Here is a 114629-nt window from a genome sequence, read left to right as displayed (position 1 = left end):
TCTGAGGTTTTGTTCTACAGACGTTTTTCCAATGTTTCCTCGTAGTCAACTTTACTAACTATAACGTATTTGTTTCTAAAATGAAAGAAATACATTCTAAAACTTTTCATAGCCACCTGGACATGAGTTATCTTATTTCAATTTATAGCCGTTGTCGAGTTTTTCAACTTGCTTTTCTTTCAGCAGTTTCCCGAGTGCGCGTTTGAACGCCGCTTTACTCATCCCGAACTCACGATCGATCACGTCCGGCGCCGTCTTGTCGCCATAAGGCATTTGGCCGCCGCGTTCTTCAATATAAGCACGGATACTTTCCGCGTCCGGGTCGATGGCTTCATATGCCCGCGGTTTCATCGAGACGAGTACCGTCCCGTCTTGTTTCACTTGCGTCACACGTACGGTCAATTGCTCACCGAGACGTGGCCAACGTGTCATCTCTGCTTCATGTAAGAAACCGAGTGATTCATTTTCGACCCAGACGTTCACACCGACTTCGCGTCGATTGACGACGACCGCATGGACATCTTGATTGCCCCATTCTTCTTTAGCGGGACGCGCCAACAAGTTCAAGTACGCATAGTGGGCCGGTTCCCCGAGAAGACGGCTCTTTTGATCGTACTTGAGACGAATGCAAAGCTTGTCCCCTTCTTTTGGCCAATACGACCGGTTCTCAGGAAGATCATCTAATGAGACGAGTACATCCTTTTGAATCCCGATATTGACGAACACACCGGTGTTATACCGGACTCCAGTCACTTCATACCACTCATAGTCATCGAACGTGACGCTCGGAATCGTCATCGTCGAAGCGAGACGTCCTTCTGAGTCGTGATAAAGGAAGACCCGCACCGTCTGTCCGACTGTGACTTCTTCAGTTTGTTCTTTTCGATGAAGGAGTACCTCTTCGCGACCGTTTCCGATAAACACACCAAAATCAGCTGAACGTTCCGCGACCAAGTCTACTACTTCTCCTGCACGTAATGCCATACAATCCACATCCTTTTTCATCTATTACTGTCAGTATACCTACCTACACACGTTCCTAATCATATCACGTTCGATTTCCTTACTCCGTTCAATTGTGTCTAAAATGTGAACAAGATTGCCCCTCCGTTTTGCTAAATGGGTCCGTATACTAGCTTCTATATTTCAAATTTTGTGACAATTTTGTGAACGCGCATTTTCCATCTAGTATCCACATTTTGAAAACGTTATTATTAAGGAAGTGTTGTTTAACGAATTAGGTTTCAGCCATGGCCGAACGGGGGATATAAAATGTTTGATGTACAATCTCGATCATTCGCGAAGCGCTTCATGAAAGGCTTATTGATTGCTTTCTTCGCGCTACTCGCTTCACTTAGCTTCATTTTTTCAAACGGAGTCGATACGAACGTATCTTCATCCGTCACGATGGTCCAAGAGTAAACGCCCTCTCCTGACAGAAGGCGTTTTTTTGTTTTGTTCCGACAAAAAAAGGGATTTTTTATGCATCTGTCGAACGAACATAACGTTCGGCTTTTATTATTGAATCATCTGGGAAGGGAGAGTCACTCATGCTATTTTATTTTCTCACCACGATTCTTTCGGTCGTCGGTTTGTCCGTCTCGCTCCAAACCGGTTTTTTCAAAGACCCGATCGGTACATTCCTGTTCGCCGTATTGCTCGCCATGGGCTTATCTTCATTTAAACAGTTGGTCGCACAAACGAACGTCTTGCTCATCGAGCGCCGGAATCAAAAAAAGATCAAGCGCATCGTGGCGCGCATGCATTCAACTACGCGTAAACGTTCTACATAACGCTCGTCTTCCCCCTCCACTTTTGTTATTCTATTCTAGACAAGAAGAGCAAAACGGACTCAACCCGTAGGAGGCACAAACACGTATGAACGAAATCCCTTTATCGAACGAATGGCTATTGCGTTATTCACCTGTCATGGAGCTATGGCTGAAAGAAGACGGCATCTTGCTCGTCGACGATGACAATCGCATTCGACTCACGCTTGAAATCGGCAGTGACCAAGTCATGCAGTTCAAGAGCATCGAACAAGATGGGGCTTACTTTGCTGTGGACCCGGTGAATAAACGAATCACGTTCGAACTCGAGGAAGAAGAAGAGGAAAGCGATTCTCGCTTCTGGGAATAAAGATTCATGCCGAAGAGTCGGATTCTCGTCAAGAGAGGAAGACTCTTTCTTCGTGTCCAGACTCATTACTGAACGATCGAGAGGAGAAATATGTATGATCCGCACCGCCATCTGGTTTATCGCCTTTTTCGCCGTCTTACCGCTGACACTTCCGTTCTATCCGAAAGCGAAGCGACTGACGCCCCCGGAACGTTATGGATACGTCCAAACCGTCGCTTATAAATGGGCAAGCTTTCTATTACGAATCGCCGGCGCTCGCGTCCGTGTTCACGGCCAAGAGAACATCCCGAATGAACCGGTCGTCTACGTCGCGAACCACCAAGGGAACTTTGATGTCCCGATTATGATCACAGCGACGAAACATCCAAAAGCGTTTATCTCAAAAATCGAAGTGCAAAAGTTCCCAATCATTCCGCGTTGGATGGAACTGATGGGTTGTATCTTCATTGACCGCAGCGACCGGCGCCAGTCCATTAAAGCAATCCGTTCCGGCGTCGAGACGATCCAATCAGGACAGTCGATTATCGTCTTCCCGGAAGGCACCCGCTCAAAAGGCGGACCAATCAAAGAGTTCAAAGCTGGTAGCCTGACGCTCGCCACATCAAGCGGTGCCAAAATCGTCCCTGTCGCCATTAAAGGAAGCCACCATTTGCTCGAGACGACAAACCGAATCACACCGGGTACGGTCGACGTCACGTTTTTACCGGTCATCGATCCGGCAGACGTCCCGAATAAAGAAATTGCGGCGCTGGCAGAGACGATGATTCGCCGCGTCGTTGAAGGAGAAGAATCATGAGTTTATTAGCCATCGAAGGCATTCATAAAGAATTTGCAGATAAAGTCTTGTTCGACGACGTCACGATGACGATTCACCCAGGCAATCGCATCGGGGTCATCGGGGTCAACGGCTCCGGAAAGTCGACGTTCTTAAAAATCATCGCCGGCGTCGAGACCGCAGACCGGGGTTCGATGCAACACCCGAACGATTACCGGATTCGTTATTTGACCCAAACGGTCGACTTCGCCCCCGGGCAAACGATTTTAGACGCGTTGTTCACGAGTGAGATCCCGTCCGTCCAGGCGTTGAAACAGTATGAGCTCGCGCGCCAAGCACTCGAGGCGAACCCGACGAGCGAACAATGGTTGGAACGCTTCATGAAAGCCCAGCAAGCAGTCGATGCAGCCGACGCATGGGAGACTGAAGCGAAGTTGAAATCGATTTTAAATCGGCTCGGTCTTCCGGACGTGACGGCAGAGATCAGCTCGCTTTCCGGTGGACAACAGAAACGGGTCGCTTTGGCCGCAGCCCTACTCGACGAAGCTGACTTACTATTACTCGATGAGCCGACGAACGAACTCGACGCCGATACGATTGCTTGGCTTGAGACGATTCTCGCTGATTACCGGGGGGCCATCCTGCTCATCACCCATGACCGTTATTTCTTGAACCGAGTCACGAATCATATCCTTGAAATCGCCGATGGCACGAGTTACTTCTATGACGGCAACTATGAGCTCTTCCTTGAGAAGCGTGCCGAACGAAAAGCTCGGTCGCATTCAATGGAGCAAAAGCGGCAAAACATTTTGCGTCGTGAGCTCGCTTGGCTGCGTCGTGGTGCCAAGGCACGGACGACGAAACAGAAGGCACGCATCCAGCGCGTCGAGGACTTGAAGCATCAAGAGACGCTTGCCAAGGATGAGGCGCTCGAAGTATCCGTCGGTTCGCGCCGCCTCGGGAAAAAAGTAATCGAGGTGGAGAACTTGTCCTTCGGTTATGACGATCACTTGCTCATTGAAGATTTCACGTGGTTGTTCGGACGCCGGGAACGGTATGGCATCGTCGGACCGAACGGGAGTGGGAAAACGACACTCATGAACTTGCTTGCCCACCGCCTCGAACCGACGAACGGGACGGTCGTCCACGGGGAAACCGTCCATCTCGGATATTATGGGCAACAAGTCGAATTCGAAGACACAACGCGACGCGTTATCGATGAGATTGAACGCATCGCTCAAGTCATTTATACGCCGGACGGCGAGACGATCACGGCCAGTCAGATGCTCGAACGGTTCCTGTTCACCCCGGACGCTCAATACAAACCGATTGCCAAACTATCCGGTGGAGAGAAACGCCGCCTCGTCTTGCTTCGGATTTTAATGGACGAGCCGAACGTGCTATTTTTAGATGAACCGACGAACGATCTCGACACGGAGACACTGTCCGTCCTCGAGGACTATCTGGAGTCGTTCCCAGGCACGGTCATCGCCGTCAGTCATGACCGTTATTTCTTAGATCGGATCGCCGAACAGCTGATTGCGTTCGAAGACGGGACGATCAACGTTTATCATGCGGAGTACAGTGACTATTTGGCCACACTCCAAGAACAGACGAAGCAACAAGTGAAAAAAGAATCGAAAGAGAAGAAAGAGCGTGTCAAAGTCGATGTCGTCAAATTCACTTTTAAAGAGCAGAAAGAATGGGAGACGATCGAGGATGATATCGCCTCTCTCGAATCTGAGATCGAAGCAGCCGAGGCACGGCTCGCCGCAGCGGGTAGCGACCTCGGCAAAGTGAATGAACTGTACGCCGACATTGCCGCGTTGAAAGAAGCGCTCGATGCGAAGATGGAGCGATGGGAATATTTATCGGAGATTGATGAACAAATTCAAGCACAGAAGAACTAAAAACAAGGATCACGCGTCGGCGTGATCCTTGTTTGTCGTATAGCCATGTATGGACAATTCGAGTGCAGCGCTTGGAAGCACCCTGTTCATCCTTTACTGACGATATTATGTTGAAACGCATAAACGACGGCTTGCGTCCGGTCGTAGACGTCAAGCTTCGTCAAAATGTTGGAGACGTGTGTCTTCACCGTCTTCAACGAGATGTATAGTTCATCGGCGATGACTTGGTTCGATTTCCCTTCCGCCATCAATTGCAAAATCTCACGTTCCCTTGCCGTCAGACTCTCGTGCAACGTCTTTTCCGGATGTCGGAGCCGTTCGAGCATCTTGCCCGTCACTTGGGCGGCCATGACCGGATTGCCGGCTGCCGTTTGACGAATCGCGTCGGCGATCTCGTTGGCGTTCGCCGTTTTCAAGACGTAACTCATAGCCCCGGCCTCGATGACCGGATACACTTTCTCGTCATCCAAGAAACTCGTCACGACCAAAATCTTGGCCTCTTTCCAACTCGCCTTGATCCGCTTCGTCGACTCGACCCCATCGACAGGCTCCATCACTAAATCCATCAAGACGACATCGGGCTTCTCGGCGATGGCAAGCTCGGCCCCTGTCGCGCCGTCCGATGCTTCTCCGACGACTTCGATGTCAGGCTGCGTCGACAGAAACGCCGAGACGCCGGCCCGCACCATCTCATGGTCATCAATCAATACGACTCGAATCATTCTAACCCCTCCACTTGTTGTTTCACACGCACTTCAATCTGAGTACCGACGCCTGGCACACTGACGAGTCGTAACGTCCCGCCGACCTCAGCCGTCCTCTCTCTTATCGATTGTAAGCCATATGAGGCGACTTGTGTATCATCGACATTAAAGCCGATCCCGTCGTCGTTTATTTTTAAGATGACCGTCTGTTGCACGGTCCGCATTTCGATTTCAAGTCGTTTCGCTTTCGCATGGCGAAGCGTGTTGCTGATCGCTTCTTGGACGATGCGGAACAGTTCATTCTCAGTATGTCGCGACAATTCGACTTCTTCGAGGCGCCATACGAGCTCGGTCGATTGTTTGCGTGACAGTTCTTCTAACAGGCGCTCGATTCCCGTCTTGAGCGTCATTCCTTCGAGCTCGACCGGACGGAGTTGCAACAGAAGCGAGCGCATTTCCGCCTGAGCAGTTTGTGCCATCACTTCGACCTGCTCGATTTGTTTGGCCGCCACGTCTGGTTTTGAAGTGATCGTCTGTTTAGCTGCCGTCGTCATCATCGAGATGGCGTACAGTTGCTGACTGACCGAGTCATGGAGTTCACGGGCGACACGGCGCCGTTCTTCGACGACTGCTTCGCTGCGCGCTTCCTCGACACTGACAGGTCGGTCCCCGACCCGTTTGGCCATCTCAATCATTTCCGTGCGTTGCTTAGAAATCCGGGCGATCCGTTCGAGTGTATCTCGATAAGGCGACAATGGACGGAATGTAATCTCTTTTTGATTCTCAAGCTTCCACAAGGCGATCGCCACTTCCCGGAAGTCGCGTCGCAAATAAAAATACGAACCGACCCCGAAGATACTACCGATCAAGACGGCGATGACGAGGATAGACACACCGAAAGGCAACCCTTCTTCACGTGTGAACAAATCTCGGAGTGAAGTCGAGTCACCTATTAAAAATGCGATCGTGACGAACAGTGCCGTCAGTAGGCTGCTAAATAACTGATGCCAGACGACCGTCCTTGGATACGAATCCTTCTTCATACGGTCATCACCTCGACACTTCCGCTCATGAGCACGATATGGATGCGGACTTTCCGCGTTGCTGCTTGATAATCGTCCGAAGCCGTGTAAAAGCGACGGTTGAACACCGGTGAATAGTTCGACTCATCGACTTGAATCTTGCCGAATCCGATTGATGCATCAATCGAGTAATCGTAGCCGGCCGGAATGAGAATTCGGACGTCCCCGGCGAGTCCGTTCAATAGTAAGAACGTTTCTCCCTCCGGAATGATGGCGCGCGACAAGTCGAGTTCGACGTCACGCAATAAGAAGAATTCATTCGTGTCTTGAAGCACGTAGTGACCGCTCTCTTTCGTCCCAAACGAAAAGGCCTGTTCTTGCCGGATATGTGACTTGAACCGACTCGATTCGAGCGGACGATTCTTGTACAGTCGATAGCCGAACATGAGCAATAAACCTGACAATACGAAGCCGAACGCCGCCGACGAGAAGATGAGCCCGACGAGCATGATACCGCCAATCCCGTAAAAGATATAGCTGACCGGCTGATTGCCTTTGCGGCTAAAACGACGCCCGATATACAGCAACAATAGCGGGACGACCATGCTGAAGAGGACGCTGTTACCACCCGTCGCGATATCGATAAATAGTCCAATGGCGAATAGAATGATCATAAAGCCGATGATTTGGCGTGTGTTCCAACGTTCCACATTGCTTCCCCCTCTCTAACAGTATGTAACATGAAGCAAAGAAGCGATGGCCCAACCATTCGCCGGACCATCGCTGAACCGTTGCGTCAGTCTTGTTTGAAACGACGCTCAAGTTCTTTTAGTTTTGCTTCGAAATCATCTTCGTCCGCTGGATCGATCTTCTCTTCAGCGGCCGGTTCTTGTTTCTTCTCTTCTGCTTTTTTCTCTTCTTCCGTGAATGGATGTGTCTTCGACGTCTCTGCCCCGAAGATTTGATCGAGCGCACCTTTCAATAAATCCAGGTTCTCACGCATTGCGAACTCATACCGTTTGTTTTGCATCTCATCGAGTTTCAGTCGCATCTCGAGAGCTCGGCGCTCGAGGGTATCGAGTTCACGTGCTCCTTCATCGAGGAGACCTTCAAAATAACGATACTGCTCACCGTAATGCTTCGACTCGAGAGCTGCCCGTTCGGCGAGCTTGTCTTCGCCTGCTTGTTTGGCGAGTTCCGTCTGCTCGTAACGCTTATCGGCCATCTGCTTGGCGTCATCGCGTTTTGTAGCAAGTTCCTCGAGCAATGACTTTTGACGCTCAACGAGACGTTCGACTGACAGCGCCTCTTTTTCAGCACCGCGGATGTGGCGGTTCAATTCGGCTTCCCCACTTGAGCGTGGAGCCGAACGTGGCCCCTCTTTATCTTGAAACTTCTTCATCTCTTTCGATAGTTCTTTCGTCAACTCGTTAGCTAAATCACGAAACTGGTCAAATGGTGTTTTCATCTTGATGTCCTCCTTTTGAATCTTAGCGACGGTTTACAAACTTCTGCCACACTTGATCGAACGATTGAAAACTGCTGCGGCTCGCACGCGACCCGTCCGCATTGAAAATCTCGACGTCTTGTTTTTGGTTGGCATACATCATATACCCTTTAAACAATACCCATGCCACCACAATCCCGATCAACGCCCAAATATTCGATAAAATTGTGATGATCCCGATCACGGCAAGCGCGCCGTAACCGATTTTTGCGCCGACATGTGTCACGGCCATAAATCTGACTCCAGCCCACAGTGCTAAGAGCGCCCCCAAACCGAACATGATCATGTTCGGTAAAAAGCCGATTAGAACGAGAACTAAAGAGATCGCGGCCACAATGAACAATACTTGCTTCACCTGGCGATTCATCGATTATCCCTCCTCGTTAAGTACACTCTTATCATAATACGTTATTTTCAATAGTGCGACGAGCGGAAGGCTTGTTTTCCCTCGGTCTGTAGACTGAGATGATAGCGTTCTCAAATCGTATGCTATACTAGAGGCATCGAACAACGAAAGGATGATGTTTTATGAGCACCGTACAATTCGCAGTACACACTTTGTCAGCCAACAGGAGGGCGACTGTCCTCCACAACTAAAAGGAGGATTCTATTTGAATCAAACAACGACAACGGGACGTGTCACGGCACAGTTCCAACATATGTATACCATCACGACTGAAAGTGCGAACTATACGTGCAGTGTCACCGGGAAATTCCGACATGAGGCCGAAAGCGAGCGCGACTATCCGGTCATCGGTGACTTCGTCGAGTTCACCGTTCGTGAGCATGGTCAAGGCGTGATTCGGCGTCTCCTTGAGCGGCGCACTGTCCTGTCACGGGCAGCGGCCGGCAACGAGACGCGCGAACAGCTGATCTGCGCGAACGTCGACTTTATCTTGATCACGATGGCGTGCGGACACGATTTCAATCTGCGTCGGCTCGAACGTTACTCGCTCGCCGCTTGGGAAACCGGCGCCACACCGCTCATCATCTTGACGAAATCGGACCAAGTCGACAACCCCGAGGCGCTCGTCGATGAGCTCGCTTTGACGGTTCCGGGGGTCGATGTCTTCCCTGTCAGTTCACTCACAGGCGACGGCGTCGAGGCGTTGCGAGCCGCACTGCCGAGCGGAAGCACCATCGTCCTCGTCGGCTCGTCCGGTGTCGGGAAATCGACGCTGACGAACGCGCTCGCCGGTGAGACCGTCGCCGAGACACAGGCCGTCCGCGAGAGCGATGAGCGCGGCAAGCACACGACGACGCATCGCGAACTGTTCCGGATTGACGATTTGTTCGTCATCGATACGCCCGGTATGCGTGAATTCGGTCTTTGGGACGGGGCCGACCACCTCGACGAGACGTTTCGGGATATCGAGGCGCTCGCCGAGACGTGTCGGTTCCGGGACTGTGCGCACGGCAACGAGCCAGGCTGCGCCGTCCGAGCCGCCATCACATCCGGAACGCTCGATGCGAAACGCTATCAGAGCTTCGTCAAGCTCGAGCGCGAGCTCCGCTACGCGGAAAAACGCCAAGCGGAGGCGGCACGTCTCGCTGAGAAGAAGAAACGAAAAACGAAAGCTTAATCTAAGAGAGGAGTCACAGAAAAACTGTGGCTCCTTTTTCGACCTTCCTGCCCTAGCACCAAGTCTTATCACCAATCCGACATTTGTGAACAATCGTTCAGAAATAGTTCGCATAAATGCAGGCAAAACCCTCGAAAGAAAGCGGTTTCTCCGCTACAATGGATTCGTATTGTCACAGATAAAAATCGCTAGCATACAGGGAGAGACCTATGAAAACATTGAACGAACGCGCACTTGAGATGCACGCCATGCATCACGGAAAATTGGAAACGACACCGAAAGTCGACGTCGACACGAAAGAAGCGCTCAGTCTCGCTTATTCACCAGGTGTCGCCGAACCATGCCGTCGCATCGCTGAAGATAAAGAACTGTCTTACGACTATACACTCCGTGCCAACACGGTCGCCGTCGTCTCGGACGGAAGTGCCGTCCTCGGCCTCGGCAATATCGGTCCAGAGGCCGCGCTCCCGGTCATGGAAGGGAAAGCCGTCTTGTTCAAAAGCTTTGCCGGGGTCGATGCGTTCCCCATCTGTCTCGACACGCATAACGTCGACGAGATCGTCCGGACGGTCGAATTGCTTGCGCCGACATTCGGTGCCGTTAACTTAGAAGACATCAAGGCGCCCGAATGTTTCGAGATCGAGGCGCGCCTGAAACAGACGCTCCCGATTCCCGTCTTCCATGACGACCAACACGGGACGGCCATCGTTGTCCTAGCAGGTCTCGTCAACGCACTACGACTCGTCGACAAGACGATGCCTGAACTTCGGGTCGTCATGAACGGTGCCGGGGCTGCCGGCATCGCCATCGCGAAACTGTTGAAGCGTTTCGGCGTCGAAGACCTCGTCATCTGTGACACGAAAGGTGCGATTTACGAAGGACGCGTCGAAGGGATGAACCCGTTCAAAGAGCAAATCGCCAAAGCAACGAACCGGAAGCAACATGAAGGGACGCTCGCCGATGTGCTTCAAGGTGCCGACGTCTTCATCGGCGTCTCGGCGGCCGGTGCCGTCACCGAAGAGATGGTTCGTTCGATGGCTGTCGATCCGGTCATCTTCGCACTCGCGAACCCGATTCCGGAGATTATGCCGGACCTCGCGACAAAAGCCGGGGCGCGTGTCGTCGCGACCGGTCGTTCCGACTTCGCCAACCAAGTGAACAACGTCCTCGCCTTCCCTGGTATTTTCCGCGGGGCGCTTGACGTTCGCGCCACCGAGATCAACGAAGAGATGAAAGAAGCGGCCGTCCACGCGATTGCCGACTTGTTGACCGAGGAAGATCTCATAAACGGGGTCGTCATCCCGAGCCCGTTCGATGAGCGAATCGCACCCGCCGTCGCAGTCGCGGTCGCCAAAGCCGCCGTCGAGACCGGCGTCGCCAAGCGCCCACTCGATGAGGCAGCCATCCGTCAGCACGTCAGTCAAAAACATTTGTAATCCAAAAAACTGCGCAGACCGTGACGGTCTGCGCAGTTTTTTAAACGGTTCCTTGTAAGATCCCTTCCGCCCATTCTACTTCTTCCGTCGTCGGGGGTTTAATCCCTTTGAGCGGATAGTCGAGACCGAGTGCCTCCCATTTATAGACACCCATCTCATGGTACGGCAAAATTTCGACTTTCTCGACGTGGTCGAGCTTTTGAATGAACGCGGCCGTGCGGCGGAGCGCTCCTTCATCAAGTGTCCATTCTGGGACGAGGACGTGGCGAATCCACATTTTCGTTCCGCGCTCGGATAAATGTTCAGCAAGCGTGAGCGTGTTGACGTTGCTCCGTCCCGTCAGTTTCTTACACATGTCATCGTCGATATGTTTGATATCGAGTAAGACGAGATCCGTATGATCTAAGATGGCATCCAAGTTAGGGGGACGAAGTGCGCCCGACGTGTCGAGTGTCGTGTGGAGCCCGTGTTTCTTCGCTTCACGCAAGAGCGCTTCTAAGAACTCTGGCTGCGCGAGCGGGTCGCCCCCTGAAATCGTGATACCGCCTTTTGATGCTTCCATGAACGGACGATAGCTGAGCGCTTCTTGAATGACGTCCTCGGCCGAACGATGGTTATTCTTTTTGAAATCCCACGTGTCAGCGTTGTGGCAATACAAGCAACGAAGCGCACAACCTTGTAAAAAGACGATAAAACGAATTCCCGGGCCGTCAACGGTTCCAAACGATTCGACCGAGTGTACATATCCCATTGTCATCGAAATGACCTCCTAACGAATGAGCGGCCTTCAGAAGAAGGCCGCCAAGCCTTGATTACTTACAATGAACCGTGGAACGTCCGGTTGATGACGTCGATTTGTTGTTCGCGCGTCAACTTGATGAAGTTGACCGCATAGCCAGAGACGCGGATGGTGAGCTGTGGATATTCTTCCGGATGCTCCATCGCATCGAGCAACGTTTCACGGTTGAAGACGTTGACGTTCAAGTGATGTCCTTTATGCTCGCCGCCCATATAGCCGTCAAGAAGTGCCGCTAAGTTGAGTTCACGAGCTACTTCTTCTTTGCCTAGTGCTTTCGGTACGATCGAGAACGTGTATGAGATCCCGTCTTGCGCATGCTCGAACGGAAGTTTCGCGACTGATGAGAGCGATGCGGCAGCACCTTTCGTATCGCGGCCATGCATCGGGTTCGCACCTGGGGCGAACGGTTCGCCGGCACGGCGTCCGTCCGGTGTGTTCCCAGTTTTCTTGCCGTAGACGACGTTTGATGTGATCGTCAAGACCGATTGCGTATGGAGCGCGTCGCGGTATGTTTTATGCTTACGCACTTTTTCCATGAACGACTCAACGAGTTCGACGGCGATTGAATCGACACGGTCATCGTTGTTTCCGAATTTAGGGAAGTCGCCTTCTGTCTCGAAGTCGACAGCAATGCCTTGCTCGTTGCGGACCGGTTTCACGGTCGCATATTTGATGGCTGACAGACTATCTGCTGTGACCGAGAGACCGGCGATTCCGCATGCCATCGTCCGTAGGATTTCTGGGTCATGAAGTGCCATCTCGATCCGTTCGTACGCATATTTATCGTGCATGAAGTGGATGACGTTGAGCGTGTTGACGTAGAGCTCGGCGAGCCAATCGAGCGTCCGATCGAAGTCGGCATACACTTTGTCGTACGTGAGCACGTCTTCGGTGTTCATCTCCCAAACCGGCGCGATTTGGTCGCCGCTCTTCTCATCGCGGCCTCCGTTCATGCTGTAAAGGAGTGCTTTTGCCATGTTGGCGCGGGCACCGAAGAACTGCATCTGTTTCCCGATCTTCATCGGTGACACACAGCAGGCGATGCCGTAGTCGTCGCCAAACTCTGGAAGCATGAGGTCGTCGTTCTCATATTGGATCGCAGACGTCTCAATCGACATCTTCGCGCAATATTGTTTAAATCCTTCTGGCAATTTCGTCGACCAAAGCACCGTCAAGTTCGGTTCTGGTGCTGGCCCGAGGTTTGAGAGTGAATGCAAGAAGCGGAATGAGCTCTTCGTCACGTTCGAGCGACCATCCTCACTCATCCCACCGATTGACTCGGTCACCCACGTTGGGTCACCCGAGAACAATTCGTTGTAGTCAGGCGTGCGCAAGAATTTGACAATCCGGAGCTTCATGATGAAGTGGTCGACGATTTCTTGAACGTCTGACTCGGTCAAACGACCTGCTTCGATATCACGTTCTGCGTAAACATCGAGGAATGTCGAGACACGTCCAAGTGACATCGCGGCGCCGTTCTGTTCTTTGACGGCTGCGAGATATGCAAGGTATACCCATTGGTACGCCTCTTGTGTATTTTCCGCCGGACGGCCGAGGTCAAACCCGTACGCCGCACCGAGTTGTTTCAACTCTTGGAGGGCCCGGAGCTGCTCAGACATTTCTTCCCGTGTCCGAATATCTGACTCTGATAAGAAACCGCCACGGTTCGCCAAGTCTTTTTTACGTTCTGCAATCACGAAATCTAACCCGTACAAGGCAACACGACGGTAGTCGCCGATGATCCGTCCTCGGCCGTAAGCGTCAGGAAGACCTGTGATGATCCCTGACTTCCGCGCCGCCCGCATCTCAGGTGTATACGCATCGAAGACACCTTGGTTATGCGTTTTGCGAATTTCCGAATAAATCTTTGTGATTTCAGGGTTCGGCTCGAAACCGTATGACTCAAGGGCAGCGTCGACCATCCGGACCCCGCCGTTTGGATGGATCGAACGTTTGAACGGCTCGTCCGTTTGAACACCGACCACTTTCTCGAGCTCTTTGTTTAAGTATCCCGGTCCGTGCGAGACGATTGTCGATGGGTTGTTTTGATCGACCGCCCAAACACCACCGCGTTCCCGCTCTTCTTTCGTCAATTCCATCACTTGTGCCCAAAGACGGTTCGTCGCATCGGTCGGTCCGACGAGGAAATGATCGTCCCCTGTGTATTCGTGTCGGTTCAAACGGATAAACTCACCGACGTTCACTTCGTTCGTCCACTGCCCAGGTACAAATCCTGACCAGGCTGATTTAATTTCGGTTGCCATTGTGGGTCACTCCTCATAGTTGAGATAACTGCGTGCTTTCTATAAGTTGAGTGTACGTGAAAACGTGAACATTTTGTTTTACATTCTTGTGAAAGTTGTAACAATCTCATGAACGTTGGCATAAAGCCGTTTTTGTAAGCGCTTTAAATACTGTTATAATGCAAAAACCCTTCCTTCTGAAACAGATAAGTCTTGTTACGGCAGGATTCAACTCATTTCTGTATCATTTCAGATGGGATGTGACGATTTATACAGTTTTCGTAGTGATGTACCTCACACCTCGGGGATAGAACTTGAATTTTTGCCTTATATCGGACACAATGAAGGCAGAACATTGTAGAAGAGGAAGGGGTTCTTCCCATGACGTACGAATTATTGACAGCCGCTCACGATTTAAAGACCGGTGACCGCATCTCTCTTAAAGTAGAGGAAAACGGTGAACAACGTGACGGATTTATCACTGAGTTTGAAGATGCAGGTTTTTGGATTCGGTTTGACGACGACATCGAAAACGAGGATTTCATCGACTACCGCGATAACTTGCTCGTTGCTCTCATCTCGCGCCCGATTGACGTGGCAGCGACGTATCCAGAGCTCGCTTCATACGAACGGTTGACGAAAGAATTGCAGTACCGTGTGTATCAAGGCTTCACCGTCGAAGGCGTCGAGGCGTCGGCTGACCAAATCGATGTGCACATCAAACTCATCGAGGACGGACAGACGTTCACACAGACACTCCGTTCTTCATTCGACCAAGATACTGAACATGTTCGCTATATCTAAGACAGGGAGCGCTTATGCTTCCTTTGTTTTTGCCCCACGATAAGGAGAATTGATATGAACTTTACAAAACCATTTATTAACGAAGCCTGGGATCGCCTTGGCTTTACTGAACCAATGCCGGTCCAAGCCGAAGCCTTCCCGCTTCTTCTTGACGGAAAAGACGTCACGATTGAAGCGCCGACAGGTACCGGGAAGACGCTTGCTTACTTATTACCCGCCATCGAAAAAATCGACGCGTCGAACGACCGCATCCAAGTCGTCATCGTCGCGCCGACGCGTGAACTCGTCATGCAGATTCAAACGGTCGCGCAACGCTTCACCGAGAAAGGTGACGTCCGCATCGCTTCGTTCATCGGTGGTGTCGAGTTGAAACGTCAAATCGACCGGTTGAAGAAAAAACCACATTTGATCGTCGGGACACCGGGCCGACTCGTCGAACTCATTGAGAAGAAAAAGTTGAAACTTCACGAGACGCATACGATCGTCCTCGACGAAGCCGATCAAATCATCGATAGCGGTTTGACAGAATCTGCCGAACGGATCATCAAACATACGGCGCATGAACATCAAATCGCCCTCGTCTCGGCGACACTCACAGACACGCTTCAAGCGTGGGCTGCCCCGTTCTTAAAGGAGCCGGCACATGTGAAAATCGAGCGGGCCGTGAGCGCACAAGTCACCTACGGCTACATGTTGACGACGCGCCGGTATAAACCAGAGTTGCTCCGCCGCCTGTCGCATGTCGACAACGTCAAAGCGCTCGCCTTCATCAACAACCGTTCGTTCTTGCCACCGTTGAAAGGTGAGCTCGACAAGATGAAAGTGAACTATCGCATGCTCGACAGCTTGAAAGGGAAGCGCGAACGTGTCGAAACACTTCGTGAGTTCCGTAAAGGCGACTATCCGCTCCTCATCACGACAGGTCTCGCAGCCCGTGGCCTTGATATCGAAGAAGTGACACACGTCGTCCATTTCGACTTGCCAGAATCGATTGATGACTTCATTCACCGCTCGGGCCGAACGGCACGCGGCAATGCGGCTGGGACTGTCCTCTCGCTCGTGACGGATGAAGATTTGACGCATTTGAAATCGTTCGCTCGTCAACTCGGCGTCGAATTGAAAGAACTCGAGATTTACCGTGGAGACGTCATCGAGAAACGGATTGAGGATAAACCGCCGGTCGTCAAGCGCCCTGCGAACAAACGAGGACCACGCCGATGAAAAAAGACCGGAAAGTAATTCCATTCCCTTTGCTCGTAGAAGAGTCCGAATTGCTGGCCGAGCTGAAAAAGTTATATGAGCAAGCCGCGCTCGCGCGTAGCACGCAATGGACGAACTATATACAAGAAATCGCCTCAGAAGGCACGTGGCACTTGAAAGACGCGGAGCTATTTCGTGACTTGTTCATCGATTGGGCCGTCTTTTTCGAGACGGACGAGGATGGGATGACACCGCACGGACGCTACTTGGCGGACCATAAGGCCGACATGTCCCCCGCCCTGTATCACGCGCTCCGAGGCTTGGCGGTCCCGCGCTGTTCAGTCTTCGAAGTGACCGAAGACGGTTTACGCGATTGGGAGACGAAAGAGATTTACAAAGTGATGCTTCCGGAAGCTCGTGAACCGGGCGATGTGATGCTCGGCAAACTGCTCGATATCCGCGGCAACTGGCGGTTCGGGTCGGCGTTCCTCGCCCTCCCGGCGAAGATGGCCGGTAACGTGTCGGACCTGTATATCGATTTCACCGACGAGGTCGGTCCAGGTGCGTTCCTCGACCAGTTCCCGGAGTTCTGTGCGGAACTGATCGACATGTTGCTTGATTTAGAAGAAGGGATTATCATCCCGAAACCATCAAAATAAGCGAGAGGCGGCCGCCTCTCGCTTATTTTTTTATTCCACGTAATATTCTGTGTTGTTCACCAATGCTTTCGCCTCGTCGTTCGTCGCTTTCACCGTGGCGCTCGAGATGGCTTTTCCATCTTGATAGACATCGATGACGGCCCCATCTTTCGTAGGGCGGGCATGGTACAGTCGGTCCCCGATGTATGAGGTCGTGCCGACCGAACCATCGATGACTGAACGTGTCGACTTCTTCCCAGTCTTCAAATCGATGACGAATTCGGTCCCGTCTTCTTGTAAGGAAATCAATTGATCCTCGTACACCGTCGCGTTCCACATGTCACCGTCTGCCATCAATTCAACGACTTGTTTCGTTTCCGCATCATACGCATAAATCCCAATCTTTTCTTGCTCACTTAAATAAGTTTCTCCATTTTCCGTGATGGATGTTTGCTCGGTCATGCCAACCGGGATGAACCGATTATCCGCGTCAATCGTCGCCATGTACGGTCGGAAAGCCCACGACGTTCCAGTCACGGTCGAAATGGATTCATCTTGTAACGCCACGCTCTCGATCACGATTTGTTTGGAAGCCTCATCGAACCTAGCAATTTTCGTCTCTGGATTCTCTCCATAACCATCTCGGTAAATGACATGCACGTTTCCTTCATGAACAAAGAGGCCGGCCCAAGGACTGTCCATCAATTCAGAAGCGCCATCAACTTCATTCCCAAAGACTTGTTTGGTGACTTCTTGTCCATTCATTCGGAACACCGCAATCTCTTTGTTCCCGTTCTGGCCGACGCCAATATAGCCGTCAGCTGTTCGAATCGATTGCATAAAACTTAAGCCAGACAATTCTCGATAAAAACCACGAACTGACGGATCTACCTCGCTCCGATAATTTAACGCCTCTTCGATATAGTTCACATTGCTCGTCACACGACTACGATCGGTCGTCAATTGGAATCGTTCCGTCGTACCTTCTTCTTCCGTTCCGTAAAATAGACCAACCGTTTGTGACTTCCACACACTAGGATTCGTTTTGACATCTAACTCCCATTCCGCTTTCGTGTCCCGCATATCGAAAGCGAACGTCCCGAGACCGATGACGACGACCGCACCGAGTGCGACCACATTCCACATTCGTTTCATACGCTCACCTCACACACTTAATTTCTTCATCAGGTAACGATGACTAATCCACACCGCTGCCATCATCCATGCCATTAGACCGAGACCAATCACAAGCGTCATCTCATCCATAAACAAGCGGTTCTCCAGGAAGAAAAGTGCCGTCACAGGAACGACAATCAACGTTCCAAGCATCAACATCGCAATGATCGACGACCACATTGTCCGCTGCCATAGACTTCGTTCAATCAACACGAATGTGAAGACGAATAAAATGATGATCACAATCAGCAATTGATGGATGATAAAGTTGACGATTGAAGCAGGATACATGATTGAGAGCGCCCCATCGTAGCCGATGGTCTGTTCGAATGAGCCACGCATCGGAATTATTTGCGAGTCAAACCAACTCGAAAACGCTATGTACTGGAGTTTGAGCGCAATCCACTGGACGGAGAACAATCCAAGGATCATCAACATCATCGTCACTAGCTTCGCACCGAAGACGAGCATCCGCTGTTGCGGCATGAGCAGCAGGCGCATCATGAACGTGCCGCGACCTTGGAAATCCCGATACCAAATCCAAAAACTGAAAAATATCATCGCCGTCACCGCTACCCCGATCGACAAAATAAACGCCATGCCTCCGAGATAATTGGCGAACGTCAAGATATAATCCGGTGTCCCGGTGCGACGGATTTCTTCATACATATTCGTCTCGCTCCATAAAAAGAATCCGAGCCAACCGAACTGAACGACGACGAGCAGTGTGATCAAGATGAGATACGGTTTCGTCATCCGTTCGACTTCCCATCCGATTAGTTTCAATAAGTTCATGCCCCAAACTCCTCTCTCATGACATCGACGATCGACTTTCCGTGAATGAAGCGGACGTCTTCAACGTCGAACTCACGGACGATTCGACCGTTGTTCAACATGACGGCCTTATCGACCAAATATTCGATGTCTTCAATCTCATGCGTCGTGATCAAGACGCCGCGGTCTTCCATGATGTCACTCGAGAACAACTCGACGATTTGTTCTTTCGAGAATACGTCGATGCCCGAGAACGGTTCGTCGAGCAATAAATAGTCCGGGTCTTGGGCGATGCCGAGCACCAAATTCACTTTCGCGAGCGTCCCTTTTGAGAGTTCATTCAACTTGTCCTCTGGGAACAGCTTGAACTCATCGACAAGACGGGCAAACAATTTCGGGTCGAACTTTGGATAAAAGTCGCGCATGAACGCCTCGCACTGTTCAATCGTGAAATGGAGCGGGAACGTCGAGTGATCCGGCACGAACGCGACACGATTCAAGTCGAGCGGTTTGCCGTCGACGAGCACCGTCCCCCGGTCGAATGGCGTCAGCCCCATGATCCCTTTGAGAATGGTCGACTTCCCGGTCCCATTCAAGCCGATTAGGCACGTGATTTCTCCTTTTTGGGCCGTGAACGACACGTCTTCGATAACTTGTTTTCTCCGGTAACGTTTTTTAACTCCCAATACTTCGATCATCGAGATTCCCCTCCCCGTATTGCCGTTTGATTTTATCGACGAGCTCATCCATCGTGACGTCGAGTTCTTGAATCGATTCGACGAAGACGGCGACCGCCTCATCGACGAGTTCGGTACGGATCCGTTTCAATACATGTTCATCCGTCGTCACGCGACTTGGGCGATTCCGTTCGGTCGTAATCAATTGTTGTTCCTCCATTTCTTTGAACGCCTTTTGGACGGTGTTCGGGTTAATTTTCAATTCGCTCGCTAGCTCACGCCGCGACGGCATCTCTTCGCCCGCTTTCAGTTCGCCAAGTGCCATTTTCTTTTTGAAGTAGTCGACGACTTGGATGTAGACCGGGGCTCTCGTGTTGAATTGTATGATCATGTGGTCACCTCTCTAAGTGTATGATTCGACTAATACACTATCTGACTGTATTATCACCATAGTACACTAACGGAGTCAACAGTTTTTTCCAAAACAAAAACGCATCCTCCTATAAGTGGATGCGTCAACTGGATTGAACGATGTGATTGGCCTTGGCTTTCGGATTAACCGTCTTCAAATAATGCACTTCTCCGGGCCAGTACCGGCGCTCGTACTTGGCAATCCGCTCCGACAAATCGCCGATATACGTATCACGATTCAAGACCCGTTCATACCGGACCTCCCGCGGACAGTCGAGATAGACGACGTAGTCAAAATAAGGGCGCCACTCGTCCCGCAATAAAAAAATCCCTTCGATCAAGACAAGTGCGTTCGGAGCAATCTCGATTTTTCGCATGACGATTTCGTCCCGGTCGCGCGCATAGTACGGTAACGTCAGCGTTGTCTCCCCTTGCCGCAACGGTTCGAACAACGTCTGGACAAGTAAGTCGACGTCCCATTGGAGCGCATAATATTCCATCGCTTCCGATTGTCCCGTCTCGTAACGCCGATGCCGCTCGACGATAAAATCATCGATATGTAGCATCACTTCCTTCGGTGAGGTCCCGCGCAGTTGATCAACAAGCGTCGTCTTCCCAGCTCCGCTCAATCCATCGATGGCGACGATGAACGGCCGGCCTTGCGGATGCTTGGCGTGTTCTCGACGAATGGTTTCCCGTAAAGTGTCCATCCCCTCATCCCCTTCCCACAAAAAAAGTCAGCCCCGCTAAAGGGCTGACTTCAGTTTACCAGAGCACCCAGCCTTTCGCTCCCGGTGGCGCACTCTCAATCAAGTGCCAAATCGGGACCGTATAAGCGAACGCGATCAAGACGAACGTGACGGTGATCCATAGTTTCCAGTTTTCAAAGAAACGAGGCGTCTCCATCGCTGCCTCTTCCGTCTCAGCGAGCGGGAATTCTTCCTCCCCTTTCGGCGCGAGGAACGACAAGTTGAACATTGAGTAAACGAAGATGAGGACCGAGATCAAGAGGATCGTCCCGCCAATCGCCATGGCGATGTGGTATGGAATCCATTCGCGCGTAAGCGCATCCGAGAAGTACGTTGCCGGTCCGGTCCGACGCGGGTTACCTTGGAGTCCTGAGATGTGCATTGCGTAAGACATGATTGACATCCCAAACGCCCACGTTCCCGTTTGAATCAATCCGAGTCGGTTCATCTTTTTCGTGAGTGTACGACCGCGCAATACCGGTACGAGCCAATATGCCGTTCCGAAGAACGTCAAGGCGACGGCCGTCCCGACTGTGATATGGAAGTGACCTGTGACCCAAAGTGTGTTGTGGACCATCGCGTTCAATTGGTGCGATGCGTTGATGATCCCGCCGGCTCCGGCTGGAATGAAGAACAACATGCCCACGAACGGCGCGAGGAAACGGACATCCCCATATGGCATTTTCTTGACCCAACCGAATAGCCCACGGGCACCGAGTGCGCGACCGCGAAGCTCGAACGTCGCAAACAGCGAGAACGCCGTCATAAACGACGGGATGACGACGAGGAACGTCAAGATGACTTGAACGAACTTCCAGAACGGCTCAATCCCCGGCTCTGTCAACTGGTGGTGGAAACCGACCGGGAACGAGAACAAGAGGAACAATAGGAACGCCATCCGGGCGAGCGCATCCGAGAAGATTTTCCCCCCGATGACTTTCGGCACGACCGTATACCAGACGATATAGGCCGGCATGAGCCAGAAATAGACGAGGGGGTGACCGAAGTACCAGAACAACGTCCGTGATAACTCAATCCCGACCGTGTCTTTCCATCCGAGCGAGAGCGGTAGCAGCTGGAACAGAATCGTTCCGGCCACACCGAGCGTCGCGATGACCCACAATAGCATCGTCATGACACTCATATACGCCGGAAGCGGCGGGTGAATACCTGGGTTCTCCCGTTTGTAGTCCGCATACATCCGGAACATGGCGAACGCAGACAACCATGTGCCGACGACAAACAAGACGAGGCCGATATAGAAGATCGGGTCGGCCATGAGCGGCGCGTAAAACGTATACAACACGGTCGCTTTATTGGCGAGCACCATGATCGTGACGAGCACGGCACCGGCGATGATCATCCAAAATCCGAGCCATGCGACCCGGGTCGGGAACGACTCAAAACGTCCGAACGACTTAGCGAGGAGCGCGTAAAGAAGACCGATGATGAACATTGTCGTGAAGACGAGACCGAGCATGATACCGTGTGCGGTCAAGAGTTGATAATAACCAAATACTTCCGGGATGACGCCCGTTCGGATGAGCGTCTGCATGAGTCCTGCCAAACCGCCGATCAGGACGGCGAGGACCGAAATGACGACATGGGCATAGGCGAGGCGCGCTTCTTTAACACCGATACTTGGTACCGGTACGCCGCGTTCCATTTCCCACTGTTTTAATTTTGAGGCTACGTCATTCATTTAGTCCACCACCTTAATTTTTGTCGACATCATGTGATGTCCGGTCCCACAGTATTCGTTACATAGAATCAAGAATTCGCCTGCTTCTTCGAACGTATACGTGAGCGAGTTGATGTGGCCTGGCACGACCATCATATTGACCGGTGTCCCTGTCAATTGGAACCCGTGGACGACGTCCGGTGACGTGACGAGAAACGTGACTTTCGCCCCTTTTGGGATTTCCACATTGCCCGGTGTGAATGTGAACGCTTGGGCGACCATGACGAGCTCATACTCGTTGTCACCGATTTTATGAAGCCCTGGTTTGTCGAACGGTGCAGTTTGATGCACTTTTGCCGGGTCGATCAAATCGGCGTCCGAAGCCGGCTGATTCCCTGCCGCAAACGCAGAGATACCGAGCACTGTCAAAAAGACGCCTAATAGAATAATGCCGAATACTAACCAATACTTCTCAAGTTTATGAATATGCATCGTGCTTCCCTCCTCTTGCTCGTTATCGTGTCACAAATAAGTAAAAGACCGACGACCACATGGCAATGATGACACCAGCGACAATCATGACCGATGTGAACGTGCCTTTTAAGTTCGGTTCTTGTCCATCGTTTTTCTCCACGTGAAGGACCCCTTTCCCTTTGATTTCCACTTTCATTGTATGAAAAGGGGCACTGATTAATATGTGACATTTGTCACTTCAAAAGTGACAATCACATCAAATTTGCGTAGTTTCCACACATAAAGTTCACATTTGGAAAAAAGGCATACAAAAAGGCGATTGCTCCGACATCAGTCGGTCCAATCACCTGTTCATGTTCTCATGTCGTGACGCCGCACGTTTTTCAATGCTTATGAACGGCAAGTCAAAGCCGACAAATACCGGCGGGACAGCCTTCGCAGTAACATAGCTCTTTTAGGAAATCGATGTCATGCAACACCATCGATGTCGGAGTCGTCGTTAACACGCCTTCTTTCCGCCACTGGTTCATCATTCGATTGACCGTTTCGCGAGGTGCACCGATCAATTGTCCGAGTTCGCCGTCAGACGGATGTCTCGGAACTGTGACCCCCTCTGTCTCCTCTACGCCGTGCATTGCCGCCATGCGAAGCAACGTCGAGGCGAGCGCCCCTGGCTTCCCATACAGCAACAAGTCACGTAACTTCATCTCGGACTGTTTGCGCATCATCGAAGTCCAACGCAACACCTCCGTAGCCAGCTGCGCGTCTTGACGCACGAGCTCGTCCATCTCTTGTTTTGAAATCCAGCCGATGACACTGTCCTCGGTCGTCTCGATACTATAGGAGCTCGGGAATACATCGTCGATGTCGAACTCTCCAAAGAAGTCGTCAGCGCCGTATATGAACATGATGAGCGAACTCCCTTTTTTCGTCAGTTTCGTGAATTTGACGGTACCGCTCTTCAAATAAAAGAACTTACTGCATTTTTCTCCTTCCCAACAAACGATACTCGCTTTTGAATATTCTTGAAACGTCATCATCTCGAATAAGAGCTGTTTCGTCTCTTCTGAGAAGACGAAGCTGTTCGGTTGGGTCGTCCCACATTTCATAGTCATGTTGTCTGCTCCCTCCACTGGTCTCATGCCTAATCTGGCCTCGTGCGTGATATATGGTTTTATTATACAGGAGGGCAATGGGCATTTTCATAAAAGTATGTGACATTTCAAACAATCTTCTTATTTTTTCGTTCACAAAAAAAGACTGCAGGCTCTCTGCAGTCTAATCCAATCATCGGTAGACGAGTCGAATCAACTTCTCGGCTCCCTTGAAGTTCGGATAACGAACCGGCAAATCAAATTTCGTCGTATTGCGTAAAATCGATTTGGCATGGCTGAACGTCTCAAAGCTGTAGCGACCATGATACGAGCCCATTCCGCTCTCACCGACGCCACCGAACGGCAGGTTCGGGTTCGTCAAATGCATAAGGACATCATTGACACAACCTCCGCCAAACGTGAGATGCTTCATCACCTTCTGTTCCACCTCTTTCGTCTCAGTGAACAAATAGAGCGCGAGCGGGTGTGGGCGCGCTGCAACGAAATCAATCACTTCATCGAGTTGACGATACGTGAGTACCGGTAGAATCGGCCCAAAAATCTCATCCTTCATAACGTTTGCGTCTTCTTCGATGTCCGTCAATACAGTCGGAGCGATCTTCAATTGATCTCGGTCGGTCTGACCTCCGAAAAATACGTCGCCTTCCGTCAAATATCCGGTCAAACGGTCGAAATGTGTCTCATTGACGATTCGTGTGAACCGCTTCGTCCCGACGCCATTCCCGAACATCGTGAACGCTTCACGTTTAATGGCTTCGAGGAATACCTCTCGTTTCGATTCATGGACGAGGACATAGTCTGGAGCGACGCACGTTTGCCCAGCGTTCATCCATTTGCCCCAAGCGATCCGTTTCGCCGCAATCTCGATATTGGCATCGTCATGGACGATGGCCGGCGATTTCCCGCCGAGCTCAAGCGTGACCGGCGTCAAATGTTTCGCCGCCGCCTCCATGACAATTTTCCCGACCGGTGTCGACCCAGTGAAGAAGATATGGTCCCACTTCTTTGCGAGCAGTTCCGTCGCCACGTCTTTATCTCCTTCGACGCTGACGACGAAGCGGTCAGTGAACGCCCGTTCGAGCACTTTTGTGATTATTTGGGCGACGTTCGGTGTCAATTCCGAAGGCTTCACGACGGCCGTGTTCCCTGCGGCAATCGCTCCGATGAGCGGTGCCATCGCCAATTGAAACGGGTAGTTCCATGGAGCGATAATCAGTACCGTGCCATAAGGTTCATACATGACCTCACTTTTCGTCCCGAGATGAATCGAAGCACCGCGGACTCGCTTCGGGCGCATCCAACGTTTCAACTCACGAGTCGTCCGTGTAATCTCATCGTAGACGAAACCAATCTCCGTCGTGAACGCGTCGAGTTCCGATTTGTTCAAATCCTGCTCCAACGCTTGGAGAATTTCGGCCTCATGATGTTTAATCGATTCTTTTAAAAACGTCAGCATACTGAGACGGAATGCGAGCGATTTGGTCGCTTGTGTCCGATAGAAGCGACGTTGTTTACGGATGAGCTCTTCGATGGTCAACTGTTCGATTGGTGCGAGCATAAATCTGCCTCCCTTAGATGATAGCGCTAGCTTCATCTTATCATTTTCTCTTGGCCATCGACCATTTTGAACCTTCGCTCCGCACACTCTCGGTCTGCCTTATCTCACGGGCACGTTCCGCTTTTTCGCTTGTTGCATCAAGACGAGAACCAACCCGGCGGCGAGCAAGATGCCTCCGGTCACCGTGAATTTTTGCGTCAACGTGATGGAAAGCCAGCCTAAAAAAGCCGAGCCCGTTACCGTCCCGAGCGAGAAGAAGGCATAAAAATATCCGTAGGATTTGCCACGGTTGGCATGGTTGGTGGCTTTGATCAACATCGTGTTGATGGCTGGGAACAAGATCGCGAAACCGACACCGTACAAGGCGAGCACCCCGTATAAGAGACTAGATGTCTCGGCACGGCCGATCAACAGTTGGCTCACACCAAGAATGCCGACACCGAGTGCCGCAAGTTTCGCTGGTTCGATTTGATCGAACAAACGGTTCGTCGGTAACACAAATACGAGCACCGCCATGATTCCGAACGTACTAAGCAGTGTCCCGCTCAAGCGGGAGTCATAGCCGAGCGACTGTACATAAAGTGGTAGCAAGAACGCGATCGCACCTTGCGAGAACATTAAAAGGAAGGCACCGATATACGCCTTCACGACGTCACGTTCAAGCCGTGATTTCCCTTCCTCTTGACGGCTCGATGTTCCGAGCGACAGTTTCGACGGACGTAAAAAGATGAGTGCGAGTAATGCGACCATCGCCCCATAAAACGCGACGTATGTGAAAACGACGGGGACGGTCGTTCGACTCGCCATGATCCCACTGAACGCCGGCCCGATGATGGCCGCCAACCCGACAAAACTGCCGGTCAATGCCACTTTCTTCCCTTGACGGTTCGCTGCGGTCAAATTGGCAGACAACGTGAACGCGGCCGGTACGATCAAGCCGGCGACAAACCCGTGCACGATGCGGACGATGAGAAGCGTCGTCGATGTGTCGACGAGATGGTATGACAATAGACTGAGGCTCGATAGCCCGAGACCGACGAATAAGATGACGATCGGACCGATCCGGTCAGTCCAGATCCCCGATAAAATGTTGCCGAACGTGTTCGACAATGAATAAATGGCAATGACGAGTCCGGCGATGAACGGTGTCGCACCGACCGATGTCGCGAACGTGCTCATGACTGGAAGCTGGGCAAAAAGATCAAAGAAAGCAAAAAAGACGATACTATAAATGACAAAGGCAGATGCTTTGTTCATAGTCACAACTCCTTGGTACAGCCCGATTTTCGAACTGTTCGTTTCAGCTTCAGTCTAGCTTGCCGGTTTCACTTTGTATACACGGGAAGGCGCACGGACACAAAAATGCCCTACAAACCAGTGGCTTGTAGGGCATTTGCATCAGTTCGTGACTTCGACCGCTGTATCGAGTGCGACACGGATCATCTCGTCAAACGTCGTTTGACGTTCTTCGGATGTCGTCTCTTCTCCTGTCAACAAGTGGTCTGAGATCGTAAGGATCGTCAACGCGTTCACTTTATGTTTCGCAGCGAGTGTGTAGAGTCCTGCCGCCTCCATCTCGATGGCGAGGCAACCGAAGTCGGCCCACTTCTTGAAATGGTGGAAATCATCTTGATAGAATTGGTCGGCTGTGAAGATTTGACCGACTTTGACCGGGATGCCGGCCTTTTCAGCGTTCATATAAGCGCGATGTAGGAGGTCGAACGTCGCTGTCGGTGCATAGTCCATCCCGTTGAAGCGCACACGGTTTTGACCCATCTCACTCGATGCGCTCATCGCGATGACGACGTCACGTACTTTAACGTCTTCTTGAATCCCACCGGCCGTACCGACACGGATCAAGTTTTTCGCGCCGTATGACATGATCAATTCGTTCACGTAAATCGACATCGATGGAACGCCCATTCCTGTCCCTTGAACCGAAATGCGTTTCCCTTTATATGTTCCTGTGAAGCCATACATCCCGCGGACCTCGTTATATAACTCGACGTCCTCAAGGAACGTTTCCGCGATATATTTCGCGCGAAGCGGATCTCCCGGTAACAATACCGTTTCTGCGATTTGTCCTGGTTCTGCCCCAATGTGTACACTCATGATTAAATTCCTCCTTCAAGATAGTCGGTGACACTGCTCCCGATATTCATTCGGGGTGATGCCAACCTGTTTTTTAAAGACTTTCCGGAAATATTTATCATCCGAAAAGCCGACCGCTTGGGCGACTTCATAAATACGTTGTCTACTCGTCTCAAGGAGACGTTTCGCCTCGAGCATCCGGATCGACAGCAAATATTCGGATAAGTTGACGCCGTACTGTTGTTTGAAGCGACGCGATATGTATTCGCGGCTCAAGTAAAAGCGCTCGCTCATCCCTTGTAAGCTGAGTTCTTCCGCATAATGGCGCTCGATGAACGCACCAATCTGTAGAATCGGATCCGCTTCATCAGGCGTGACGTCAGCAAGAGCGCGTGCAAGCGTCTCATTCAAGACGTCCGGGTCGATCGGCTTCAACAAGTAATCAAAACTACCGAGCTGAATCGCACGCCGCATGTACGAATATTCGTCATAACCGGTCAATACGATTAGCTTGGTCGCCTCAGCTTCCTTATGAACCCATTCCATCAGCTCGATGCCGTTACAACGAGGCATCTGCAGGTCCGATAAAATCAGTGCCGGCCGTTCCTTGGCGATGATTCGTTTCGCTTCTTCCCCGTCCTGCGCCTCGATCACTTTCGTGACGCCGAGCTGTTCCCACTCCCCGAGCAGTTTCACCGCTTCCCGTACCGGCGACTCATCATCGACGATCAATACTTTCGTCATGACGCATCCGCCTCCTTTACGGCCGGGAAACGCATGACAATACGAAATCCGCCTGTCTCTGGTGTAGCCAACATAAACTGAGCCTCCCGATTATAGTTTAACATGAGTCGATCCCGAATGTTCTTTAAACCGGTGCCTTCTGCCCCATTCAAAGGTTGGGTCGACTTCTCAATCCGTTCTTTTAACAACGCTAGCTCTTCGTCCGAGATATCGCGTCCGCTATTCTCACATCGAATCACGAGATCTGGCCCTGCTTGGTGAATCCGGACCGAGAAGTGGTTCGCTGCTGTCGCACCGTCGCGCTCAAATCCATGCTTAAAGAAGTTCTCGGCGAGCGGCTGCAAAATCATCTTCGGCACGGTCAAATCGAGGAGCGTCTCCGGAACGTCGACCTCGATCTCGAATTGATCCGGGAACCGGACTTGCTGCAGCCGAATGTAAGACGTGAGGTGGTCGACTTCTCGCCTAAGCGTCACCATCGATTCGTCCGGATGCATCGTGTAACGCATCATCGACGAGAGTTGGGTAATCAGACGGTACACCGTCTTACCGTCCCCTTTCAACGCGAGCGTCCCAATCGACTGCAAGGCGTTGAATAAAAAATGTGGGTTCGTCTGGGCTTGGAGCGCTCTCAGTTCATTCGTCCGATTTTCGAGCGCTAGACGATATTCTCGTTGAATCAAATCGTCAATGCGTTCGATCATCCGTTTGAATTGCCGTCCGAGCACACCGAACTCATCATTTCCGAGGGAATCGAACGAGACCGTCATATCCCCTTGTTCGATGCGCCATATATTCGATGTCAGTGTCTTGATCGGGGTCGTCAAGCGCATCGAAGCGTAGGTCGCACCGATCAACGCCAATACGAGCGACACCATCCCAACAACGAAGATGATGAACGATGTCCGCGATGCCGGTTCGGTCAACAGACGATCTGGAATCGATTTCCCGACGTAAAACGTCTGGTTCTCAAACTCGAACGCTTTGACAATGCGGTGATGCTTTCCATCGCTCGACAACGAGTTCGTCGACACGTTTTGCGGGATTTCACCGTCACCGAGTTGCGCAAACACTTGATTACCGCCTCCGATGAACCAGAGGCTCTCAGTCGGGTTGTTCTGTAACGAGGCGAGCTGACCGATGAAGACGTCTTCCGGGATATCAATGGAAAGAATCGCGAGCGGCTGGTCCGTCTCAATCTTATCGAGCCGAAAATGAAGCGTGACGACCTCTTCTTCCGAGACGAGCGGACCGAAATCATGATACGGCACAAGCGGATGCGAGGCCTCGAGCAGGACGCGACTCTCTTCATCCTTCAACAACTGCTGTTGAATCGCACTCGGTTGCTGTTTCGAACGCGGGGACACTTTCATTTTATAAGCGGCGAACGAGTCCATGTCTTCGAGCATGAGCAGTTGAATCTGGGCCACATCCTCGCGGGACAAGTACATTCCGAGGAGCGCCCGTCTCACTTCCAATTCGGTCTGCTGAAGGGATAGCCCCGGCCCATACTCGAGAATATCGAGCACGTCCCGGTTCGCATATAGACTTGTCGGCAGGCGGCTCAAGTCCGAGATATATCGCTCCATTTGCAGCGTCCCACGCTCAAGCGACCATTCGGTGAGCTGGAGCCCCCGCTCTCGCTCCCTATCTTTGACGTACCAAAAAGAAATGACCGTCGCCAAAATGACGGGAACGATAATCGTCAAGGCGATCATTCCCGTCAGCTTCGTCCGAATGCTCATCCGCGCATCGCCTCCTCGCTGTCATTATATCACGGTCCATGCAAGCGTTTGCAACAGCTGTTATTAAAAAGGTTTATGGCCACACGCATGGCCATAAACCTCTCTGTTCACTCGTACGATTGAATCAATTCGATGATTCCTGTTGGTTGACCCGAGTCAGCTGCGAGTTCAGCCGGGGTCATCCCGTCCTCGTTCTCGAGGGACACGTCGGCACCGCTCTCGAGCAACAGCTCGACCGTGTCGATGTCCGCGCCTTCCCCGTATAACAAGTTATGGAGCGGCGTATCGCCATACAGATCTTGCGTGTTGACGTCGGCACCGTCCGCCAGCAATGCCGCGAACTCTTCGTACGATGCGGCGTTGTAGGCAAGTTCTTGAATCGGCTCTTCTGCCATGGCATCAAGCGAGCCGAACCCTTCTGAGAAGCCCGTCAACCCATCGCTCGTGAACAACCAGGCGACGATGGCCACATTGACAATGACGCTCAATACAATCGTCCCGATAATCGACCCTTTGACATACCCTGCCGTCTTGAAGACCGGAACGTTCGTCTCACCGGCGTTCGTCGCGATGGCCGCAATCCGTTTCGGGAGCGGCGGATGCGTCGATAACAGCTCGCTCAACTTGGCGATAAATCCGTTCTCACGGCTCGCTTCGTACAAGTAGTCAAACTCGCTCACTTCTTTTGCCAACTTCCCACCGATCGCAAGAATCGTGAGGGCACGTTTCGATGCGGCTTGGTCTTGAATGTAGTGGGCGGCCATGCGGTCACACGTAAATTCACAGGCGCGCGAATAGGCAGACCCTAAAAACGGGATCCAGCCGCCGAGCATCATGGCCCACTGTTTTTGAACGTGATTACGGCGAATGTGTGCCAGTTCATGCGCAATGACAAACTCGACTTCTTTCGTGTACCCATCACGTGACAACTCGACGATATCCGAATACAAGATGACCATGTTCTTTTGGAAGAAACGTGTCGCGAAAGCGTTCAAGACGCCCCCGGCTTGAAGAATGTAGACGTCCGGGAGTAGGCGAATCCCCATCTCTTGCCCGACACGCTGATATGTATGATGCAAGTCGGCGAATTGACGCTCTGTCACTTTGACGCCGTTCGTGCGAATATATCCGATTTGAAGCCAGTGCGTGAATAGAGACAGTGCTAAAATCGTTCCGATTATCCATAAGAAAATGCCGAGAGAGGCGATTGTGAAGACGATTCCTAACACCACCGTCAACACGCTGGCCGCGACGAGCAGTCCAAAATACAGCTTTTCGTTCTTATGTACCAATTGCGATTGTTTCATGTAAAATTCCCCTTCATTTTCCATATGAAGTCCATTATACCTGATAATTGGATATCGACAACAAAAAAATAGAAACTGACACGGGTGTCAGTTTCTATTCGAGGGTCAAGCGATACAGCTGATCATCCTCATTGCTCGGATTTCCGCGTCCATCCGTATTGTTCGTGATGAAGTAGAGCTCTCCGTCTCCTAACCAGACATCACGGATACGCCCTTTGTCCTCGACGAGCGGGGTGACCTCTTTTGTCTCTCGGTCGATGGCAACAAGGCGATTCCCCCGAAGCGTCGCCATGTATACGTAACGGTCGTCCGCTGCGATCCCCGAAGGTGCCCACGATGTCTCCCCGACTTCGAACCATGGTGTCTCGAGACCATCTTGTTCCTGGTCTGCCTCGATGAGCGGCCAGCCATAGTTGTTTCCCCGCTCGAGAGTGTTCACTTCATCGTGACCGGACGCCCCATGTTCACTCGCATAGAGCGTGTCGCCAACTTTCGTCAACCCTTGGGGATTGCGGTGGCCCGACGAATAAATCCAATCGGTCGGCTCGCCTGTTCCGGATAAGGACACCCGTAACACTTTTCCGGCAATCGACGTCTCATCTTGAGCGAGATCCGGAACGAGGGCGTCTCCCGTGGTGACCCAAAGTGCGTCGCCATCGAGCAATAAGCGGCCGCCGTTGTGGAACTGGGCGCCTGGGATCTCATCGAGCACGACAGCCGTCTCTTCAAAGCGCTCCCCGTCCCACGTCAATTCGACGACCCGGTTTCGTACGTCCCCAGGTGTCCCGTACGTATGATAGGCGTACACTTGTCGGGATGTCGTGAAATCTGTCGTCAAGGCCAGGCCGAGTAAACCGCCCTCACCGATTTCGAGCACATCTTCTTCGAGGACGACCGGTTGTCGGTCGAGATTCCCGTCCGCATCGATGACGGCGATTGTGCCACCTCGTTCCGAGATAAGCCATCCTTCGCCGGTCCTTACCATCGACCACGGTACGTCCAATTGCTCAACGACAGACTCGCTCGCACCGAATGTCAGCGAATCGTCTGCTTCCGATGTTGGTGCATCGCCTGGTGTATCTTCCGCAGGTGTTTCTTCGGTCGACTCTTCGCCCGGAGTCTCCTCTGGCGCCGGTGCGTCAGCAGGTTCCGATGCACAACCTGCTAATATGGCAAGAGATAACACAAGGATCCATCGTTTCAACATGATCGCCTCCTTTTCACCATCATACCGTGTCTTTAGTTGTCGCGTGAAGGTTCGGGTGGGTTAGCTGGTAAGCGAAGCGCGATCAACAATGCGATGAACGCCGCGAGTGCCGCTCCGATGAAGACGGTATTCAATCCTGTGGCGATGAGTTGCTCGCCTTGGAGCCGGACCGTCGTGTTTAACGTCTCGGTGACGCTTCGATTAAAGAACGATTCGAGTGATACGTCGCTCAAGCCCGCCTCGTCACGGAAACCGCTGAGGACGATAAAGTTGAATACTGCACCAAACACGGCAACACCGAGCGTCTGACCGACGGTACTCAAAAATGAGTTCGCGGCCGTCGCGGTCCCGCGTTGCCTGTAAGATACGACGGTCTGCAAGACGACGATGAACATCGGTTGCGACAATCCGAACCCGACTCCGATGATGGCCACAGCGAGATAGACGAACAGATCTGGGCTTGATTGCGTGAGCAGCGTCAAGATGATTGTCCCGATCAACAAGAGACTCATTCCTGTCACGGCCCGACGCCGTGGCGAGGCCGCTCCAAGTGTACGGCCGCCGATAATCGACGTGAATGTCCAAGCGACCGAGAGTGGCATGAGCATGAATCCGGCTTCGGTCGCTGATTTCCCAAGGACGGCCTGTGCCCATATCGGGATATAGGCCGACATTGACACGAGGACCCACGCCGCGAAGAAGACGGCCCCATTGATCGACGCGATGATTGGTTGTTTCAATAATTCGAGTGGCAACAACGGTGTCTTCGCCCGTCGTTCCGATAAGAAGAAACTGGTGAGCAAGATGACGCTGAAGACGGCACTGGCGACGACCGAGGCCGTCCAGACGTTCGTCTCGCTGAACGTGATCAGCCCGTACAAGAACGCCGTCGTACCGAACGCGAACAACAGCGCTCCTTTGACGTCAATCCGTTCCGTCGTCTCGGTCACGGTCTCTTTATAGAACGTGACGATCATGATGAACGATAAAAGTGCGAACGGTACGTTCAATAAGAAGACGTAACGCCAAGACAACGTCTCGACCAAGAACCCGCCGATGACCGGACCGAGCACGCCCGATACGCCCCACACCGCGCTCAAAATCCCTTGAATCTTGCCGCGCTCTTCGTATTTATACAAATCGCCGATAATCGTCATCGAGATTGGTAATACCGCACCGGCGCCGAGCCCTTGAAGCGCCCGGAAGACAATCAGTTGTTCCATCGATGTGGCAAGTCCGCAAAGAAGTGAGGCGAGCGTGAACAGCCCGATTCCAAATAACAGGACACGCTTTCGGCCGAACAAATCGGCCACCTTCCCATAGATTGGTGTCGATACCGCCGTGAACAGCAAGAAGGCGGCAAACACCCAGCTCACGAGGGCAGCCCCATTCAAATCGCTCGCGATGACCGGCGTTGCGACGGAGACGACCGTCCCTTCAATCGCCGCTAAAAAAGTCGCCAATAACAGCGCGACCGTAACATTCTTTCTCATTTGTTTCATCTCCCCAATAAAATAGTGGTGCCGGAAGGTTCCGAGCACCACTTCAACTGTCTATTATTTTGTGCGAGCCGCGCCGGTTTGACAAGCCTCAACTTCCGATTCGAAAAAGAAACGTTTGATTTCAGCATAAGCCGCCGCTTCGTCCGTGACGAGGACGCGACCTGCGAGCCGACCGTCCTTGAGCATCCATACTTCATCAGCGAGCATCGCTGCCACATCAAGCTGGTGTGTCGAGCAGACGATCGTCGCACCACGTTCAGCTTCTTCCCGCAACAAGTCACCGAGCAGACGCATCCAAGTCGGATCGAGTCCGTTCGTCGGTTCATCGAGGAGCAAGATGTCAGGTTTCGTCACGAGCGCCTGCGCCAGTAGGAGACGTTGACGCATCCCTTTCGACAACTTCCCGACGGCTCGGTTTCTCAATCCATCGAGACCGACGCGCTCCAACAGCGCTAAATCTGGTTTCACACCTTGCCATAATGTGTAATAGGCGTACGTCTCACCGACGGTCCAAGACGGATCGAACGCAAAGTCGTCTGGCATGTATCCAAACGTCCGATGGTACGCCTTCCCGTCATCGATCGTTCGACCGTTCAAGGACACGCTCCCGACGCTTGGGGGAATCGTGCCGTTCATAAGATTCAACAGTGTCGACTTCCCAGCCCCGTTGCTGCCGCATAAAGCGACGACCTGGCCTGAGTCAATCGCACCGTCAAGCGGATGGAGCGCCCATGACTCGCCGTATCGTTTTCCCACTTGATTAAGTTGAATCATGTCGACCCTCCCGTCGTAACCACCACGCCGCCGCGCCCAACATACTGAGAATGACCCCGATGATTGTCGCACCGACGACAGCCGTACCGACCGGGCCGTCGAGCCACCCAATAAACGTCTCATAGATGGCCCCGAACAAATCGGGGGCCGCCAATACTGCGCTCACCCAGACGCGCAACAACTCAAATCCGTTCAAAAACAAGGCGCCGACCATCGCTTCCGCCTGAACACCGTATGGTATCCACGCAATGACACTGACGAGCACCGTCGGCCATAACAAAATCAAGACAGTCCAAACGAGGAAAGACATGAGGACAGCTTGAAGCCGATTTCGACCGATGACGCCAACGAATGTCCCGAACGCCGCCCCATACGCGATGAGCCCGAGCGAATATGCCCAAAGGACGACCCACGTCTTGAGAGGCATCGATACGAAGAATGACGAGAGCGCATAGGCGAGCGTGACAATTAAAGCCTGCGTCGCGAGAAAGGCGGTGTAACGCATCCAGACGAGGTGAAACATCGATAGCGGGTACGTCGTCAAGAGACGCAAACGTTTCGACTCCCGCTCCCCTCCCCACTGGAGCGCCGTCGTCAACATGACGAAAAGCGGTAAGACGAGTCCGATGATGGTGAGTAATGTCGCGTTGACGTTCGTGTAGGCGGTCGCCACCGGTAGCGCTTGTCCGAGACCGCCAAGCAGCACGAGCGTCACCATCCAGGTGAACAGGAAGACGTAACTCTCTTTTTGACGTAACGTGCGCGACCACTCGATCCGCCACAGCATCATTTACTGTCCGTGGCCTTCTGAGGAATCATTCTCACTCATCTTGCTATCATCATCTGCGTTCATCTTTTTATGCTGTTTCATTTCCCCGCGCTCCCATGAATGGTCTTTCAAGTCGTCGAGGTCCATGACCATGCCGCCGTTCTCGTCCACGTATGCCTCAGCATCCGCTTCCTTCGCAAACGAGACGATATTGTAAGCCATCGGTGTCTTCGACATCTTATCGTAGACGAATGTTCCTTCTTCAAGGTCGACCCATTCTTTCGTGTTGTAGTCTTTGACGTACATAGCTGCGATATCTTCTTCTGTCTGTTCCGGATACCAGTCCCGCATCAAACAACCGATGTCATCGAATGCATAGCCTTTTCCGTTGTCCATGATCGCCTCGGCAGCGAACTGTTCGTCCATGATTTTCATGTTACATACAACGCATTCGGTCTCGCCCCATTCGATGTCAAACGGTTCCGCCGCCGCGCTTGAACACGCACCCAATGCGAGCGTCAATCCTGATACGGTAAGTAATCCTGCCATCTTCTTATAAGTAATCATCTTGTTTCCTCCCAAATCGCCATAATAAAATCAATAATCCACTTAACACGGTTGCCCCAACCGTTCCCTGCCACTTTAACTCGAACGTCGTCGCCCGTGGCGAAACATCGGTGAGCGTGACCTCGTCAGGGCTCCTGAGGACACGCTCGAGTACGGTCAACCCTGGAGCCCCGTACAGCAATTCAAACGCTTCATACGAATCAGCGAGCAAAAACAAATATGGGTCGGCCCGATACGGGATCTCACTCTGCCCGTCCTGGGTCAAATCGAGTGTCTGCCCGCCCCATTCGTTGCCGACAATCACGTTATCGGCCGCTTCAAATGATACGACAGGATAGCGATTGTTCGTCACATCGTTTCCGGTCAACGTCATCCCGTTGGCCCGTTTCATCCTTAGGCCGATATCATTTCCGTTCACACCGTTATCATGAATCGCTGTCCATTCCGATTTTTCGGCATAAATGCCGACGCGGTTCCCATAAATCGCATTGGCACGGATGCTCGTTTCAATCGCTTCGAACAGCATGAGTCCCATTCCTGTCGCACCGACTTGATCATAGATTTGTCCATTCTCGATACGGACGCGCTCGGTCCCCATCACCATCGCGCCAGTTTCATTGTTGTGCAGATTCGGGGACACAATCGAGACGTCCGTCGGGAACATAAGATGAACGCCGTATCGTGAGTTCGTGACGAGCGGCCGGGTCAACTCGTGTCCGGTCCCGTTTTCAATATAAATGCCGTCACGGACGTGGTCGACGATGGCTCCTTTGATGACTGTCGCCTCGCTATCCTCGATCGATATTCCTTCCTCCTCACCCTTCCCTGTCACGTTCGGTCGAATCAACCTGACCCCGTAACTGTTCTCGACGGCGATCCCGGTCCCGGTCGCCTCAATCGTAACGTCGATGACTTGATGGCCGAGTCCCACGACGAGCACCGCGGGTACGGTCGTCCGTTCGCACTGTTCGATCTCGACGTTCTCGAGCACGGCCCCGGTCCCTTCGAGTTGAAACGCAGGATGTTCACAACTACTGAACCGCTTTCCTTCACCGTTAAACGTTTCGTTCGATTGAATCACAATCGGTTCTTCGAGCGACACCGGTTCCTCGTTCGCTTGAACAGTGATCGGTGAGAAGAACCATAACGCGAGTAACCCGCTTAGTCGTTTCATAACCCCTCCTCTTGATCAATCGCTTACAGAACATATTGTACGAAAACCCAGGGGGGTATGTGTGTCATTTTTATGGGATTCATGTGACAGTTTCTTCATAAAAAAAACACAAGTGGCGAAGGGGTCATTTCGCCGCTTGTGTTGCTATCATTTCGCCTTATCGGCCCATACTTTCGTGAAGTCTTGAAGCATCTCGTCGCCTGTCTTTTGACCGCCAACGTATGCTTGCATCAGTGCGCCATACTCGTTGACCGCACCATCCGGATACTTGAACCAGTTCCACGAGATCGTCTTGCCTTCGTTTGAATAGGCCAAGATATCGTCTGCAAGTGGTCCAAGGTCGTTCGCTTCAATCGATTTGAACGCTGGGATAAATTTGAACTTGTTGACCATGTAATCTTTACCCGTATCAGACGTCGCCATCCATTCGAGGAAATCCTTCGCTTCTTCCTTATACTCGGAGTTTTTGTTGACGACCCAGTTGTTCGGGACACCGACCGGGAGGCGGTCCATCTTCTCTTTGTCATCATTGATCGGAATTGGCACGAAGCCCATCTCGATGTCCGGGTTCACGTCAAGAATCATCTGTTGCGCCCAGTTCCCTTGTTGAAGCATCGCCGTCTCACCTTGAGCGAACTGAGTGACTTGCGTGTTATAGTCCGTCGTAAGTGGATTTTTATTTCCATATTTGATCGTGAGGTCGAACAGTTTCAAGAACTGTTGGAATTGCTCGTTGTCCTCGAATTTTCCTTTATTCTCGTTCAGCGCCTGGATAAACGCATCCGGATCGTCTTGCTGCGCCATCGGAATGTTGAGCAAATGGATACCGAGAATCCAGAATTCGGCATAACCGACCGAGAACGGCGTGATGCCTGCTTTATCCAACTTCTCAGCCGCATCCGTCAACTCAGACAACGTCTTCGGCAGTTCGCTGATGCCCGCCTTATCGAACAGCTCTTTATTATAGATGAAACCATAGCCTTCCAAGTTCATCGGCATCCCGTACAGTTTGTCATCCATCGTCATCGGTTCTTTGGCCACTTCGGTCAAGTCACCGACCCATTTCTCATCCGACAAGTCTTCCAACTTGTCTTTCCACGTTTGTGCTTCGGTGAACCCGCCGTTATTGAAGATGTCCGGTTCATTGCCTGACGCGAACTGGGACTTGAGCGCTGCCCCATAGTCAGCTCCGCCTCCGACCGTTTGGACGGTCACTTTGACGCCCGTCTCTTCTTCGTATTCTTTCGCCATCGCCTCGAGGTCTTTGGCGATTTCCGCCTTGAACTGGAAGACGTTCAACGTGACGTCTTGTTTGTCCCCGCTATCCGCGTTCGCATCGTTCGATCCTTCATCTTCCGTAAGCGACCCGCCGCCACAGGCCGCAAGAGTCAATACCATCCCAGCCGTCATCACGGCGGTCGATAATCTCCATTTACGTTTCATTTCGCTTCCTCCCTAAGTATAGAGTCGACAATCATGATTCCAATCGGTACACCCTAACTTTAGATGAAAACGCTTCCATTATGTAGGTGTCAAAATTGACGTGTAGGGTGGAAAATGTTGCACAGAAAACCAGGACTTTCTTATTGAAAAGAAAGTCCTGGTTTTAGTTTCTTCTATATAATTACAACAGGCTGATTCCAGCTTCTTCACATGCGGTGATCATTTCACTCGGCCAGACCGAAGATTGGACTTCACCGATGTGACGAGCACGAAGCAAGTACATGGCGACACGCGATTGCCCGATGCCGCCCCCGATGGTAAGCGGAAGACGTCCTTCGAGGACCGCTTGGTGGAACGGGTACTTGCGTTTGTCTTCAGCTCCGGCTGTCACCAACTGCTCGGCAAGCGCTGTCTCGTCAACACGAATTCCCATCGATGACAGTTCGAACGCCGATTCGAGTTCCGGGTGCCAGACGAGGATATCGCCGTTGAGTGACCAGTCATCATAGTCGGCCGCACGACCGTCATGCTTATCGCCTGAGGCGAGTGCACCACCGATTTGCGAGAGGAAGACCGCACCGTACGCTTTACAAATCGCGTGCTCACGTTCTTTTGGTGTGAGCGTCGGGTAAAGGTCTTCGAGTTCTTGGCTCGTCAAGAAATGAATCGACTCTGGCAAAATCGCCTCAATCCCGTACATCGATTCGACCGTCTGTTCCGTCTCGCGGAGTGCCGCGTAAATCGATTCGACCGTCGCCTTCAAGTACTCCGTCGTCCGGTGTTCCCGGGCGATGACGCGTTCCCAATCCCATTGGTCGACGTGAAGCGAGTGCGTCGCGTCGAGCTCTTCATCACGACGGATGGCGCGCATCTGGGTGTACAAGCCTTCCCCGACCTCGAATCCGTAACGGCCGAGCGCTTCTCGTTTCCATTTCGCGAGCGACTGCACGATTTCAAGTTCGTGTCCCGGATACTGCGTGTCGAACTGAATGATGCGTTCGACGCCGTTCAAGTGGTCGTTGACCCCGCTCGCCGATGTGACGAACAGCGGGGCCTGCACTTGTGTCAACCCAAGCGCCGTGCTGAACTTGTCTTCGAATGTCGCCTTCACTACTGTAATCGCCTGTTGTTTCGCTTTCATCTTGCTTGTTGCTGTCGTTGTCATGTTTTCTTCCTCCAATTGTGGGATTTTGGGACGGAGCAATAGAAAAAAGCCCTCCAATCCCATGGACTATGGGACGGAAGGCTTCAAGCTCCGCGGTGCCACCCAAATTAGTAGACGAATCTACTCACTTTTTCGAGACGAACATCTCGTAGTTCCGATAACGGGGAACATTCCGGCTACGTCTACTTGCAAAGCGTTCGGGTAGCGACTCCAGGAGGTTCTTCGACAGAGATTTCAGTCCGGGCTCTCACCTTCCCCGGCTCGCTTTGCTTACGTCTTCTGTGTACTCGTCCTTTCAATGTCGTTCACAATTGAATTGACCCAATTATTATAAATATTCCGACGAATGTCAACAGCTTTTTTCAAAAAAATTCTCCCCCGTGTAGCGGACGGGGGAGATCCCTTGGGAAGGGTTATTTGATCGAGCCGCTCGTAATCCCTTTGATAATATGCTTTTGCATACCGAAGAAAAAGACGAGGAGCGGAACGATCCCAAGGACTAAACCAGCGAGTGCCAAATCCCATTGTTTTGTATATTGTCCGAAGAAATAGAACGTCGCGAGCGGAATCGTCCGCAGTTCGATGTCTCGGAGGACAAGTGAAGGTAACAGAAAATCGTTCCAAATCCAAAGGCTGTTCAAGATGACGATCGTCACCGTGATCGGTTTTAAAAGCGGGAACACGATGCGCCAAAAGACGCCCCACGTCGAGCAACCGTCAATGATGGCTGCTTCTTCGATTTCTTCCGGAATCGACTTCATAAACCCGTGATATAAGAACACGGAGATGCCTGACCCAAACCCGAGATACATGACCATCAGTCCCCAATGGCTGTTTAACAACCCGAGTACGCTCGATACTTTCACGAGCGGAATCATGATTGACTGGAACGGGATGACCATCGCCGCGACGAACAAGAAGAAGATGACCGTCGAAATCCAATGTTTCGTCCGGACGAGCTTCCAAGCCGCCATCGATGTGAACAACACGATCAGTAGGTTCGCGCCGGCCGTGATGAGGAGCGAGTTCAAGAAGACGCGTCCATAGTTCATCGCCTCCCATGCCTCTGAATAGTTCGAGGCGAGCCAAACGTTCGGCAAGGCAGACGTATTCGTGTAAATCTCGGCGATCGATTTGAACGAGTTGACGATGACGTAATAGAACGGGACGAGGTACAAGAGCCCGAGTAAAATCGCCACCAACTCGACGAGACCGAGCCCCGCCGTATATCCGCCCGTCCGCAACGGCTTTTGCGGCAACATTTGTCGTGGTGCCTGATCGATATTCGCTTCGATGCGTTCAATTTTTTCCGTCGTCATGCCTCCACCTCCCGCTTTTTCGTCAAGTACACTTGCGTGACGGTAATCGCCGCGACGACGAGGAAGAAGATGACTGCTTTCGCCGAGCCGAGTCCGTAGTTATTATTCACAAACGATTCGGTATAGATGTTCAAAGCGAGCATCTCCGTCGATTTGAACGGCCCGCCGTTCGTCAGTGATAAGTTCGTATCGAATACTTTGAACGACCATGAGATGGTCAAGAACAGACAAATCGTGATCGACGGCATTATCATCGGGAGGGTGATATGACGAAGCATCTTCAACCGGTTTGCCCCATCGATTTTAGCCGCTTCGAGTAAATCTGTCGGCACATTTTGGAGCGCCGCGATGTAAATGACCATGACATAGCCCCCACCTTGCCAAATGGCGACGATGACGATGCCCCAGAACGCCGTCTGAGCGTCACCTAGCCACGGCAGCTCGAACAGACTCCACCCGGTCAGTGCCCCGATTGATTCAAAGCCCTTCACATAGATAAACTGCCAAATGAACCCGAGAATGAGCCCGCCAATCAAGTTTGGCATGAAAAAGACGGTGCGCAGGATATTGCGCGTCTTAATGTTCATCGTCAATAGTAAAGCCAATAGGAAACCGACGATATTCGTCAGCACCACGGCCACGAGCGTATATTTCGTTGTGATCCAGAACGAAGCGCGGAACTGTTCATCTTCAAATAAAATCCGATGGTAGTTGTCCAGTCCGACCATATTCAATTGCCCCGTCACACCGTTCCAATCTGTGAAACTGTAATAAATCCCGTTGAAAAATGGAATAAGCACGATTGCCACAAATGCCAAAAAGGCCGGACCAACGAATGCGATAAAACTCGCCGGCTTCTTCCAATTTCGTCTCCGTTTGATTCGTTTCGGTGTTTCTGTCATGTTCATCGCCTCCACTATCAACTTACCTTCCTGGACCAAAAATGAAAACGGATACATTTGACGGAAAGGGTGGAATATATTGCACTCAATGGGTGAATTCTACGAAGCGATGGGTTATGATAAACTCAATGACAACACGAACGAGTCTTCCCCAACGAAAGATTAAACCTTGATTCCGGGTCGATTCACGAATGAAATGGACTAAATAGATTATAATGTTCGAAAGTGGAGGGATTTTATACATGACGACGATTAAACCGTTATCCGACCTAACAATTGCCCAACAAGCCGAGATGCTACCTGTCAAAGAGATTGCGGAAAAACTCGGTTTACAAGAAGATGACCTCGATCTATACGGGAAATATAAAGCCAAGTTATCATTCGATGTCATCGATCGGATGGCGACTCGAGAAGACGGGAAACTCATCCTCGTTACGGCGATCAATCCGACTCCAGCCGGTGAAGGAAAGTCGACCGTGACCGTCGGACTTGGACAGGCGTTGAATCAACTTGATAAACAAGCAATCGTTTGTCTACGTGAACCATCACTCGGTCCGACGATGGGCTTAAAAGGCGGTGCGGCCGGCGGCGGTTTCAGCCAAGTGTTGCCGATGGAAGACATCAACCTTCACTTCACAGGTGACATGCATGCGATCACCGCAGCTCATAACACGATCAGCGCCATGCTCGATAATCATCTTCATCAAGGGAACGACCTCGGGATCGACGTCCGTAAAATCGTCTGGAAACGTGTCCTCGACTTGAATGACCGTGCACTTCGTCACGTGACGATCGGACTAGGCGGCAGTGCCCACGGGGTACCACGTGAAGACGGATTTGACATCACCGTGGCGTCCGAAATCATGGCCATCCTCTGCCTCGCCGATTCGTTGACCGACCTTGAGGCACGCATCAAGCGCATCGTCGTCGCCTACGATCAAGACAACGAACCGATCACGGCCGAACAAATCGGGGCGGCTGGGGCCGCGACACTGTTGTTGAAAGAAGCGTTCAAGCCGAACTTGGTGCAAACACTCGAACAGACGCCCGCGCTTGTTCATGGTGGTCCGTTCGCCAACATCGCTCACGGCTGCAACTCGTTGATTGCGACAAAAACTGCGCTCAAGCTCGGTGAATACGTCGTCACCGAAGCCGGATTCGGAGCCGACCTCGGTGCCGAGAAGTTCTGTCACATCAAGTCACGCATCGGTAAATTAAATCCGGACGCCGTCGTCCTCGTGGCGACAGTCCGTGCCTTGAAAATGCATGGTGGCGTCGCCAAAGACCAACTCCACGTCGAGAACGTCGGGGCCGTCGGGAACGGATTAAAACTTCTTGTCAAACATGTCGAGACGATGGGGAAACTTGGCTTGCCGACCGTCGTCGCCCTCAACCGATTCAATTCAGACACGACTGAAGAGTTGGCGGCCGTCCTCGACTGGTGTGAAGCGAACCACATTCGAGTCGCGCTCAGTGAAGTGTGGTCAAACGGAGGCCAAGGCGGACGTGCGCTCGCCGAGGCCGTCATCGAGACGATTGAGTCGAATGAGAGTGCGTTCACCCCGCTCTATGCGTTGACCGATTCGATCGAACAAAAAATCTTGACGATTGCCCGTGAAGTGTATGGGGCGGCCGACGTCACCTTCACCGCGACCGCAAAAAAACAAATGGCTCAAATCAAAGCGAACGGCTGGCAACACTTGCCGATTTGTATGGCGAAGACACCGTTCTCGCTGTCAGACGACCCGACGAAACTCGGCTACCAGCATGGGTTCACTGTGACCGTAAGAGAGTTGAAACCGTCGGTCGGCGCTGGCTTCCTCGTCGCCTTGACCGGAAACGTCTTAACGATGCCAGGTCTGCCGAAGCAACCGGCCGCCTTGAATATGGGAATCGACGAGACCGGTAAAGCGATCGGATTATTTTAAACGACACGGAGGGATACAGATGGACGTCACGGAACATACGTATGCGGACGGGTATCGGACGCATGTGCTACACATTCCCGCCTCACAACCAATTGGAAATTGCTTCATCTTTCACGGTATGCTCGAGCATCACCGACGATATGTCGAATTCGCTGTTTTTTTGTCAGAAATTGGTTTTAACGTATTCCTATGCGATCTCCGCGGTGCCGGTTCTTTGGCACGGGATCAGTCCACTTACGCCCACTTGTCTCCACATGAAGGATTTGATCAAATGGTTGATGACGCTATCTCACTCCTCGATCACTATCAAGACGAGTTGCCGACCGTCGTCCTCGGCCATAGTTTCGGCTCACTGCTCGCCCGTCGCCTCGGGCAACGGTTAGGTCATCGCCTGGCTGGCGTCATCGCCGTGTCTCCGCCTCCGCATTCGGGATGGATCGGGCGGGTCGGACTGTATGCAATCGATTTGGCCATCCGGTTCAAAGGGAGCCAATATGAATCTCGCTTTTTCGAACGCTTGCTGTTCGGACGATACAACTTAAAGTTCTTACCCGCCACGACCGAGAGCGATTGGATTTCAAGCGTTCCAGAAGAAGTATCCGCCTATGTAAACGACCCGGATTGCGGCGGGATTCCGACGCTCGGCTACTTGCATGAGGTCGCCCGCGCCTCACTCGATGTGACCTCCACTGCCCGGATTCACGAGCATCCGAAAACGTTACCCATCTTGTTCGTTGTCGGGGCTGACGATCCGGTCGTCCATGACGGTGAAGGACTCACGGGAATCGTTCGTAAACACCAAATTGCCGATATCGAGTTGACCGTTCTCACCTATGACAATGCCAGACATGAGATTTTGCGTGAACGACAACGACAAGACGTGTGGACCGATATCGGCGATTGGATGCATCAAACCGTACAAATCGAAAAAAGAACCTCCATTTCCTAGGAGGTTCTTTTTTCTTTCCATAATAATACATCGCTTTTCTAATTCATTTACCTTTTTTGTAATTTACATTCTTCTTTCCAATTTTTAAGTACGCTATACTTAGACCGCACACTACATGAATACATACATGTTGATCTGTATTCACCGAAAGGGGTAACACATTGAAGCCAACAATCACACGATTGAGCACGGCCGTCCTCATCTCTAGCACAATGTTGAGTACGCTTGTTCCCGCTCATTCATATGCAGCAACATACGAAGGAACCGTGAATACATCTATTTTAAACGTACGTTCCGCCACTTCGACCACTTCGGACATTGTCGGGAAATTGACGCAAGGCGAGACCGTTCAAGTGTACACAACGAACGATAACTGGGCCCAAATCGAATTCGAGGGCGAAAAACGCTACGTGTCGGCGACGTATTTGACATTAAAATCAACCGTTGAAAAGACAGCGACGACAACGGCATCGGCCTACACAGCGGACGCGAACGTCAACTTGCGTTCGTCGACGTCGACTTCTGCCGTCATCCTCACGACGATCCCGAAAGACGCGACCGTGACCTATATCTCTTCGCACGGCGCGACCGGCTCGTGGATGAAAGTGACTTACGGGAAATATACAGGTTACGTTGCAGCCCGCTACTTCACACCGACGACGCCTGTCGAAACGTCTTACTATGCTGTCAAGACAGCCGTGCTGTATGACTCGACAGGTTCAGGGGCGACGAAAATTGGAACGATTCCGGCAGGTGCCAAAGTGACGCACCTCGCCTCACTCGGCGCGACCGGTTCGTGGTTTAAAATCGAGTACGGCTCGACCGTCGGATACGCCCCGGCCCGGAACTTCTCGACTTCGCTCTTGACGCCGGAAGCGACGACCCCTTACTTCGCGGTCAAGAACGTCGCTCTCTATAACAGTTCCGCCTCGGGCGCGACGAAAATCGCGACGATCCCACTCGGTGCCCAAGTCGAACAACTCGCGATGCCAGGGCTGAGCTCATCTTGGTTCAAAATCCGCTACAATGGCGTGACCGGCTATGCGGCAGCACGTAATTTCTCAAAGACAAAACCAGAAACCGTCGTGCGGACGCCTTACTATGCCGCTCGTGACCTCGTCTTGTATAAATCATCAGCTTCAGGGGCGGAACGTCTACGGACAATCCGGGCCGGTAGCAAAGTGACACAAGTGTCAGAGGCCGGACTCGCAAGTTCGTGGTTCAAGATTGAATATGATGGCGTGACCGGCTATGCCGCGGCTCGAAACTTCTCGACGACTCCGCCAGAAGTGATTGTGATCAAACCTTATTACGCGATTCGCAACGTGGCGATGTATAATTCATCGGCTTCGGGTGCGACGAAAATTGACACGATTCCATTCGGCGCGAAAATCGAGCAGATTTCGCAGAGTGGATTGTCGAGCTCATGGTTTAAAGTACGTTACGACGGGAAAACGGGCTATGCAGCTTCACGCCATTTCTCAGTCGACAAACCGGAGGTGATCGTCGTGACCGATTATTATACGACGCAACGAGTCGTCCTCTATGACCGGTCTGTTTCACCGAAAACAAAAATCGCCGTCATTCCGACGGGAACGAAAGTTCAGCAAATTTCTGAGGCTGGCTTGACGAGTTCGATGTACAAAATCAAGTACGGCTCGCTCACGGGCTATGCGACCGCCGCTTATTTCGCCGACAAGCCACCGGCTCCGGAAGAACAGTTAGAAGCTGAACGGGAAGTCGAGGTCGTCGTCGCTAACAATGGCACGTTGAACGTTCGGACGAAGCCGGTGGACGGAAACGTTATCGGCACGCTCGCGAACGGCACGGTCGTCAAAGTGAAACCGATCGTCGGTAGCGACTGGGGCGTCATCTCGTATCTCGTCAACGGTTCGCTCGTGAAAGGGTACATCTCCCTCACGTATACGAAACCGTACACGCCGCCTGTTGCCGGCAGTAAAGAGATGGTGATCACAGAGACGGCTTATCCGTATACGCTCGCGACGATGGTGGCTACCCAGCGAAACGTCATTTCTCAATCAGACGCTTTCCGGGCCGCGAACGCGTATGTGCCGAAGTCGCTGATTTCCAAGAGCACGACAGGTGAACTATTCACGACGAAGTTTCAATATCTAAAATCTACCGCTTCGTCTTCTGCAACGACTCTCGCTACGTTACCGAATCACACTAAACTTGCTTACCTCGGCTCTCAGCAAGTCGGGACCGCAATTTGGTATAAAGTGAAATATGGTTCCTTTACGGGCTATGTCATGGCAACAGCGACCGCACCGGCCGGAAAAGTCATAGCAACCGAACTGTACTCAACTCGATTCCAGTATTTGAAGGCGACCGCATCGTCAGCATCAACGAACGTGACCAGCGTATCGACCAATACGAAACTCGACTACCTTGGTACACATAAAGTCGGCTCGACGACGTGGTACAAAGTGAAGTACGGATTATTCACCGGATACGTGAGTGCCGCTAACGTCGCTGGGAACGTCAATGTATTAAAAGATGCAGCGATGACGTCCCACTCGTTTGGGGTAATCAATCCCGGTGAAGATGTCGCCATTACAGGGGAAACGGATCAATACTATACAATCGCTTATTATCGTCCGAGCGGATACCATATCCGTGTCTTCGACCAATCATGGCGACGGGCGACGGATGAAGAAATCACGCGCCAAGTCTCCCCATCATCGTTTGCTAAAACTTCGCGTGAGTACTTCCAATTCCTAGATTTGTCGAAGGGCGCTGACTTGACTGCCAGCGTCTTGAACAAGTCGCTCATTGGAAAAGGTATTTTAGCAGGCCGTGGCCAGGCGTTCATCGACGCCTCACGCACGCATAACGTCAATGAGATTTATCTATTGTCACATGCATTGATTGAAACAGGTCACGGCACATCTGGCCTCGCTACCGGAACGCTCGTCTCGAGCGTCGACGGCAAGGCCGTCACGCCGAAGACCGTCTACAACATGTATGGCATTGGTGCGATCGATGGGAACGCCCATGTCAAAGGTGCCGAACGCGCTTATAAAGAAGGCTGGTTCACACCGGAAGCTGCCATCATCGGCGGTGCCAAGTTCATCGGCGACTCATATATCAACAATCCGAGCCGGAAACAGAACACACTCTATAAGATGCGGTTCAATCCAAGTAACACCGGCACAGACCAATACGCTTCAGACATCGCATGGGCGACGAAACAAACAACCAGTATGTATAACATGTACCAACAGCTTGACGCCTACACGCTTTACTTCGATGTACCGAAATTCCAGTAAGACACAAAGAGACACGCAACCGTTATAGGTGCGTGTCTCTTGTTATGTCCATTCGATCGAGTCGATAATCGATTCGATTTCCAACTTTTCATTCGTCACTTCATCGGCGACATACGTCAAAAACAAAAGCCGTCTCCCGTCTGTCAGCGACCAGACGTCGAGATGCATGCCGTCCTCGATACCGCTCGCATAGGCCGTCGTCATGCCGCCTGCCTCCGTCGTGACGCTCGGGGCGACTTTGACGTCAATCGGGAACTCGCCTAAAAATGTGTTCAACTCTTGGAGAGCCGCGTCGCTCGGCGCTTGCGCTTCCTCGGCTTCATAGATGGACATCTGAAGCGTCCCTTGGGCGTCGGCTTCTACCGAATAAAAGCTGACATGGTCTTCTTCTTCATTGTATTCAAAGTGTTCTGGGTAGGATAGACGGATCCAACCGTCAATTTCGTATTCCTTCATGCTGTTTGCTCCTTCGTCTTCTTGAATGCTAGACCTGTCACCATCTTCGCTTGGAGCGCATATTTGAGGCGCTCGGTCACGTAAAGACGTTGACTGTTTTGGTCTTGGGCAATCATGTGCCCGAATAAGTTTAATCTTACGGTTTGATGTGATAAAAAATAGAGTCGGTCCGGGTCTAACGGTCGATATTCGCCTGAATCTTCGAGATGCTCAATCTCGAAGCGACGCAATACGTTGAGCGCGCAATATTGATTCGTCTTCCCTGTGCTCGTGTGCAACTCGACTCGAACAAGCTGAATATCGTATGGGCATAAGTTCATAAAAATTGGACCGATTCGTTCATGGATGAGCAACACTCCCATATCCGTCTCAATCAAATCGGGGAGTGCCTGCTTGTCTTGTGAGATGCTCAAGACGACATAAGGACGTTCAGTCGGTGCGAGCAATTCCCCTTTAAAAAAGCGGAATCGTTGGATGCCGGTCAATACACGGGCCCGCCAGGCACTCCCACAAGCTTCCGCTTCAATCCGATATAGCCTTTCTCGACTCACGACTACTCCCCCTTCAATTGTTTGAGCGACGCGACGAATCGTTCCCACTCCTGGTCGTCACAGACGACCTTACTTTCAATTCCCCATTCTTCATCGATAGTCAAACGTACTTCGTTCGTTTCGAGATGACGCGTGAGCTGAAGTGCCCCAATTTGAACGGATAGCGGTTCGACGATGAACTCATTCGTCGCCGGGCCGATCCATTTCAATCGTTCCGTTCGAAGAATCACCTGCCAGTCCGACTCGCGATTAATCGAGAACATCCATTGGCGAAGCTTCGTCTCGTGGTTGAGTTGTTTGGATTGTTTCATCATCCGAAACCCTTCGCTCATCATCTGTAAATAGGATTTACGCTCACTCATGCCCCATCCACTCCTCTCCTCTATTATCTTAGCAAGACGACCTAGCCGCAACAACCAATGTTTTTTCAAAAAAGGGTTTGCAAAGCTAAAATCCTGTGCTATTATATTACCGTAACGTTAAGCGTTTCGCGGGTGTAGTTTAATGGTAAAACCTCAGCCTTCCAAGCTGATGACGAGAGTTCGATTCTCTTCACCCGCTCCATTTTAAAATTTCATATGCGGGTGTAGTTTAATGGTAAAACCTCAGCCTTCCAAGCTGATGACGAGAGTTCGATTCTCTTCACCCGCTCCAATTACCGACATATACGCGAGAATTTGCTCGCACACATAACCGCACGGTACACCGTGCATGAAGCAGGACGTCATTCGACGTTCTGCTTTTTTTGTTTTTCGCGATAATAGCAGTCATACCGGCGACGCTTAAATGATGACGATTCGGGAAAAGGATGGAAGACAAGAAGGAGGGATTCCCGTGATTCAAGTACGTCTTCAACCGTTCACTGTTTACGAAAGTGCACTCATGCGAACGACTTCGACGTTGATTGAGACGAATGAGAGCTTAATCGTCATCGACCCGAACTGGCTGCCTGAAGAGATTGCCACCATCCGCCGAGACGTCGAACTGCGTCGACAAGGCAAAAAGCTGTATGTCATCTATACGCACCAGCATTACGACCATATTATCGGTGCCTATGCGTTTCCCGATGCGACCGTCATCGCATCTCAGGCGTTCGTCGAGACGGATGCGCGCTCGCAGTTAGACGAGATCCAGTCGTTTTATGAGCAGTATTATATCGATCGCCCCATCGTCAAACCCGCCGTCGACATCATGATCTCCGAGGACGGGACGCTCGCACTCGGCTCTACCCCCATCACGTTTTTATTGACGCCAGGACACGAGTCGACTCATATGTCTTTAATCGTCGAACCGCTGCGGCTCCTGATTTGTGGCGACTACGGGTCCAATATCGAGCCTCCGTTCATCGAACACGATGCCGAGGCGTATTTGAATTCCTTGCAAAAACTCCAAGCCGCCATTTATGAGTATGAGATTCGTTGGCTCGTCCCGGGCCACGGCGATTTATGCGACGATCGCAGCAAGATGATGGAGCGGCTGAGCGCGGCCGAAGAGTATATCCTCGCTCTGCCCGAGGAACGGGTTTGGTCTCCCCATTGGCCCGAGCACTCCTTTTTCCAACGCGTCCATGAACGGAACCGTAAGCACGTCGAACAAAAAGCGAAAGATCGCGAGTCACGGCAGCAAGATTATTGACACAAAAAAATCGCAACGTCTCCCCAAGACGTTGCGATCCCCCCTATTATGTAGACCTATTTCTTTGTGATGCGCTCTGAACGGACCGTGAACATACGGTCAATCCCATAAATGGTCACGCCGGTTAAGGCGAGCAATCCAATCATAGCTGATGAAAACATTGACCATACCCCCATTGTTCACAAATTCGTCAAAATCACCCCGTGCCTTCATTATAGAAGAAAACAAACAAAAAAGAAAGCGTTTTCTTCTAACTTTCTTCACAATTTTGTCACCTCTTTGAGTTCCCATTTGCTTGTCCAGCCTTGCGCAAATATGTGTAGCTTTTGTGGAATGTGGGAATACACTCTATAAGAATAAAGAGACAGAAAGCTGTTCGTTGAGGAGGAAGAGGCATGATTAAGTACGGCACATTGGTGCGGGTCGAAGGGAAGTATGCCGTGTTACGTTGGAACAACGGCTCGAGTTTCATCCCAAGACGATTCTTGCCATCAGAAGCACGTGTTGGCGATACAATCATTCGAGATAATCATCACTATTATCTCGAGGAAGACATGACACCGAATTTTGATGCGCTCATCAAACAACATTATAAAAAGTAGACAAAGACAGACCGGTTCACTCCCAGTCTGTCTTTGTCCGTTCATTTACTTTGTTTTGTCTCGCAACCAATCGAAATCGACCGGTCCGACTTGTTTGGCGGTGATCACACCGTCTGATCCGATGACATAGGTCGTCGGCATGGCCACAATGCGATACGTTTTTACAGCCTCGCCGTCTTTGTCTAACAGGACCGGGAAACTGAGCGGCACTTCTTCTAAAAATGCATCGACATCTCGTCGGCCGCGACGTTCATTATTCGTGATGTTCACGCCTAGCACAGGGACGCCCGTCTCATCGCTAAATCTAATCAGTTCAGGTAGTTCTTCACGGCACGGAGGACACCACGTCGCCCAGAAGTTCACTACAACCGGCTGTCCATTGTAATCGGCGAGCGATAGGCGTTCCCCTTCGACCGTCTCCAGTTCAAGGGCCGGCGCGCGTTGACCGACCTCGAGACCGCCAAGTACGCTATCGTCCGTGGCGATGCTGACCGCCGGTTCCTTCGCCTGACTATTAAACTCGTCATATCCTTTATAGCCTAAACCGGCCACGAGGCCAGCCATGATCAATCCAATCGCTAGTTTATGAAATCGCATGATTTACCCCTTGTCCTGTGTACTGTTCACTCCTAAACTTAACTTATCATATCATTCAAAGGAGAGTAACTATCTTGCAACTTTACAACGAGAAAGTTAGCGTCACACTAAAAGCACACGGTGCCGAAATGACCAGTTGGAACGTCGACGGGACGGAGCTCCTCTGGCAAGGTGACCCAACGTATTGGGGCCGGCAAGCCCCGATCCTTTTTCCGTTCGTCGGACGCCTGCTCGACGACCGTTACTTATATGACGGAATGACGTACACGATGAGCCAACACGGATTTGCGCGCGACGAACTGTTCGAGGTCGCCGAGGCTTCCGATACCCACGTCCGCTTTATCCTGCGCGATTCTGTCGAGACGCGTAAACACTATCCATTTTCATTCGAACTGAATGTCATCTATCGGCTCATCGGCGAAGAGTTGAGCGTGACGTATCGTGTCGTCAACCGAGATGATACCGTCCTCCCGTTCAGCATCGGCGGGCACCCGGCCTTTAATATCCCATTTGCCGGGGGGACGTTTGAAGACTATACGATTGACTTTGGGGAGACGCGAACACTCGACCGTCTATTGCTCGAAGGACCTTACTTGACGGGTGCCTATCAACCTCTCGGGGAACGCCGTTACATCCCGCTGACGCATCACTTGTTCGACCAAGATGCCCTCATCTTTGAACAAATCGAGTACGCAGCGCTTCGACATCAACCGAGCGGTCGGGCCATCGTCATGGAATCCCCTCACTTCACCCATTTCGGCATCTGGTCGCCTCCACACTCCGACGCCCCGTTCGCTTGTCTCGAACCTTGGTTCGGACACGCTGACTACAAAGGTCATCGGAAGGACATCCGCCATAAAGAAGATATGCAACTGCTCGACCCTGGTGAGTCGTTCGAGGCGACTTACACGCTCTATACCGAATAAAAAACGAGCTGACCAATGCGGTCAGCTCGTTTTTTTAAAAGCGATTTTCTTGCTCCGCCTCATACTCTGACGGCGGTTTTTTCATGACGATGGCCAGGACGATATAAATCAATAGACCAGGACCCCCGAACAAAGCGAGGACGACGAAGATGATGCGCATTAACGTGACATCGACCCCGAGGTATTTCCCTAGTCCCGAACAGACACCGGCAATCATTTGATCAGACGGATCTTTATACAATTTTCGTTCCATCAGGACACCTTCTCCTCCAGATTTTCGTTAGCGTTGTGGTCGACGAAGCGTCGTTCTGCCTCCAGTCGCCACTTCTCCACGACTGTCAAAATCGAGTGCTTCATTGATTGGGGTACTGCCGGATTTCACTTCGATCCGACGGCCATACAATCCACGATTATCGAGCGAAGCGGTGATGATCGTGGCGACGTCCGTTTCAGAAATCGTCGCACCATTCGCATCACTCAAGTCTTCCGATGCCTCAATCGAGCCTTTCCCTGGCCCATCTACAATTGTCACTGGGCAAATGATCGTGTAGTTTAAACCGCTATGTTCGATATACTCATCGGCCGCGTTATTGGCAGACAAGAAGTTGAAATGTTCTTTCGGTGCCGCGTCCGGTTGATCCGCGCCGTATGCACTGAGCAAGACGACGTGACGGACACGTTCTTTTTTAGCAGCGTCAATCGCTTTCATCGCGACGTTGCGGTCCAGCAGTTCGATTTCCTTGCTTGATCCATCTGCCCCTGCCGTTGCCGCGATGATGACGGCATCTTGTCCCGAGGTCGCCTCGTGAATCCCTTTATCCAATTCTTTCTCGACGTCGACGGTGAGCACGCGCGCACCCATCTTTTCATACTCTGCCTGTAGTTCAGGATAACGAATTAAAGCGGTCACTTGATGCGATTTCGCTAAACTTTTCAATACACGTCTACCGATTTTTCCTGTTGCTCCAATGACTAAAACTTTCATTCAAATTTCCCTCCTCAAAAGAGTAGTTCATTTGATTAAATTTCCTCTTTCGGAACGGAATCAAACCCTTTTCGCGAAATTATCTCACCGTTCCCCACATCGTCAAGTCGAGGGCGTCACGAATGGCTTGAACACTCGCTTCGGTCGGTTGATAGTAATAGACGTTATCGATGTAGGCGTCTTCTCCTTCGATTTGAAGTTTATCCACCTGCGGCTGTAATACCATCGTCATTCCGATCGATGCCATCTGCAACGGATTCATTTCGAGTCCCATTTCGTCTTTCATGAAACGATACGTCGCCGGGATTTTCGTCCACCCCGTCGGACTGGCCAATTTTTCGGCGACGGCCGACATGACTTCGGTTTGGCGGTTAGAGCGGGCACCGTCCGTGTCTGTCTTCCGGTGACGGGCGTAGGCGAGCGCCATGTCCCCGTCCATGGCGTAAGACACTCCTTCTGTGTACTCATACGTTTGATTGAAGCCTTTCTCGCTGAACGAGTGGGTCGCTGTGACGTTGACGCCGCCGACGAGGTCAATCAATTCCATAAACGTTTCAAACGTGATCACGACTTGACCGTCAACCGAGGTTTCCGTCAGTCCTTCTACCGCCCCGACCGTACAATCCGCACCGCCATAGGCGAACGCATGGGTGATTTTATCGCCTTCTCGTTCTGGTTCGCAAGGAATCGCTGTATACGTGTCCCGCGGAATCGAGACGTTTTGAACAGTGCGTGAACGTGGTACAAATTCCATCAACTGTAAAGAGTCCGTCCGTGATCCAGATAATGATTCTCCGACGCGGGCGTCACTTCCCATCACTAAAAACGTGACAGGACGCGTTGCCATATAGCCGACTCCGATGAGGAGGAGCAACATGACAAGCAATAGCTTCCCTTTCCACTTCCGGCGGCGCGGTTTGTCTTTCGGTGCGGTCGCCTCATGTTTGACGTGAGTTCGTTCCGGTTCACGTGTTTGGCGTCTTGGTTCCCGTCGTTCTTCTCGAAGTGGCTTTGATTTACGTTTCGTGCCGAACGGAAGGGTTAACTTCGCTTTCGGTTTCCGGACGTCGCGCGCTTTCTTTTTTGGTTCAGACGACTGTTCATTCGCTCGGTTTAGAAACGGATGCTCGCCTTGTGTCGCCTCTGCTTGCCGGCCCGTCTCCCATCTTTCCGGGTTCTCTTCGTTTGTTTGATGATCTATCGTTTCGTGTCGAGCTTGTTCGTTTAGCTGAGCCTCTTCACTCAACCGTTCCCGTTCTAGCTCACGCTTTCTGCGTTCGACACGTGATAAGTGTTGATCGTCATTCATATGCAATACCTCAATTATGGTTAGATTTTTCTACATTATCATCGACAAACGTTTTTCTGACAACGGTTAACGTAAAAATCCGTCTCAAGCATGAGACGGAAGGGTTGTTTTGAATCGAAAGCGGGAAAGGAATAATAATTGGTGTCTGCCCATCTGCGGACAGTTACTTTGTTCGACGTCCTCTTGAAAGGAGGGAGAGCTAATGCGTATCGGGAAGTTACGGATGTTGCTAGAACAGTACGGCGAAGCCACGCTTCGCGATGTGATTGTCGAGATGTATCGAAACATCCCTAAAACCGTGATTGAAGAGAAAGACATCGACTTTATGGTCAGCCAGTTCACACGATATAAAGAACAAAAATCGTCAGACGAACGTCATTCGCTCTCACAAACCATCGTCCTCGCTGAACGTTTTGTCGAATTGGCTTATGATCACTTATATGTAGTACCGAACCAAGTGATGAGTGAACGTGACCAAAAAAATTGGTACATTCATGCGAAAAAAATCATTCGCGATTTAGCCTATTACGCGGATGACGAGCCCGAGGCCCGGACGATGTACGAAGAAATGTTTTTGTTGCTGTCGTCTTCAGCGGGAGAAGAACCGCTCTTCACAACGAGCGATCCTTTCCGGTTGTTAAAATTGTCTCAAACCACGATGTTATCCCAACTGATTCAGTATTATCAACTTGATGCCCCCACGACCGCCGTTTGGATCGATCGTTCCTTATACACCGCACTCCATGTCCCAAAAGATGTTGACTCGACTCGGGTCGACCTGCTCTCGACACTCCTCGATCAATCTTATAATTCGTCCGAATGGAATTTGCTCCGTGAACGTTTGACCACGTTGTGCGACCGCACATTAGCCAAAGCCCACACAGACGAGAACGCCCTTGCCGATTATCAAGCCTTAAAGATGCTTGAGCTGGAATTACTCGTGGAGCGCGGCCATTTATCAGAAGCCGAACAAAAGTTGTTCGCCGAATATATCCCTTTCTTCTCCCATCGTTCAGAACCGTTCAAAGTATATGTGAATATGCTCGAAAGTCGTGGCCACGCGAATGAAACGAAACGATTGCGACGACTCGCCAAAGAAAAACGAATCCAATTTTAATCATACAAAAAAGGGAGTCAATCGACAGCGTCGGTTGACTCCAAAACATGATATGAACGAGGGGTGTTCATCTGAAAAGGAGGGGAAGTTGGTGCAGAACTTCCTTCCTACACGTTTAGTATAAATCAGATTTGAAACCGCTTCCGATTCAGATATTGCATTTTTGTGAACGTTTTCACGTTATTCAATCGCATTGATAATCCCTAGCCCAATCACGGATAATAATACAATCAATACAAAAATGAACACCATCTCGTTCGGGGAGCGAAACCCTTCATATAGTTCTACCGCTTCGTCAATGATGACGTTCTCATGGACAACGATCGGATTCGTTTCCGCCTGCGCCGTATGCGGTATACCCATCAACACTACTGCTAATAACCAAAAACTTATTACGTATCGCATAGTCGTCTCCTTGACTCGTTTCTTACCCATCAGTATAGCATGTCTTTTTCATTTAACCTGAATTGGATTGTTCTACGTTTTAACAAATATCACACCCTGTTTCATCCTCCGCCATCAAACCTCTTTATGTATGTCTTAGCCAGATAGAGTCTCGTCCTTGCGCCATTTCCACGTCAAATCGGAAAGATTTTTGGGTATTTTTCGAAACAAATACGCCCTTGATTTCCCAATAAATGTTCATCGATTTAATACGAGCATTTATATGTGGTAACGCTTACAATTTAAGGGTATCTCATTATATATAGAAAGTAGGACCGCTCGGATGAAGCAGACCTTTACAATCAAAGAAAGTCGTGAACTTCCACCCCATCTTCGACCATTGCTCCACAATCTTTATCCCCCTCAGCACGTCCCGAATCTGTTCAGCTTTCCACCACAGTGCTCGTTGTATACCGGTTGGCTAGGAAATGAGCTCATGGCCGCCATCACCGTGGATTATCGTGATCTCCCCACCACCCAACAGATTCGCATGACTGATGCAGCCTATACAAATTTCGCGGCATTGCGTGGGTTGATTGATCGCGTCTTGTATCAATTCCATCCGCATATCGGACAAAAAACGATGGTCTCTTTAAATGTCCAAAACGCAAAGGCACTTCAACGACTCGATTCGTTCACCGCCATCGGGTTCACACCTCATCTCGAGTCGACCGTTTATGATTTACCTGTACTACCGTTCCAAAAAGAGACATACGCGCAATGGCAACTCTGCCTTGAGCATCCGGAAACGTATGCGTTATGGTCATCGACCCGCAATCAGTACGCCCGTCTTTTGCCAGGCGCCTTACCGGTTTCGGCTAGAACCATCGACGAATGTCATCGAAATCAAGGTGCGTTCCATTCATTGAGACGGAACGGTGCTGTCGTGGGCACGATGTATAGCCGAATCGAGTTCTCGCGCTTGCATATTCATGAGCTCCACATGACGTGCGACTCATTCACGACCCGAGAAGGTCTCTCGTTCCTCCAACAATCATCTTTCATAAAGTTGAAAAAGATTCAAGACGTCAAGGTCACCGTGACATCGCTCCAACCAAGCTTGCGAGACGCCCTACTAAAACAAAAAGCCACCCAAACATCTGTCAGCACTCATACATTTTTAAAAGAATTGGTCCCTTATCCTTCTGTACAGTAAACAGTAAAAAAACACGAAACGTTCTGGGTCCTTCATCGGACTCGTTCGTTTCGTGTTTTCATTCGGCAGCGTTTGTCGATTCCATCGCGAGCGGTGGCATCTGTTCAAAAAGATCGGTTCTAAGTCCTGTATCGCGCCGATCCAACGATTCGATTCGATCGAATTGGATCTCGCGGTCCGCCACGCTGAACCAATAGGTGATATGTGGCTCGTCTGTAAAACGCAGGGCATAATTGGAACCGTTCAAATGAAAGTCCACTTCCGTCGACAAGATTTCAGCAGGACCAATTTTTTTATGTGTCGTCAATCGTTCCAGGACGACTTGTTCTTCATTGATCCGATAATCGACAAACGTCGCAAGTGAGAGTCCAAACACAAATGACACCAGCGCGAACGCGCTGATCAATCCAAGAGTGATCTTTCCGTTCATTTCGCCGTCCCTCCCTCTTTCAGTATATCGGATTCCGACAAAACGTTGTGAAGTGACATTTTGTTCAAGTTTCGTCAAACTAGAGTGTGAGGAGGGATTAAGATGCACATTGACCATACCGGAATCGCTGTCCGTGATTTAGACGAAGCGATTTCATTTTACACGACCGTCCTACAAGGGAAGCTCGTCGATCGCTACACAAACACAGCGGTCGGCGTCGAGACGGAAATCGCCGTCATCCACGTCGGTGACGATGTGATTGAACTGTTGTTGCCGACGAGCCCAACGAGTCCAATCGCCCGCTTCATGAAAGTACGAGGCAAAGGCGTCCACCATATCGCCTACCAGGTTGATGACTTAACTCAATCGATCGAGTCGCTCAAACGAGACGGCATTTCCTTTTTAGAGGACACGTTGCGGACGACGGCAAAAGGCCGACGTCTCATCTATATGGACCCACGTCATTCGGGCGGCGTCATCGTCGAACTGTGCGACTATCCGACAACAAGCAAGCAGTGAGGGAGCCCCTCACTGCTTTTGTAATGCCTGCTCGATGATATCACGGTTTTTTGTCTTCAACCGTTCGTTGTGCGAGGACACCATCGCCGCTTTCGTGGCGTCCGGATCGATGAACGTCTTTGCACGGTTGACGGCATTGGCCGCATCTTGGAAAGCACCGGCAATCAGATGGACTTTCCCTTCATGCGTTAAGATATCGCCCGCTGCATATAAACCTGGCACCGATGACTCGCTGCTCGCATTGCCTTTCACGTAAAAACCATCCACCATCTCGACTTGTAACTCGCAATCACCGAGCAGCGCCGTATCCTGCTCGTACCCATGGTTGATGACGACTTCGTCGACTTCTACGAGATCACGTTCCCCCGTCCCGCAATCGACGAGCGAAACCGCATGAATCGTCGTCCCATCCCGAGAGATGAGGTCTTCGATTTGCGTATGCAACCGACAGTCGACACGGCCACAAAGCAATTTATCGACTTGTGACTCATGTCCCTTGAGCGCTTCTTTCCGGTACGTTAAAATGACGCGCTCAGCAATCGGTTCGAGCTCATTGGCCCAGTCGATGGCACTGTTGCCGCCCCCTGAGATCAACACCGTCTTTCCTTTGAACGCCATGAGCGATTTGACCGTATAGTGTAAATTCGAGACCTCGAAGCGCTCTGCCCCGCTGATATCGATTTTTTGTGGTTGTAGGATGCCGCTTCCTGTCGCGACGATGACCGTCTTGGAAACATGCTGTCCATGTGTCGTATCGAGTACGAAATGGCCTTGGTTGTCCTTCGTCATCGATTCGACTTTCTCTCCGAGCACGACGGTCGGATCAAACGTCAAGCCTTGTTCCACCAATTGTTCGATAAGGCGAGCGCCGGTCGTCGGTGTGACCCCGCCGACGTCCCAAATCATCTTCTCTGGATAGACATGGATTTTGCCGCCGAGATGTGGTTGAAACTCAATCAATTTCGTCTTCATCCCACGAAGCCCACTATAAAACGTCGCATATAGTCCGGCTGGTCCGCCCCCAATAATCGTTACATCATATACATCTTGTTCGCTCATCGCCCTCACCCTTCCTTGAAACTCCAGCGCCATTGATTCTCATTCTCATTCACTATACCTTGAAATACGCCTGTCGACAATCTATTTTGACATCAAACAAACATTGACACGATGTGTGGCACTTGCTATAGTAGATTCGATATTGAGAATCATTATCACGGGCGTCATCTACGGAAAGGGGAATCCATCATGTCACGGATACATACGACAGATATCGAGGTCGGATATGGCGACAAGACGATTGTAAAACAATTGAGCTTGTCGATTCCCGACCATAAAATCACGACGATCATCGGACCGAACGGCTGTGGAAAATCGACGCTCTTGAAGGCGATGACCCGGATTCTTTCTCCGTCTAACGGTTCAGTCCATTTGGACGGAGCCGACATCGCCAAATGTAACACGAAAGAGATCGCCCGAAAAATGGCGATCCTGCCGCAAACGCCAGAAGGTGCCGGCGGATTGACGGTTGGAGAACTCGTCTCCTACGGCCGGTTCCCTTATCAATCCGGATTTGGCCGCCTTTCGAAACATGATCATGAAGTGATTGATTGGGCGCTTGACGTGACCGGGACGCTCGCCTATAAAGACCGCAGCGTCGATGCCCTCTCAGGCGGACAACGTCAGCGTGTATGGATTGCGATGGCGCTCGCCCAAGAGACCGATTTGATTTTCTTGGATGAACCGACGACGTATCTCGACTTGGCCCATCAGCTCGAAGTACTCGAACTGCTCGAGACGCTCAATCGAGACCAAGGACGAACCATCGTCATGGTCCTCCACGACTTGAATCAGGCCGCTCGCTTTGCCGATCACATCGTCGCGATGAAAGACGGCGAAGTACTCGCGACAGGAACGGCCGAAGAAGTCATCTGTCCGCTCGTCCTCAGACAAGTATTCCACATCGATGCCATCATCGGTCGCGACCCGCGGACCGAGAAGCCGATGTGTCTCACGTATCACTTGATCAAAGAAGAGACAAACGAAGTGAAACACGACAAACAGGTCGCCGCAGCACTGCTTGCCAACGCGCATTAATCGGCTGAGCACTACTTGACGTCCCGCACATTGCGAGACGTTTTTTCATTCAGCGTGCGTTTTTGGGGAGGAAGACGCGGGTATTGAGTGGAAGATACTGAGAAAGGAGGCACGCTATGGATTGGTTAGACGGGTTCTTCATTCTCATCTCAGTCGCTTGGCTATATGAAATTTGGCGTTACCGAAATCGGTCCGAGCCGACCGACGGCGCCAGTGAGCACGCCAGTTTTTACATCGTTTCATTGATCATGGTCATCGTGTTCGCGGTTTCCATCGGATTATCCGTCTGGACAGATGTACGTCAACCGCTTCCCCAACGTCTGCTCGGACTCGGTTGCTACGTAGCCGGAGTGTCGCTCCGCTATTGGGGCATCGGGCAGTTGCGCCATCAGTTCACCCGTCACGTCGTCGTCCGTCCCGAGGATGAACTCGTCAGTTCGGGGCCGTATCGCTATTTACGTCACCCGCTCTACACAGGGCTCTTGTTTATCACGCTCGGGTTTTCACTTTACTTCACGCATTGGGGCATCGCCTTATTCGGCACATTCTCGATTGGTTTAGCGCTGTTATGGCGAATTCATATCGAAGAGAAGATGCTGACCTCTCATTTCGGGGGCGCGTATCGAACGTGGGCCAAATCGCGTAAACGATTGATCCCGTTCATCTATTGAGCAACAATCGCTGAATAAACAAAAACATGCACGCCGTCAATCGATGACGGTCGTGCATGTTTTTTTATACAGAGAAGCGTCCGAGCAGACGGACGATCATAAAGCCTGCCCCAAATGAGAGGATACTGAGCACCCACATGAGCGTCGTGTCCGGGAGACCCGGGAATACGACCGCGAGCGAGCCGATGACGAGGCCTAAAATGACGGAAAACGTCATGCCTGGAAAATGGCCGAGCAAATAGCGGATCACTTTACTGCTGACGATGAAACCGACCGCCACCCCAAGACCGACGATACCGATGATGAGAATATTCAAGTTCGATAACGCACTGATGACGGTTGGATAGACCCCGATGAGAAGCAAGACGAACGAGCCGCTAATCCCTGGTAACAACATGGCCATACTTCCGAGCCATCCTGAGAAGAACAACAAGATCGCCGTACTTGTGGAAAGTTCTGTAATGATGGCCGTATCCGCCGGTTTAATGATAGCCATGCTCGCCACAAGAATGGCCCCGATCACCATGGCGACGATATGTACCGGACGCATGACCGCACGCGATCGAAATTCAAACAGGAGCAACGGGATTATCCCGAGAATCAACCCGATGAAAAAGAACTGGGTCGGCTCGTAATATTCAAGCAGCAAAAATTCGATCACGCGGCTAAGACCTAAAATCGCACCCGCCATCCCGATCCCGAGCGGAATCAAGAACAAGATATGCTGTTTCCAATGTCGACTGAAAATCCCACTGATCGCTTCGATCAACCGGTCATAAATCCCTAAAATAACTGCAATCGTCCCACCACTGACACCGGGAATCAAGTCACTCGTCCCCATCGCGATGCCGCGCAGGATATTTTTCCATTCCATACATGATCTCCTTTTTCGCTACTGATTCATTTCAAGCATTTAGTATAGCCGAGTCGCAATCATTTTGCATCGGTTTTAAGACTGATAATTGACCGATTGACGGTTCAGTCAAAGCGCGAGCACCATATAATCAAACCGTCCTCCGGAGATATCGATTTCTTTCACTTTTTTAAAGCCGAGCCGCTCATACAACCGCCCGGCTGCCGGGTTCGTCTGGTCAACGTTGAGCGTGACTTGTGGGATGCCTGTCTCACGGGCATGGTCAATCGCTTGTTGAATCAGTTTCGTCCCAATCCCACGGCCGCCGAACGACGAGTCGACAGCGACCGAATCGATATAGAGCACATCCCCTGACGTTTCGACGTCTAACGTGTCCGGTTGCCCTTGGGTCCGGAGCCACGCCTTGATCGGTTCATCCAACTGCGATGCCCGTTCCCCGTGGTAGGCAATCAGAATGCCCGCCATCACTGTCTCGTTTTCCGCCACCCAAACGTTTTCGTAGCTCAAGCGGTTTCCGGGCTGACCAATCCACATCGAGAGTCGTTCGAGTACTTGTTGTTGGTCTGACGTACCGGTCAACGAATACGCAATTTCGTGAATCGCCGCGTAAACGAGCGGTGCGATTTGCGTGCTGTCATCCGGTGTCGCTTTTCGAATATTCATCTTTATCGCCTCCACCCATCAGTCTAGCACAAAGCTTCTTTCAAAGGGTTTGTCGGACAGTGAAGTGTGGGATGATACAAACAGAAGGGAGGAATAAGTAATGAAAGCAATTTTGACAGGCATGAACGGAACGGTCGCCCCTGTCGTCGCCCGTACATTAAAGCGGCACGGCATCGAGCCGGTCGCGTGGGACCGCACGAAAGTGTCCACATCTGACGAGGCTGAGATGCGAGCCTTTATCGAATCGGTCCGCCCGACTTATTTTCTTCATATCGGCATGGGTGCCGCCGAATGGGCCGATACGCTCGCACCTCTATGCGGGGAATATAAAATCCCCTTCCTCTTCACGAGCACCGTCTCCGTCTTCTCCGACAGTGTGACGGGACCAATCACCCCGGACACACCGCCCGATGCAACAGATGAATATGGTGCCTATAAACGGGCGTGTGAAGAAAACATCGCCAGGACTAATCCCGGTGCCCAAATCGTCCGCCTCGGTTGGCAAATCGGGGACGGTCCCGGTTCGAACAATATGATGGATTATTTCGAGACCGAGATGAAGCGAAACGGTGTAATCGTCGCGAGCGCACACTGGTACCCGTCCTGCTCGTTTTTAGAAGATACGGCGGACGCCTTGTTCGAGATTTTGACGAAACGTGGCCCGGGACTGTATCAATTGAACGGCAACCCGAGCCATTCCCTCTATGACATCGCACTCGGCTTAAAAGAGTTGCATGACACATCATGGCAAATCGAACGAACCGACGAACCGAAACGGGATAACCGTATGGTCGACACGAACATCACAATCCAACCGATCACGAAACGGTTAGCCTTGCACACAAAATGAGTCGCCTCTCGGCGACTCATTTGCGTTCAACCCGTTCCAACACGAGCCCGCTTTTCGGCAAACTCGGTAAGTCCACAAAACTATAACTAAGGTCTTGAGACGGTACCTCATAGCGATAGCGGTTCAAGAACACGTCAATCGTTTCACGCATGATGGCGATCGTCACATGTTCCCCGGCGCAGCGATGCCCAAAATCCACATCCCCGCCACCTTGAGGGATGAACGTGAACGGGCTCTCGGTCCACCCTTTGAACCGGTCTGGATTGAACTGTTCGGGTTCCGTCCAAAGCGAGGGGTCGTGGTTCGTCCCATACAAGTCGAGCAAGACGAGCGTCCCTTGCTCGAACGCAAACCCATCCCATTCGAAGTCCTGTTTGACGCGCGCAGCCGTCACCGGGAAGAACGGATAAAAGCGCCGGACTTCTTGGACGAACCATGTCGAATCCGTCTCGCCGTAGGCCAACCGAGCACGAGCCTCCGGAAACTGATGCAACGCGAGCACAGTGAACAAGACGTAAATCGACACCGCCACAGTCGGTCGTATAATATTGATCACCTCGACCGCCACGACATCGGCCGGAAGCAGTTCCCCTGCCTCATCACGATGCCATGAAAATTCATACAGTGCTGTCTGTTCGTTCGGAAGCAACCGGTTCGTCCGCACTTCCTCGACCATCTTCCGAACCCAAGACTCGGCCGACGACCGGGCCGCCCGTCCACGTATGTGCTTTGGTCCAAGGGCCGTCCCCGATTCGAACAACAACCGCATCTCATCCGTCCGCTGTTTCACTTCATGCTCACCGAGCGGAACCCCGGCCCATTCACAAACGGCCCGCATGAGGACTTCTTGCGCCATATCATAGAGCATTGTTTCGTCTTCGGCCGCATCGAGCGCTCGTTCCCATTCACGGCTGACAAGTCTCGTCAGTCGCTCGATATTTCCTGGGAACATGAGCGACATGAACATCTTTTTTCGATGTGCATGCGCCGCACCGTCCAGCGTCTGCACCCCGTCCTCCCCGAACAACGTCTTCAGCAACCGCTTCGGTGCCGCGTCTTGCCGAACGAATTTGTCCGCGTCATAAAATAAAGCGGCTGCCTCGGCACCACCGAGACAGATTGCTCGCTCCCCAAGTAAACGCGTTTCGAATAGGTTTGACTGAAAGCTTTTTCTGCGGTTCGGGACATACAAGTAGCCCTCCCGGAGGAACGCCAAGCTATGGTCGAGCCCTTGTTCTTTCGGGATCGGTCGTGTCATGATGTATCATCCTTTCCAACTTTTCTATAGAGGATGTTCCCCTGTTCTTAGCGAACAAACCTATAAAGAAAGGAGGCGGGCGAATGCTCTCATTTATTTTGACGTTTCGTCGCATGTTTCGCGGAATCTGGCGCGGTCTGAAAGACGCTGAGTTTCAAGTGTTGTTCAGTCTCGCCCTCCTGACCATCGTCTCGGGGACACTATTTTATTCACGGTTCGAGGACATGCGTTGGCTTGACGCCTTGTATTTCAGCGTCGTCACGCTCACGACGATCGGCTATGGGGATTTCGTCCCGACGACCGATCTCGGTAAAGTGTTCACGATCGGCTACGTCATTACTGGTGTCGGCATCATGGTCGGCTTCATCACCAAAGTCTTTGACCACCTCCAGCAAGCGCGACTCGAAGAGGTCCGCAAACGAAATACGCCACCGTCTCCTTGAAGACGATGGCGTGTTTCGTTAAGATGCTTTTCGATTTCGATTTTCGAGCTCGAGTTGCTGATTGAACCGTTTCGTCTCGGCGATCACGACACCCGACAAGAACAGCAGACCAATCAAGTTCGGGATGGCCATCAAACCGTTAAACACATCGGAAAGGGCCCAGACCAAGTTAAGGTTCGTCGTCATCGCACCGAGTCCGGCCACGAGGACGAAGGCGATGCGATACGGAATAATCGATTTCTGGCCGAACAAGTAGTGAATCGAACGTTCTCCATAATACGACCATCCGAGCACCGTCGAATAGGCGAACATGACGAGGCCGATTGTCACGATATATCCGCCAGTCGGCCCTAAAAATTGCTCGAACGTCGCCGTCGTCAACGCGACCCCTTCGAGCCCCGACCCGATTTGTCCGCCCATGACGAGCGTGATCCCTGTGACCGAACAGACGATGAGCGTATCGAGGAACACTTGCGTCATCGAGACGAGTGCCTGACGTCCTGGCATATCCGTCTTGGCCGCCGCCGCCGCGATTGGGGCCGATCCAAGACCGGCCTCGTTCGAGAAGACGCCGCGGGCCACCCCGTAACGAATCGCCGCCCCGATCGCTCCTCCACCAATTGCCTCGGCGCTTAACGTGCTGCTGAAGATGAGTGAAATCGCATCTGGAATGAGCGTATAGTTCATAATCATAATCAATAATCCACTGCCGAGATAAAAGACGATCATGACCGGTACGAAGTAACTGACGACGCGTCCAATCGATTTGACACCACCTAAGATGACCGCACCCGTGAAGATCATGATCAAGATACCGGATACGTAAAGCGGCACATCAAACGTCGTTTGGAGTGCCATCGCCACCGAATTCGTCTGTACCCCGTTTCCAATCCCGAACGCCGCGAGGGAAGCGAACCCCGCGAAGGCGACGGCGAGCCAGCGCTGTTTCAAGCCGCGCTCCAAGTAATACATTGGTCCCCCAGCCATTTGTCCCCGCTCATCAGTGACCCGATATTTGACCGCGAGCACGGCTTCCGCGTATTTGGTCGCCATTCCGAAGAAACCGGATACCCACATCCAGACGATCGCGCCTGGCCCACCGAGCACGACAGCCGTCGCGACCCCGACGATATTCCCCGTACCGACCGTAGCCGCGAGCGCGGTCATGAGTGCTTGGAAGTGACTGATATCCCCTTTCGATGACTTGTCCTGATTTTTAGAGAATGCGAGCTTCAATGCGTAAGGCAACTTCGTGATTTGAATTCCCCCGAGACGTACCGTCAAATAAATGCCTGTCCCCACAAGCAAAATCAATAACGGTGGTCCCCACACAAAGTTTGAAATCGTACCGATGAGTTCACTGAACGATTGACCCATGTTGTATTCCCCTTTCCCCGTATGTAATGAGTACATCTCTATTTTTTCAGAATACTTAGAAGATTGTCAAAAGTATTGTGATAAAACAAGTCAGAGAAAGAGGGGCTGTATCTAAAACAGCGAGCCGTCGATTAGACGTCTCGCTGAGATGGGGGTTTTTCACGTTGTAACGGCGCCTTCCAATCGAACTCGTCCGGCACGTAGTCGAGCCCGCCCGAATGGAACGGTTGGCAACGCATGAGCCGGCGCGTCGTCAAATAACCACCTTTGAGTGCACCATGTTTCTCGATCGCCTCGATCCCATAATGCGAACAACTCGGATAAAACCGACACGTCGGTGGTTTCAACGGAGAAATGAAGCGTTGATACCCTTGAATCCCCCGGACTAACACTCGTTTCACGTTTCATCGCCTCCTGATTGATTACTGCCATGATAGCTCGACCGGTTCGACTTGTCATCCGTGACGTCTGCGACAATCCAGTGACAAGACGGTGTCACGTTTTTCCTTTGTTTTACAATTTGAGCACGAGAGGCGCTATTTGACGCATCATTTGTTATGATAGGCAACATGTACACGACCGAATCTATATGAAGAGGTGACGATTATGAATATTTTAATGGTAGGAGCAGGATCGATGAGCGAGTCACTCGTCCGCGGATGGTTAGCCTCAGGTCTGTCTCCTGAACAAATCACGATGACGAACCGGAGTGACCGGACACGTCTTACAGAACTTCACACTGAGCTCGGCGTGCAAATCGTCGACGAAGAGGATGTCAACGCGTATGACATTGTCGTCCTTGCGATGCAACCGGACGGGGTGCTTCCATATGTAAGCTCGAAGACGTGGACCACACCGCTCCTCGTCTCCGTAGCGGCTCATATCGAACCGAGCGAAATTGAAGAGGCGTCAGGTCTCCCTGCCGTCTGCGCGATGCCGAATACGCCAGTGGCTTATCAAAACGGGATGACCGGACTCTGGTTCGGACCCGAGACCGATGATACGGTCCGTGAAACGGCGACGGCGTTGTTTGAGCGTGTTGGTCGTACAGCTGTGACTGATGCGAAGACGATGTCGGCCTTTATGGCCGCCGCCGGTTGTAGCCCCGCTTTCTTTTACGAGATTGTCGGGTCGATGACACCGGTCTTGACGGAAGCAGGATTTGACGAAACGACAGCCCGTCAAATCGTCGCCCAAGCGATGAAAGGATCAGCTGAGCTTCTCCTCCATGAGACACGGCCGACGAACGACTTGATCGCAGATGTGGCCGCGCCGGACGGTCCGACCGATCGGGGTGTCGGTGTCCTTCGCACACGCGACTTGGCTGACGTCATGTCCTCCGCACTACGTGAAAGCGCGAAAGAAGACCATGAAGCGATTGACGCACCGATTGAAAGAACGTAACCATTGAATGAAATGCCCGCTAGAAGTCGAACGTTACGTTCTGACGTCTAGCGGGTGTTTTTTCGTTTCCCTTCGTATGCTCGATAAGTCATAAAATCCACATATTATGGGAACTTCCAACGACAAAGGGCATGGTATGCTACTTATTGAGAACAATTATCATTTAATGAATATGGAGAGATCTCAATGCGTTCACTACTTGCCATTCCGTTGCATCAGCCTGTGTTCATATCCGATTTGACGAGAATTGATGATCGTCTGCGCCGTCGCATGATTGCTTTAGGGTTTTATGAGGGCTGTTCCATACGGATCAAACGTCGGGCCATCCTATCCGGACCGCTCACCATCGAACAAATCGAACATCAACAAATGATTGCGATTCGTCGTTGTGACGCCGAACAAATCGAGGTGATTGTCCCATGACCCAACGAATCGCCCTCATCGGGAACCCGAATACCGGAAAAACGTCATTGTTCAATCGATTGACAGGTTCTTTCGCCCACGTCGGAAACTGGTCCGGCGTCACCGTCGAACAGAAAGTCGGACAATTGCATGGCAACATCGGGCAGCTAATCGACTTGCCGGGTGTCTATGACTTAGACCCGCTGTCGGCTGACGAAGCGATCGTCTCGAGGTTTCTGTTACAGGAACCGTTCGATGGGCTGTTCAACATCATCGACGCCTCACAATTCGAACGCAATTTACAATTGACGCTCCAGCTGCTCGAAATGGGGCGCCCGCTCCAAATCGGATTGAACATGGTCGATGTCGCTGAAGGACGGGGGATCACCATCAATCTAGAACGGTTGCGCGAACGGTTGAACGTCGATATTTTCCCCATCACAGCGCGCACCGGAGCCGGTTGTGATGTCCTTTTATCCTCGCTTCAATCGAAACCACGCGACCCGTTCATCCTTGACTACGGGCAAGATACCGAACGAGCGATTCAACAAATTTTGGACGCGATCGGCCGCTCCGACCGTGACCGCTGGGTCGCTGTCCAATACTTGGCTGGAAACCGCGTCATTTCCGAGCTACTTGAGTCTTCAGCACCAACCGTCCTCGCGATTCGAAAGACGTTGGAAATGAAACTCGGTCGCTTCGCTCATGCCCATATCACGGAACGAAGACGCGAGTGGACGAAAGACGTTCGTCAGCACGTCGTCGAGGAACGGAATACCCGGCGCGTCACGCTGACTGATCGCATCGATGCCGTCGTCACACATCCGATCTGGGGCTTACCGATTTTCTTCGCGGTGCTCTATAGCTTGTTCCATATCACGTTCAACTGGGTCGGCGCGCCCTTATCCGATGTATTGGATGGATTGTTGACCGGTCCCCTCACATCGGGAACGAGCTGGTTGTTACAAACGCTCGGGACCTCGTCCTTCATCCAAGCGTTGATCATCGAAGGTGTGATCGCCGGTGTCGGCGGCGTCCTCGTCTTCGTGCCGCAAATCTTTGTGCTCTTTTTCTTCATCTCATTCTTAGAGGACTCAGGATATATGGCGCGCGTCGCCATCGTCATGGATCGTTTCATGCAACTCGTTGGACTGAACGGGAAAAGCTTCATCCCGATGATCATCGGCTTCGGCTGCAACGTCCCGGGTATCATGGCCGCCCGAACGATCGAGGAGGAGCGCGAACGGCTGGTGACGATATTCATTTCACCGTTCATGTCTTGCTCTGCACGTCTACCGATTTACGCCGTCTTTGCTGCTAGCTTTTTTGCATCGAATCAAGCGCTCGTCGTCCTGTCGCTCTATATGTTAGGAATCATCTTGGCATTGATCATCGCTAAAATTTTTACGTCCCTCTTGGCCGCAGAAGACCGAAATAGCCTCTTTATCGTCGAACAACCTCCTTACCGGGTCCCTCAGGGGTTGACGCTTTGGCGCAGCACGTGGCAAAAAGCAAAAGGGTTCGTCCGAAAAGCCGGTACGTTCATCTTTGGAGGTTCCGTCTTCATTTGGTTGCTCGCTTATTCCGGCCCAAATGGGTTCGACGTGCCGATGGACGAGAGTTTTCTCGCCATGGTCGGTGGCGTCATCGCGACGTTGTTGGTACCGCTCGGATTTGGGACATGGCAAGCGGGCGCTGCACTCATCACCGGTTTTTTGGCGAAAGAAGTCGTCGTTTCGACGATGGCGATCATCTATGCGGTCAGTGAATCCGATTTGTCGGCTTCATTATTTCCCGTGTTCACTCCGTTGAGCGCGTATAGCTTCATGGCGTTCGTCTTGCTTTATGTGCCGTGCCTGGCGACCGTTGCTGTCATTCGGCGTGAGGTAGGAAGCGCCAAGCTGACATGGGTCGCTAGCCTTTACGGATTAGGCGTGGCGTATGTCGTATCGTTGCTCATCTACCAAATCGGCCGTCTACTCGGATTTTCGTGACAAGGAGGAAATGAGATGTCTTTATTTGATCTATTGATTGGCCTTGGCGTCTTCGGATACGCCGTTTATGCGCTTGATCGATACACACGAAAAGCAAAAGCCGGGAAATGTGCCACTTGTGAGATCAAACCGACGTGCACATCATCCTGTGAGGCCGCCGACTGGGATCAACTCATCACCGAGGCTTTACGTTCCAACTCAAAAAAGTCATGACCTATACAAAAATGGACGGGCGCGTTTTTTGCGCCCGTCCATTTGTTCATTGAAAGATATGTAACACGGTGACGATGACGGCGACCATCAAAATCCCCGGCAATAGATTCGCGACGCGAATCCGAGTGATGCCGACCAAATTTAAACCGATTGCGACGATCATGACGCCGCCGGTCGCTGTCATTTCTAAAATAAAGTCATCCATGAGCGATTCCGGGATAAACTTCATGATTTGGATGGCGAGCAAGGCGATTGCCCCTTGGTATAAGAGAACCGGGACGGCCGAGAACATGACCCCAATCCCTAGCGTCGAGCTAAGGACGAGTGCCGTGAAGCCGTCAATCAATCCTTTTGTATAGAGGACATCATGGTCCCCGCGCAATCCACTGTCGAGTGCACCGATGACCGCCATCGCCCCGATGACGAAGATGAGCGTCGCCGTGATGAAGCCTTCGGCGATACTCGACTTGCTCTTGCCGCCGAGTCGGCGTTCTAATTGATAGCCGACCTCGTTCAACTTCTCATCAAGTTTCCACCATTCGCCGAGCGCCGCCCCGATGACGAGACTGCCGATGACGATTAAAAAGTTCTCACTCTTCATCCCCATTTGAATCCCTAGCAAGACGACGGCGAGACCGATGGCTGCGGTGACCGTCTCTTTCATTCGTTCGGGGATGCGGTGAAATAAAAGTCCAAGTAATGTGCCAATCACGATCAACGCCGCGTTGACGATTGTTCCGGTTAAGACCATTGTAATATTCCCCGTTTCTGTATGTATTGAGAGGAATATACCAACTGTGTATGTAGACTGTCAATTGAAAGAAAAACAAAAAAAAGCCACTTCTCGCAAGAAGTGGCGTCGCGGAAACCCACGTTCCTATGGGTTTCGCATCGGGTTTGGCACCCAAGTGATTCTGACTGGGCTCGAACCAGCGACCTCTACCCTGTCAAGGTAGCGCTCTCCCAGCTGAGCTACAGAATCAGGTCGTGTCCTCTCTTAAGGACACTATTAATATATCAAGAAACTAATGCCTTGGCAACTGTTTTTTAAAACTTTTTTTACTTTTTTTCAACGCGTCATTTCTTCCCGTTTCATATGGCGGCATAACCGCTCTAAATCACCGGCATATACCGAGACGAGCATGCCTTGATACTCAGTGTCACGGTCCCAATGCAATCCGTTCGCTTTCGCGACTCGTTGCGATGGGACGTTATCCGGATGAATCAAGGAAATGATCTCTTTCTCACCTTCTTCGAATGCATGACGCATAAGGCGAGCCGCTGCCTCGCGTCCGTAGCCCATATGCCAATGCTTCGGCGCCAACCAATATCCGACTTCAAGTTCAATCGTGCCGTCGAGTTCATGGAGCAACGTGCCGGCATGACCGATCGGCTCGTCATTTTCATGCGACATCAATTTGAGCAACCCGGTTTGACGACCCGTCTGATAGCGGGCCAACTGGCGCTCGAACCATTCGATCGTCTGTTCATCCGTATATGGCTTTCCGTCCGGGCTAATGAAACGCATCACGCGCGGATCTTGGAGTAGCGATTTCACGAAATAAAAATCAGCAATCGTGTAAGGTTCGAGTCGTAGACGCTCGGATTGCAGTTTGATATGACTCATCGTCCCCGCCCCTTTCGTTCACAGTCTGAACTATTCAATTCCCGTTTTTATTCGAAGCTAATCCTGATCACGCGACAACTTTCAATCCGATGACGCTTCCGATAATAAGCAATAAGAAGAAGATGCGCCACCGGTCCCGGGATTCGTTCAAGTACAGCATGCCGAGCACGACCCCGCCGGCCGCCCCAATCCCGACCCAAATCGAATACGCCAATCCGAGCGGGAGCGTCTCGAGCGAACGCGACAATAAATAAAAGCTTAAGGCAAACGTTCCGACCGACAAGATCGACCATTTAACAATCTGATAGCCTTTTGATTTACCCATCCAAAAGACGGCCATCATCTCAGCAAGACCCGCACCAATCAAAAATACCCAACTCATGCCGACTCACCTCCCGTCACTTGTTTCAGTCCGACCACACCGATCAGAAGCGTGATGATAAAGACGAGCTTCATCCCGGTGAGCGCCTCGTCGAACAAGAGCGCCCCGACGATGACCGTTCCGACGGCTCCGATGCCGGTAAAGACGGCGTATCCCGTCCCCGCCGGTAAGGTGCGGAACGACATCGCCAACAATCCAAAACTCACAATCAATAATAGAATCGTCATCACGCTCGGACCGAGCACCGTGAACCCGTTCGACAGCTTCATCGTCGTCGCCCAAACGATTTCGAGCAGACCGGCGAGCACGAGCCAAACCCAGGCTAGTTGATCTTGTTTCATGTCCAACCGACTCCTTTCTTGAAAATCGTGAATGCGGCCCGTTGCCGTTTGACGCGATTCGTCTCAAGCGTGAAGAGCGAAAGAAGCGCCCCGTCTAGAAAACAATAGTACGCGTCATACACGTCCTCGAGTGACTGTTCGGGTAAGGCGCCTTGTTCCATCGCCAATCGAAACTGTTCTTTCTCGAACGCTTGCAATTCCGTCTCGACCGAACCGAGCGTCGTCTCGATGAACAATCGCAACTCGGGCGGTGGGACGAGCAACATCCGCTTCGTCAGCATCCACGTCTCTTCCTCTTCAAAGAAGCGAATCAACGCCTCGACGATCGCCTCGATCCGCTCGAGCGGCGCAGCGTCAACGGAAGCGTCCCGTGCCTCCTGCCAGATGTGTGCATAACGGTTCCCCATGTCCTCGACGACTTGCTTGAACAGTTGTTCTTTCCCTTCGATATGGGCGTATAGCGACGCCTTTTTGATGCCGACATCCTCAGCGAGCGAGGCGAGCGACAAGCCTTCATATCCTTCAAGCGCAAACCGGCGCCGCGCCGCCAGTTCGATTCGTTGTTTCGTATTCATCAAAGATCGTCCCCTTTCTCTCTCACCACCTTACCTAACGAACGGTAGGTAGTCAAGTGTGCGGATTGCATTCCCCGGTTCCACCCGGCAAAATGGAGACAGTGAATGGGAAAGGAGCGCTTTATATGCTTGAGCAATTCAGCTTTACGTTACCGACCGAGACGACACGCGGCCGGAAACGGATCGTCCGCGTCTATCGTCCCGACTTTGTTTCGGCTGACAAGCGGATCCCGGTCCTCTATATGCACGACGGTCAAAACGTGTTCGACGGCAAGACCGCCACAATCGGCGAAGGTTGGTCGATCGACCGCCACATCGAGGACTTACAATTGCCGCTCATGGTCGTCGCCATCGCGAGTGCCCCAGACTGGCTCGACCGCTACGATGAGTATTCATTTTATGAGGATGAGATGCTATACCGGCGGATCGGACCGGAACTCGCCAAGACACGGCCCACGCTCGGGGGTAAAGGGCGTGCTTACGCCGACTGGCTCATGCAAGAGTTGAAGCCGTGGATTGATGAGCGCTACGCGACCGACCCGGACGACGTCGGCGTGATGGGCAGCTCGATGGGCGGGGTCATCTCGCTCTATATGATGACGGCCTATCCGTCCATCCGGCGCGTCGGCTCGCTCTCGACAGCCGCTTGGGCCAATCTCGACTCCCTCATTCGGGAAGTGAAGCAGGCCGATGTGACGGCGCGTCTCTATATGGACATCGGGACGAACGAGACGAGCGGACCGATCACGCCCGAGGATTACCTTTATACGAATGCGAAACTCGTCGAGACGGTCGCGCGAACAGGGATCGCCTTCCGCTATGAAGTCGAGCCCGGTGCCGTCCATAACGAGATCGCATGGCGGCGTCGACTACCGAACGCCCTCGCCTTCCTCTATGAATTGACATGAAAAAAGAGACGAATTCCACGAAGGGATTCGTCTCTTGCTTGATTAAATGACCCAGTTGCCGTCACGCATGATGGCTTCGCGTGAACCGTCTTCGAGTTCGCCATCGATGTTCATCTCGGCCGAGCCGATCATGAAGTCAACGTGTGTCATCGAGTCGTTCGCACCGTTCTCGGCGAGCTCTTCGGCTGACATTTGCGGTCCGCCTTCGAGACATGTCGAGTACGCGCGTCCGAGCGCCAAGTGGCACGATGCGTTTTCGTCGAACAACGTGTTATAGAAAAGGAGACCCGAGTTCGAGATTGGTGAGTCGTCCGGCACGAGCGCGACTTCTCCGATACGACGCGCCCCTTCATCGAGGTTCAACAACTCATCGAGTGCCTGTTGTCCTTGTTTCGCTTCCGCCTTCACGACTTTCCCGCCTTCGAACCAGAGCGTGAACCCATCGATCAAATTGCCGCTATAGCTGAGCGGTTTCGTGCTCGACACGTGACCTTCGACCGAATCTTTATCGGCGAGCGTGAACACTTCTTCGGTCGGCATGTTGGCGATGAAATCGACACCGTCGATGTTCGGACCACCGCCGCCAAGGAAGACGTGTTTCTTCGGCAAACCGATCGTCAGCTCCGTGCCCGGTGCTTTGTAATGGAGCTTCGTGTACTTCTTGTTCGTGAGTAACGTCGCGCGTTCACGGAGCGATGCGTCATGCGTATCCCACGCCGCGACCACATCCGGTTGGTCCATGCGTGTCGCTTCGAAAATCGCTTTCCAAAGGGCTGGTACGGCATCTTCACGGTCTGGGAAGACTTTCTTCGCCCATGCTTCCGAAGCGCCAGCAACGATTGACCAGCTGACATTGTCGCTCATGACATATTTGCGCCATTTCGCGAGCGCCACGCCGGCAGCACGGTTCGAGTCCGCGATGCGTGACGACTCGACGCCGTTCAGTGCGTCCGGGTCGTCGCTGACGATCGATAGGAATGCCGTCTTCTCTTCGGCCAATTGCTCAAAGCGGGCCTTGAGCCATTCCGGGTATTCTTTGAAGGCATCCGCTGGGGCGTTGAAGTAACGGACTTTCGTCGTCTCTTCGTCGCTCCAGTTGACATACACTTGTTTCGCGCCAGCCGCGTAAGCTGCTTTCACGATTTGACGGACGAGCGGTGCTTGGCTAATATCAGCTCGGACTTCGAGCTGTTGGCCCGGCTGAATGTTGACGCCTTTTTTGACGGCAAGCTCAGCGTAGCGGGCAAATTCTGCCTCAGTCGGCATGGTTACAGTAGACATATGTACAGTTCCTCCTTTTTCACTTATTTCTATTTTCTTAAATTTTCGGAAAAGTTGCAACCAAATCGCAAAAACGGGCATATTAGTAGATGAAGATAGAAGGAGGAATATACATGTCAGATTGGAAAACAACGTACACACACTTTTTAACGAGCGCGACCGAGGACTATACCGACAATGAAACATTAGGTGACCTCTTGGTCCAAGGCGAACTCGCTCTCGCTAAAGTGACGGTCGACGTCGCTTCAAACGAGATTAGCAATATCGAGCGAGAAGAAGAACTGACGCTCTACTTCCAAATGAAACAGTTACTCAACATGTTGCGTGCCGTCTATAATCACCAGTTCGAGATGCAGCCGGACAAACAACATGCCCTCGTTGCGGCCGTCTTATACTTCGTATCCCCATTCGATGCGATTCCGGACGACGCCCCACTCGGCTTATTCGATGACGCTCAAGTCATCGATTACGTGCATGAACAGCTCGCAAGCGATATCGACCGCTTCCACAACGAATTGTAATCGTTCGGCGCTTGAAATTCCTCCACCATCGGAGTACGCTTGAGTGAGTTTATTTCAAAGGGGGCGTATGGCGCCTAGCCATCATCTATGTACGCAAAATCAAGAAAACGAATCGCCGTCGAGACGACTTTGTTCATCATCGCCGGAACGATTCTACAATCGATCTTTGTCGGCTTATTGCTCAAACCAAACGAGATCGGGTCCGGGGGCATCGTCGGGATCACCTTGATCATCAACGAGCTGTTCGGCACACCGATCGGATTCACGCAACTCGTGTTGAATATCCCGCTCTTTATCGTCGGGATTAAATATCTGGGGAAACGGTTCATTCTCATGACCGGGCTCGTCGTCGTCTTATCATCTATCTTGATTGATACGTTGCCCGTGCTCATCCCGCCGACCCCGCTCGACGACCCGCTCGTCGCCTCGGTGTTCAGCGGAATCGTCTCCGGTCTCGGACTTGCCTTGCTGTTATTCGCAGGTGCCTCGACCGGTGGCCTAGATATTCTCGGGAAAGTCATTTACACGAACAACCGCAATTTATCGCTCCCTAAGATCTTTTTGACGCAAGACATCATCGTCTATATTCTCGTGTTCATCACGTTCGATATTAAAGCGGTCATGTACGCGCTCGTGCTCAGTTTCGTCCGGTCGCGGACGCTGTTGACGATTCACCGATTCTTCTCGGCACAAAAGCAGTGCTTCATCATCTGTAAGAAAGCCGATGAAATCAACCTCGTCATCAAGCAAAACTTGAAGCGCGGCGTCACAATCATGGACGCAACCGGTGGTTATTCGAACGACTCGAAGAAAATGTTGTACGTCGTCGTGCAAAACAATGAAATTCCAAAACTACGTCAAATCGTCTCCGATATCGACTCGGAAGCGTTCGTCACCGTCTCGGAAATCGATTCGGTCGTCGGTAACTTCAAAGAGCATTCGTATACCTTGTAATCGACAGCAGCTTGCTGTCGATTTTTTTGGTGTAACAAATCCATAAACAATCCGATAATAATGATGAGCCTCTTAGACATATACAGAAGGAGGTGCATGAGTTGACCAACCACTCGTTGCGCCAAACAGTCCCCGCTTTGCTCGTCGGGACCTTTTTTCTCGGCCTTTTATTGATCCTGTTCACCCCTTATGACTTGAGGGAGACGAGTTTGTTCGTCTATTTTACGGCGGTCACGCTCATCGCGACTGCCTTCAGCATCACCGCCGTCCTTCGGAATCGCGGCATGCGTCGCTACATCCATTTACTGATTAGCGCCGGAAATGTTTGTTTCATCGCCTATTTAGTCGGTCATCACTTCGTCATGTCAACTGGAATTGAGCTTATGCCGTTCATCCAAAACTTCTTTTATTTAATCATGTCGTTGATCGTGATCACCCAGTCGATTGAGATTCGGACATTGAAACTGCGAACGTTTGATATCTTCGCCTTGCTCAGTTTTCTGTTGATCGGCGCCATGCATCTGTTCATTTATTCGAGCGAGAACGGGAGCTATGCCGCCAACTTGAATGGGTTTGAAGAACAGATGGTGTTGATCAGTCTGTACATGATGCTCGGCTTTCTCTACTTGAATCGAATCACTTCGGCAGGTCAGAGCTTCCGCGTATTGTTATTGGTCGGCGTTCTTGGCTTCACGACCACTTCGATTTTGAACCAATTGCTCATCTTCAACGGCATCGGCCACGAGTTAATTCATTTGCTTCAAGTGACCAGTATTTTCATCATTTCCATCAGTTACGTGTTTGATGAATCGACCGAGGACGCGCTCGTCCATGACTCCGTGTTCGATTACGTCGTCTATAGCACAATCGTCATGCTGTTCATGCTCGCCTCCGATCGGTTGCTCGGTACATCCGTGCTCGATTCGATGACCGCGAATGCCGTCTTGTTGCTACTCATTCGTCAGTTCGTCGTCGCCAAGCAAAATGCCTTGATCAGCCACCGCTTACATACCGTCAACACTGACCTTGAAGTCGCAGTGACGACGAAAGCACATGAGCTTGAAATTCGGGAGCAACAGTATCGGTCCCTGTTCGCCTATCATGCCGAACCGATTTTCTTGTTCGACCTTCACGGTGAAGTGTTGTCCGTGAACGAGGCCGGCAGCTCGGTGCTCGGTCATGACACAGAGACACTCATCGGTTCCAACATATTAGATATCATCGAACAAAAAGACCGGTCCGCCTATGCGACCGTATTGCATGATTTGAAGAACGGTCGCCCGCGTACGCTCGACGTCGATGTCGTCACCGAGGACGGGGCGAAGCGAGTTTGGCAGCTGATGAACATCCCGATGATTATCGACGGGGAAGTCGAAGGCATTTATGCCATCGTCAAAGACATCACCCAAATGATCGTGCAACAAGAACAAATCTACTATCAAGCAAATCATGACAGTTTGACGGGACTACACAACCGTTACGCGTTGCAAGAACAAATCGAACGGCTCATCGCCGAAGGACGACGATTCTCGCTCATGTTCTCCGACCTGGACGGCTTCAAAGAGATCAACGACCAGTTCGGCCATCATATGGGCGATGAATTGCTGCAACACATCGGCAAACGACTAAGAGGTGCCTTGTTGCCGAACGAGTACGCGGGACGGCTCGGCGGTGACGAGTTCATCGTCGTCGCCGAACATGATGATGATGAGATGTTAGTCGAACGGTTGCGACGCTTCGTCTATCGCCCGCCTTACTTTATGGGCGGAACGCTCGTCGAGATCCATGCGTCGATTGGCATCGTCCGCTATCCCGACCACGGATCGACGCTCAAGCACTTGCTCTCAAACGCAGACCTCGCGATGTACAAGGCAAAGGACAAGGGACGTAATGAGACCGTCCTGTTCGCGCCAGAGCTGCGTGCGGATAAAGAAGAACGCAAGCTGTTGATGGAAGGGCTCGACACCGCCCTTGAAAAAGGCGAGATCTCGCTTTACCTTCAGCCTCAAGTCGACGCCTCGACGAAAGCCATCATCGGGGCCGAGGCGCTCATGCGCTGGCAACGCGATGGGGTCTTCATCCCGCCGAGCCAATTCATCCCGATCGCCGAGGAGACGGGCCACATCCACGATCTCGGTCGCTGGATGATCCATGAGACGTTCCAATTGATGTACGCCTTCGAGCAAGGAGACATCAATTTGCCGAAATTGTCGGTCAACCTCTCCGTCCGTCAATTGTTCGATGAACATTTAATCGAGTATTTGACGACTTTGTTTGAGCGCTTTCCAATCGAACCGAGCCGACTCAACTTCGAATTGACCGAGACCGTCGCCGCCCACCATTCCGACCGGGTGTTGACACGGATCCTCGAACTCAAGGCGCTCGGCATCAAACTGTCAATCGATGACTTCGGGACCGGCTACAGCTCACTCGCCTATCTCGTCCGCTATCCGATTGACGAGTTAAAGATTCCGCGCGAGTTCACGATGCAACTCGAAGAGAACCGGGAGTATCAAACCGTCACCGCGACGATCGTCGCCATGGCCCGACAACTTGGGATGGCACTCGTCGCCGAAGGGGTCGAGACAGAATATCAAGAGAACTTCTTACGAAAGATCGGCTGTGATTCGATGCAAGGGTATCGCTATGCGAAGCCGATGCCGCTCGATGAGTTTGTCATCTACTACATGAAGCAGACGATGTGACAAAAAATGCCCCGAATCGGTTTACCGGTTCGGGGCATTTGCTTATTTCATCTCATAAATTTTGACTTCGCCCGGCTTCAAATCGACCCACAGGTCCCAATTCTCATCGAACGAGTGCTCGGCATACGGCCATGACGTCGGTGAGTAGACCATCTCGGCGAAACGGCTTGCGTTCCAGTTACGGCGGCGCACCCCGTCGAGCGGGACTTTCCCCTGCAGCGGATGATGCATGCTCGTGTTGGCAACGACAAGGAGCGTCTCGTTCGTATCCGGACGCAGCCAAGCGAGGCCGATGAACGGCGCATCCATGTGCGTCATCGCGAGCGGTTCGAAATGACTCGGGTTGACGAGGACGTCCAACCAACGACGACGCACTTCGGCAACTTGATGCATGAGTTCGATCATCTCGTCTCGTTCCGGGTGATCCCAATGGAACTGATACGCGTCGAAGAAGGCGAGCTTACCAAAGTACGGATCGGTCGGGAAGAGTTGGTACGCTTCTTCCGGTCGGCAGTCGAGCCCGGTGTTCATCGGTTGCGTCTCATACAGTTCGAGCCCCGAGTTCGTCATCGGGACCCCGTTCGGCACGAAGCCGTTCAACACAGTGAGCAAGCGACTCGCTTGCCGTCCCCCGTCCCGTGTCGCCACGCGGCGCGTGTCCGCTGTCTCTCCGGCCGCGAACACCGGCAACGGTAAGAAACGTGAGTCATAAATGAACTGGTGTGTCTCATGCGTATCGAATCGAGGTTCTTTATAGAACCCGTAGCCGATAATCATGTTATAGCCCGCTTCTTTCGCTGCCCACGCTCCGATTTCGATCAATTCTTCAGCGATGAAACTGAAGTTGGCGTCGAGTGCGCGTGGCTGTTGAAGGATTCGTTGTGCCAAATCGACCGGCAAGGCGTGACCCATATCGATGCGGGCCCCATCGATTCCAAATTCGCGCTGGTAGTGCGGGATGATATCGGCGAGCATCGCCCATAGCGGCTCATTGATTTGATCGCCCCGGAATTGATTCGACTTGATCGAATCGAACAGAATGTACGGAGCCAAGTTCGCCTCGCTGACGTAAGGCGCTGCCGCTGTCGGATGATCGAGAAACAGACGGAAGTATGTGACGTCCGACCATGGCGGTTGCGGGTCATTGATACAATCCGAAAAAGCTGGAGCGGTCGTCAAACCGAACTCACGCTCGATGACCGCGAGCAAGTTCTCTTCCGGGTGCTCGAGCAAGTACGTCTTCACCGTCTCCCACTTGTCCGCGTCAACGAGGTTCGGCGCCATCGAGAAGCGACGCAAATGCGCCCATACGTCTTCCGACCCGTAAATCATTGGCAAGAAAGCGTGCTCTGGTTTTACGTTTTCTCCGATACCGGGCACGTGCGGCGGGTGATAGTAGTCGAGTTCCGTCACCGGGATCCAATAAAACCATTCCGGGTTTTCTAGAATGAGACGGTTGTCACGGGCGCATGTGCGCGGGATGACATCGATGACGACACGAATCCCGACCATATGGCACGCCTCGACGAACGCGGCGAACTCTTCTTCGACCGTCAACCCGTCTCCCGTCAACGTCTCTTTCAGTTCTTCATCGATTCCAAAGAAGTCTTGCACGGCATAAGGAGAACCAAATTCGCCTTTTTTATTTTTGTGGCTATGTTGCGAGATCGGCAATAGGAACAACGTGTCAATTCCCATATAAAGCAAGTGCGGGATTAGCGCGAGCGTTTTGACGAACGTTCCCGTGTCCTTCATCCCGACCGAGTTCTCCATCTCGACATAACCTGAACCATCATGATCCCATGACGTCGAGGTCCGGACTTGCATCGAATAGACGGAGGCACGCTTGATCCAATCGCCGCCCGTTTGAAGATATCCATCCGCTTGGGCGACCGACTGATGATAATCCCGTCCGTCGACCGCATGCGGGAGAATCGCTTTTTCAATCGTCTCGATTAAAAAATCGTAAGGATTGACCCGTTCGACGCCATCTCGGACAGGCTCTGAAGGGAATTGCAGGCGGTTCCACAAGGCCGGAATGTCGTATTCCATGTTCGTTCGTTTTTCTTTCAAGACCTGGTGTAACTTGTGTAACGATGAGTTCTCTGGCATGTGTATTCTCCTTATGAATGAAATCGTTCCTCATTTCATTGTAAACGATAACAAGAAACGCTTTACTATATATTTATACCTTTACCCGAAATTTTCCTTTTCCAAAAAAATATTTTGCGACGAAATCGGTAAATATTGTACGATTGTATGGAAGGAGGGATGACCGTGTCCCAACAGAAATGGCTGACCTTACTCATCTTGTTGTCACTTTTATCCGCGCTGATCCTTGCGGGTTTTGGGTTTCAACTTCGAGACACGAGACATCAGCTCGAGTCGATTCATAGTCAACGCCTCGATTCCTATGATGCCATCGAAGAGATCATGTATTTTAACATTGAACGAGCCAACGCCATTCGCGGGTTGCTCGCCTACGAAGACCGACGTTTTTTAGAATCGTATTACAGTATGTCCCAGCAAGCTGAAGAGTTGAAGACGTCGATCACGAACGACCCGCGCACACCGAGCTCGCTGATTGATTTGCTTTACCGTGACGGAATATGGGAGCAAGGCGCCGCCGAAGTGCTTGTCTTATATGAGCGCGGCGATCTCGAGGCCGCGACCGAGCTAGCCGAGACGATGACCGATCAGCGCCAAACGATCCTCGAAGATTTGCGCGCATTGAAGAAACTACAGTATGAAGACATCCGCAAACAACTCGTCGCGACCGAGAATCAAATCGATGTGTTGATTCAAGCCCTCACGTCGATTGCCATCTTGCTCATCGCCGCACTGCTCGTTTTGCTGTTTCTCCTCTTCAAAACACGAAAAAAAGACCGTCTCCAATGAGACGATCCCTCGACCTCAATTTCCATTGTGAGGTCTTTTTATTTGGAATGAATGAGACGTGCGGCGTTCCCGATGGCGAGCAAGGCAACCCCGACGTCAGCAAACACGGCTTCCCACATCGAGGCTAGTCCGAAGAGACCGAGCAAGAGGAAGAGCGCCTTCATACCGAACGCGAACGTGATGTTTTGCCAAACAATCCGCCGTGTCCGCTTACTTAATTCAATCGCTGCCACGACGTCTCGCGGAGCGTCGTTCATCAGCACGAGGTCGGCTGCCGTGACCGCTGCATCACTCCCGACGCCGCCCATCACGAGTCCGACATCGGCTCGTGCGAGCGCCGCCGCATCGTTCAATCCGTCACCGACAAAAGCGACCTTGCCAGTTGCCGCCAACCGTTCGACTTCTGCGACTTTTTGATGCGGAAGCAATTCGCTTCTCACTTCATCGATTCCAATTGCCGAACCGACGGCGGCTGCGACTTCTTGCCGATCCCCGGTCAACATGACCGTCTGATAACCATAGCGCTTCAAAGCTTGAATCGTTTCTTGCGCATCTGGCTTCACTTTGTCTCTCAACTCGATTCGGCCGAGCCAATGGTCATTTTTGACGATATGGACGATCGTCCCCGATGTCTCCGCCGGGGTTGGATAACCCAACTTTTGAACATAGCGGGCGCTGCCGACGTAAATGCGGTTTTCACCGTCGATCGCCATCAACCCGTATCCCGGTTCTTCTTGAATCATCGAGAACGGTGCGACCGGACCCGCATGCTCGACGATTGCTTTTGCGAGCGGATGCGTGGAGGCCATCTCAACACGGGCGGCAAGCTGAAGCAACTCGTCTGTCGTCAGCTCCCCGTTTGTCACGACATCGGTCACTTCAAAGCGGCCGGTCGTGAGCGTACCGGTCTTATCGAATACGACCGTATCGACTTCGGCGAGCACATCTAAATATTCGCCGCCTTTCACTAGGATGCCCCGCCGTGAACCTGCTCCAATCCCACCAAAATAGCCGAGTGGAATCGAAATCACCAAGGCGCATGGACAACTGATGACGAGGAAAATCAAGGCCCGGTATACCCATTCCTCGAGATTTCCGACAAACAGTGGTGGAACAAATGCGACGACCGCCGCGAGCACGACGACGACCGGCGTGTATACTTTCGCCAACCGTGTGATCATCTGTTACGTTCTCGCCTTGTTCATGCTCGCTTGTTCGACGAGGGCAATCATTTTTTGCAGGCTCGATTCAGTCGCCGGGCGTTCGACTCGTACTTCGAGCCGCCCGTCAAGGTTGACCATTCCCGCAAGGACGTCTTCCTCGGGACCGATCGGGCGTGGTAACGACTCACCTGTCAGCGACGCCGTATCCAATGAGCTCGAGCCTCGCAGCACACGACCGTCCATCGGGATCTGTTCGCCTGCTCGAACGATGATGATGCTACCGACCGCGACCTCTTCAGGACGTCTTTCTACTTCACGTCCATCTTCGAACACGCGCGCAATCGTCGGTTTCATGTTCAACAGCGATTGAATCGACCGTCGCGAGGCGTGGACGGCCCGTGCTTGGAAGTATTCACCGAGCTGGTAGAACAGCATGACGGCGACCGCTTCCGGATACTCCGCAATCGCAATCGCACCGATCGTCGCAATCGTCATTAAAAATTTTTCATCAAACCATTCCCGATGCCATACGTTACGAATTGCGGCATAGACGACGTCATAGCCTGCGACCACATAGGCAATCGCGTACACAAAGAGCGAATCGGTGTACAGACCGACGAGCAGCAGGGCGAACGCGACGCCAAACCGCCACAATAAGCGACCCGACATCGGCACTTCCGCCTCGTCTTTGACAAAATGTGCACCCGGTTCAATTCGCCCCATCGTCGCTTCGATGGCGCGGAGCGTCTTCGTGCGATCCTTCGAATCATCCCATTCGATAATCATTCGACTTGTCGCAAAATCGATTTGACAAGCGGCGACACCGTCCTCTCCCGTCACGCTTTTCTCGATTTTGGCGGCACAGTTCGTACATGTGATCCCTTCGACAGGTAATACATCCCGTTTCATCTTATCTCGCCCCTTTACATTCAAACGTTCATTTGAATATATCGTAACGCTGTTCCATCACAATTACAACCGAAAAAAAGCCGACTGGAATCCCAGCTGGCTCTTTGTCACGTATCAATTTGTTCGGCACTGTGGGCCATCGCAATCTCGACGAGTAGTCGGACGTGATCATCGTCGAGTGAGTAGTAGACGACTTTTCCATCTTTTCGATATTTGACAAGCCCTTGCTCGAGCAACGTCCGTAGATGATGCGACGCCGTCGCGTTTGAATGTCCGATCACAGCCGCCACATCACAGACGCACAGTTCCCGTTCTAACGTCAGGACGTACAACACTTTGAGCCGGGTCGGATCGGCGAACGCCTTGAACAACCGACTGACTCGAACCGCATCTAGGTCTGTCAGTGCCCGTTGTAATACCGTCACATCTTCACTTTGAATGGCGATTGTTTCACACTGGGGTGCTTTCATCCGTCTCACCTCGTTTTCTGTACTCTCATTCTAACAAAATCCGATTTATAAATCTGTTATATATTATTGTTGACTTACACACTACTGTTATAATACAATCAAAACAACATAACAGCTACGTTACTTAAATAAAGGGGGCAGTTACAATGAATGAATGGGCAAGCCGACTTGAATCTTCCGTCGAATTTTATCGGAAGTTACCGGACAAGACGTGTCAAGAATGTGGAAAACAGATGGATGAGCAGTGCGAGTCTTACGAGAACACGTGCCCATCTTGTGCTGAAAAACTGCAACTTAGCGAATAAAACAAATCCCTCGGAACAAGTTTCCGAGGGATTTTTCATGGCAGATGATAACCGAGATAGGCTGCCAGCAGACCAAGTACATAGGTCGCAAGCAAATACATCCCGAAACGAAGCCAGTCTTTGGCGACGAACCGCATCACTTCGAGCTTGAACGTCGAGAACGTCGTGAACGAACCGAGAAAGCCGACACCGAGACCGAGCATAAGCGTTTGGTGAACACTCGCCACGTATAAATACCCAAGTCCAAACGAACCAGTCACATTGACGATGAGCGTCGCCCATGGGAACGCCGATGTCGTCCGGGTTTTGACGAACTGACCGACCCCGAATCGCGCCATCGCCCCGAAGAACGCGCCGATCATGATGACGAGAAGCGTCATCGTACTCCCCCCTCTCGCATGACAGCCCGATCGAACCGTCGCCGCCCAAACCAAAATCCGAGCCATGAACTGAACAGCCCAAGTCCGAGACTGAGCGTCACATAAAGCAGAGCTGAACCGAATGCGTCAGCCTCTAGCAATTCAATCGTCTCCACACTGAATGTCGAGAACGTCGTAAACGAGCCGATGAACCCTGTCCCGACCGCGGTGACGACACTCGGGGAGAGGCGTCCGGACCGAAACAGAAAGTGTGTCAGCCAACCGAGCGCGAAACTTCCTGATAAATTGATGAGCAGCGTCCCGAGCGGAAACATACCAATCCAAAACGTCTCGATGCCTGTCCCGATTCCATAACGTGCCAAGGCACCGAGCGCTCCCGCCAAGCCGACGTATACATAGAGCATGGCCCCGTCTCCCTTCAAAAAAACACCTGCCGCGAGCACGTCGCGAGACAGGTGTTTGAGTCTGTATTCATTATAACAAGCGATGCGCAATCACGAAATAGCGGCTGGTGCGAACACGGCCGAAATCGCCTCGAACGCCTCATCGAGCTCTTCTTTCGTGATGACGAGTGGTGGCGCCAAACGAATCACCGTCTCATGCGTCTCTTTGCAGAGCAGACCGCGCTCTTTGAGCGCTTCACAATAAGGACGTGCCGCTTCTGTCAATTCGATTCCGATGAACAGACCGCGCCCACGTACATCTTTGATGAGTGGATTGTCGATCGATTTCAATCGGTCCATGAAGTACGTCCCGAGTTCAAGTGAACGTTGTGGCAGTTGTTCTTCCTCTAACACTTCAAGCGACGCGATCGACACGGCTGCCGCGAGCGGGTTCCCGCCGAACGTCGACCCGTGCGACCCTGGATTGAATACGCTCAAGACGCTCTCATTGGCTGCGACACATGATACCGGGAATACGCCGCCCCCGAGCGCTTTTCCGAGAATATACATATCCGGCTCCACATCTTCCCATTCGATGGCGAACCATTTGCCTGAGCGACCGAGCCCCGATTGAATCTCATCGGCCACAAACAACACGTTATGCTGCTGGCAGAGCTCACTGGCACGTTTCAAGTAACCAACCGGTGGGATGATAATCCCGGCTTCGCCTTGAATCGGTTCGACGATGAACGCCGCCGTATTTTCAGTGATGGCCGCCTCGAACGCATCGATGTCACCGTACGGCACGACTTTAAACCCTGGCAATAGCGGCCCGAATCCGCGTTGATATTCCGCTTCTGTCGACATCGACACCGCCGCCATCGTTCGGCCGTGGAAGTTGCCCGAGCAGACGATGATTTCCGCTTGGCCTGGGATTTGTTTCACTTCATACGCCCAGCGACGTGATGCTTTGACAGCCGTTTCGACTGCTTCCGCACCCGTGTTCATCGGCAACACCATCTCTTTGTTTGTAAGCGCTGCCACTTTTTTGTAGAAACGACCGAGTTGATCATTGTAAAACGCACGTGACGTCAGCGTGATTTTATCCGCCTGATCTTTTAGCGCTTGGATGATTTTCGGATGACAATGACCTTGGTTGACGGCCGAATAGGCACTCAACATATCCATGTAGCGGTTCCCCTCTGGATCCGTCACCCAGATCCCTTTCGCTTCCGAGATGACGATTGGAAGTGGATGATAGTTGTGCGCCCCGAACTTCTCTGTCAATTCAATCACTTCTTGTGTCTTTGACATTTGATTTCCCCCTTATCAAAAAACTATCTTACTCCTTCAGTATATGATGACCGTCTTTCTTTTGACAACGACCAACTTGCCCATTCCTCGGGTTGGGAAAATAAGGTACACTGAACGTAGAGTACGATTCATTTGATGTAGATTGGAGGAAATGCTGTGGCTTCATTGCGCGATTTGCCGATTGACGAGTTCATCGATGCTTTATCTGTCCCATGCTGTTACATCAACCTCGACGGCAACGTCCTTCTTTGGAACGAGCATGCGGAAACGCTCTTCGGATGGGAACGGGACGAGGTCCTTCACCACCCGCTCCCGGTCGTCCAGCACTTAGAGCATACGCTCGAGACGTGGTCGCCACTGCTCCTTCAATATCCGTTCTCGACGACGGCGATGACGCCGTTCAAACATAAAAACGGTTCGGTCGTCTATGCGACCGCCTATTTACAATCCTTCTCCATCAACGATTTCACCGGCTATTTTTTAGCCTTTTTACCTAAAGGGTTTAGTCCGCTCATCAGCACGGAACAGTTCAACTTACTCCATCATTTTCAGGCGATGATTGAGCAGTCGACCTATTATCTGGCTGCGAACGCGTATGGGGAAATCACCGAGATCAACCCGTTGTTATGCGGATTGATCGGGGCCCCTGATCACCAATTTATCGGTCGTAATTGGTTCGAGCTCATCCATCCGTCATTCGAGAATGACCCAATCGCCGAGGACGTGCTTCAAGCGCTTACGACCGACCGTATTTGGAACGGCGAGATGCCCATCCGCTCGGAACGTCATACGGCGAACACGTGCTGGCTCAATTTGACGGTCGTCCCAATCTTGAGCGAAGAAGGCGAAGTCGTGCAATACACCGCCTTCGGGTTTGACGTCTCGGACAAAAAACGGCTCGAGCAAGAGGTCAACTACCTCGCCTATCATAACGATTTGACCGGTCTATTGAATAAAAAAGGGTGGCTTCGCCAATATGCCCACGTCCTAAAAACTGTCGATCAAGTGGACGGTTTGGTCCATGTCGCCTTGTTCGACATCGATCGCTTTAAAATCATCAACGAATCGTTTGGCTCTCGTGTTGGCAACGAACTACTCATCCAAATCAAAGACCGGGCCACTCAGTTCATGCCCGAGACGAGCGTCATGTTCCATCCGTCGGGCGGCTTGTTTGGACTTCTGTTCTTTGAAGAGTCGAAAGAGGAAGTGTTCCAGTTGCTGCGTCAATTGCAACATGAACTGCAACGACCGTTCCGGATTTATCATCACTCGATCATGGTGTCGATTTCCATCGGTTGTGTCTTCTATCCATCGGCCACATCTTCATTAGAAGAACTATATACGCGTGCCGAGAGCGCCTTGTTCAAAGGGAAACGGATTGGCGTCGGCACGATTCAGTTCGTCACGAAAGACATGGACGACGCGTTCTCACGTCAAATCCATATCGAAAAAGCGCTCTATCAAGCGCTCGAGGAAAAACACTTTTATTTGGAATATCAACCAAAGTTCGAGTTGAAGACCGACCGGCTCATCGGGTTCGAGGCGCTTCTCCGTTGGCATCACGATGAACTCGGTCAAATCCCGCCGTCGGAGTTCATCCCGCTCGCCGAGGAGATGGCGCTGATCGTCCCGATTAATAACTGGGTCATCCTTGAGGCCGCCAAACAGTTGAAAGCATGGCAACGACTCGTCGATTATCCGTTGTCGATGGCTGTCAACATTTCACCGAACCAATTCCGGAGCGACAGCTTCATCAATACGCTCCGAAATATCAAGCAACAGCTCAATTTAAATCCGTCCGACATCATTCTCGAGATCACGGAAAGTCTCGTCATGCAACAGACGGATGAAATCATCGCCCGGATGAATCAAATCAAGCGGCTCGACTATCGCCTGTCGATTGACGACTTTGGAACTGGATTCTCTTCACTCCAATACTTGAAGTCGTTCCCGGTCGACGAGCTGAAAATCGATAAAGTCTTTTTAGACGATTGGCTCGCCTCGAAGTCGCACTTGCTCGATGTCATCGTCCATCTCGGCAAGAGCCTACATCTGCACGTCGTCGCCGAAGGCGTCGAGGACCAAGAGATGCTCGATCATTTGAAGCAAACTGCCTGCGATTCGTTCCAAGGCTTCTTGTACGCCAAGCCGATGCCTCCAATCGAAGTCGTTCGCCTGTTAACGGGCGGAAAGCAATAAAAAAAGTCATCGGACGTCTTCACGACGTTCGATGACTTTTTTTATTGGCTGATCGTGGCCGTCCATAGTCCATAGACGCCGTACGTGGCCGCCAACAGGATGACGACCGCAATCATATATTGCAGACGGCTCAGGAACGGACGGCCCTGTTCGCGCTCGGCCAACATGAAAACGAACACGCCCGGCGCGTACAAAATCATGGCGATGAGCATATACTCGACGCCTGACGCATAGAGGAGCCAGGCCGCATATACCGTCGCAATCCCCGACATGACGAGCATCGGGCGTGTTCCGGTCCGCCGTGCCTCTTTCCAACCGAACAAGGCCGAGAACAAGTATGGGACGAGCGCCGCGATGCCGGCGATACTCGAGAGCACCAAGTACGTCTGTTCCGAAAAGAGAGCGATGATCGTGACGAGTTGTGTGAAGACTTGCGTGATGAACAAGGCGCTCACCGGCGTCTCATTTCGATTGAGTCGATTGAACAGTTTCGGGAACACGCCGTCACGACTCGCGACGTACGAAATCTCCGTCGCGAGAATCGTCCACCCGAGCAGGGCACCCGAGAGCGAGACGAGGAGTCCGATGTTGATGATGGTCGCACCGACTGGTCCGACGACGGCCTCGAGCACGTACGCCATCGACGGTTCCGAAAGTGCCGCGAGTTGTTCCTGGGTCATCACCCCAAACGATAAAATCGAGATCATCATATAAATGACAAGCGTTCCGACGAGTCCGATCACCGTCGCCCGACCGACGTCCCGTTTATGACGAGCCCGTGATGACAAGACGACTGCTCCTTCAATCCCGACGAACGCCCATAACGTTACGAGCATCGTCGATTTCACTTGCGGGAACACCTGTGACCAGCTGAAGCCCGACTGACCCCAAAAGTCGATTTGGAACGTGTCGATCCGGAAAGCGAACAAGATAAGGATGATAAATAAAAAGATTGGGACGAGCTTCGCGATCGTCGTGACGATATTGAGGAGGGCCGCTTCTCTCATCCCTCGCGAGATGATCCAGAACAGCCCCCAAATCACGATCGCGCTCATAATCAATCGAAACGCCCGATGCTCTGCCGAAAAGATCGGGAAGAAATAACTGAGTGTGCTAAAGATTAACGTGATGTTCGCCACCGTCCCGATCCACGCGGACATCCAATAACCCCACCCGCTGTTGAAACCGACGAACTTGCCGAACCCTTCCTTTGCATAGGCATAAATCCCGCCTTCAAGCTCAGGACGCGTATTCGCTAAAAATTGAAACACGAACGCGAGCATGACCATGCCGATGCCCGTGATCGTCCAACCGATCAATACCGAACCGACCCCGGCACCTTGCGCCATCGCGCCAGGCAAGTTAAATGCGCCTCCGCCGATCATCGTTCCGACGACCATGGCAGCAAGCCCGAAAAAGCCGATTCCGGCTGATTGTCCCTTCATTCCAAACCCTCCAAAAAAAGTTGACGTCTGACGAATAACTATACATGGATAATGTATAATCATTCGATGATTTCCTTATTCTACTGAATCCAATGACGTTTAGGTAGCTATTTCACTAATGTTTATATTTTCGAATAATTTAAAAAATTTTATTGCGCATTCATCTTGTTTGTAGTTTAATTGCAATATATTCGAAACAATCAGAATTTTCGGGAGGTATGACAATGCGTAATAAGAAATGGTTAGCTTTATCGGGTGTTGCCTTGCTTGCGACAGCAGCATGTGGCGGCGGAGAAGAATCATCGTCGAGCTCGTCGGGCGGATCATCATCGGGTGATGCGAAGAAGGAAATCACGCTCGTCTCGGCGACAGATTTACCACAGCTCGATCCGACGCTCACAACGGACTCGACATCGGTCATCGTGACGAACAACGTCTTCGAGGGACTGTATCGTCTGGATGAAAATAACCAACCGGTACCGGGAATTGCTGAAGACGTAGAAATTTCAGAAGATGGACTTACATACACCTTCAAATTGCGTGACGCGAATTGGTCAGACGGTTCACCGGTCACAGCTGAAGATTTCGTCTATTCATGGAAGCGCGCCCTCAACCCAGAGACAGGCGCGGAATATGCATACATCCTTCAAGACTTGAAAAACGCCAACAAAATCCTTGCAGGCGAAGAAGAACTCGATGCGCTCGGCGCGAAAGCGGTCGACGAGAAGACGCTCGAAGTTCAATTGGAAGCACCAGCCCCTTACTTCCTCGGGTTGACAGGGTTCCCGACGTACATGCCACAAAAGCAAGAATTCGTCGAAGAGCAAGGCGAGTCGTTCGCGAGCGCGGTCGATAAGACGCTCTACAACGGGCCTTACGTCTTAGACAGCTGGCAAGACAACGAAGGTTGGGTGTACAAAAAGAACCCCGACTATTGGGATGCTGAAAACGTCAAGATGGAGACGATCAACGTCAAAGTCGTCAAAGAAGTCGCGACGGGTGTCAACTTGTTCGAATCGGGCGAAGTCGACTACACTCTTTTGTCGTCTGAATTCGTACCACAATTCCAAGACAGCGAAGAGTTCAAGACTCGTGCCGACGCACGCATCAACTTCCTTCGCTTCAACCAGAAAAACGAAGCGCTCCAAAACGTCAACATTCGTGAGGCGCTCGCGAAAGGCTTCGATAAGCAAGGTGTCACAGACGTCATCTTGACAGACGGCTCACAGCCGGCCAACTATATCGTCGCGAAAGACTTCACGTTCACAGAAGACGGAGCCGACTTCCGCGAGAAGTATCCAGACCTTCAAAGCTACAACGTCGATGAAGCGAAAGCGGCATGGGATAAAGGTCTTGCCGAGCTTGGCGTCGAAACGATCGAACTTGAATTCCTCTCACGTGATGAAGAAGCGTTCAAGAAAGTCAACGAGTACATCAAAGGTGAGCTCGAGAAGAACCTCCCTGGCCTCACGCTCAACATCAAGCAACAGCCGTTCAAAAACTTCCTTGACCTTGAAGGTAAAGGTGAGTACGACGTCTCAGCTGCTGGCTGGGGCCCTGACTACCAGGATCCAATGACGTACCTCGACATGTGGGTAACGGATGGTCCGTTCAACCGGATGGCCTACTCGAACGACGAGTACGATAAATTGATCCAAAGCGCGAAACAAGAAGCCGATCAAATGAAACGTTGGGAAACGATGCAAGAAGCAGAACGCATCTTGCTCGAAGATGACTTCGCGATCGCACCGATCTACCAAAAGGGTGAAGCGTACCTCGAACGCTCAAACATTCAAAACATGCACCGCCATCCGTTCGGAGCTGACGCTAGCTTCAAGTGGTTGGACGTCAACTAATCAGCAAGCCCTGTCACTCCTGTGGCAGGGCTTGTTTGTGCATCGACACCTATGCCAATACAAAAAAGAGGCGTGCCACGAGCGGTGGCACGCCTTTAATCTAGATGAGAATTACGCTTCGCGTTCAGCGCGCATATCAGCTGGCACGCGTCCGCGTTTAGAAATGATTTGCGCGATGACAAGGGCCACGACGAACGTCGCGAATGCCGCGAAGAATCCGATCCACATCGAGCCTGTGATCCCGAGGACCAAATACCCGACCGCTGACACACCAGCCGCAATCAACGCGTATGGAAGTTGTGTCAACACGTGGTCGATATGGTGCGATCCGGCACCCGTCGAACTGAGGATCGTCGTATCCGAAATCGGTGAGCAGTGGTCACCGAACACCGCACCAGCGAGTACCGCCGCGAGTGTCGGGAGCAACAGTTCCGGATCGACGGCCATAATCAAGTCTGCCCCGATTGGAAGCATGAGACCGAACGTCCCCCAGCTCGTCCCTGTCGAGAACGCCATCAGACCGGCGATTGCGAACAAGATGAGCGGCAAGTAAGATGCTGCAATCGAATCTGTGACGAAACTTGCCAAGTAATCACCCGTTCTCATATCTCCGATGACGGCAATGATCGTCCAGGCAAAGAGCAAGATGAGTACAGCGGGCCACATGGCACGGATACCGGCCCACGTCGCATGACCGTAGTCTTTAGCTGGAATTTTACGACCAATCAAGAGCAAGAGCGCAACGAGCAAGCTGATGACGGCACCGGTCACAAGTGACCGTGTCACATCTGTCGACTCGAACGCACCGAGAAGCGAGAAGCTTTGACCATCGGCAGCAAGCGCTTGTCCGCCTGTGTACAACATGGCTGAAACAGTGGCAATGATCAACACGATGATTGGGACAATCAAGTCGCGGACTTTCCCGCCATCGTGTTCTTTAATATCTTCACTCATCCCCATCGGTGCGCCTTTCGATGAATCGTAGAGTTCACCTTGAAGGGCACGTAGCTCATGTGTACGCATCGGTCCGATTGCGAGTCCCGTGTAAGCGACATATGCCGTCAACATAAGTGCGAAGATGGCATAGAAGTTCATCGGGATGATTTGGATGAACGCTGAGAATGACGAGTAGCTGTCGATTGAGTACTTCGCAAGAATTCCTGCGATGATGGCGATGATGTACGCTCCCCAACTCGAGAGCGGGCTGATGACACAGACCGGTGCGGCCGTCGAATCGATCGTATAAGCGAGTTTCGCGCGTGATACTTTTTTTCGGTCCGTCAGCGGTCGGCTAATATTCCCGACGGCAAGACTGTTGAAATAGTCATCGATGAAAATCAAAATCCCAAGACCGAACGAGACGAGGCGAGCGCCACGAGCCGTTTTGACGTTAGAAGCGGCCCATTCTCCGAACGCACGGGCTCCGCCCGACGTTTGAATGATGGATGACAAGATGCCAAGCAAGAGCAAGAACGCGATCAACAGCACGTTCCATTCATTGATGGCCCCATCCGCCCAAAATAGCGCGATGATGTTTGACCATAAATACTGAATCGATTCGAGCGGGTTGAAATTGTGAAGCAGTAGCACCCCTGCGATAATCCCGACACCGAGTGACGGAATGACTTTCCGTGTTGTGATGGCCATAATAATGGCGAGTAAAGCCGGTACGAGTGATAGTACCGAAGTTGAATAATCTACCATGCTGATTTCCTCCTCTTCTGTTTGAGATGAGGCCCCCCTATGCTTAAAAAAACGCAAAGCGAGGGCATCGGCAACAAAGCCGACACCCTCGCTGGATGTTCCGTCTTTCTTAGCCGACTTGGAGCGCTCCATACGTAAATATGTATGGCAGTCTGACGGGTATTTCCCGTCAGCCCAGCACAAAGTCAGAGACATGACTTTACACTTCGGCGATCTTGCCTTTCTGTAGTCTTCACCGTTGTCATCCTCGGACTACTTACTCATCAGCATCGCACCTCTACCTCATCGATAGCACGAATATTCATTTAAAGTTACGTCTAAATTATCATAGGTCATAGTGACTAATCAATAGTTTTTTTCATCTCGGATGATTTGTTTTAACACAGCGAGTGCGGCTTGATCGTCGGACTCGACCGCTTTAAAGAAATCACTAAAGAAATGATACAAGACGAATCGTTCGGCGTGTGACGATGTATGGTCTTTAATCGTCAGTAAGACGAGATGACGCAACCGCCGTTTCGTCCGCGTCTCGTCAGGCAATTCTTCACATCGATCCTGGAAGGCACGATACACAGAATTGATCAAATCCTCATGTTCATCATACGACCTGTTGTAAGCAACTTGTTCCATCTGTTATATCCCCCCTTTCCATTTGTACCGATGAAACTTGTCGTAACTATACCAACTTAACCAAGAGCGTTCAATCGTTTCGGGTCGTTCTTAACAAAAATCATACGTTAGACTGACTTACGACTCGATGAATGAGAACGTCGTCACATCGAATAGTCCCATATCGGTCAACTTCAAATCCGGGATGACCGGGAGCGCGAGGAACGACATCGTCAAATAGGGGTTAAAGTGCCGATGGGCCCCGACGACGTCGAGCGCATCGTTCAACTGTTCTAGTACGTCCGCCACTTCCGCATACGGACGTTTCGTCATGAGTCCTCCAATCTCGAGCGGCAAGACCGCCAGCACCTTCCCTTCTGACACCGCGACGACACCACCGCCCACTTTTTCAAGTGTTTCGGCAGCGAGCAACATGTCGTCCGGGCTTACTCCCGCGATGACGAGGTTGTGGCTATCATGGGCGACTGTCGCCGCGAGCGCGCCCCGCTTCAAGCCGAACCCTGTCACCGGGGCGAGGGCCATGTGACCCGTCCCGTGATGGCGTTCGATGACGGCGAGCGTGGCAATGTCTTGGGCGAGGTCGGCTCCGGACGCGTCAGGTGTGAAGACAAGACGCTGTCGCTTCGTCAAGAGACTGTTCGGCAATACTTGAATCACATCGACCGCTTCTTCTTTCACGGCTAAACGGAACGAGTCCGCCGTCAAATCGGGTAGTTTGAGTTCCCCTTTCATCGGTTTCGGCACTTCAATCCCGTCGGCTTCGAACGTCGCCTTGCCTTCTTTGGCGACGACTTCCCCGTTCACGTAGACGGTTTCGATTTTTACCGATTGGACGTCTGACAAGATAACAAAGTTTGCTCGTTTGCCCGGAGCGACGGCACCCACATCTTTGAGTCCGTATGCCTCGGCCGCGTGCAGACTAGCGACCGCATAGGCTGTTTCTGGTTTGACACCTTGTTTGATCGCCATGCGAATGTTGTAGTCGATCCCGCCTTCGGCGACGAGGTCGTCCAAGTGTTTATCGTCCGTACAGAACAGGAAACGATGAGCGTTGCTTTCCGTGATGGCCTGACTGACTTTCTCCACGTTCCGCGCGACCGATCCTTCTCGAATTTGAACATAAAAGCCACGTCGGACCCGTTCGAGCGCTTCTTCGGCCGTCGTACACTCATGATCGGTCATGATGCCGGCCGTGCGATACACGTTCAACTGATCCGGGCCAAGACCTGAGGCATGACCGTCGACGACTTTTCCGGCGAGTTCTGTCTGGGCAATCTTTTGAAGCATATCCGCACTCCCCGACTCGACGGACGGATAGTCCATCACTTCGCCGAGACCGTGTACGCCCGGATCTCCTAAAAACGGTGCCAAGTCCTCGGCGTATAGCTTCGCACCTGCGTGCTCGAACGGTGTCGCCGGCACACAGCTCGGGAGCATCATGCGCACATCGAGCGGCAAGCCTTTGGCATCCGCCAACATGTACTCGATTCCGAGCGCCCCGTTGACGTTCGCAATCTCATGCGGATCGGCGATGACCGTCGTGACTCCGAGCGGCAGGACCGCCTTGGCGAACTCGTGAGGCGGCACCATCGATGACTCGATATGAACGTGTGAATCGATGAACGACGGTGCGAGCGTCCAGGACGGGTCGTGGTATTCCGTCTCCCCTTCGTAGCCGTCCCCGATGGCCACGATGTATCCCGCATCGATAGCGACATCCGTGCGAATCGTCTCACGACTGTAGACGTCGATGACCGCCACATCTTTAAAGACGACCGCTGCTTTCTTTTTCTTCGCCGCGATGTCGATCAAATGTTGTTTCTCCATCTGTGTGTCTCCTTTTTCCTACGTATTTTTACTATCTTAACAAGAATAATCTTTCAGGCGCAATTTCTTTTTCAACTTATGCGACAATGAGAGCATATCTGTTTGAAAGGGGTTACACTTATGCAGTACAAATTAGGCAAATTGATGCCGCAAGTTGACGAGACGGTTTTTCTTGCACCTGGGTCCCACGTGATCGGTGATGTCACCATCGGCGCCCATTCCGGCGTCTGGTTCAACACGGTCATTCGAGGCGATGAGGGACCGATTCGCATCGGTTCTTACGTGAATATCCAAGACGGATCGATGATCCACCAATATGAAGGTTCCCCGACAGTCATTCATGACCGGGTGTCGATTGGACACATGGCGATGATTCACGGATGCGAAATTGAAGAAGGGTGTCTCATCGGCATGCATGCGACCGTCCTCGACGGAGCCAAAATCGGCAAAGGTTCATTCATCGCAGCCGGTGCACTCGTCACACCGAACATGCAAATCCCGGAAGGCGTCATGGTCATGGGCGTGCCCGCCAAAGTCGTCCGTCCGCTCAATGACGAGGATCGCTTCATCATGGAACGGACCGTCAACAAATACGCGAAACGGGCTGAGCAGTACTTGACAACATGCGAGCCACTCACATCGACACAAAGATTGTGAAAGCGTTTACAAGATTCATAAATTGTTAACGATTATCCCGATTTTTCTTCATGTTTCCTTTGTATACTGAGGATGTAGTCAAGCCGACGTGTCGAAAGGGGCCAATTGTAATGTATCCAAACCATGCCGAACTCATGTTAGACTTGTACGCCTCGTCCGTTAACCCAAGCTATTGCCTGCATATCGAGGATTCTTTCGACGATACGCTGCAAGGAACACATCGAGAGGTTTGGGAACGATTGCAATCGGATAATACTAAAGAGGAAGAAACTAAAGTTAAGGGAACGTGAACAAAATGATTCCAACGAATGTCATTCAAGACTGGCTCGCAGCCAAGTTAAAAAAATAAACTGAGCGCTCACATGAACGGCTCAGTCTCATTGACCTATAAATACTGGTCCGATCGTAGTCACCTACGCTCGGACCTTTTCGTTCACTCAAAAATCGTCAAGCAAGCGTCAATCGATTGACGTTGCTTCGTCGGCGGTACGTCTTCGTAACGACCGAGCTGGAGCAGTCCGACAAACGTCTCACCCTCAGCTCCAATCATCTCTTGAAGCCTGGCATCCTCAAAAATACCGCCCGTCCGCCAGACGAGGCCAATCTGTTGCTCACTACATAATAAATGAAAGTTTTGAATCATCGTCGCCGTCGCGAGCAGCGCATCTTTCTTCCCTTTGTCCGTCTCGAAATGTTTCGTCGTCACGTAGACGCAAGCTGCGGCGTTCCGGATGCGTCCCGCGATTTTCTCGCGCTTCGCCTCTGGTCCATCTTGAAACGCCGGTTCGAGCGCCTGAAGCAAGACGTCTTTTCCATCCCCGTTGAACAAATAGAGATTCCACGGTTCGACTTTGTTATGAAACGGTGCCTGATGCGCCGATGCCAACAACTCATAGAGTACTTTCGTCGCAATCGGTTCTTCAGTGAACATCCGAATCGTCCGCCGCGACTCAATCAACTGTTGTCCTGCTGTCTTTTCCATTGAAGTCACTTCCCCCTCTATTCTCTCTATCATCATAATTGAAAACATTTCTCACGTGTAGAAATTTGACCGAAAAGAATAGGAACCTGACGCCTTCCAATCAAGTATATAAAGATGAAGGCTTTTCACGCTCTTTTGATTACGTTTATAGATGACACGGAAAAGGAGAGGATCGCCGTGCCCACACGTTTCAAATTATTTCTCATATGTACGCTTTCGTTCATCATCTTCATAACAGCATGTCAATCAGCGGCATCGCCCCAAGGAACAATTGTAATGAAAAGTAAAGAAGAACAACGCCAAATCGTAGATGAATTTTCGTTCGATGATTACAAAAAATTGTTTGATAACGTGATCATTAAAGCAAATCAGTTCGACGTCGAGGAGCCGTTGCGGAAGTGGATTATTCGAACATTGGCACAAGAGAGGCTGTATTATGAAACCGACTTAACAGATGAACAAGTCATCACTCTCTCGACTGAAACGATGGAAAAGGATGTCGTATGGAAAACAATCGCAAAAAATCAATACAACATTCATGTTACGGAAGATGAGATTGATCATTACATTCAACAAGGACCGGATCAAAGTGATTTACCGAACCATCTTGCCTACGCGAGCGCGCTTGGGTTATCGCTACAAGAATTAAACCATCAGTTTGACCGAGACATCTATGAAAAAAATACAATTTGGCTTAAGTTGAAATTGGAATTGGAAAAGAAGTATCAGACGGACGATAACAACGAGCTCGTTGACCGATATGAAGAGGAAATCAACGCACAACTAGATTAACTGGATCGATTGATTCGGTGAGGCCATATTAGCCATTCATATAAAAAGGGATTCAGTCCTGTGATGTGACTGAATCCCTTTTCTCTATTGATTTACACCGTCATGTCGATTGCCCGACGACCTCACAGGCGACCAAGTCTTCAAGTGTCTGTCTGCGGACGACGAGACGATGTGTCCCGTCTTTCACGAAGACGACGGCCGGGCGGAGCATCTGGTTATAGTTGCTCGCCATCGAGAAATTGTACGCTCCCGTCGCTTTGACGAGGAGGAGATCGCCAGCTTCGACCGGCGGGATGAGCGAACGGTTCGAGATGATGTCTCCCGACTCGCAGCACGCCCCGACGATTTTTGCATCAATCGTCTTCGGCTCATCCATCCGTGTCGCCGCAATCACGTCATACTCGGCGTCATAGAGGGCGGGACGAATGTTATCCGTCATGCCTCCGTCGACCGAGACGTACGTGCGGACACCGCTCACTTCTTTCACCGTCCCGACTTCATAGAGCGTCGCGCCGGCGTTGGCGACGAGCCAACGGCCCGGCTCGATGCCGATTTTCGGAAGCGGCAAGCCGAAGCGTTCCACTTCCGCCACGAGCGTGTCCATCACTTGTGTCATCGTGTCGGCGAAGTCGAGCGGGTCGTCCGACTCGAGATAGGCGACACCGAAGCCACCACCGATATTCAAGACGTCGGCCGTGTATCCTGTCTCTTGACGAATCGTCTCGATGAAGTTGACCATCGTCTTGACGGTATTGATGAACAACGTCGGTTCTTGAATCTGCGAGCCGACGTGACAGTGGATGCCTTGCAAATGCAGACGTTCCGCCTGCAGCGTCGCCTTGATCGCTTCGAGATACGTGTCGTCGTGGGTCGGGAAGCCGAACTTCGTGTCGACCCCACCCGTCTGAATCGCCTCATGGGCGCCTCCGACGACTTGTGGGACGATGCGGAGCAGGACGTCGACGTCGACATCGTGTTCGACCGCGAGGCCCGACAACAGTCCGATTTCGCGCATATTGTCAATCGTGAAATGGGTGATGCCGTTCTCGAGTGCGAACGTGATGTCCTGCACCGTCTTGTTCGACCCGTGGACGTGAATCCGGTCAGCCGGGACACCTGCGTGGAGCGCGACGAACATCTCACCGCGTGAGACGACGTCGATGCTTAAGCCCGCTGCCATCACTTTATCGTACACGGCCGCGATCGACATCGCTTTTGATGCGTAGAGCGCATATGTGTTCGGATACTTGTCGAGGAACGCGTTCCGGACGAGGCCGAGGCGACGCTCGAGTTCAGGCTCGCTCATGATATAGAGCGGTGTCCCGTACGTCGCTTGAAGTTCACGGACGGACACGCCTTCGATCATACAAACTGATTGGTTGGTGGTGTACATACATTGCCTCCTTCAAAGCGATGCGGGACACGCCATGAGCGTGCGCATAATTGTTCTGAGTTATTGGCGTGCCCGGTGCGGGTCACGTCATCGATTTTCGTGAGATGGCCGTACAGCTCCACACGGTCTCCGACTTGAATCGTGTCATCGACGCGCAAGAAACTGTGGCTCATGAAGATGTTGCTGATGAACGGATAGGCCCGTCCTTCGATGTGGGCCGGTAAGAAGCGCCGGGCCCGCATGAGTCCGTCGCCATAACCGACCGAGAGCACAGCGATGCGTTCCTTCGTCTCGGCCGTGTAGCCCGTACCGTAACCGACGTGGGCACCGGCCTCGATGTCATGGACGGCGACGACTTCTGTTTCCCAGTGGAACGCCGGGATGAGCCAATCGACCGGTTCGACCGAAGAGTAGCCATAAAGGAAGATTCCCACGCGCACATGGGTGCAATGCCCGAGGCGCGGATCCGCTTGTAGTGTCGCGGCGCTATTGGCCGCATGCACGATGTCGAACGAATGCCGTTCGATGAGACGATTCGACCAGTCGGCGAACCGTTCCACGTGCACACTGTGTTCGATTTCTGCGTTGTCGGCGTCAGCGAGCGGGAAATGAGTACATAACCCGACGAGGTCGAGCCCCTCGTCTTGGCAAAACGCGACGATGGCCAGCGCTTCTTTGAACGTCTTGGCACCGAATCGGTTCATCCCGACGTCGAGCTTTAAATGAAGGCGGACACCGTCCAACTGATCCCGTTGCGAGACGAGCCAGTCATAGGAACCGATGGCGACGTCAAGATGGTCACGATGGACGGTTGCCCAGTCGTAGACCGGGTTCATGACGAGGACGCGCGCTTCCGGAGCTGATGCCCGGACCTCGCTCGCCTCGTCCAGCGTCGTCACCATGAAGTGACGCACCCCTTCTTCGTACAGTGTCGTCACAACTGGCTCCATCCCTAAGTTATAGGCGTTGTTTTTCACGACGGCGAACACCGGTCGGCCAAGCGCTTCAATCCGACGTTTGTTTTCGCGAATCGCATTCAAGTCAATTGTGACTCCCATACAAAAAACTCCTTTATTCTTTGACTCCAGCTTTGACGAACGTGATCCAATCGCGGTGTGTCGGAATTTGTCCCGTCACAGCCTCACGGTAACGCGCGAGCATGTTCGTCGCGACCGTCTGGACGCCGCCGCCGATTGAGATGTTGTCGATTTCGATGACGCTCGTCACTTCAGCCGCCGTCCCCGTTAAGAAGATTTCATCTGCGACATATAGTTCGTCACGTCCGATGTGGCGCTCGATGACCTCGAACCCTTCCTCACGGGCGAGTTCGATCACCGTTTGACGCGTGATGCCGTCGAGCACCGAGCAATCGAGTGACGGTGTGACGATTTTGTTTCCTTTGACGAGGAAGATGTTGGCGACGCTCGCCTCGCTGACGTTTCCGTTCATGTCGAGGGCGATCGCTTCATCATATCCATCGCGCACCGCTTCTCCTTTAAGGAGTTGCGAGTTCATATAGTTCGCCGCCGCTTTCGCTTGCATCGGCATCATCGTCGAAGAGACACGACGATACGATGCGACTTTCGCGCGGATACCGACCGTCTTGCTGAAATATTCGCCGAGCGGCCAGCACGAGATCGCGACGTGTACTTTCGTTTCCTGCGTCGGCATGAGTGCCTGCCAAGGTGTGCCGAGGAAAACGAATGGGCGGATGTAACAAGCCTCGAAGCCGTTGCGTTCGATCAATTCGATTGTCGCTTGTTCGAGCTCATCGACCGTGTACGGCAAGTCGACGTGATAGTATGCACACGAACGAACGAGTCGCTCCAAGTGTTCACGGAGTCGGAAGATGGCCGGGCCTTCCTCTGTATGGTATGCCCGAATCCCTTCGAAGAACCCGCTACCGTAGTGAATCGCGTGTGTCATGATACTCGTGTTCGCGTCACTCGGCTCGATCCAAGCCCCGTCTTGCCACATCCATTGTCCATACTGTTCCATTGTTCAACTCTCCCATTCATTGTTTATATTTTCTGTCTATTATACGTTACAGGGAGCGTAAGTCATCAACAAGTTGTGTTTTTTCTGCGGTTTTTTCATCTTTTTGCTTAATGACACGGGCTGGTGTACCGGCGACGACGCTTCCTGCTGGGACGTCTTGCGTGACGACACTCCCTGCTGCGACGACTGCGTTTTCACCGACACGGACGCCTTCCAAGATGACGGCGTTCGCACCGACCATGACACCGTCTTCGATGATGACCGGGTCTTTTGAAGGTGGCTCAAGGACACCCGCCACGACAGCGCCGGCTCCAAGATGGACGTTCTTCCCGAGCGTCCCACGGGCACCGATGACCGCGTTCATGTCGACCATCGATCCGTCACCGATGACGGCACCGATATTGATGACGGCACCCATCATGACGACGACGTTATTGCCGATTTGAACGTGGTCCCGGATGAACGAACCTGGTTCGATGCGCGCGTTCAATTTCGTCGTGTCGAGCATCGGCACGGCGCTGTTCCGGCGATCGTACTCGAGGTGCGTGTCCGTGATGACGGTAGCGTTCGCTTCTAGGAAAGCAGCCGCACGTTCAGCCGTCGTGAGGAATAATTTCGATTCGTCGGTCCCGAATGCTTTCGCCCCTTCGATGTCTAGACCGGCCAACTGACCGTTGACGTACAATTTGACAGGCGTTTCTTTCTTGGCATCTTTAATGTATTGCGCGATTTCATAAGCGTTTGTGAGTAACATGAGTAGCCTCCTCGTATAGGTTCGTTAAATTATATAGTCCGGCCGGGCGGTCGAGAATCGTCGCCGCCGCGGCGAGTGCCCCGTTCGCGAAGACACGTTTGGACAGGGCCGTATGTTTCAATTCAAGCATTTCGTCGTCTCCGGCAAAGAGGACGGTATGTTCACCGAAAATCGTCCCCCCGCGTACCGAATGCATGCCGAGTTCATCGGCTGCACGCGCTTCGCGGCGCGGTGTCCGGTCATATACCGGTGTCACATCGCGTTTGGCTTCGATGGCACGGGCGAGCAGTTCCGCCGTCCCGCTCGGTGCGTCGACTTTTTTACGGTGGTGCGCCTCAATCACTTCGATGTCATAACCGAGCGTGAGCGGGACGAGTTGGTCGAGCAACTGTTTCAAGAGAGCGATCCCATAAGACGTATTATACGACTGGAAAATCGGGATCTCCTGAGACGCCGCTTCAATTTTGGCGAGTTCCGCTTCCGAGAAACCCGTCGTCGCGATGACGAGCGGGATTTGCTTGGCTTTCCCGAAAGCGAGCACATCATCTAACAGTGCCGGGTTCGAGAAGTCGATGACGACATCGACGTCGGCCTCGACGTCTTGCAACGAGACGGGATGCTCCCCTCCGGCCGGTGAGACGATGGCCGCAACGTTCAAGTTTTGTGTCCGGGCGACTTCTTCGACGATCTGTCCCATCGCTCCGTAGCCATGAATGAGTAAGTTCACTGTCTCACCTCATTGAACTGCTCCATTGCCGACAACAAGCGGGCCTCGGCCGTCGCGCTCATCGGGACGAGCGGGAGACGTGGTGCACCGAACTCGAAGCCGCGTGCATTGAGTGCCGCTTTGACCGGAATCGGGTTCACTTCCGCGAACAATTCGTCGATGACCGGGAGCAGTCGGAGCTGCCATGTGCGTGCCGTCTCTAAATCTCCGGCGAGGAGCGCTTCAGCTAAAGCGACCGTCGCACCCGGATAGACGTTCGAGAGGACCGAGACGACACCTTGCGCGCCCCAAGCCATATAAGGAAGGATTTGATCATCGTTCCCGCAATAGACTGGGAAGCCTTCCGGCACGTGCGCCATCATTTGAGCCATCACCGAGATATCCCCGCTCGCTTCCTTAAGGGCAGCGATGCGTGGGTGATCGGCGAGTTCCCCAACCGTTGCCGGATCTAGGGCGACACCCGTGCGTGACGGTACGTTGTAGAGCATGAGCGGAATCGGTGACGCGTCGGCGATCGCTGTGAAGTGGGCAATCAGACCCGCTTGCGTCGACTTGTTGTAATAAGGCGTGACGACCATCGCCATCTCGGCTCCGAGTTCGGCGGCCCGTTTCGTCTTTTGGATGCTGAGCGCGGTGTTGTTCGACCCGGTTCCGGCGATGATAACGGCGCGACCGGCCGCGACTTCAATCGCTTTGACGAGAAGCGTCTCGAACTCGTCGTCCGTGATGGTCATGCCTTCACCGGTCGTTCCCCCGATCACGAGACCACTGACACCCTCTTTAATTTGATCTTCAATCAACGCTTCCCACGCTGTGAGATTTAGCTGACCGTCTGCTTGAAACGGTGTAGCAAGTGCGGTTGCGACTCCTGTGAACATATAATCTCCCCCTTATTTTGTAGCAGTCTGTCCAATCATGCATTGGGCGATTTGGACGGCGTTCGCTGCCGCGCCTTTTCGAACGTTATCAGCGACACACCAGAGATGGAACGTGTTCGGTTGTGACTCGTCGACACGGACACGACCGACGTATACGTCGTCTGTCCCGTTCGCATCGAGCGGTGTCGGATAGACGAGTTCGCCCGGGTTGTCCATGAGGACGACACCTTGCGCGTCCGCGAGCACGGCTTTCACTTCTGCCAGCGTCGCCTCGCGGTCGAGCGTGACCGTGATCGAGACGGCGTGGCTATTACGGACCGGGACACGGACGCATGTCGCTGTCACCCCGAGGTTCGGTGCGTTTAAAATTTTACGTGTTTCCTCGATCATCTTCTGTTCTTCTTTCGTATAGCCGTTCTCTAAAAACACATCGATGTGCGGCAAGACGTTATCGTAAATCGGATACGGATAGTTTTTCGGTTCCTCGCCGCGCGCTCCGCGTTCCAAGTCCTCAATCCCTTTTTGACCCGACCCGGAGACGGCTTGATACGATGTGTAAGCGACGCGCGTCAACCCGTATACTTCCGCAAGCGGTGCGAGTGCGACGACCGATTGGATCGTCGAGCAGTTCGGATTGGCGATGAGTGTCTTGTCCGGGCTCAGTTCGACTCGGTTCACTTCCGGGACGATGAGCGGGATGTCCGCTTGCATCCGGAACGCGCTCGAGTTATCGATGACGATGACCCCTTGTCCACTCAGTCGAGGTGCATATTGTTCACTGAGACTCCCCCCGGCTGAGAAAAGCGCGATATCGATTGGGTCGGTGTAAATCGCGTCCGACAGTTCCCGGATGACGACGTCTTTTCCGTTCACGTTCACGGTCTTCCCGGCTGAACGGGCTGAAGCGTAAAGCAATAATTCGTTGATTGGAAACTCGTATTCGGTCAAGACTTCAATCATTTTTTGACCGACGGCTCCGGTCGCGCCGACGACGGCTACGTTATACATGGTGACTCCCCCTTATAAATGGAAACGTTCGGCGATGGCTGCGACCGCCGTTTCAACGTCTTGATCGTTAATCGTGTACGAGATGCTGATCTCGGATGTCGTGACTTGATAGAATGGGATCCCGCTTTCACGGAACGTGGCGAACAATTCGGACGCGACTCCGGTCGCGTCACGCATCCCGATGCCGACGACCGAAATTTTCGCATGTTCGGTATGACGGTCGATTTTGATTTGCGGGAACGTCTCGGTCAATTCCGCGAGCGCTTCTTCGAGGAACGCCTCTTCATCGAGCGGACACGTGAACGATAAGAACACTTCTCCGTCGAACGCCGTCTGACTGATCATATCGATATTGACATGACGCTGTGACAACTTCTCGAAAATATCGGCAACTCCTGCCACCGAATGTGGAATGTGCTTGATTGAGACACTGAGCACGTTCTTCACGACGCTCACGCTCGTCACCGCTTTTTGTTCCATCGCCTGTGTCATATCCATGATCCATGTTCCTCCTTCGCTTGCAAGCGTCTTCCCTACAAAGATGTTCACATCAAATTTTTTCGCGAGCTCTACGCTGCGCATCTCCATCACTTTCGACCCGAGCGCGCTCATCTCCATCATCTCGTCATATGAGACCGTGTCTAGTCGGCGTGCCGTTTTGTGGATACGTGGGTCAGCCGTGTAGACCCCGGCGACGTCTGTATAGATTTCACAACGTTTGCTGAGCACGGCGGCCAAGGCGACGGCCGTCGTATCCGACCCACCCCGTCCGAGCGTCGTCACGTCACCGAACTCGTTGACACCTTGGAAACCGGCGACGATGACGACGTCATACGTCCGAAGTTTTTCTTCTAACACTTCTTTGCGAATCGCTTTGATTTTACTTTTCGTGTGAATGCCCATCGTGTCGATGCCGGCTTGTTGTCCGGTGAGCGAGATGGCGGCCACACCCCGAGAGTTCAAAGCGATGCTGAGCAGGCTGATCGTCTGCTCCTCACCGACCGCGAGCAAGCGGTCAAGTTCACGAATCATCGGGCGTTCCGTAATTTGTTTGGCGAGTGACAAGAGTGAGTCAGTCGTTTTCCCCATCGCGGAAACGACGACGACGAGCTTTTCACCGGCGGCGGCCCGAGTCTGTAAATATTCAGCAATGGCCTGGATTTGTTCAATCGTGGCAACGGAGCTGCCTCCGAATTTCAATACGGTTGTCATCAGGTTCCCCACTTTCATGATGTCCACCAACAGAAAAAGCGGCAGACCGGTAGGAAGCACTCTCCCTACGGTCTGCCGCTTGTACGCGCAGTTGAAAAACGATTAAAGAATCGTTCCGTAGATAGCGCTCCATGGCATTTCATCCATGGCAGTGTAGGCGTTATTCACGACTACCCCAGCCTTCGTTCGTACGCATGCGAACGTCGACTTCGGCGAATTTCCCCTTTCGGCTCGATCCGGAATGCGTCCGTGTCGATCAAGCTTACTCATGTCATTCGCAACCTCTATCTGTCAGTTGTTAGTTTTAGTTATAACAAATGCTTCCCGGCTTGCCAACCTTTTTTTAGAAAAAAGGAAAATTTCAAACAATGGTCACCACGCCTTGTGCATCATCCGATGTGGAATGTCAGCATCTAAAAATTCATCGCCGTACGCCTCGTACCCGAGTCGTTCATAGAACGGAAGTGCCGTCAGTTGCGCCCCTAGTTTGAGCTCGTGTAACTCCCTCGCCCGCGCGACAGATTCGATCGAAAGCATGATCTCCTTAGCATACCCGTTGCCGCGCTTCGTAGCAAGTGTGGCGACCCGTTCGACTTTCCCGACCCCGTCACCGATTGGGCGCAGACGTGCCGTCGTGACAGGCTCAGCGTCCACCATTCCGACAAAATGGATACAGTCCGGGTCGAGTTCGTCATACTCAAGTTCCGGCGCGATCCCTTGTTCACCAATAAACACCGTTTCCCGCACAGACCGGGCCAGTTCAATCAGTTTCGAGTCGTTCCCGTGTTCAATCTTCAACATGATACCATTCCTTCCTGTAGCCGCTTCACAATCTCCGCTGTCGCTCGTTCTAACTCGAGGACAGACTCGAAGCGGGCTTGCGCTTGTTTGTGACTGCCGCCCCCTCGACCGATGCCGAGGTCGTCGAGCGTCCGTTTCAAAAACTTACCGATGGCGATGTCGTGTGTCCCGTCATGCATGAGCCACAGCTTCTGTCCCGAGTGGTTCGCTCCGACGGCAATCCGTCCGGTCGCGGCGATGCGTTCGACGATCGTCGTCGTGAGCGTCTCTGCTTCCGTTTTGCCGATGTGGGTGATGACATAATTGTCTTCTTGCAAGAAGGCAGCGACTTTCGCTTTCGCGACGCGGGCCTCGAGCGCCTTCACTTCTTTGTCCCGCTCGAGACGAAGATTCCGTTCTTCGATGACACGGGCGGCGACCGTCTCGTTCGTCGTCGACAACGTTTGGTGAATCGTGCGTAGTGCGGTCCGGGACGAATGGACCGCGGCCAAGGCCCGAAGACCGGCGACGTACGTCAAACGGACGTTACCGCGGACTTTCTTCATCGAGGTCACATGGACGATTCCGAGTTGACCCGTTGAATCTACATGGGTCCCGCCACAGGCGTTGTAATCGAGGCCGTCGATGGCGACGATGCGAACGGTTCCGGTGCGGTCGGTCGCTTTTCGTAAACGGTCTTGTTCGACTTCTTCGGCTGGGAATTCACGCACATGGACCGGACGGTTTTCAAAGATGATGCGTTGCACGTCCCGTTCTAGCGACTCGATTTGATCCCAATCGAATGTATCCGTATCGATTTCAAGCGAGGACTCGGCTGGCCCAATCCCGAAACTGAGCGTCTGAATGCCATACTCGTCTTCTAACAAAGCCGTCAAAACATGCTGGGCCGTATGTTGAATCGAGTGGTCGCGACGGACCACCTCATCGACGATGCCCGTCACAAGCGTTCCAGGTTCGAGCGCACGTTCGATCAAGTGCCAGACGAGCTCATCGACCCGTTGCACATCGAGCACAGGCTCTCCGTTGAGTGTCCCGCCATCCGGTGGTTGTCCACCGCCTTCTGCATAAAATAATGTGGATTCAAGCGCGATCCATGTCCCGCGCGCATCGGTGCGAGTCTCGGTCACCGTCGTTTCAAATTGCCATGAATTCATTGCTGTCGCCGCCTTTTCTGTAGGATATGTTCAGACAACTAGTCTAATTTGGTCTATAATAAGAAACACTTACTTTCGAAGTCAGGAGCGATATGCATGTTACAGATTGATAAACAATCACCGCTACCTATTTATTATCAAATCGAAGCCTATTTAAAGCAACAAATAGATGCCGGCGAGCTTCAACCCGGAGAATCGATCCCATCCGAACGGGAGTTTTCCGAGCGTTATAACGTCAGTCGGATGACGGTCCGACAAGCGATCACGAACTTGGTCAACGCCGGTTACTTAAGCCGGCAAAAAGGCCGTGGAACGTTCGTCGCCAACAAGAAAATCACGATGGCACTGTCCGGGTTGACGAGTTTCTCAGAAGAAATCAAACATCGGGGCATGCGACCGTTCAGCCGCCTGTTATCGTTCCAGACGATTCCAGCCCCGGCGAAAATCGCTCAAAAGTTGAGCGTGTCCCTCGATACCCCCGTCTATGAGATGCGACGGTTACGTCTCGCCGATGAGAACGTGCTCGCCCTCGAGACCGCATATATCCCGGTCGCCTTGTTGCCAGAACTGACCGAGACGGTTGCCGTCGGCTCAATCTATGAGTTTGCCGAGCAGTCCGGCCTTCGATTAAAGAACGCGACCCAAACGCTCGAGGCACGGAGCGCGGGGCCGGAAGAAGCGAAGCTGTTGACGATTTCTCCGAACGCCCCTGTCCTTTTGATCGACCAACGAACGTATCTCGAAAACGGAGACATGTTCGAATATAGCCGTTCCTTGTTCCGTGGTGACGCCTACTCGTTCACCGTCTCCATGGATCGGACGTAAAAAAATGGTTTGCCGCGGACGGCAAACCATTTTTTATTGTGCTTCGTACGTGATGCCGGCAGGGTCATACATATACGTTTCGAGCTCTGTATCGGTCATCGGCTCCACTTCATTGCCCGCATCGGCCTGTTGGACACGATAGCGGACTTCTTCGAGTAACGGCTCGTTCAAGAAGTAATAGAAATGGCCGTCGTTGCCGCGGGCCCCTTCACCGGTCAACTGATACTGGACCGTGTTGTTGAGGGCACCAACATCTTCGATCAGGCGCATATAGTCGTTTGGACCGAGCGTCGTCTGCATGTTGTCACCGACCGCCTTCAACACCTTGTCATAGTTGTTGATGAGCGACGTGCCGAGCGCTTGGTCAAGGACGGCGTTAATGACTTCCATCTGGCGCTGTCCGCGTCCGATGTCACCGCGTGGGTCGTCATAGCGGTTCCGGACGTAAGCAAGCGCCTCTTCACCTGACAACTGTTGCAATCCTTCTTCGACTTGGACGACTTCACGGGAAGCGTCATAACTCTTCTGTTCCGACGAGAACGGGACATCGATTTCGACGCCGCCGACGGCATCGATGAAGTCGACGAACCCTTGGAAGTTGAGCGAGACGACGTGATCGATATCGATACCGACCAAGTCTTCGATCGTGTTCGTCGCTACTCGCATCCCGTTGTTCGGGTTCGATTCATCCATCGATCCGAAATAGTACGCATGCGTGATCTTATCTTGATCGAGACCGGTCTTGCCGTACGGGATGTTGAAGCCCGTGTAGTCGATATTGACGTACGAGTCACGCGGGATGCTGAGCATCGTCGTCTGCTTGTTCTTCTTGTTCAAAATGACGACGATCATGACGTCTGAACGACCGTACTCCCCGCGTGCTTTCTTTTGCGGGGACAAGTCCGTCCCGAGTACGAGGAAGCTCTCGGTATCCTCTTTATCGAATCGCGTCGGTTCGAGGGTCGGATCATCCTCAAGTATCACTTGCGTACCGGACAACATGTTATGTGCTTTATAAAACGCTGTCCCATACATGCTCGAGCCAACGATGACGGCGATCAATACGAGGGCGCTGAACAGCTTATAAAACGCAGACGGGCCTTTGCGCCGTCTACGAGCCTGAGTTCTTGAATTCATGAGTTTCTCCTTCACGGTCGAATGATATGAGCTTCACCTATTATAGAGGAATCCTCGACTTTTGTCGAAAACGTTTTGATTACAAATCCATTTCCATACAATTTCCCACAGTTGGCCATAAAAAAACCTGGAGACACTTGTCTCCAGGTCGTTAAGCTCGGATGGAAAAGAATCGATCAGCCGCTTCGCTGCCACGTGCCTGTAACACGTCACTGCATCCTGAAGCCGCTTCGGCGTCGAGCACGATGGTGACGCTTGGATGCGCCTGTAAGATGGAAGCCGGCCACTCGATCGTCGGTACGCTCTCAATCATGTGGTGCACAGCTTCCGCTTTACGAGCACCTGTTGCGACGAGTACAATTTCTCGCGCGTTCATGATCGTATCGAGCCCCATCGTGATGGCATGTGTCGGCACTTCTTCAATCGTGTCAAAGAAACGACGGTTCGCTTCCCGCGTCGACTCGGTCAGTTCGGTCACGTGCGTCTTCGCATCGAGCGCGGTACCCGGCTCATTGAAGGCGATATGTCCGTTCTCTCCGATGCCGAGCAATTGAAGATCGACCCCAATCGATCGGACGAGCTGTTCGTATCGTGCCGCTTCCGCTTCCGGATTTTCCGCGTCCCCACGAGGCAGATGGCTCTCTTTGAACGGGACGTCATTGAACAGGCGTTCTTCCATGAAGTGATGATAACTTTGCGGATGACTCGGTGCGAGTCCGATGTACTCATCTAAATTGACGCTTGTCACATGACTGCAGTCAAGCTTGTCACGTTTGAACATCTGATACATGCCGACCGGCGTGCTCCCCGTCGCCAGCCCGAGCACGAACTCTCGTTTCCCGGCCAATCGTTCAGTGATGAGTGTATAAGCGATCGTTTCTGCATCTGTCGGTGTTTTCGCAACTAGTATGTTCATTCCATATCCTCCTTCGAATAAGCGATACGTCCTTGAAGAATCGTTGTCGTGACCGACAGCGCATCGTCCCAAATGACGAGGTCCGCATCAAAGCCGGCCGCAATCGATCCTTTTTTCGTCAATCCGAATTCACGCGCTTGGTTCGTCGACGTCATCTTCACCGCTTCAGGTAATGTGCATCCTGTGAACGTGACCACGTTTCGGAACGCCGCGTCCATCGTCAAGACGCTACCGGCCAAGTTTCCGGCTTCAAGGCGGGCTGCCCCGTCCGCAACGATGACCGGTTGGCCTCCGAGTTCATAGCGACCGTCCGGAAGCCCTTTCGCCCGCATTGCGTCTGTAATGACGACGAGCCCGTCCGCCCCTTTCATGCGATAGGCGAAGTCGACCATCTCGTGACGGCTGTGAATCCCGTCTGGAATGATTTCGACCATGACGTCCCGCTCCAATAAACAATAGCCGACCGTTCCCGGCTCCCGATGGTGAAGTCCGCGCATCTGATTGTATAAGTGCGTCGCATGTTTGACGTTCGCTTCCTTGTTCTCGGCGAACGTGGCGTTCGTGTGCCCGGTCGACCCGACCGCCCCGGTCTCAAGCATCGCTCGTTCGAGTTCACGTGCCCCTGGACGTTCCGGCGCATACGTGACGAGACGGATGTGCCCGCCGGCCTTTTGTTGCCATGTCCGGAACTGCTCCGCGTCGGGGTCGATAATATATTCTGCCGGTTGCGCCCCCGCGTTATCGACGTTGACGAACGGTCCTTCTAGATGGATGCCGACGAGCGACGTGTCTCCCGCCTCGATGACAGTCCGGGCTGATTGTAGCGCCTTCGTGATGGCAGTAGGTGACTGCGTGATCGTCGTCGCAAAGAATGATGTCACTCCTTCAGCAAGCATCGACTTGGCGAGATGACGCAATCGGTCTTCATCCGCATCCATCGTGTCGACGTCATACCCGCCGTGGATATGAACGTCGATCATGCCCGGCGTCACAAGCGCCCCGTCCACATCGAGCTCCGTCTCACCTTCTGCTCTATACTCATCCATCGAACCGACGCTCTCAATCGTCGCTCCGTCGAACCGGATATATCCTCGTTCCCATGTCTTGTCCCCCGAAACGATCTGTGCGTTGATGATCACCATGATTGGTCATCCACCTTTCCTCAAGTAGCTTCATCGTCATCATAACAAAAATCAGTATAGTTGTATAGACCAATTTTGCTTTATAAAAAGGATTGATTCCCTCAATCCTTTGCCCGACTTATTCATGCCTAAAACAACAAAAGTTGACGTCAGTGACGTCAACTCAGATTGTAGACAAAGTCACGTTTCAGGCGAACTGAAACGTGACTTTGTCGTTTTCGGGCCTTTAGGCGCTCTGCCCGAGCCCCTTTT

General features: G+C 52.1%; 117 protein-coding genes, 3 tRNA genes, 2 riboswitches and 1 other annotated feature. Of the genes, 40 read left to right on the top strand and 80 right to left on the bottom strand.

The genetic code is table 11. The features are described from left to right. Positions 1–132 precede the first annotated feature (132 nt). Positions 133–984, bottom strand: coding sequence for a CvfB family protein (locus KNP78_RS09380; RefSeq protein WP_034781077.1), 852 nt, complete (start codon positions 982–984; stop codon positions 133–135). Positions 985–1272: 288 nt separating this feature from the next. Between KNP78_RS09380 and KNP78_RS09375 the strand changes: the two genes are divergently transcribed. The 5 genes from KNP78_RS09375 to KNP78_RS09355 all read left to right on the top strand — a co-directional run bounded on the left by KNP78_RS09375 (position 1273) and on the right by KNP78_RS09355 (position 4824). Further along, positions 1273–1422, top strand: a complete 150-nt coding sequence (locus tag KNP78_RS09375; RefSeq protein WP_021067792.1) for a hypothetical protein — start codon at positions 1273–1275, stop codon at positions 1420–1422. Positions 1423–1550: 128 nt separating this feature from the next. Then, positions 1551–1793: a hypothetical protein gene (locus KNP78_RS09370; protein ID WP_034781078.1), complete on the top strand. Its 243-nt coding sequence runs from the start codon at positions 1551–1553 to the stop codon at positions 1791–1793. Between the two features lie 85 nt (positions 1794–1878). After that, a complete protein-coding gene (locus KNP78_RS09365) occupies positions 1879–2139 on the top strand; it encodes a hypothetical protein (RefSeq protein WP_034781079.1) in 261 nt (86 codons plus the stop codon). A 94-nt stretch (positions 2140–2233) separates the two neighbouring features. Further along, entirely contained in the window at positions 2234–2935 is a 702-nt protein-coding gene (locus KNP78_RS09360; RefSeq protein ID WP_034781080.1) for a lysophospholipid acyltransferase family protein, read from the top strand. Then, entirely contained in the window at positions 2932–4824 is a 1893-nt protein-coding gene (locus KNP78_RS09355; protein ID WP_214823836.1) for an ABC-F family ATP-binding cassette domain-containing protein, read from the top strand. The genes KNP78_RS09360 and KNP78_RS09355 overlap by 4 nt, the downstream gene beginning before the upstream one ends. An 86-nt stretch (positions 4825–4910) precedes the next feature. Here KNP78_RS09355 and KNP78_RS09350 read toward each other — a convergent pair whose 3' ends face one another. The 5 genes from KNP78_RS09350 to KNP78_RS09330 all read right to left on the bottom strand — a co-directional run bounded on the left by KNP78_RS09350 (position 4911) and on the right by KNP78_RS09330 (position 8424). Next, a complete protein-coding gene (locus KNP78_RS09350) occupies positions 4911–5546 on the bottom strand; it encodes a response regulator (protein WP_034781089.1) in 636 nt (211 codons plus the stop codon). Beyond that, the gene (locus KNP78_RS09345) at positions 5543–6571 is read right to left on the bottom strand and encodes a sensor histidine kinase (RefSeq protein WP_034781091.1); all 1029 of its coding nucleotides are present in this window, start codon (positions 6569–6571) and stop codon (positions 5543–5545) included. The genes KNP78_RS09350 and KNP78_RS09345 overlap by 4 nt, the downstream gene beginning before the upstream one ends. Further along, the gene (gene liaF / locus KNP78_RS09340) at positions 6568–7260 is read right to left on the bottom strand and encodes a cell wall-active antibiotics response protein LiaF (protein WP_034781097.1); all 693 of its coding nucleotides are present in this window, start codon (positions 7258–7260) and stop codon (positions 6568–6570) included. Before liaF ends, KNP78_RS09345 begins: the two co-directional genes overlap by 4 nt. Before the next feature lie 86 nt (positions 7261–7346). After that, a complete protein-coding gene (locus tag KNP78_RS09335) occupies positions 7347–8018 on the bottom strand; it encodes a PspA/IM30 family protein (protein ID WP_034781105.1) in 672 nt (223 codons plus the stop codon). Positions 8019–8040: 22 nt separating this feature from the next. Then, complete coding sequence (locus tag KNP78_RS09330; RefSeq protein WP_034781108.1) at positions 8041–8424, bottom strand: lmo0954 family membrane protein; 384 nt, start codon at positions 8422–8424, stop codon at positions 8041–8043. A 244-nt stretch (positions 8425–8668) separates the two neighbouring features. On the opposite strand from KNP78_RS09330, the gene rsgA reads away from it, so the two are divergent. Both rsgA and KNP78_RS09320 read left to right on the top strand, forming a co-directional pair. Then, positions 8669–9640: a ribosome small subunit-dependent GTPase A gene (gene rsgA / locus KNP78_RS09325; protein WP_214823834.1), complete on the top strand. Its 972-nt coding sequence runs from the start codon at positions 8669–8671 to the stop codon at positions 9638–9640. A 209-nt stretch (positions 9641–9849) separates the two neighbouring features. Further along, the gene (locus KNP78_RS09320) at positions 9850–11076 is read left to right on the top strand and encodes an NAD(P)-dependent malic enzyme (RefSeq protein ID WP_214764211.1); all 1227 of its coding nucleotides are present in this window, start codon (positions 9850–9852) and stop codon (positions 11074–11076) included. Between the two features lie 40 nt (positions 11077–11116). Here KNP78_RS09320 and pflA read toward each other — a convergent pair whose 3' ends face one another. Together pflA and pflB are read right to left on the bottom strand one after the other, a co-directional pair. After that, positions 11117–11833, bottom strand: a complete 717-nt coding sequence (gene pflA, locus KNP78_RS09315) for a pyruvate formate-lyase-activating protein (protein WP_214823832.1) — start codon at positions 11831–11833, stop codon at positions 11117–11119. A gap of 59 nt (positions 11834–11892) precedes the next feature. Beyond that, positions 11893–14139, bottom strand: coding sequence for a formate C-acetyltransferase (gene pflB, locus KNP78_RS09310; protein WP_214823830.1), 2247 nt, complete (start codon positions 14137–14139; stop codon positions 11893–11895). A gap of 360 nt (positions 14140–14499) precedes the next feature. Here pflB and KNP78_RS09305 point away from each other — a divergent pair, with 360 nt between their 5' ends. The 3 genes from KNP78_RS09305 to KNP78_RS09295 are packed head-to-tail and all read left to right on the top strand — an operon-like array spanning position 14500 to position 16781. Next, positions 14500–14922 (top strand): hypothetical protein, encoded by a 423-nt coding sequence (locus KNP78_RS09305; protein ID WP_034781118.1) that lies wholly within the window; start codon positions 14500–14502, stop codon positions 14920–14922. A 54-nt stretch (positions 14923–14976) separates the two neighbouring features. After that, on the top strand, positions 14977–16143 hold the full coding sequence (locus KNP78_RS09300; RefSeq protein ID WP_214823822.1) for a DEAD/DEAH box helicase: 1167 nt from the start codon (positions 14977–14979) through the stop codon (positions 16141–16143). Further along, positions 16140–16781: a hypothetical protein gene (locus KNP78_RS09295; protein ID WP_214823815.1), complete on the top strand. Its 642-nt coding sequence runs from the start codon at positions 16140–16142 to the stop codon at positions 16779–16781. Before KNP78_RS09300 ends, KNP78_RS09295 begins: the two co-directional genes overlap by 4 nt. 30 nt (positions 16782–16811) lie before the next feature. Here the strand turns inward: KNP78_RS09295 and KNP78_RS09290 are convergent, their stop codons facing one another. From KNP78_RS09290 to KNP78_RS09170, 25 genes are all read right to left on the bottom strand, one after another. Then, positions 16812–17915 (bottom strand): hypothetical protein, encoded by a 1104-nt coding sequence (locus KNP78_RS09290; RefSeq protein ID WP_214823812.1) that lies wholly within the window; start codon positions 17913–17915, stop codon positions 16812–16814. A 9-nt stretch (positions 17916–17924) separates the two neighbouring features. Continuing rightward, positions 17925–18731 (bottom strand): hypothetical protein, encoded by an 807-nt coding sequence (locus KNP78_RS09285; RefSeq protein WP_214823811.1) that lies wholly within the window; start codon positions 18729–18731, stop codon positions 17925–17927. Further along, positions 18728–19408, bottom strand: coding sequence for an ABC transporter ATP-binding protein (locus KNP78_RS09280; RefSeq protein WP_214823810.1), 681 nt, complete (start codon positions 19406–19408; stop codon positions 18728–18730). Before KNP78_RS09280 ends, KNP78_RS09285 begins: the two co-directional genes overlap by 4 nt. Beyond that, positions 19386–19778, bottom strand: a complete 393-nt coding sequence (locus KNP78_RS09275; protein ID WP_214708735.1) for a GntR family transcriptional regulator — start codon at positions 19776–19778, stop codon at positions 19386–19388. Before KNP78_RS09275 ends, KNP78_RS09280 begins: the two co-directional genes overlap by 23 nt. A gap of 124 nt (positions 19779–19902) precedes the next feature. Then, positions 19903–20508: a kinase gene (locus KNP78_RS09270; protein WP_214823809.1), complete on the bottom strand. Its 606-nt coding sequence runs from the start codon at positions 20506–20508 to the stop codon at positions 19903–19905. 55 nt (positions 20509–20563) lie between these two features. Beyond that, positions 20564–22249: a b(o/a)3-type cytochrome-c oxidase subunit 1 gene (locus tag KNP78_RS09265; RefSeq protein ID WP_034781132.1), complete on the bottom strand. Its 1686-nt coding sequence runs from the start codon at positions 22247–22249 to the stop codon at positions 20564–20566. Further along, on the bottom strand, positions 22250–22720 hold the full coding sequence (locus tag KNP78_RS09260) for a cytochrome c oxidase subunit II (protein WP_034781134.1): 471 nt from the start codon (positions 22718–22720) through the stop codon (positions 22250–22252). A gap of 22 nt (positions 22721–22742) precedes the next feature. Continuing rightward, the gene (locus tag KNP78_RS09255) at positions 22743–22862 is read right to left on the bottom strand and encodes a cytochrome c oxidase subunit 2A (protein ID WP_232819585.1); all 120 of its coding nucleotides are present in this window, start codon (positions 22860–22862) and stop codon (positions 22743–22745) included. 244 nt (positions 22863–23106) lie between these two features. Further along, positions 23107–23817: a Crp/Fnr family transcriptional regulator gene (locus KNP78_RS09250; RefSeq protein ID WP_034781136.1), complete on the bottom strand. Its 711-nt coding sequence runs from the start codon at positions 23815–23817 to the stop codon at positions 23107–23109. A 172-nt stretch (positions 23818–23989) separates the two neighbouring features. Further along, positions 23990–25375, bottom strand: a complete 1386-nt coding sequence (locus tag KNP78_RS09245; protein WP_214823808.1) for an aldehyde dehydrogenase — start codon at positions 25373–25375, stop codon at positions 23990–23992. A gap of 99 nt (positions 25376–25474) precedes the next feature. Then, positions 25475–26632 (bottom strand): MFS transporter, encoded by a 1158-nt coding sequence (locus tag KNP78_RS09240; protein ID WP_214823807.1) that lies wholly within the window; start codon positions 26630–26632, stop codon positions 25475–25477. A 141-nt stretch (positions 26633–26773) separates the two neighbouring features. After that, on the bottom strand, positions 26774–27487 hold the full coding sequence (deoD, locus tag KNP78_RS09235; protein WP_034781140.1) for a purine-nucleoside phosphorylase: 714 nt from the start codon (positions 27485–27487) through the stop codon (positions 26774–26776). 15 nt (positions 27488–27502) lie between these two features. Continuing rightward, positions 27503–28210, bottom strand: a complete 708-nt coding sequence (locus KNP78_RS09230; protein WP_034781142.1) for a response regulator transcription factor — start codon at positions 28208–28210, stop codon at positions 27503–27505. After that, positions 28207–29955, bottom strand: a complete 1749-nt coding sequence (locus KNP78_RS09225; protein WP_214823805.1) for a sensor histidine kinase — start codon at positions 29953–29955, stop codon at positions 28207–28209. The genes KNP78_RS09230 and KNP78_RS09225 overlap by 4 nt, the downstream gene beginning before the upstream one ends. Positions 29956–30062: 107 nt before the next feature. Further along, positions 30063–31262, bottom strand: coding sequence for a M48 family metallopeptidase (locus tag KNP78_RS09220; protein WP_214823803.1), 1200 nt, complete (start codon positions 31260–31262; stop codon positions 30063–30065). Positions 31263–31356: 94 nt separating this feature from the next. After that, entirely contained in the window at positions 31357–32466 is a 1110-nt protein-coding gene (locus tag KNP78_RS09215; protein ID WP_251128518.1) for a PQQ-dependent sugar dehydrogenase, read from the bottom strand. A 35-nt stretch (positions 32467–32501) separates the two neighbouring features. Next, the gene (locus KNP78_RS09210) at positions 32502–33962 is read right to left on the bottom strand and encodes an MDR family MFS transporter (RefSeq protein ID WP_214823799.1); all 1461 of its coding nucleotides are present in this window, start codon (positions 33960–33962) and stop codon (positions 32502–32504) included. 63 nt (positions 33963–34025) lie between these two features. Next, positions 34026–34745, bottom strand: coding sequence for an ABC transporter ATP-binding protein (locus tag KNP78_RS09205; protein WP_214823797.1), 720 nt, complete (start codon positions 34743–34745; stop codon positions 34026–34028). Then, positions 34732–35535 (bottom strand): ABC transporter permease, encoded by an 804-nt coding sequence (locus KNP78_RS09200; protein WP_251128358.1) that lies wholly within the window; start codon positions 35533–35535, stop codon positions 34732–34734. The genes KNP78_RS09205 and KNP78_RS09200 overlap by 14 nt, the downstream gene beginning before the upstream one ends. Next, the gene (locus tag KNP78_RS09195) at positions 35536–36081 is read right to left on the bottom strand and encodes a nitrous oxide reductase accessory protein NosL (protein WP_052090279.1); all 546 of its coding nucleotides are present in this window, start codon (positions 36079–36081) and stop codon (positions 35536–35538) included. Then, positions 36068–37255, bottom strand: a complete 1188-nt coding sequence (locus tag KNP78_RS09190; protein WP_214823796.1) for a right-handed parallel beta-helix repeat-containing protein — start codon at positions 37253–37255, stop codon at positions 36068–36070. Before KNP78_RS09190 ends, KNP78_RS09195 begins: the two co-directional genes overlap by 14 nt. Before the next feature lie 147 nt (positions 37256–37402). Next, positions 37403–38698 carry an ABC transporter substrate-binding protein gene (locus KNP78_RS09185; protein WP_034781154.1) on the bottom strand — a complete coding sequence of 432 codons (1296 nt, stop codon included), beginning with the start codon at positions 38696–38698 and terminating at the stop codon, positions 37403–37405. 181 nt (positions 38699–38879) lie between these two features. Continuing rightward, positions 38880–39863, bottom strand: coding sequence for an aspartate--ammonia ligase (asnA, locus tag KNP78_RS09180; RefSeq protein ID WP_371819210.1), 984 nt, complete (start codon positions 39861–39863; stop codon positions 38880–38882). Between the two features lie 66 nt (positions 39864–39929). After that, positions 39930–40171, bottom strand: a binding site (T-box leader). Between the two features lie 105 nt (positions 40172–40276). Beyond that, positions 40277–41125, bottom strand: a complete 849-nt coding sequence (locus tag KNP78_RS09175) for a carbohydrate ABC transporter permease (RefSeq protein WP_214823863.1) — start codon at positions 41123–41125, stop codon at positions 40277–40279. Positions 41126–41178: 53 nt separating this feature from the next. Then, the gene (locus KNP78_RS09170; RefSeq protein WP_034781156.1) at positions 41179–42084 is read right to left on the bottom strand and encodes a carbohydrate ABC transporter permease; all 906 of its coding nucleotides are present in this window, start codon (positions 42082–42084) and stop codon (positions 41179–41181) included. A 242-nt stretch (positions 42085–42326) separates the two neighbouring features. Here KNP78_RS09170 and KNP78_RS09165 point away from each other — a divergent pair, with 242 nt between their 5' ends. The 3 genes from KNP78_RS09165 to KNP78_RS09155 all read left to right on the top strand — a co-directional run bounded on the left by KNP78_RS09165 (position 42327) and on the right by KNP78_RS09155 (position 48251). Further along, positions 42327–44012, top strand: a complete 1686-nt coding sequence (locus tag KNP78_RS09165) for a formate--tetrahydrofolate ligase (RefSeq protein ID WP_214823793.1) — start codon at positions 42327–42329, stop codon at positions 44010–44012. Positions 44013–44031: 19 nt separating this feature from the next. Then, positions 44032–44961, top strand: a complete 930-nt coding sequence (locus tag KNP78_RS09160) for an alpha/beta fold hydrolase (protein WP_214823792.1) — start codon at positions 44032–44034, stop codon at positions 44959–44961. A 161-nt stretch (positions 44962–45122) separates the two neighbouring features. Next, positions 45123–48251, top strand: a complete 3129-nt coding sequence (locus KNP78_RS09155; RefSeq protein ID WP_214823791.1) for an SH3 domain-containing protein — start codon at positions 45123–45125, stop codon at positions 48249–48251. Positions 48252–48293: 42 nt separating this feature from the next. Here the strand turns inward: KNP78_RS09155 and KNP78_RS09150 are convergent, their stop codons facing one another. Genes KNP78_RS09150 through KNP78_RS09140 form a run of 3 tightly spaced genes read right to left on the bottom strand, consistent with a single transcriptional unit; the run spans position 48294 to position 49620 of the window. Next, positions 48294–48707, bottom strand: a complete 414-nt coding sequence (locus KNP78_RS09150; RefSeq protein WP_214823790.1) for a hypothetical protein — start codon at positions 48705–48707, stop codon at positions 48294–48296. Beyond that, positions 48704–49258, bottom strand: a complete 555-nt coding sequence (locus tag KNP78_RS09145) for a hypothetical protein (protein ID WP_214823789.1) — start codon at positions 49256–49258, stop codon at positions 48704–48706. The genes KNP78_RS09150 and KNP78_RS09145 overlap by 4 nt, the downstream gene beginning before the upstream one ends. 2 nt (positions 49259–49260) lie before the next feature. Beyond that, positions 49261–49620, bottom strand: coding sequence for a hypothetical protein (locus KNP78_RS09140; RefSeq protein WP_214823788.1), 360 nt, complete (start codon positions 49618–49620; stop codon positions 49261–49263). Positions 49621–49748: 128 nt separating this feature from the next. Here KNP78_RS09140 and KNP78_RS09135 point away from each other — a divergent pair. The 4 genes from KNP78_RS09135 (at position 49749) to KNP78_RS09120 (ending at position 51495) form a co-directional block, all read left to right on the top strand. After that, positions 49749–49822 (top strand) — tRNA-Gly (locus tag KNP78_RS09135). A gap of 16 nt (positions 49823–49838) precedes the next feature. After that, positions 49839–49912, top strand: a tRNA-Gly gene (locus KNP78_RS09130). 180 nt (positions 49913–50092) lie between these two features. Continuing rightward, positions 50093–50893, top strand: a complete 801-nt coding sequence (locus KNP78_RS09125) for an MBL fold metallo-hydrolase (RefSeq protein WP_214823787.1) — start codon at positions 50093–50095, stop codon at positions 50891–50893. Between the two features lie 395 nt (positions 50894–51288). Continuing rightward, complete coding sequence (locus KNP78_RS09120; RefSeq protein ID WP_016508383.1) at positions 51289–51495, top strand: DUF3006 domain-containing protein; 207 nt, start codon at positions 51289–51291, stop codon at positions 51493–51495. Positions 51496–51540: 45 nt separating this feature from the next. On the opposite strand, the gene KNP78_RS09115 is transcribed toward KNP78_RS09120, so the two are convergent. Next, positions 51541–52092: a TlpA family protein disulfide reductase gene (locus KNP78_RS09115; RefSeq protein ID WP_214823785.1), complete on the bottom strand. Its 552-nt coding sequence runs from the start codon at positions 52090–52092 to the stop codon at positions 51541–51543. A gap of 74 nt (positions 52093–52166) precedes the next feature. Between KNP78_RS09115 and KNP78_RS09110 the strand changes: the two genes are divergently transcribed. Next, entirely contained in the window at positions 52167–53018 is an 852-nt protein-coding gene (locus KNP78_RS09110) for an aldose 1-epimerase family protein (protein WP_251128517.1), read from the top strand. 34 nt (positions 53019–53052) lie between these two features. Here KNP78_RS09110 and KNP78_RS09105 read toward each other — a convergent pair whose 3' ends face one another. The 3 genes from KNP78_RS09105 to KNP78_RS09095 all read right to left on the bottom strand — a co-directional run bounded on the left by KNP78_RS09105 (position 53053) and on the right by KNP78_RS09095 (position 55312). Next, entirely contained in the window at positions 53053–53271 is a 219-nt protein-coding gene (locus tag KNP78_RS09105) for a PspC domain-containing protein (RefSeq protein ID WP_034781174.1), read from the bottom strand. Between the two features lie 27 nt (positions 53272–53298). Further along, positions 53299–54003: an SDR family oxidoreductase gene (locus KNP78_RS09100; RefSeq protein WP_034781176.1), complete on the bottom strand. Its 705-nt coding sequence runs from the start codon at positions 54001–54003 to the stop codon at positions 53299–53301. 79 nt (positions 54004–54082) lie between these two features. Next, positions 54083–55312, bottom strand: coding sequence for an LCP family protein (locus tag KNP78_RS09095; protein ID WP_214823782.1), 1230 nt, complete (start codon positions 55310–55312; stop codon positions 54083–54085). Between the two features lie 202 nt (positions 55313–55514). On the opposite strand from KNP78_RS09095, the gene KNP78_RS09090 reads away from it, so the two are divergent. Beyond that, entirely contained in the window at positions 55515–56429 is a 915-nt protein-coding gene (locus KNP78_RS09090) for a hypothetical protein (protein WP_034781180.1), read from the top strand. A 180-nt stretch (positions 56430–56609) separates the two neighbouring features. Here KNP78_RS09090 and KNP78_RS09085 read toward each other — a convergent pair whose 3' ends face one another. After that, positions 56610–56792 carry a hypothetical protein gene (locus KNP78_RS09085; RefSeq protein WP_240731264.1) on the bottom strand — a complete coding sequence of 61 codons (183 nt, stop codon included), beginning with the start codon at positions 56790–56792 and terminating at the stop codon, positions 56610–56612. Positions 56793–57156: 364 nt separating this feature from the next. Here KNP78_RS09085 and KNP78_RS09080 point away from each other — a divergent pair, with 364 nt between their 5' ends. After that, positions 57157–58029, top strand: coding sequence for a hypothetical protein (locus KNP78_RS09080; protein ID WP_214708911.1), 873 nt, complete (start codon positions 57157–57159; stop codon positions 58027–58029). Positions 58030–58087: 58 nt separating this feature from the next. On the opposite strand, the gene KNP78_RS09075 is transcribed toward KNP78_RS09080, so the two are convergent. Then, a complete protein-coding gene (locus KNP78_RS09075; protein WP_034781184.1) occupies positions 58088–58459 on the bottom strand; it encodes a hypothetical protein in 372 nt (123 codons plus the stop codon). Between the two features lie 102 nt (positions 58460–58561). On the opposite strand from KNP78_RS09075, the gene KNP78_RS09070 reads away from it, so the two are divergent. Next, a complete protein-coding gene (locus KNP78_RS09070) occupies positions 58562–58978 on the top strand; it encodes a VOC family protein (protein ID WP_214823780.1) in 417 nt (138 codons plus the stop codon). 9 nt (positions 58979–58987) lie between these two features. Here the strand turns inward: KNP78_RS09070 and KNP78_RS09065 are convergent, their stop codons facing one another. Further along, positions 58988–60037 carry an NAD(P)/FAD-dependent oxidoreductase gene (locus KNP78_RS09065; protein ID WP_034781187.1) on the bottom strand — a complete coding sequence of 350 codons (1050 nt, stop codon included), beginning with the start codon at positions 60035–60037 and terminating at the stop codon, positions 58988–58990. Positions 60038–60226: 189 nt separating this feature from the next. On the opposite strand from KNP78_RS09065, the gene KNP78_RS09060 reads away from it, so the two are divergent. Both KNP78_RS09060 and KNP78_RS09055 read left to right on the top strand, forming a co-directional pair. Next, positions 60227–61075 (top strand): ABC transporter ATP-binding protein, encoded by an 849-nt coding sequence (locus KNP78_RS09060; RefSeq protein ID WP_034781188.1) that lies wholly within the window; start codon positions 60227–60229, stop codon positions 61073–61075. A gap of 116 nt (positions 61076–61191) precedes the next feature. Beyond that, positions 61192–61746: a methyltransferase family protein gene (locus KNP78_RS09055; RefSeq protein WP_214823778.1), complete on the top strand. Its 555-nt coding sequence runs from the start codon at positions 61192–61194 to the stop codon at positions 61744–61746. A gap of 64 nt (positions 61747–61810) precedes the next feature. Here the strand turns inward: KNP78_RS09055 and KNP78_RS09050 are convergent, their stop codons facing one another. Then, positions 61811–62620, bottom strand: coding sequence for a DUF368 domain-containing protein (locus KNP78_RS09050; protein ID WP_214712213.1), 810 nt, complete (start codon positions 62618–62620; stop codon positions 61811–61813). Positions 62621–62728: 108 nt separating this feature from the next. Then, positions 62729–63283, bottom strand: coding sequence for a GNAT family N-acetyltransferase (locus tag KNP78_RS09045; RefSeq protein WP_214823776.1), 555 nt, complete (start codon positions 63281–63283; stop codon positions 62729–62731). Between the two features lie 100 nt (positions 63284–63383). Here KNP78_RS09045 and KNP78_RS09040 point away from each other — a divergent pair, with 100 nt between their 5' ends. Further along, positions 63384–64133 (top strand): sugar nucleotide-binding protein, encoded by a 750-nt coding sequence (locus tag KNP78_RS09040; RefSeq protein WP_214823774.1) that lies wholly within the window; start codon positions 63384–63386, stop codon positions 64131–64133. Positions 64134–64149: 16 nt separating this feature from the next. On the opposite strand, the gene cypC is transcribed toward KNP78_RS09040, so the two are convergent. After that, the gene (gene cypC, locus KNP78_RS09035) at positions 64150–65391 is read right to left on the bottom strand and encodes a CYP152 family fatty-acid peroxygenase CypC (RefSeq protein ID WP_214823772.1); all 1242 of its coding nucleotides are present in this window, start codon (positions 65389–65391) and stop codon (positions 64150–64152) included. Between the two features lie 83 nt (positions 65392–65474). On the opposite strand from cypC, the gene KNP78_RS09030 reads away from it, so the two are divergent. After that, the gene (locus KNP78_RS09030) at positions 65475–65834 is read left to right on the top strand and encodes a potassium channel family protein (protein WP_034781199.1); all 360 of its coding nucleotides are present in this window, start codon (positions 65475–65477) and stop codon (positions 65832–65834) included. 18 nt (positions 65835–65852) lie between these two features. Here the strand turns inward: KNP78_RS09030 and KNP78_RS09025 are convergent, their stop codons facing one another. Next, the gene (locus tag KNP78_RS09025) at positions 65853–67211 is read right to left on the bottom strand and encodes an alanine/glycine:cation symporter family protein (RefSeq protein ID WP_034781201.1); all 1359 of its coding nucleotides are present in this window, start codon (positions 67209–67211) and stop codon (positions 65853–65855) included. A gap of 131 nt (positions 67212–67342) precedes the next feature. Then, complete coding sequence (gene yidD, locus KNP78_RS09020) at positions 67343–67612, bottom strand: membrane protein insertion efficiency factor YidD (protein WP_034781204.1); 270 nt, start codon at positions 67610–67612, stop codon at positions 67343–67345. Between the two features lie 205 nt (positions 67613–67817). On the opposite strand from yidD, the gene KNP78_RS09015 reads away from it, so the two are divergent. From KNP78_RS09015 to KNP78_RS09000, 4 genes are all read left to right on the top strand, one after another. Next, on the top strand, positions 67818–68615 hold the full coding sequence (locus tag KNP78_RS09015) for a pyrroline-5-carboxylate reductase family protein (RefSeq protein WP_034781206.1): 798 nt from the start codon (positions 67818–67820) through the stop codon (positions 68613–68615). Between the two features lie 186 nt (positions 68616–68801). Continuing rightward, a complete protein-coding gene (locus tag KNP78_RS09010; protein ID WP_214754283.1) occupies positions 68802–69038 on the top strand; it encodes a FeoA family protein in 237 nt (78 codons plus the stop codon). Next, positions 69035–71011, top strand: a complete 1977-nt coding sequence (gene feoB, locus KNP78_RS09005) for a ferrous iron transport protein B (protein ID WP_214754285.1) — start codon at positions 69035–69037, stop codon at positions 71009–71011. Before KNP78_RS09010 ends, feoB begins: the two co-directional genes overlap by 4 nt. 15 nt (positions 71012–71026) lie before the next feature. Then, a complete protein-coding gene (locus tag KNP78_RS09000; protein WP_214823770.1) occupies positions 71027–71224 on the top strand; it encodes a FeoB-associated Cys-rich membrane protein in 198 nt (65 codons plus the stop codon). Positions 71225–71270: 46 nt separating this feature from the next. On the opposite strand, the gene KNP78_RS08995 is transcribed toward KNP78_RS09000, so the two are convergent. The 6 genes from KNP78_RS08995 to KNP78_RS08970 form a co-directional block, all read right to left on the bottom strand. After that, positions 71271–71975, bottom strand: coding sequence for a DUF554 domain-containing protein (locus KNP78_RS08995; protein ID WP_034781214.1), 705 nt, complete (start codon positions 71973–71975; stop codon positions 71271–71273). A 158-nt stretch (positions 71976–72133) separates the two neighbouring features. Then, positions 72134–72206 (bottom strand) — tRNA-Val (locus tag KNP78_RS08990). Between the two features lie 87 nt (positions 72207–72293). Continuing rightward, complete coding sequence (locus tag KNP78_RS08985; RefSeq protein ID WP_029596076.1) at positions 72294–72851, bottom strand: GNAT family N-acetyltransferase; 558 nt, start codon at positions 72849–72851, stop codon at positions 72294–72296. 67 nt (positions 72852–72918) lie between these two features. Continuing rightward, entirely contained in the window at positions 72919–73233 is a 315-nt protein-coding gene (locus KNP78_RS08980; protein WP_021065258.1) for a DMT family transporter, read from the bottom strand. Then, positions 73230–73574, bottom strand: a complete 345-nt coding sequence (locus tag KNP78_RS08975; RefSeq protein ID WP_167491846.1) for a DMT family transporter — start codon at positions 73572–73574, stop codon at positions 73230–73232. Before KNP78_RS08975 ends, KNP78_RS08980 begins: the two co-directional genes overlap by 4 nt. Then, positions 73571–74149, bottom strand: coding sequence for a TetR/AcrR family transcriptional regulator (locus KNP78_RS08970; RefSeq protein WP_034781216.1), 579 nt, complete (start codon positions 74147–74149; stop codon positions 73571–73573). Before KNP78_RS08970 ends, KNP78_RS08975 begins: the two co-directional genes overlap by 4 nt. Positions 74150–74274: 125 nt before the next feature. Here KNP78_RS08970 and KNP78_RS08965 point away from each other — a divergent pair, with 125 nt between their 5' ends. Next, on the top strand, positions 74275–75057 hold the full coding sequence (locus KNP78_RS08965; RefSeq protein WP_034781218.1) for an alpha/beta hydrolase: 783 nt from the start codon (positions 74275–74277) through the stop codon (positions 75055–75057). Between the two features lie 42 nt (positions 75058–75099). Here the strand turns inward: KNP78_RS08965 and KNP78_RS08960 are convergent, their stop codons facing one another. After that, positions 75100–76338 (bottom strand): aminopeptidase, encoded by a 1239-nt coding sequence (locus KNP78_RS08960; protein ID WP_200860057.1) that lies wholly within the window; start codon positions 76336–76338, stop codon positions 75100–75102. A gap of 113 nt (positions 76339–76451) precedes the next feature. Here KNP78_RS08960 and KNP78_RS08955 point away from each other — a divergent pair, with 113 nt between their 5' ends. From KNP78_RS08955 to KNP78_RS08945, 3 genes are all read left to right on the top strand, one after another. Beyond that, positions 76452–76859 (top strand): YkvA family protein, encoded by a 408-nt coding sequence (locus KNP78_RS08955; RefSeq protein ID WP_034781220.1) that lies wholly within the window; start codon positions 76452–76454, stop codon positions 76857–76859. 87 nt (positions 76860–76946) lie between these two features. Further along, complete coding sequence (locus KNP78_RS08950; RefSeq protein WP_034781221.1) at positions 76947–77813, top strand: YitT family protein; 867 nt, start codon at positions 76947–76949, stop codon at positions 77811–77813. A gap of 101 nt (positions 77814–77914) precedes the next feature. Then, positions 77915–80518 (top strand): putative bifunctional diguanylate cyclase/phosphodiesterase, encoded by a 2604-nt coding sequence (locus KNP78_RS08945; RefSeq protein WP_034781222.1) that lies wholly within the window; start codon positions 77915–77917, stop codon positions 80516–80518. Positions 80519–80560: 42 nt separating this feature from the next. Here the strand turns inward: KNP78_RS08945 and KNP78_RS08940 are convergent, their stop codons facing one another. After that, the gene (locus KNP78_RS08940; protein WP_251128516.1) at positions 80561–82630 is read right to left on the bottom strand and encodes an alpha-amylase family protein; all 2070 of its coding nucleotides are present in this window, start codon (positions 82628–82630) and stop codon (positions 80561–80563) included. Between the two features lie 159 nt (positions 82631–82789). Between KNP78_RS08940 and KNP78_RS08935 the strand changes: the two genes are divergently transcribed. Next, positions 82790–83416, top strand: a complete 627-nt coding sequence (locus tag KNP78_RS08935; protein ID WP_034781226.1) for a hypothetical protein — start codon at positions 82790–82792, stop codon at positions 83414–83416. A gap of 38 nt (positions 83417–83454) precedes the next feature. On the opposite strand, the gene KNP78_RS15850 is transcribed toward KNP78_RS08935, so the two are convergent. From KNP78_RS15850 to KNP78_RS08925, 3 genes are all read right to left on the bottom strand, one after another. Further along, positions 83455–84597 (bottom strand): heavy metal translocating P-type ATPase, encoded by a 1143-nt coding sequence (locus tag KNP78_RS15850; protein ID WP_483299154.1) that lies wholly within the window; start codon positions 84595–84597, stop codon positions 83455–83457. Positions 84598–84600: 3 nt separating this feature from the next. After that, entirely contained in the window at positions 84601–85488 is an 888-nt protein-coding gene (locus tag KNP78_RS15845) for a heavy-metal-associated domain-containing protein (RefSeq protein WP_483299153.1), read from the bottom strand. A 107-nt stretch (positions 85489–85595) separates the two neighbouring features. Then, positions 85596–85958, bottom strand: coding sequence for an ArsR/SmtB family transcription factor (locus tag KNP78_RS08925; protein WP_214823768.1), 363 nt, complete (start codon positions 85956–85958; stop codon positions 85596–85598). Between the two features lie 146 nt (positions 85959–86104). Between KNP78_RS08925 and yhfH the strand changes: the two genes are divergently transcribed. Continuing rightward, a complete protein-coding gene (gene yhfH / locus KNP78_RS08920) occupies positions 86105–86263 on the top strand; it encodes a protein YhfH (protein WP_021065246.1) in 159 nt (52 codons plus the stop codon). A 35-nt stretch (positions 86264–86298) separates the two neighbouring features. On the opposite strand, the gene KNP78_RS08915 is transcribed toward yhfH, so the two are convergent. From KNP78_RS08915 to KNP78_RS08905, 3 genes are all read right to left on the bottom strand, one after another. Next, positions 86299–86643, bottom strand: a complete 345-nt coding sequence (locus tag KNP78_RS08915; RefSeq protein WP_214823766.1) for a fluoride efflux transporter FluC — start codon at positions 86641–86643, stop codon at positions 86299–86301. Continuing rightward, positions 86640–87047: a fluoride efflux transporter CrcB gene (crcB, locus tag KNP78_RS08910; RefSeq protein WP_214712241.1), complete on the bottom strand. Its 408-nt coding sequence runs from the start codon at positions 87045–87047 to the stop codon at positions 86640–86642. The genes KNP78_RS08915 and crcB overlap by 4 nt, the downstream gene beginning before the upstream one ends. A gap of 90 nt (positions 87048–87137) precedes the next feature. Beyond that, the gene (locus KNP78_RS08905) at positions 87138–88340 is read right to left on the bottom strand and encodes an ornithine--oxo-acid transaminase (protein WP_214823764.1); all 1203 of its coding nucleotides are present in this window, start codon (positions 88338–88340) and stop codon (positions 87138–87140) included. A gap of 156 nt (positions 88341–88496) precedes the next feature. Between KNP78_RS08905 and KNP78_RS08900 the strand changes: the two genes are divergently transcribed. Beyond that, positions 88497–90539 carry an EAL domain-containing protein gene (locus KNP78_RS08900; RefSeq protein ID WP_214823762.1) on the top strand — a complete coding sequence of 681 codons (2043 nt, stop codon included), beginning with the start codon at positions 88497–88499 and terminating at the stop codon, positions 90537–90539. Between the two features lie 41 nt (positions 90540–90580). On the opposite strand, the gene KNP78_RS08895 is transcribed toward KNP78_RS08900, so the two are convergent. After that, the gene (locus KNP78_RS08895) at positions 90581–91984 is read right to left on the bottom strand and encodes a basic amino acid/polyamine antiporter (RefSeq protein ID WP_214823760.1); all 1404 of its coding nucleotides are present in this window, start codon (positions 91982–91984) and stop codon (positions 90581–90583) included. A gap of 224 nt (positions 91985–92208) precedes the next feature. Between KNP78_RS08895 and KNP78_RS08890 the strand changes: the two genes are divergently transcribed. Beyond that, complete coding sequence (locus tag KNP78_RS08890) at positions 92209–93840, top strand: peptide ABC transporter substrate-binding protein (RefSeq protein WP_214823759.1); 1632 nt, start codon at positions 92209–92211, stop codon at positions 93838–93840. Positions 93841–93951: 111 nt separating this feature from the next. On the opposite strand, the gene KNP78_RS08885 is transcribed toward KNP78_RS08890, so the two are convergent. The 3 genes from KNP78_RS08885 to ade form a co-directional block, all read right to left on the bottom strand. Continuing rightward, positions 93952–95544 carry a Na+/H+ antiporter NhaC family protein gene (locus KNP78_RS08885; RefSeq protein WP_214823758.1) on the bottom strand — a complete coding sequence of 531 codons (1593 nt, stop codon included), beginning with the start codon at positions 95542–95544 and terminating at the stop codon, positions 93952–93954. 113 nt (positions 95545–95657) lie between these two features. Beyond that, positions 95658–95832, bottom strand: a riboswitch (Lysine riboswitch). Between the two features lie 57 nt (positions 95833–95889). After that, a complete protein-coding gene (locus KNP78_RS08880; protein WP_214797619.1) occupies positions 95890–96174 on the bottom strand; it encodes a hypothetical protein in 285 nt (94 codons plus the stop codon). A gap of 117 nt (positions 96175–96291) precedes the next feature. After that, the gene (gene ade / locus KNP78_RS08875; RefSeq protein ID WP_214823757.1) at positions 96292–98001 is read right to left on the bottom strand and encodes an adenine deaminase; all 1710 of its coding nucleotides are present in this window, start codon (positions 97999–98001) and stop codon (positions 96292–96294) included. A 120-nt stretch (positions 98002–98121) separates the two neighbouring features. Here ade and KNP78_RS08870 point away from each other — a divergent pair, with 120 nt between their 5' ends. Then, positions 98122–98658 (top strand): gamma carbonic anhydrase family protein, encoded by a 537-nt coding sequence (locus KNP78_RS08870; RefSeq protein WP_214823756.1) that lies wholly within the window; start codon positions 98122–98124, stop codon positions 98656–98658. A gap of 433 nt (positions 98659–99091) precedes the next feature. On the opposite strand, the gene KNP78_RS08865 is transcribed toward KNP78_RS08870, so the two are convergent. After that, complete coding sequence (locus KNP78_RS08865; RefSeq protein ID WP_034781247.1) at positions 99092–99640, bottom strand: nitroreductase family protein; 549 nt, start codon at positions 99638–99640, stop codon at positions 99092–99094. A 276-nt stretch (positions 99641–99916) separates the two neighbouring features. Here KNP78_RS08865 and KNP78_RS08860 point away from each other — a divergent pair, with 276 nt between their 5' ends. After that, positions 99917–100432: a hypothetical protein gene (locus KNP78_RS08860; protein ID WP_214823755.1), complete on the top strand. Its 516-nt coding sequence runs from the start codon at positions 99917–99919 to the stop codon at positions 100430–100432. Positions 100433–100532: 100 nt separating this feature from the next. On the opposite strand, the gene lysA is transcribed toward KNP78_RS08860, so the two are convergent. The 10 genes from lysA to KNP78_RS08810 all read right to left on the bottom strand — a co-directional run bounded on the left by lysA (position 100533) and on the right by KNP78_RS08810 (position 110357). Then, positions 100533–101825: a diaminopimelate decarboxylase gene (gene lysA / locus KNP78_RS08855; protein ID WP_251128515.1), complete on the bottom strand. Its 1293-nt coding sequence runs from the start codon at positions 101823–101825 to the stop codon at positions 100533–100535. After that, the gene (alr, locus tag KNP78_RS08850) at positions 101795–102883 is read right to left on the bottom strand and encodes an alanine racemase (RefSeq protein ID WP_214823754.1); all 1089 of its coding nucleotides are present in this window, start codon (positions 102881–102883) and stop codon (positions 101795–101797) included. The genes lysA and alr overlap by 31 nt, the downstream gene beginning before the upstream one ends. Before the next feature lie 13 nt (positions 102884–102896). Further along, on the bottom strand, positions 102897–103823 hold the full coding sequence (locus KNP78_RS08845) for a branched-chain amino acid transaminase (protein ID WP_128123931.1): 927 nt from the start codon (positions 103821–103823) through the stop codon (positions 102897–102899). 46 nt (positions 103824–103869) lie between these two features. Then, positions 103870–104577 carry a 2,3,4,5-tetrahydropyridine-2,6-dicarboxylate N-acetyltransferase gene (dapD, locus tag KNP78_RS08840; RefSeq protein WP_214823753.1) on the bottom strand — a complete coding sequence of 236 codons (708 nt, stop codon included), beginning with the start codon at positions 104575–104577 and terminating at the stop codon, positions 103870–103872. Continuing rightward, entirely contained in the window at positions 104555–105304 is a 750-nt protein-coding gene (dapB, locus tag KNP78_RS08835; protein ID WP_128123933.1) for a 4-hydroxy-tetrahydrodipicolinate reductase, read from the bottom strand. The genes dapD and dapB overlap by 23 nt, the downstream gene beginning before the upstream one ends. Beyond that, entirely contained in the window at positions 105301–106182 is an 882-nt protein-coding gene (gene dapA, locus KNP78_RS08830) for a 4-hydroxy-tetrahydrodipicolinate synthase (protein WP_128123934.1), read from the bottom strand. The genes dapB and dapA overlap by 4 nt, the downstream gene beginning before the upstream one ends. A gap of 12 nt (positions 106183–106194) precedes the next feature. Continuing rightward, entirely contained in the window at positions 106195–107190 is a 996-nt protein-coding gene (locus KNP78_RS08825; protein WP_214823752.1) for an aspartate-semialdehyde dehydrogenase, read from the bottom strand. Between the two features lie 12 nt (positions 107191–107202). Next, positions 107203–108402, bottom strand: a complete 1200-nt coding sequence (locus tag KNP78_RS08820) for an aspartate kinase (protein ID WP_034781262.1) — start codon at positions 108400–108402, stop codon at positions 107203–107205. Positions 108403–108516: 114 nt separating this feature from the next. Next, positions 108517–108697, bottom strand: a riboswitch (Lysine riboswitch). Positions 108698–108774: 77 nt separating this feature from the next. Continuing rightward, positions 108775–109203 carry a GNAT family N-acetyltransferase gene (locus KNP78_RS08815; protein ID WP_214712266.1) on the bottom strand — a complete coding sequence of 143 codons (429 nt, stop codon included), beginning with the start codon at positions 109201–109203 and terminating at the stop codon, positions 108775–108777. Continuing rightward, positions 109197–110357, bottom strand: a complete 1161-nt coding sequence (locus tag KNP78_RS08810) for an alanyl-tRNA editing protein (RefSeq protein ID WP_214823743.1) — start codon at positions 110355–110357, stop codon at positions 109197–109199. The genes KNP78_RS08815 and KNP78_RS08810 overlap by 7 nt, the downstream gene beginning before the upstream one ends. A gap of 96 nt (positions 110358–110453) precedes the next feature. On the opposite strand from KNP78_RS08810, the gene KNP78_RS08805 reads away from it, so the two are divergent. Further along, positions 110454–111182, top strand: coding sequence for a GntR family transcriptional regulator (locus KNP78_RS08805; protein ID WP_034781265.1), 729 nt, complete (start codon positions 110454–110456; stop codon positions 111180–111182). A gap of 33 nt (positions 111183–111215) precedes the next feature. Here KNP78_RS08805 and KNP78_RS08800 read toward each other — a convergent pair whose 3' ends face one another. The 3 genes from KNP78_RS08800 to nagA form a co-directional block, all read right to left on the bottom strand. After that, complete coding sequence (locus KNP78_RS08800; RefSeq protein ID WP_138860004.1) at positions 111216–112319, bottom strand: LCP family protein; 1104 nt, start codon at positions 112317–112319, stop codon at positions 111216–111218. A 151-nt stretch (positions 112320–112470) separates the two neighbouring features. Further along, positions 112471–113235, bottom strand: a complete 765-nt coding sequence (gene nagB / locus KNP78_RS08795) for a glucosamine-6-phosphate deaminase (RefSeq protein WP_138860005.1) — start codon at positions 113233–113235, stop codon at positions 112471–112473. Then, entirely contained in the window at positions 113232–114377 is a 1146-nt protein-coding gene (gene nagA / locus KNP78_RS08790) for an N-acetylglucosamine-6-phosphate deacetylase (RefSeq protein ID WP_214823741.1), read from the bottom strand. The genes nagB and nagA overlap by 4 nt, the downstream gene beginning before the upstream one ends. Positions 114378–114629: the final 252 nt, after the last annotated feature.

It is taken from the genome of Exiguobacterium sp. s28 (assembly GCF_018618135.1).
GTDB classification, from domain to species: Bacteria; Bacillota; Bacilli; order Exiguobacteriales; family Exiguobacteriaceae; genus Exiguobacterium; species Exiguobacterium mexicanum_A.
The sequence above is the reverse complement of the archived record's forward strand: the minus strand, read 5'-3'. Positions and strand labels throughout refer to the sequence as shown.

Bases quoted from the DNA above. Each gene is read 5' to 3' on its own strand.
- pflA (WP_214823832.1), bottom strand. From the start codon at position 11,833: ATGACAATGGGATATGTACACTCGGTCGAATCGTTTGGAACCGTTGAC.
- yhfH (WP_021065246.1), top strand. From the start codon at position 86,105: ATGAATGAATGGGCAAGCCGACTTGAATCTTCCGTCGAATTTTATCGG.
- KNP78_RS09295 (WP_214823815.1), top strand. From the start codon at position 16,140: ATGAAAAAAGACCGGAAAGTAATTCCATTCCCTTTGCTCGTAGAAGAG.
- KNP78_RS09270 (WP_214823809.1), bottom strand. From the start codon at position 20,508: ATGGACACTTTACGGGAAACCATTCGTCGAGAACACGCCAAGCATCCG.
- KNP78_RS09160 (WP_214823792.1), top strand. From the start codon at position 44,032: ATGGACGTCACGGAACATACGTATGCGGACGGGTATCGGACGCATGTG.
- KNP78_RS08820 (WP_034781262.1), bottom strand. From the start codon at position 108,402: ATGACAACCGTATTGAAATTCGGAGGCAGCTCCGTTGCCACGATTGAA.
- KNP78_RS08955 (WP_034781220.1), top strand. From the start codon at position 76,452: ATGTCAGATTGGAAAACAACGTACACACACTTTTTAACGAGCGCGACC.
- crcB (WP_214712241.1), bottom strand. From the start codon at position 87,047: ATGCTCTATGTATACGTCGGCTTGGCGGGAGCGCTCGGTGCCTTGGCA.
- KNP78_RS09305 (WP_034781118.1), top strand. From the start codon at position 14,500: ATGACGTACGAATTATTGACAGCCGCTCACGATTTAAAGACCGGTGAC.
- KNP78_RS09290 (WP_214823812.1), bottom strand. From the start codon at position 17,915: ATGAAACGAATGTGGAATGTGGTCGCACTCGGTGCGGTCGTCGTCATC.
- KNP78_RS09265 (WP_034781132.1), bottom strand. From the start codon at position 22,249: ATGAATGACGTAGCCTCAAAATTAAAACAGTGGGAAATGGAACGCGGC.
- KNP78_RS08970 (WP_034781216.1), bottom strand. From the start codon at position 74,149: ATGAATACGAAACAACGAATCGAACTGGCGGCGCGGCGCCGGTTTGCG.
- KNP78_RS09010 (WP_214754283.1), top strand. From the start codon at position 68,802: ATGCGTTCACTACTTGCCATTCCGTTGCATCAGCCTGTGTTCATATCC.
- KNP78_RS08905 (WP_214823764.1), bottom strand. From the start codon at position 88,340: ATGTCAAAGACACAAGAAGTGATTGAATTGACAGAGAAGTTCGGGGCG.
- ade (WP_214823757.1), bottom strand. From the start codon at position 98,001: ATGGAGAAACAACATTTGATCGACATCGCGGCGAAGAAAAAGAAAGCA.
- KNP78_RS09375 (WP_021067792.1), top strand. From the start codon at position 1,273: ATGTTTGATGTACAATCTCGATCATTCGCGAAGCGCTTCATGAAAGGC.
- KNP78_RS09195 (WP_052090279.1), bottom strand. From the start codon at position 36,081: ATGATTACTTATAAGAAGATGGCAGGATTACTTACCGTATCAGGATTG.
- KNP78_RS08950 (WP_034781221.1), top strand. From the start codon at position 76,947: ATGTACGCAAAATCAAGAAAACGAATCGCCGTCGAGACGACTTTGTTC.
- KNP78_RS09245 (WP_214823808.1), bottom strand. From the start codon at position 25,375: ATGCTCGCACCAATCGAACAGTTGACCATCGAAGAGCTCATCCGTAAA.
- KNP78_RS09210 (WP_214823799.1), bottom strand. From the start codon at position 33,962: ATGAGAAAGAATGTTACGGTCGCGCTGTTATTGGCGACTTTTTTAGCG.
- KNP78_RS09230 (WP_034781142.1), bottom strand. From the start codon at position 28,210: ATGACGAAAGTATTGATCGTCGATGATGAGTCGCCGGTACGGGAAGCG.
- KNP78_RS09350 (WP_034781089.1), bottom strand. From the start codon at position 5,546: ATGATTCGAGTCGTATTGATTGATGACCATGAGATGGTGCGGGCCGGC.
- KNP78_RS09190 (WP_214823796.1), bottom strand. From the start codon at position 37,255: ATGAAACGACTAAGCGGGTTACTCGCGTTATGGTTCTTCTCACCGATC.
- KNP78_RS09335 (WP_034781105.1), bottom strand. From the start codon at position 8,018: ATGAAAACACCATTTGACCAGTTTCGTGATTTAGCTAACGAGTTGACG.
- KNP78_RS09040 (WP_214823774.1), top strand. From the start codon at position 63,384: ATGAAAGCAATTTTGACAGGCATGAACGGAACGGTCGCCCCTGTCGTC.
- KNP78_RS08985 (WP_029596076.1), bottom strand. From the start codon at position 72,851: ATGAGTCATATCAAACTGCAATCCGAGCGTCTACGACTCGAACCTTAC.
- KNP78_RS09355 (WP_214823836.1), top strand. From the start codon at position 2,932: ATGAGTTTATTAGCCATCGAAGGCATTCATAAAGAATTTGCAGATAAA.
- KNP78_RS09330 (WP_034781108.1), bottom strand. From the start codon at position 8,424: ATGAATCGCCAGGTGAAGCAAGTATTGTTCATTGTGGCCGCGATCTCT.
- KNP78_RS08975 (WP_167491846.1), bottom strand. From the start codon at position 73,574: ATGAAACAAGATCAACTAGCCTGGGTTTGGCTCGTGCTCGCCGGTCTG.
- KNP78_RS09205 (WP_214823797.1), bottom strand. From the start codon at position 34,745: ATGATTCAACTTAATCAAGTGGGAAAACGATACGGCGAGTCATGGGCG.
- KNP78_RS09165 (WP_214823793.1), top strand. From the start codon at position 42,327: ATGACGACGATTAAACCGTTATCCGACCTAACAATTGCCCAACAAGCC.
- KNP78_RS08870 (WP_214823756.1), top strand. From the start codon at position 98,122: ATGCAGTACAAATTAGGCAAATTGATGCCGCAAGTTGACGAGACGGTT.
- KNP78_RS09300 (WP_214823822.1), top strand. From the start codon at position 14,977: ATGAACTTTACAAAACCATTTATTAACGAAGCCTGGGATCGCCTTGGC.
- KNP78_RS09000 (WP_214823770.1), top strand. From the start codon at position 71,027: ATGTCTTTATTTGATCTATTGATTGGCCTTGGCGTCTTCGGATACGCC.
- KNP78_RS08960 (WP_200860057.1), bottom strand. From the start codon at position 76,338: ATGTCTACTGTAACCATGCCGACTGAGGCAGAATTTGCCCGCTACGCT.
- KNP78_RS08810 (WP_214823743.1), bottom strand. From the start codon at position 110,357: ATGAATTCATGGCAATTTGAAACGACGGTGACCGAGACTCGCACCGAT.
- nagA (WP_214823741.1), bottom strand. From the start codon at position 114,377: ATGGTGATCATCAACGCACAGATCGTTTCGGGGGACAAGACATGGGAA.
- KNP78_RS15845 (WP_483299153.1), bottom strand. From the start codon at position 85,488: ATGAAACGGGATGTATTACCTGTCGAAGGGATCACATGTACGAACTGT.
- KNP78_RS09370 (WP_034781078.1), top strand. From the start codon at position 1,551: ATGCTATTTTATTTTCTCACCACGATTCTTTCGGTCGTCGGTTTGTCC.
- KNP78_RS08995 (WP_034781214.1), bottom strand. From the start codon at position 71,975: ATGGTCTTAACCGGAACAATCGTCAACGCGGCGTTGATCGTGATTGGC.
- KNP78_RS08890 (WP_214823759.1), top strand. From the start codon at position 92,209: ATGCGTAATAAGAAATGGTTAGCTTTATCGGGTGTTGCCTTGCTTGCG.
- KNP78_RS08860 (WP_214823755.1), top strand. From the start codon at position 99,917: ATGAAAAGTAAAGAAGAACAACGCCAAATCGTAGATGAATTTTCGTTC.
- KNP78_RS09055 (WP_214823778.1), top strand. From the start codon at position 61,192: ATGGATTGGTTAGACGGGTTCTTCATTCTCATCTCAGTCGCTTGGCTA.
- KNP78_RS09120 (WP_016508383.1), top strand. From the start codon at position 51,289: ATGATTAAGTACGGCACATTGGTGCGGGTCGAAGGGAAGTATGCCGTG.
- KNP78_RS08925 (WP_214823768.1), bottom strand. From the start codon at position 85,958: ATGAAAGCACCCCAGTGTGAAACAATCGCCATTCAAAGTGAAGATGTG.
- KNP78_RS09275 (WP_214708735.1), bottom strand. From the start codon at position 19,778: ATGATCATACAATTCAACACGAGAGCCCCGGTCTACATCCAAGTCGTC.
- KNP78_RS08965 (WP_034781218.1), top strand. From the start codon at position 74,275: ATGCTTGAGCAATTCAGCTTTACGTTACCGACCGAGACGACACGCGGC.
- KNP78_RS09250 (WP_034781136.1), bottom strand. From the start codon at position 23,817: ATGACTATGAAATGTGGGACGACCCAACCGAACAGCTTCGTCTTCTCA.
- KNP78_RS09150 (WP_214823790.1), bottom strand. From the start codon at position 48,707: ATGAAGGAATACGAAATTGACGGTTGGATCCGTCTATCCTACCCAGAA.
- KNP78_RS08915 (WP_214823766.1), bottom strand. From the start codon at position 86,643: ATGACGCTTCTCGTCATCATGATCGGCGCGTTCTTCGGGGCGATGGCG.
- KNP78_RS08845 (WP_128123931.1), bottom strand. From the start codon at position 103,823: ATGGAACAGTATGGACAATGGATGTGGCAAGACGGGGCTTGGATCGAG.
- KNP78_RS09260 (WP_034781134.1), bottom strand. From the start codon at position 22,720: ATGCATATTCATAAACTTGAGAAGTATTGGTTAGTATTCGGCATTATT.
- dapA (WP_128123934.1), bottom strand. From the start codon at position 106,182: ATGTTCACAGGAGTCGCAACCGCACTTGCTACACCGTTTCAAGCAGAC.
- asnA (WP_371819210.1), bottom strand. From the start codon at position 39,863: ATGACAACGACAGCAACAAGCAAGATGAAAGCGAAACAACAGGCGATT.
- dapD (WP_214823753.1), bottom strand. From the start codon at position 104,577: ATGTTACTCACAAACGCTTATGAAATCGCGCAATACATTAAAGATGCC.
- KNP78_RS09070 (WP_214823780.1), top strand. From the start codon at position 58,562: ATGCACATTGACCATACCGGAATCGCTGTCCGTGATTTAGACGAAGCG.
- KNP78_RS15850 (WP_483299154.1), bottom strand. From the start codon at position 84,597: ATGATCACACGGTTGGCGAAAGTATACACGCCGGTCGTCGTCGTGCTC.
- KNP78_RS09175 (WP_214823863.1), bottom strand. From the start codon at position 41,125: ATGTTGCCGCAAAAGCCGTTGCGGACGGGCGGATATACGGCGGGGCTC.
- KNP78_RS09115 (WP_214823785.1), bottom strand. From the start codon at position 52,092: ATGCGATTTCATAAACTAGCGATTGGATTGATCATGGCTGGCCTCGTG.
- KNP78_RS09015 (WP_034781206.1), top strand. From the start codon at position 67,818: ATGAATATTTTAATGGTAGGAGCAGGATCGATGAGCGAGTCACTCGTC.
- KNP78_RS08935 (WP_034781226.1), top strand. From the start codon at position 82,790: ATGACCGTGTCCCAACAGAAATGGCTGACCTTACTCATCTTGTTGTCA.
- cypC (WP_214823772.1), bottom strand. From the start codon at position 65,391: ATGACACGACCGATCCCGAAAGAACAAGGGCTCGACCATAGCTTGGCG.
- KNP78_RS08980 (WP_021065258.1), bottom strand. From the start codon at position 73,233: ATGAGTTGGGTATTTTTGATTGGTGCGGGTCTTGCTGAGATGATGGCC.
- KNP78_RS09360 (WP_034781080.1), top strand. From the start codon at position 2,234: ATGATCCGCACCGCCATCTGGTTTATCGCCTTTTTCGCCGTCTTACCG.
- KNP78_RS09060 (WP_034781188.1), top strand. From the start codon at position 60,227: ATGTCACGGATACATACGACAGATATCGAGGTCGGATATGGCGACAAG.
- deoD (WP_034781140.1), bottom strand. From the start codon at position 27,487: ATGAGTGTACACATTGGGGCAGAACCAGGACAAATCGCAGAAACGGTA.
- KNP78_RS09285 (WP_214823811.1), bottom strand. From the start codon at position 18,731: ATGAACTTATTGAAACTAATCGGATGGGAAGTCGAACGGATGACGAAA.
- KNP78_RS09380 (WP_034781077.1), bottom strand. From the start codon at position 984: ATGGCATTACGTGCAGGAGAAGTAGTAGACTTGGTCGCGGAACGTTCA.
- KNP78_RS09220 (WP_214823803.1), bottom strand. From the start codon at position 31,262: ATGAAACAATCGCAATTGGTACATAAGAACGAAAAGCTGTATTTTGGA.
- KNP78_RS09320 (WP_214764211.1), top strand. From the start codon at position 9,850: ATGAAAACATTGAACGAACGCGCACTTGAGATGCACGCCATGCATCAC.
- KNP78_RS09075 (WP_034781184.1), bottom strand. From the start codon at position 58,459: ATGAACGGAAAGATCACTCTTGGATTGATCAGCGCGTTCGCGCTGGTG.
- KNP78_RS09065 (WP_034781187.1), bottom strand. From the start codon at position 60,037: ATGAGCGAACAAGATGTATATGATGTAACGATTATTGGGGGCGGACCA.
- feoB (WP_214754285.1), top strand. From the start codon at position 69,035: ATGACCCAACGAATCGCCCTCATCGGGAACCCGAATACCGGAAAAACG.
- nagB (WP_138860005.1), bottom strand. From the start codon at position 113,235: ATGAACATACTAGTTGCGAAAACACCGACAGATGCAGAAACGATCGCT.
- KNP78_RS09030 (WP_034781199.1), top strand. From the start codon at position 65,475: ATGCTCTCATTTATTTTGACGTTTCGTCGCATGTTTCGCGGAATCTGG.
- KNP78_RS09225 (WP_214823805.1), bottom strand. From the start codon at position 29,955: ATGAGCATTCGGACGAAGCTGACGGGAATGATCGCCTTGACGATTATC.
- KNP78_RS09240 (WP_214823807.1), bottom strand. From the start codon at position 26,632: ATGAACAAAGCATCTGCCTTTGTCATTTATAGTATCGTCTTTTTTGCT.
- KNP78_RS09140 (WP_214823788.1), bottom strand. From the start codon at position 49,620: ATGAGTGAGCGTAAATCCTATTTACAGATGATGAGCGAAGGGTTTCGG.
- KNP78_RS09050 (WP_214712213.1), bottom strand. From the start codon at position 62,620: ATGGAATGGAAAAATATCCTGCGCGGCATCGCGATGGGGACGAGTGAC.
- KNP78_RS08805 (WP_034781265.1), top strand. From the start codon at position 110,454: ATGTTACAGATTGATAAACAATCACCGCTACCTATTTATTATCAAATC.
- KNP78_RS09085 (WP_240731264.1), bottom strand. From the start codon at position 56,792: ATGGGTATACCGCATACGGCGCAGGCGGAAACGAATCCGATCGTTGTC.
- KNP78_RS08940 (WP_251128516.1), bottom strand. From the start codon at position 82,630: ATGCCAGAGAACTCATCGTTACACAAGTTACACCAGGTCTTGAAAGAA.
- KNP78_RS09105 (WP_034781174.1), bottom strand. From the start codon at position 53,271: ATGGAACGAAAATTGTATAAAGATCCGTCTGATCAAATGATTGCCGGT.
- lysA (WP_251128515.1), bottom strand. From the start codon at position 101,825: ATGTACACCACCAACCAATCAGTTTGTATGATCGAAGGCGTGTCCGTC.
- alr (WP_214823754.1), bottom strand. From the start codon at position 102,883: ATGGGAGTCACAATTGACTTGAATGCGATTCGCGAAAACAAACGTCGG.
- KNP78_RS09080 (WP_214708911.1), top strand. From the start codon at position 57,157: ATGAAGCAGACCTTTACAATCAAAGAAAGTCGTGAACTTCCACCCCAT.
- KNP78_RS08895 (WP_214823760.1), bottom strand. From the start codon at position 91,984: ATGAAGGGACAATCAGCCGGAATCGGCTTTTTCGGGCTTGCTGCCATG.
- KNP78_RS09045 (WP_214823776.1), bottom strand. From the start codon at position 63,283: ATGAATATTCGAAAAGCGACACCGGATGACAGCACGCAAATCGCACCG.
- KNP78_RS08885 (WP_214823758.1), bottom strand. From the start codon at position 95,544: ATGGTAGATTATTCAACTTCGGTACTATCACTCGTACCGGCTTTACTC.
- KNP78_RS09095 (WP_214823782.1), bottom strand. From the start codon at position 55,312: ATGAATGACGATCAACACTTATCACGTGTCGAACGCAGAAAGCGTGAG.
- KNP78_RS08825 (WP_214823752.1), bottom strand. From the start codon at position 107,190: ATGTATAACGTAGCCGTCGTCGGCGCGACCGGAGCCGTCGGTCAAAAA.
- pflB (WP_214823830.1), bottom strand. From the start codon at position 14,139: ATGGCAACCGAAATTAAATCAGCCTGGTCAGGATTTGTACCTGGGCAG.
- KNP78_RS09345 (WP_034781091.1), bottom strand. From the start codon at position 6,571: ATGAAGAAGGATTCGTATCCAAGGACGGTCGTCTGGCATCAGTTATTT.
- KNP78_RS09280 (WP_214823810.1), bottom strand. From the start codon at position 19,408: ATGATCGAAGTATTGGGAGTTAAAAAACGTTACCGGAGAAAACAAGTT.
- KNP78_RS09185 (WP_034781154.1), bottom strand. From the start codon at position 38,698: ATGAAACGTAAATGGAGATTATCGACCGCCGTGATGACGGCTGGGATG.
- KNP78_RS08880 (WP_214797619.1), bottom strand. From the start codon at position 96,174: ATGGAACAAGTTGCTTACAACAGGTCGTATGATGAACATGAGGATTTG.
- KNP78_RS09100 (WP_034781176.1), bottom strand. From the start codon at position 54,003: ATGAAAGTTTTAGTCATTGGAGCAACAGGAAAAATCGGTAGACGTGTA.
- KNP78_RS09090 (WP_034781180.1), top strand. From the start codon at position 55,515: ATGCGTATCGGGAAGTTACGGATGTTGCTAGAACAGTACGGCGAAGCC.
- KNP78_RS08815 (WP_214712266.1), bottom strand. From the start codon at position 109,203: ATGTTGAAGATTGAACACGGGAACGACTCGAAACTGATTGAACTGGCC.
- KNP78_RS09170 (WP_034781156.1), bottom strand. From the start codon at position 42,084: ATGACAGAAACACCGAAACGAATCAAACGGAGACGAAATTGGAAGAAG.
- KNP78_RS08800 (WP_138860004.1), bottom strand. From the start codon at position 112,319: ATGAATTCAAGAACTCAGGCTCGTAGACGGCGCAAAGGCCCGTCTGCG.
- KNP78_RS08865 (WP_034781247.1), bottom strand. From the start codon at position 99,640: ATGGAAAAGACAGCAGGACAACAGTTGATTGAGTCGCGGCGGACGATT.
- KNP78_RS09200 (WP_251128358.1), bottom strand. From the start codon at position 35,535: ATGATGCTGTGGCGGATCGAGTGGTCGCGCACGTTACGTCAAAAAGAG.
- KNP78_RS09025 (WP_034781201.1), bottom strand. From the start codon at position 67,211: ATGGGTCAATCGTTCAGTGAACTCATCGGTACGATTTCAAACTTTGTG.
- KNP78_RS09365 (WP_034781079.1), top strand. From the start codon at position 1,879: ATGAACGAAATCCCTTTATCGAACGAATGGCTATTGCGTTATTCACCT.